101 protein-coding genes and 3 pseudogenes (2 of these 104 running past the window's edge) are annotated in these 113,117 nt (G+C 71.8%); 50 read left to right on the plus strand and 54 right to left on the minus strand.

The window, feature by feature from the left end:
- The 4 genes from FBY22_RS12250 to FBY22_RS12270 form a co-directional block, all read left to right on the plus strand.
- A protein-coding gene (locus tag FBY22_RS12250; RefSeq protein ID WP_142144975.1) for a 1-acyl-sn-glycerol-3-phosphate acyltransferase crosses the window boundary here: on the plus strand, positions 1 to 152 show its 3' end. 655 nt of this gene lie to the left of the window's left edge; 152 of the gene's 807 nt are visible here — the last part of the coding sequence; its start codon lies beyond the left edge, outside the window; it ends in the stop codon at positions 150 to 152.
- A 434-nt stretch (positions 153 to 586) separates the two neighbouring features.
- Positions 587 to 1,783: an alanine--tRNA ligase-related protein gene (locus FBY22_RS12260; RefSeq protein WP_142144979.1), complete on the plus strand. Its 1,197-nt coding sequence runs from the start codon at positions 587 to 589 to the stop codon at positions 1,781 to 1,783.
- A gap of 121 nt (positions 1,784 to 1,904) precedes the next feature.
- On the plus strand, positions 1,905 to 3,077 hold the full coding sequence (locus tag FBY22_RS12265; protein ID WP_142144981.1) for a right-handed parallel beta-helix repeat-containing protein: 1,173 nt from the start codon (positions 1,905 to 1,907) through the stop codon (positions 3,075 to 3,077).
- A 90-nt stretch (positions 3,078 to 3,167) separates the two neighbouring features.
- Positions 3,168 to 3,569 carry a hypothetical protein gene (locus FBY22_RS12270; RefSeq protein ID WP_142144983.1) on the plus strand — a complete coding sequence of 134 codons (402 nt, stop codon included), beginning with the start codon at positions 3,168 to 3,170 and terminating at the stop codon, positions 3,567 to 3,569.
- Here the strand turns inward: FBY22_RS12270 and FBY22_RS12275 are convergent.
- Both FBY22_RS12275 and FBY22_RS12280 read right to left on the minus strand, forming a co-directional pair.
- Complete coding sequence (locus tag FBY22_RS12275) at positions 3,533 to 5,875, minus strand: excinuclease ABC subunit UvrA (protein ID WP_142144985.1); 2,343 nt, start codon at positions 5,873 to 5,875, stop codon at positions 3,533 to 3,535. The two genes, FBY22_RS12270 and FBY22_RS12275, sit on opposite strands and share 37 nt — an antisense overlap.
- Before the next feature lie 47 nt (positions 5,876 to 5,922).
- On the minus strand, positions 5,923 to 6,963 hold the full coding sequence (locus FBY22_RS12280) for an LLM class flavin-dependent oxidoreductase (protein ID WP_142144987.1): 1,041 nt from the start codon (positions 6,961 to 6,963) through the stop codon (positions 5,923 to 5,925).
- A 128-nt stretch (positions 6,964 to 7,091) separates the two neighbouring features.
- Here FBY22_RS12280 and FBY22_RS12285 point away from each other — a divergent pair, with 128 nt between their 5' ends.
- A complete protein-coding gene (locus FBY22_RS12285) occupies positions 7,092 to 7,889 on the plus strand; it encodes an SDR family oxidoreductase (RefSeq protein WP_260844804.1) in 798 nt (265 codons plus the stop codon).
- Between the two features lie 13 nt (positions 7,890 to 7,902).
- Here the strand turns inward: FBY22_RS12285 and FBY22_RS12290 are convergent, their stop codons facing one another.
- A complete protein-coding gene (locus tag FBY22_RS12290; RefSeq protein ID WP_142144989.1) occupies positions 7,903 to 8,325 on the minus strand; it encodes a (2Fe-2S) ferredoxin domain-containing protein in 423 nt (140 codons plus the stop codon).
- Positions 8,326 to 8,377: 52 nt separating this feature from the next.
- Complete coding sequence (locus FBY22_RS44820) at positions 8,378 to 8,713, minus strand: hypothetical protein (RefSeq protein WP_260844806.1); 336 nt, start codon at positions 8,711 to 8,713, stop codon at positions 8,378 to 8,380.
- Between the two features lie 564 nt (positions 8,714 to 9,277).
- Between FBY22_RS44820 and FBY22_RS12300 the strand changes: the two genes are divergently transcribed.
- From FBY22_RS12300 to FBY22_RS12315, 4 genes are all read left to right on the plus strand, one after another.
- Positions 9,278 to 10,225 (plus strand): universal stress protein, encoded by a 948-nt coding sequence (locus FBY22_RS12300; protein WP_142144991.1) that lies wholly within the window; start codon positions 9,278 to 9,280, stop codon positions 10,223 to 10,225.
- Positions 10,226 to 10,279: 54 nt separating this feature from the next.
- On the plus strand, positions 10,280 to 10,981 hold the full coding sequence (locus FBY22_RS12305; RefSeq protein ID WP_142144993.1) for a CBS domain-containing protein: 702 nt from the start codon (positions 10,280 to 10,282) through the stop codon (positions 10,979 to 10,981).
- Positions 10,982 to 11,092: 111 nt separating this feature from the next.
- On the plus strand, positions 11,093 to 11,383 hold the full coding sequence (locus tag FBY22_RS12310; protein ID WP_142144995.1) for a dsRBD fold-containing protein: 291 nt from the start codon (positions 11,093 to 11,095) through the stop codon (positions 11,381 to 11,383).
- 108 nt (positions 11,384 to 11,491) lie between these two features.
- Positions 11,492 to 11,983 (plus strand): hypothetical protein, encoded by a 492-nt coding sequence (locus FBY22_RS12315; RefSeq protein ID WP_142144997.1) that lies wholly within the window; start codon positions 11,492 to 11,494, stop codon positions 11,981 to 11,983.
- A gap of 51 nt (positions 11,984 to 12,034) precedes the next feature.
- On the opposite strand, the gene FBY22_RS12320 is transcribed toward FBY22_RS12315, so the two are convergent.
- On the minus strand, positions 12,035 to 12,253 hold the full coding sequence (locus tag FBY22_RS12320; RefSeq protein WP_142144999.1) for a dodecin: 219 nt from the start codon (positions 12,251 to 12,253) through the stop codon (positions 12,035 to 12,037).
- A 254-nt stretch (positions 12,254 to 12,507) separates the two neighbouring features.
- Here FBY22_RS12320 and FBY22_RS12325 point away from each other — a divergent pair, with 254 nt between their 5' ends.
- Positions 12,508 to 13,734 carry an extracellular solute-binding protein gene (locus FBY22_RS12325; protein ID WP_174267199.1) on the plus strand — a complete coding sequence of 409 codons (1,227 nt, stop codon included), beginning with the start codon at positions 12,508 to 12,510 and terminating at the stop codon, positions 13,732 to 13,734.
- A gap of 46 nt (positions 13,735 to 13,780) precedes the next feature.
- Here the strand turns inward: FBY22_RS12325 and egtD are convergent, their stop codons facing one another.
- From egtD to egtA, 4 genes are read right to left on the minus strand one after another with little or no spacing between them, the layout of a single operon-like run.
- Positions 13,781 to 14,743, minus strand: coding sequence for an L-histidine N(alpha)-methyltransferase (egtD, locus tag FBY22_RS12330; protein WP_142145003.1), 963 nt, complete (start codon positions 14,741 to 14,743; stop codon positions 13,781 to 13,783).
- Positions 14,740 to 15,531, minus strand: a complete 792-nt coding sequence (gene egtC / locus FBY22_RS12335) for an ergothioneine biosynthesis protein EgtC (protein WP_142145005.1) — start codon at positions 15,529 to 15,531, stop codon at positions 14,740 to 14,742. The genes egtD and egtC overlap by 4 nt, the downstream gene beginning before the upstream one ends.
- The gene (gene egtB / locus FBY22_RS12340; protein WP_142145007.1) at positions 15,531 to 16,865 is read right to left on the minus strand and encodes an ergothioneine biosynthesis protein EgtB; all 1,335 of its coding nucleotides are present in this window, start codon (positions 16,863 to 16,865) and stop codon (positions 15,531 to 15,533) included. The genes egtC and egtB overlap by 1 nt, the downstream gene beginning before the upstream one ends.
- A complete protein-coding gene (gene egtA, locus FBY22_RS12345; protein ID WP_142145009.1) occupies positions 16,862 to 18,172 on the minus strand; it encodes an ergothioneine biosynthesis glutamate--cysteine ligase EgtA in 1,311 nt (436 codons plus the stop codon). The genes egtB and egtA overlap by 4 nt, the downstream gene beginning before the upstream one ends.
- A gap of 290 nt (positions 18,173 to 18,462) precedes the next feature.
- Here egtA and FBY22_RS12350 point away from each other — a divergent pair, with 290 nt between their 5' ends.
- Positions 18,463 to 19,290, plus strand: coding sequence for a TIGR02452 family protein (locus FBY22_RS12350; RefSeq protein WP_174267128.1), 828 nt, complete (start codon positions 18,463 to 18,465; stop codon positions 19,288 to 19,290).
- Between the two features lie 133 nt (positions 19,291 to 19,423).
- Here the strand turns inward: FBY22_RS12350 and FBY22_RS12355 are convergent, their stop codons facing one another.
- Positions 19,424 to 19,810 carry a cupin domain-containing protein gene (locus FBY22_RS12355; protein WP_142145011.1) on the minus strand — a complete coding sequence of 129 codons (387 nt, stop codon included), beginning with the start codon at positions 19,808 to 19,810 and terminating at the stop codon, positions 19,424 to 19,426.
- Positions 19,811 to 19,939: 129 nt separating this feature from the next.
- Between FBY22_RS12355 and FBY22_RS12360 the strand changes: the two genes are divergently transcribed.
- Both FBY22_RS12360 and FBY22_RS12365 read left to right on the plus strand, forming a co-directional pair.
- Positions 19,940 to 20,632, plus strand: coding sequence for a metalloregulator ArsR/SmtB family transcription factor (locus FBY22_RS12360; protein ID WP_142145013.1), 693 nt, complete (start codon positions 19,940 to 19,942; stop codon positions 20,630 to 20,632).
- Entirely contained in the window at positions 20,632 to 21,063 is a 432-nt protein-coding gene (locus FBY22_RS12365) for a hypothetical protein (protein ID WP_142145015.1), read from the plus strand. Before FBY22_RS12360 ends, FBY22_RS12365 begins: the two co-directional genes overlap by 1 nt.
- Before the next feature lie 49 nt (positions 21,064 to 21,112).
- Here the strand turns inward: FBY22_RS12365 and FBY22_RS12370 are convergent, their stop codons facing one another.
- The 7 genes and pseudogenes from FBY22_RS12370 to FBY22_RS12395 all read right to left on the minus strand — a co-directional run bounded on the left by FBY22_RS12370 (position 21,113) and on the right by FBY22_RS12395 (position 25,243).
- Entirely contained in the window at positions 21,113 to 21,466 is a 354-nt protein-coding gene (locus FBY22_RS12370) for a carboxymuconolactone decarboxylase (RefSeq protein ID WP_142145017.1), read from the minus strand.
- 22 nt (positions 21,467 to 21,488) lie between these two features.
- Positions 21,489 to 21,842: a helix-turn-helix domain-containing protein gene (locus FBY22_RS12375; RefSeq protein WP_142145019.1), complete on the minus strand. Its 354-nt coding sequence runs from the start codon at positions 21,840 to 21,842 to the stop codon at positions 21,489 to 21,491.
- 192 nt (positions 21,843 to 22,034) lie between these two features.
- Entirely contained in the window at positions 22,035 to 22,481 is a 447-nt protein-coding gene (locus FBY22_RS12380; RefSeq protein ID WP_142145021.1) for a type II toxin-antitoxin system PemK/MazF family toxin, read from the minus strand.
- Positions 22,482 to 22,574: 93 nt separating this feature from the next.
- Positions 22,575 to 22,751, minus strand: coding sequence for a hypothetical protein (locus FBY22_RS43860; protein WP_160159869.1), 177 nt, complete (start codon positions 22,749 to 22,751; stop codon positions 22,575 to 22,577).
- 166 nt (positions 22,752 to 22,917) lie between these two features.
- Positions 22,918 to 23,496, minus strand: a pseudogene (locus FBY22_RS12385) (flotillin domain-containing protein); the annotation flags it as partial.
- A 69-nt stretch (positions 23,497 to 23,565) separates the two neighbouring features.
- Positions 23,566 to 23,793: a hypothetical protein gene (locus FBY22_RS12390; protein ID WP_174267129.1), complete on the minus strand. Its 228-nt coding sequence runs from the start codon at positions 23,791 to 23,793 to the stop codon at positions 23,566 to 23,568.
- A 25-nt stretch (positions 23,794 to 23,818) separates the two neighbouring features.
- Positions 23,819 to 25,243, minus strand: coding sequence for an amidase (locus tag FBY22_RS12395; RefSeq protein WP_142145024.1), 1,425 nt, complete (start codon positions 25,241 to 25,243; stop codon positions 23,819 to 23,821).
- Between the two features lie 245 nt (positions 25,244 to 25,488).
- On the opposite strand from FBY22_RS12395, the gene FBY22_RS12400 reads away from it, so the two are divergent.
- Positions 25,489 to 26,877, plus strand: coding sequence for a glycoside hydrolase family 43 protein (locus FBY22_RS12400; RefSeq protein WP_142145026.1), 1,389 nt, complete (start codon positions 25,489 to 25,491; stop codon positions 26,875 to 26,877).
- Between the two features lie 35 nt (positions 26,878 to 26,912).
- Positions 26,913 to 27,359 (plus strand): HIT family protein, encoded by a 447-nt coding sequence (locus tag FBY22_RS12405; protein ID WP_142145028.1) that lies wholly within the window; start codon positions 26,913 to 26,915, stop codon positions 27,357 to 27,359.
- Between the two features lie 22 nt (positions 27,360 to 27,381).
- On the opposite strand, the gene FBY22_RS12410 is transcribed toward FBY22_RS12405, so the two are convergent.
- Positions 27,382 to 27,804: a hypothetical protein gene (locus FBY22_RS12410; RefSeq protein WP_142145030.1), complete on the minus strand. Its 423-nt coding sequence runs from the start codon at positions 27,802 to 27,804 to the stop codon at positions 27,382 to 27,384.
- Between the two features lie 160 nt (positions 27,805 to 27,964).
- On the opposite strand from FBY22_RS12410, the gene FBY22_RS12415 reads away from it, so the two are divergent.
- Together FBY22_RS12415 and FBY22_RS12420 are read left to right on the plus strand one after the other, a co-directional pair.
- Positions 27,965 to 28,993 carry an alpha/beta fold hydrolase gene (locus tag FBY22_RS12415; protein WP_142145032.1) on the plus strand — a complete coding sequence of 343 codons (1,029 nt, stop codon included), beginning with the start codon at positions 27,965 to 27,967 and terminating at the stop codon, positions 28,991 to 28,993.
- 116 nt (positions 28,994 to 29,109) lie between these two features.
- Positions 29,110 to 31,734 (plus strand): LamG-like jellyroll fold domain-containing protein, encoded by a 2,625-nt coding sequence (locus FBY22_RS12420; protein ID WP_142145034.1) that lies wholly within the window; start codon positions 29,110 to 29,112, stop codon positions 31,732 to 31,734.
- A 12-nt stretch (positions 31,735 to 31,746) separates the two neighbouring features.
- Here the strand turns inward: FBY22_RS12420 and FBY22_RS12425 are convergent, their stop codons facing one another.
- Genes FBY22_RS12425 through FBY22_RS12435 form a run of 3 tightly spaced genes read right to left on the minus strand, consistent with a single transcriptional unit; the run spans position 31,747 to position 35,141 of the window.
- Positions 31,747 to 32,769 carry a TolB-like translocation protein gene (locus FBY22_RS12425; RefSeq protein ID WP_142145037.1) on the minus strand — a complete coding sequence of 341 codons (1,023 nt, stop codon included), beginning with the start codon at positions 32,767 to 32,769 and terminating at the stop codon, positions 31,747 to 31,749.
- A 32-nt stretch (positions 32,770 to 32,801) separates the two neighbouring features.
- The gene (locus FBY22_RS12430) at positions 32,802 to 34,259 is read right to left on the minus strand and encodes an MFS transporter (RefSeq protein ID WP_142145039.1); all 1,458 of its coding nucleotides are present in this window, start codon (positions 34,257 to 34,259) and stop codon (positions 32,802 to 32,804) included.
- 30 nt (positions 34,260 to 34,289) lie between these two features.
- Positions 34,290 to 35,141, minus strand: coding sequence for a glycosyltransferase family 2 protein (locus FBY22_RS12435; RefSeq protein ID WP_142145041.1), 852 nt, complete (start codon positions 35,139 to 35,141; stop codon positions 34,290 to 34,292).
- A gap of 318 nt (positions 35,142 to 35,459) precedes the next feature.
- On the opposite strand from FBY22_RS12435, the gene FBY22_RS12440 reads away from it, so the two are divergent.
- From FBY22_RS12440 to FBY22_RS12475, 8 genes are all read left to right on the plus strand, one after another.
- Positions 35,460 to 36,866 carry a sugar transferase gene (locus tag FBY22_RS12440; protein WP_260844807.1) on the plus strand — a complete coding sequence of 469 codons (1,407 nt, stop codon included), beginning with the start codon at positions 35,460 to 35,462 and terminating at the stop codon, positions 36,864 to 36,866.
- Between the two features lie 38 nt (positions 36,867 to 36,904).
- On the plus strand, positions 36,905 to 37,954 hold the full coding sequence (locus tag FBY22_RS12445) for a Gfo/Idh/MocA family protein (RefSeq protein ID WP_260844808.1): 1,050 nt from the start codon (positions 36,905 to 36,907) through the stop codon (positions 37,952 to 37,954).
- A 31-nt stretch (positions 37,955 to 37,985) separates the two neighbouring features.
- Positions 37,986 to 38,960 carry an NAD-dependent epimerase/dehydratase family protein gene (locus FBY22_RS12450; protein WP_142145047.1) on the plus strand — a complete coding sequence of 325 codons (975 nt, stop codon included), beginning with the start codon at positions 37,986 to 37,988 and terminating at the stop codon, positions 38,958 to 38,960.
- The gene (locus tag FBY22_RS12455; RefSeq protein ID WP_222127753.1) at positions 38,957 to 40,096 is read left to right on the plus strand and encodes a DegT/DnrJ/EryC1/StrS aminotransferase family protein; all 1,140 of its coding nucleotides are present in this window, start codon (positions 38,957 to 38,959) and stop codon (positions 40,094 to 40,096) included. The genes FBY22_RS12450 and FBY22_RS12455 overlap by 4 nt, the downstream gene beginning before the upstream one ends.
- Positions 40,093 to 40,782 carry an acetyltransferase gene (locus tag FBY22_RS12460; protein ID WP_142145049.1) on the plus strand — a complete coding sequence of 230 codons (690 nt, stop codon included), beginning with the start codon at positions 40,093 to 40,095 and terminating at the stop codon, positions 40,780 to 40,782. Before FBY22_RS12455 ends, FBY22_RS12460 begins: the two co-directional genes overlap by 4 nt.
- Complete coding sequence (locus FBY22_RS12465; RefSeq protein WP_142145051.1) at positions 40,779 to 41,897, plus strand: DegT/DnrJ/EryC1/StrS aminotransferase family protein; 1,119 nt, start codon at positions 40,779 to 40,781, stop codon at positions 41,895 to 41,897. Before FBY22_RS12460 ends, FBY22_RS12465 begins: the two co-directional genes overlap by 4 nt.
- A 130-nt stretch (positions 41,898 to 42,027) precedes the next feature.
- Positions 42,028 to 45,561: a DUF4082 domain-containing protein gene (locus FBY22_RS12470; protein ID WP_260844810.1), complete on the plus strand. Its 3,534-nt coding sequence runs from the start codon at positions 42,028 to 42,030 to the stop codon at positions 45,559 to 45,561.
- Between the two features lie 88 nt (positions 45,562 to 45,649).
- Positions 45,650 to 46,696: a glycosyltransferase gene (locus FBY22_RS12475; protein ID WP_142145055.1), complete on the plus strand. Its 1,047-nt coding sequence runs from the start codon at positions 45,650 to 45,652 to the stop codon at positions 46,694 to 46,696.
- 17 nt (positions 46,697 to 46,713) lie between these two features.
- Here the strand turns inward: FBY22_RS12475 and FBY22_RS12480 are convergent, their stop codons facing one another.
- Positions 46,714 to 47,385 carry a hypothetical protein gene (locus tag FBY22_RS12480; RefSeq protein ID WP_142145057.1) on the minus strand — a complete coding sequence of 224 codons (672 nt, stop codon included), beginning with the start codon at positions 47,383 to 47,385 and terminating at the stop codon, positions 46,714 to 46,716.
- Positions 47,386 to 47,453: 68 nt separating this feature from the next.
- Between FBY22_RS12480 and FBY22_RS12485 the strand changes: the two genes are divergently transcribed.
- Together FBY22_RS12485 and FBY22_RS12490 are read left to right on the plus strand one after the other, a co-directional pair.
- Positions 47,454 to 49,478: an O-antigen ligase family protein gene (locus tag FBY22_RS12485; RefSeq protein WP_142145059.1), complete on the plus strand. Its 2,025-nt coding sequence runs from the start codon at positions 47,454 to 47,456 to the stop codon at positions 49,476 to 49,478.
- Positions 49,475 to 50,374, plus strand: a complete 900-nt coding sequence (locus FBY22_RS12490) for a glycosyltransferase family 2 protein (protein WP_142145060.1) — start codon at positions 49,475 to 49,477, stop codon at positions 50,372 to 50,374. The genes FBY22_RS12485 and FBY22_RS12490 overlap by 4 nt, the downstream gene beginning before the upstream one ends.
- A 9-nt stretch (positions 50,375 to 50,383) precedes the next feature.
- Here the strand turns inward: FBY22_RS12490 and FBY22_RS12495 are convergent, their stop codons facing one another.
- The 17 genes from FBY22_RS12495 to FBY22_RS12575 all read right to left on the minus strand — a co-directional run bounded on the left by FBY22_RS12495 (position 50,384) and on the right by FBY22_RS12575 (position 71,681).
- Complete coding sequence (locus tag FBY22_RS12495) at positions 50,384 to 50,737, minus strand: VOC family protein (RefSeq protein WP_142145062.1); 354 nt, start codon at positions 50,735 to 50,737, stop codon at positions 50,384 to 50,386.
- Between the two features lie 12 nt (positions 50,738 to 50,749).
- Entirely contained in the window at positions 50,750 to 51,733 is a 984-nt protein-coding gene (locus FBY22_RS12500) for a class I SAM-dependent methyltransferase (RefSeq protein WP_142145064.1), read from the minus strand.
- The gene (locus FBY22_RS12505; RefSeq protein WP_142145066.1) at positions 51,733 to 52,404 is read right to left on the minus strand and encodes a class I SAM-dependent methyltransferase; all 672 of its coding nucleotides are present in this window, start codon (positions 52,402 to 52,404) and stop codon (positions 51,733 to 51,735) included. Before FBY22_RS12505 ends, FBY22_RS12500 begins: the two co-directional genes overlap by 1 nt.
- Before the next feature lie 65 nt (positions 52,405 to 52,469).
- Complete coding sequence (locus FBY22_RS12510; RefSeq protein WP_260844811.1) at positions 52,470 to 53,258, minus strand: glycosyltransferase family 2 protein; 789 nt, start codon at positions 53,256 to 53,258, stop codon at positions 52,470 to 52,472.
- Entirely contained in the window at positions 53,255 to 54,352 is a 1,098-nt protein-coding gene (locus tag FBY22_RS12515; protein ID WP_260844812.1) for a hypothetical protein, read from the minus strand. Before FBY22_RS12515 ends, FBY22_RS12510 begins: the two co-directional genes overlap by 4 nt.
- A 10-nt stretch (positions 54,353 to 54,362) precedes the next feature.
- A complete protein-coding gene (locus FBY22_RS12520) occupies positions 54,363 to 55,916 on the minus strand; it encodes an oligosaccharide flippase family protein (RefSeq protein ID WP_142145070.1) in 1,554 nt (517 codons plus the stop codon).
- Complete coding sequence (locus FBY22_RS12525) at positions 55,879 to 56,772, minus strand: Wzz/FepE/Etk N-terminal domain-containing protein (protein ID WP_142145072.1); 894 nt, start codon at positions 56,770 to 56,772, stop codon at positions 55,879 to 55,881. The genes FBY22_RS12520 and FBY22_RS12525 overlap by 38 nt, the downstream gene beginning before the upstream one ends.
- A 51-nt stretch (positions 56,773 to 56,823) precedes the next feature.
- On the minus strand, positions 56,824 to 57,981 hold the full coding sequence (gene wecB / locus FBY22_RS12530; protein WP_142145074.1) for a non-hydrolyzing UDP-N-acetylglucosamine 2-epimerase: 1,158 nt from the start codon (positions 57,979 to 57,981) through the stop codon (positions 56,824 to 56,826).
- Between the two features lie 3 nt (positions 57,982 to 57,984).
- On the minus strand, positions 57,985 to 59,244 hold the full coding sequence (locus FBY22_RS12535) for a nucleotide sugar dehydrogenase (RefSeq protein ID WP_142145076.1): 1,260 nt from the start codon (positions 59,242 to 59,244) through the stop codon (positions 57,985 to 57,987).
- Positions 59,244 to 60,014 carry a WecB/TagA/CpsF family glycosyltransferase gene (locus FBY22_RS12540; RefSeq protein ID WP_142145078.1) on the minus strand — a complete coding sequence of 257 codons (771 nt, stop codon included), beginning with the start codon at positions 60,012 to 60,014 and terminating at the stop codon, positions 59,244 to 59,246. Before FBY22_RS12540 ends, FBY22_RS12535 begins: the two co-directional genes overlap by 1 nt.
- Positions 60,011 to 61,180 (minus strand): hypothetical protein, encoded by a 1,170-nt coding sequence (locus tag FBY22_RS12545; protein WP_142145080.1) that lies wholly within the window; start codon positions 61,178 to 61,180, stop codon positions 60,011 to 60,013. Before FBY22_RS12545 ends, FBY22_RS12540 begins: the two co-directional genes overlap by 4 nt.
- Positions 61,181 to 61,432: 252 nt before the next feature.
- Complete coding sequence (locus FBY22_RS12550) at positions 61,433 to 62,032, minus strand: acyltransferase (protein ID WP_142145082.1); 600 nt, start codon at positions 62,030 to 62,032, stop codon at positions 61,433 to 61,435.
- A complete protein-coding gene (rfbB, locus tag FBY22_RS12555; RefSeq protein WP_142145084.1) occupies positions 62,029 to 63,066 on the minus strand; it encodes a dTDP-glucose 4,6-dehydratase in 1,038 nt (345 codons plus the stop codon). The genes FBY22_RS12550 and rfbB overlap by 4 nt, the downstream gene beginning before the upstream one ends.
- Positions 63,063 to 64,130, minus strand: a complete 1,068-nt coding sequence (locus tag FBY22_RS12560) for a glucose-1-phosphate thymidylyltransferase (RefSeq protein ID WP_142145086.1) — start codon at positions 64,128 to 64,130, stop codon at positions 63,063 to 63,065. The genes rfbB and FBY22_RS12560 overlap by 4 nt, the downstream gene beginning before the upstream one ends.
- Positions 64,131 to 64,241: 111 nt before the next feature.
- On the minus strand, positions 64,242 to 66,626 hold the full coding sequence (locus tag FBY22_RS12565) for a SpoIIE family protein phosphatase (RefSeq protein WP_142147572.1): 2,385 nt from the start codon (positions 66,624 to 66,626) through the stop codon (positions 64,242 to 64,244).
- 146 nt (positions 66,627 to 66,772) lie between these two features.
- Positions 66,773 to 71,041: a HAMP domain-containing protein gene (locus tag FBY22_RS12570; RefSeq protein ID WP_142145088.1), complete on the minus strand. Its 4,269-nt coding sequence runs from the start codon at positions 71,039 to 71,041 to the stop codon at positions 66,773 to 66,775.
- A 268-nt stretch (positions 71,042 to 71,309) separates the two neighbouring features.
- The gene (locus FBY22_RS12575) at positions 71,310 to 71,681 is read right to left on the minus strand and encodes an STAS domain-containing protein (protein ID WP_142145090.1); all 372 of its coding nucleotides are present in this window, start codon (positions 71,679 to 71,681) and stop codon (positions 71,310 to 71,312) included.
- A 200-nt stretch (positions 71,682 to 71,881) separates the two neighbouring features.
- On the opposite strand from FBY22_RS12575, the gene FBY22_RS12580 reads away from it, so the two are divergent.
- Entirely contained in the window at positions 71,882 to 72,310 is a 429-nt protein-coding gene (locus FBY22_RS12580) for an ATP-binding protein (RefSeq protein WP_260844814.1), read from the plus strand.
- Between the two features lie 28 nt (positions 72,311 to 72,338).
- On the opposite strand, the gene FBY22_RS12585 is transcribed toward FBY22_RS12580, so the two are convergent.
- A complete protein-coding gene (locus FBY22_RS12585; protein ID WP_142145093.1) occupies positions 72,339 to 72,866 on the minus strand; it encodes a hypothetical protein in 528 nt (175 codons plus the stop codon).
- Positions 72,867 to 73,314: 448 nt separating this feature from the next.
- Here FBY22_RS12585 and FBY22_RS12590 point away from each other — a divergent pair, with 448 nt between their 5' ends.
- From FBY22_RS12590 to FBY22_RS12635, 10 genes are all read left to right on the plus strand, one after another.
- Positions 73,315 to 74,208: an alpha/beta hydrolase gene (locus FBY22_RS12590; RefSeq protein ID WP_142145095.1), complete on the plus strand. Its 894-nt coding sequence runs from the start codon at positions 73,315 to 73,317 to the stop codon at positions 74,206 to 74,208.
- A 172-nt stretch (positions 74,209 to 74,380) separates the two neighbouring features.
- Positions 74,381 to 75,664 carry a hypothetical protein gene (locus tag FBY22_RS12595; RefSeq protein WP_313905377.1) on the plus strand — a complete coding sequence of 428 codons (1,284 nt, stop codon included), beginning with the start codon at positions 74,381 to 74,383 and terminating at the stop codon, positions 75,662 to 75,664.
- Entirely contained in the window at positions 75,652 to 77,679 is a 2,028-nt protein-coding gene (locus FBY22_RS12600; RefSeq protein WP_260844815.1) for an SMI1/KNR4 family protein, read from the plus strand. Before FBY22_RS12595 ends, FBY22_RS12600 begins: the two co-directional genes overlap by 13 nt.
- Positions 77,676 to 78,206, plus strand: a complete 531-nt coding sequence (locus FBY22_RS12605; RefSeq protein ID WP_142145098.1) for a TerD family protein — start codon at positions 77,676 to 77,678, stop codon at positions 78,204 to 78,206. The genes FBY22_RS12600 and FBY22_RS12605 overlap by 4 nt, the downstream gene beginning before the upstream one ends.
- Positions 78,207 to 78,538: 332 nt before the next feature.
- On the plus strand, positions 78,539 to 79,555 hold the full coding sequence (locus FBY22_RS12610) for a LacI family DNA-binding transcriptional regulator (protein WP_142145100.1): 1,017 nt from the start codon (positions 78,539 to 78,541) through the stop codon (positions 79,553 to 79,555).
- Positions 79,556 to 79,690: 135 nt separating this feature from the next.
- Complete coding sequence (locus FBY22_RS12615; protein ID WP_142145102.1) at positions 79,691 to 80,938, plus strand: extracellular solute-binding protein; 1,248 nt, start codon at positions 79,691 to 79,693, stop codon at positions 80,936 to 80,938.
- Between the two features lie 10 nt (positions 80,939 to 80,948).
- A complete protein-coding gene (locus FBY22_RS12620; RefSeq protein ID WP_399210991.1) occupies positions 80,949 to 81,824 on the plus strand; it encodes a carbohydrate ABC transporter permease in 876 nt (291 codons plus the stop codon).
- On the plus strand, positions 81,821 to 82,645 hold the full coding sequence (locus tag FBY22_RS12625; RefSeq protein ID WP_142145104.1) for a carbohydrate ABC transporter permease: 825 nt from the start codon (positions 81,821 to 81,823) through the stop codon (positions 82,643 to 82,645). The genes FBY22_RS12620 and FBY22_RS12625 overlap by 4 nt, the downstream gene beginning before the upstream one ends.
- Before the next feature lie 76 nt (positions 82,646 to 82,721).
- Positions 82,722 to 84,473, plus strand: coding sequence for an amylo-alpha-1,6-glucosidase (locus FBY22_RS12630; RefSeq protein ID WP_142145106.1), 1,752 nt, complete (start codon positions 82,722 to 82,724; stop codon positions 84,471 to 84,473).
- Positions 84,470 to 86,323, plus strand: a complete 1,854-nt coding sequence (locus tag FBY22_RS12635) for an RICIN domain-containing protein (RefSeq protein WP_142145108.1) — start codon at positions 84,470 to 84,472, stop codon at positions 86,321 to 86,323. The genes FBY22_RS12630 and FBY22_RS12635 overlap by 4 nt, the downstream gene beginning before the upstream one ends.
- Before the next feature lie 48 nt (positions 86,324 to 86,371).
- Here the strand turns inward: FBY22_RS12635 and FBY22_RS12640 are convergent, their stop codons facing one another.
- Positions 86,372 to 87,730, minus strand: coding sequence for an RICIN domain-containing protein (locus FBY22_RS12640; protein ID WP_174267130.1), 1,359 nt, complete (start codon positions 87,728 to 87,730; stop codon positions 86,372 to 86,374).
- Positions 87,731 to 87,926: 196 nt separating this feature from the next.
- Here FBY22_RS12640 and htpG point away from each other — a divergent pair, with 196 nt between their 5' ends.
- Entirely contained in the window at positions 87,927 to 89,831 is a 1,905-nt protein-coding gene (htpG, locus tag FBY22_RS12645; protein ID WP_142145110.1) for a molecular chaperone HtpG, read from the plus strand.
- 468 nt (positions 89,832 to 90,299) lie between these two features.
- On the opposite strand, the gene FBY22_RS12650 is transcribed toward htpG, so the two are convergent.
- Together FBY22_RS12650 and FBY22_RS12655 are read right to left on the minus strand one after the other, a co-directional pair.
- Positions 90,300 to 91,322, minus strand: a complete 1,023-nt coding sequence (locus FBY22_RS12650; RefSeq protein WP_142145112.1) for an Acg family FMN-binding oxidoreductase — start codon at positions 91,320 to 91,322, stop codon at positions 90,300 to 90,302.
- 62 nt (positions 91,323 to 91,384) lie between these two features.
- Positions 91,385 to 91,582: a YHS domain-containing protein gene (locus FBY22_RS12655; RefSeq protein WP_142145114.1), complete on the minus strand. Its 198-nt coding sequence runs from the start codon at positions 91,580 to 91,582 to the stop codon at positions 91,385 to 91,387.
- A 210-nt stretch (positions 91,583 to 91,792) separates the two neighbouring features.
- Here FBY22_RS12655 and FBY22_RS12660 point away from each other — a divergent pair, with 210 nt between their 5' ends.
- Positions 91,793 to 92,272, plus strand: coding sequence for a nitroreductase/quinone reductase family protein (locus tag FBY22_RS12660; protein ID WP_142145116.1), 480 nt, complete (start codon positions 91,793 to 91,795; stop codon positions 92,270 to 92,272).
- 61 nt (positions 92,273 to 92,333) lie between these two features.
- Here FBY22_RS12660 and FBY22_RS12665 read toward each other — a convergent pair whose 3' ends face one another.
- Entirely contained in the window at positions 92,334 to 93,329 is a 996-nt protein-coding gene (locus FBY22_RS12665) for a GerMN domain-containing protein (protein ID WP_142145118.1), read from the minus strand.
- 219 nt (positions 93,330 to 93,548) lie between these two features.
- Between FBY22_RS12665 and FBY22_RS12670 the strand changes: the two genes are divergently transcribed.
- Positions 93,549 to 94,400: a transglutaminase domain-containing protein gene (locus FBY22_RS12670; RefSeq protein ID WP_142145120.1), complete on the plus strand. Its 852-nt coding sequence runs from the start codon at positions 93,549 to 93,551 to the stop codon at positions 94,398 to 94,400.
- Between the two features lie 12 nt (positions 94,401 to 94,412).
- Here the strand turns inward: FBY22_RS12670 and FBY22_RS12675 are convergent, their stop codons facing one another.
- On the minus strand, positions 94,413 to 95,288 hold the full coding sequence (locus tag FBY22_RS12675) for an NAD(P)-dependent oxidoreductase (protein ID WP_142145121.1): 876 nt from the start codon (positions 95,286 to 95,288) through the stop codon (positions 94,413 to 94,415).
- A gap of 123 nt (positions 95,289 to 95,411) precedes the next feature.
- Between FBY22_RS12675 and FBY22_RS12680 the strand changes: the two genes are divergently transcribed.
- A complete protein-coding gene (locus tag FBY22_RS12680; protein WP_174267131.1) occupies positions 95,412 to 96,002 on the plus strand; it encodes a TetR/AcrR family transcriptional regulator in 591 nt (196 codons plus the stop codon).
- A gap of 40 nt (positions 96,003 to 96,042) precedes the next feature.
- Here FBY22_RS12680 and FBY22_RS12685 read toward each other — a convergent pair whose 3' ends face one another.
- A complete protein-coding gene (locus FBY22_RS12685; RefSeq protein WP_142145123.1) occupies positions 96,043 to 96,447 on the minus strand; it encodes a VOC family protein in 405 nt (134 codons plus the stop codon).
- A gap of 200 nt (positions 96,448 to 96,647) precedes the next feature.
- Here FBY22_RS12685 and rox point away from each other — a divergent pair, with 200 nt between their 5' ends.
- Together rox and FBY22_RS12695 are read left to right on the plus strand one after the other, a co-directional pair.
- Positions 96,648 to 98,078: a rifampin monooxygenase gene (gene rox / locus FBY22_RS12690; protein ID WP_142145125.1), complete on the plus strand. Its 1,431-nt coding sequence runs from the start codon at positions 96,648 to 96,650 to the stop codon at positions 98,076 to 98,078.
- Between the two features lie 209 nt (positions 98,079 to 98,287).
- Positions 98,288 to 98,728 (plus strand): OsmC family protein, encoded by a 441-nt coding sequence (locus tag FBY22_RS12695; protein WP_142145127.1) that lies wholly within the window; start codon positions 98,288 to 98,290, stop codon positions 98,726 to 98,728.
- Between the two features lie 33 nt (positions 98,729 to 98,761).
- Here the strand turns inward: FBY22_RS12695 and FBY22_RS12700 are convergent, their stop codons facing one another.
- From FBY22_RS12700 to FBY22_RS12725, 6 genes and pseudogenes are all read right to left on the minus strand, one after another.
- Positions 98,762 to 100,000 carry a cation:proton antiporter gene (locus tag FBY22_RS12700; RefSeq protein WP_142145129.1) on the minus strand — a complete coding sequence of 413 codons (1,239 nt, stop codon included), beginning with the start codon at positions 99,998 to 100,000 and terminating at the stop codon, positions 98,762 to 98,764.
- 3 nt (positions 100,001 to 100,003) lie between these two features.
- Positions 100,004 to 100,478, minus strand: a pseudogene (locus tag FBY22_RS12705) (cation:proton antiporter regulatory subunit).
- 170 nt (positions 100,479 to 100,648) lie between these two features.
- Positions 100,649 to 102,526, minus strand: coding sequence for a phospholipase C (locus FBY22_RS12710; RefSeq protein WP_142145131.1), 1,878 nt, complete (start codon positions 102,524 to 102,526; stop codon positions 100,649 to 100,651).
- A gap of 210 nt (positions 102,527 to 102,736) precedes the next feature.
- The gene (gene efeB / locus FBY22_RS12715; RefSeq protein ID WP_142145133.1) at positions 102,737 to 103,957 is read right to left on the minus strand and encodes an iron uptake transporter deferrochelatase/peroxidase subunit; all 1,221 of its coding nucleotides are present in this window, start codon (positions 103,955 to 103,957) and stop codon (positions 102,737 to 102,739) included.
- On the minus strand, positions 103,954 to 105,207 hold the full coding sequence (locus FBY22_RS12720) for an EfeM/EfeO family lipoprotein (protein ID WP_142145135.1): 1,254 nt from the start codon (positions 105,205 to 105,207) through the stop codon (positions 103,954 to 103,956). The genes efeB and FBY22_RS12720 overlap by 4 nt, the downstream gene beginning before the upstream one ends.
- Positions 105,208 to 105,327: 120 nt before the next feature.
- On the minus strand, positions 105,328 to 105,717 hold the full coding sequence (locus tag FBY22_RS12725) for a VOC family protein (RefSeq protein ID WP_142145137.1): 390 nt from the start codon (positions 105,715 to 105,717) through the stop codon (positions 105,328 to 105,330).
- A gap of 111 nt (positions 105,718 to 105,828) precedes the next feature.
- On the opposite strand from FBY22_RS12725, the gene FBY22_RS12730 reads away from it, so the two are divergent.
- The 4 genes and pseudogenes from FBY22_RS12730 (at position 105,829) to FBY22_RS12745 (ending at position 108,452) form a co-directional block, all read left to right on the plus strand.
- A complete protein-coding gene (locus FBY22_RS12730; protein WP_142145139.1) occupies positions 105,829 to 106,539 on the plus strand; it encodes a ThuA domain-containing protein in 711 nt (236 codons plus the stop codon).
- Positions 106,509 to 107,609 (plus strand): Gfo/Idh/MocA family protein, encoded by a 1,101-nt coding sequence (locus FBY22_RS12735; RefSeq protein WP_142145141.1) that lies wholly within the window; start codon positions 106,509 to 106,511, stop codon positions 107,607 to 107,609. Before FBY22_RS12730 ends, FBY22_RS12735 begins: the two co-directional genes overlap by 31 nt.
- A 15-nt stretch (positions 107,610 to 107,624) precedes the next feature.
- Positions 107,625 to 107,840: pseudogene (gene gudD, locus FBY22_RS12740) on the plus strand (glucarate dehydratase); the annotation flags it as partial.
- Between the two features lie 39 nt (positions 107,841 to 107,879).
- On the plus strand, positions 107,880 to 108,452 hold the full coding sequence (locus tag FBY22_RS12745) for a GNAT family N-acetyltransferase (RefSeq protein ID WP_142145143.1): 573 nt from the start codon (positions 107,880 to 107,882) through the stop codon (positions 108,450 to 108,452).
- Positions 108,453 to 108,456: 4 nt separating this feature from the next.
- Here the strand turns inward: FBY22_RS12745 and FBY22_RS12750 are convergent, their stop codons facing one another.
- Complete coding sequence (locus FBY22_RS12750) at positions 108,457 to 108,894, minus strand: VOC family protein (protein ID WP_142145145.1); 438 nt, start codon at positions 108,892 to 108,894, stop codon at positions 108,457 to 108,459.
- Positions 108,895 to 108,960: 66 nt separating this feature from the next.
- Here FBY22_RS12750 and argG point away from each other — a divergent pair, with 66 nt between their 5' ends.
- On the plus strand, positions 108,961 to 110,415 hold the full coding sequence (gene argG / locus FBY22_RS12755) for an argininosuccinate synthase (RefSeq protein WP_142145146.1): 1,455 nt from the start codon (positions 108,961 to 108,963) through the stop codon (positions 110,413 to 110,415).
- A 217-nt stretch (positions 110,416 to 110,632) separates the two neighbouring features.
- Positions 110,633 to 111,733, plus strand: a complete 1,101-nt coding sequence (locus FBY22_RS12760) for an NAD(P)/FAD-dependent oxidoreductase (RefSeq protein WP_142145148.1) — start codon at positions 110,633 to 110,635, stop codon at positions 111,731 to 111,733.
- Positions 111,734 to 111,749: 16 nt separating this feature from the next.
- Here FBY22_RS12760 and FBY22_RS12765 read toward each other — a convergent pair whose 3' ends face one another.
- Positions 111,750 to 113,117: the 3' portion of a Tat pathway signal sequence domain protein gene (locus tag FBY22_RS12765; protein WP_142145150.1), read on the minus strand. Its footprint extends 6 nt past the window's final position; 1,368 of the gene's 1,374 nt are visible here — the last part of the coding sequence; its start codon lies beyond the right edge, outside the window — the gene reads right to left on this strand; its stop codon occupies positions 111,750 to 111,752.

Genomic DNA, 113,117 nt, shown 5'->3' on the forward strand with positions numbered 1-113,117 from the left:
GGGTCGCGATGACCCGGGGCCTGGTGGCCGAGGTCGAGGTACGCGAGGCCATCCCGGCGGACACCCACCCCGACCGCCGCACGCTGGCCCGCGCGGCCCAACCGGCACCCCCGCCCCAACCCGACCGGACCCACACGGCGTTGGTGAGCTGACCCGGGCGGGCGGCCTGCCCCCGGGCAGGACGGCCGGCAAGACCGGCGTGCCCGGCCCGAAGGACAGTCGCCGTGCCCCGAGGACGCGAGGCGCAGGTCCGGGCGGAGGACTCCTCCGGGGACACCACCTCGACCTGGCGACCAGGTGCGCCGCCATCGCCGAGGCGTTCAGGCCGGACCCGGCGCCCCCCCCGGCACCGGGGGCTGAGGAAAATTCGCGGGAGCGTCTGCCCCGGTGCTGTTAGCGTCGGGTCCATGAAGGTCATCAGGCGAACCCGCACCGCAGCCGCGCGAGCGACCAGCTCCCCGGCTGCCGACGCCTGACCTCTCACCTCTCCCCGGCGGCCGGAAACGGACCGCCGGGACTCTCTCATCTCAACGCCCGTCTGCCCCGCGCGGTCCGTTCCGGTCCCCTGACCCGAAGGACCACCGCGATGAACACCGAGCAGACCGTCCGCACCTTCCTGGACTTCTACCGCGAGCGCGGGCACCACCCCGTCACCGGCGGCACACTGCTGCCGCCGCCCTCGGACCCGGTGCTGTTCACCACCTCCGGCATGCATCCGCTCACCCCGTACCTGCTGGGCCGCCCCCACCCCCAGGGGCGGCGCCTGGTCAACGTCCAGCGCTGCCTGCGCACCACCGACCTCGACGAGGTGGGTGACCCGACCCATCTGACGGTCTTCGAGATGCTCGGCTCGTGGTCGCTCGGCGACTACGGCCATCCGCAGAGCCTGCGTTGGGGGTACGAGCTGTTGCGCGACGGCTTCGGCATCCCGCGGGAGCAGCTGCATGTGACGGTCTTCGGCGGCGACGGGCAGGTCGGCCCGGACGTCGAATCTCTGCGTACCTGGGAGGAGTTGGGGCTGCCGGTGGAGTCGACCACCGAGGACAACTGGTGGTCCAACGGTCCGGTCGGCCCGTGCGGCCCCGACTCCGAGATCTTCTTCTGGACCGGCGGCGAGGGCATCCCGCCCCAGGGCACGCCCACCACCGACTCCCGATGGGTGGAGATCTGGAACCACGTTCACATGCGCTACCACCGGCACGAGGACGGCAGCCTCGAGCGCCTTGGCCGGTCCGCTGTCGACACCGGTATGGGTCTGGAGCGGCTCGTGACCGTCCTGCAGGGCCACCGGTCGGTCTACGACACCGACCTGTTCGAGCCGTGGACGTCCACGGTGCCCGGCCTGTGGGACCTGCGCGACGAGCGGTCGACGCGGCTGGTCTGCGACCATCTGCGCTCCGGCGTCGTCGTGCTGGGCGACGGCGTCCGACCGTCCAACACCGGCCGCGGCTACGTCCTGCGCCGGCTGATCCGCCGCCTGCTGACCACCCTGCGGCGCGACGACCCCACCCGCAGCCTGTCCGACCTGCCCTCGCAACCGCTCCTGCACACCCTCGACCACTTCCGCCAGTCCTGCGACGCCGACCGGGTTCGCCGGGAACTCCTGGAGGAGGAGCGGAAGTTCACCAGCCTCCTCGAACGCGGGCGCCGCCTGCTGTCCCGCCCGGAGTTCCGCCGGCCGCTGCGCGAGGAGGACTTCGGCTACCTCCACGACACCCACGGCCTGCCCCGCGACCTCGTCACGGGACTGCTCGAACCCACTCAAGTTCATGTCCGTGAATAAGAATCAAGCACACATCTATTGACGCGTTCACAGCAAGCGCTTACGTTCCCGTCTGGGAACGCGAGAAAGCGCTTTCCCTAGCACGGCACCCCCTGGTCACGGACGAACCGGAGGAACCACCATGCACGTGAGATCCGTCCTCGCGTCGGTCAGCCTGCTGGCCGGCACGCTTGTCGCCCTGTCGGGCACGCCGGCCCAGGCCGCCAGCGCCACGCAGTACGTGTCGCCGAGCGGCACCGACAGCGCGGCCGGCACGCAGTCCGCCCCGACGACGCTCGCCACGGCGATCAGCCGCATCGCCTCTGGCGGCACCATCTACCTGCGCGGCGGGACGTACAACTACTCGTCGACGATCACGATCCCCACGGGCAGCAACGGCACCTCCGGCGCCCGGACCACGCTGACCGCCTACCCGGGCGAGAAGCCGGTACTGGACTTCGCGGCCCAGAGCGAGAGTTCGTCGAACCGGGGCATCCAACTCAACGCGAACTACTGGCGTTTGTACGGCATCACCGTCCAGCACGCCGGGGACAACGGCATCTACGTCGGCGGCAGCAACAACGTCGTCGAGCGGGCGGTGACGGCGTACAACCGCGACACCGGTCTGCAGCTGGGCCGGATCTCCTCCAGTACGCCCAGCAGCCAGTGGCCGTCCAACAACCTGATCGTGAGCTCGGAGTCGCACGACAACGCCGACTCCGACGGCGAGGACGCGGACGGCTTCGCCGCGAAGCTGACCACGGGCACCGGAAACGTGTTCCGTTACGACGTCTCCCACAACAACATCGACGACGGCTGGGACCTGTACACCAAGACCGACACGGGCGCCATCGGGCCGGTGACGATCGAGTACTCCCTGTCCTACACCAACGGCACGCTCAGCAACGGCACCGTGAACTCCAACGGCGACCGCAACGGCTACAAGCTGGGCGGCGACGACATCGCGGTCAACCACGTCGTCCAGCACAGCATCGCCTACCGAAACGGCCACCACGGGTTCACGTACAACAGCAACCCCGGCACGATGACGATCTCGAACAACGCGAGCGTCGACAACGCGCAGCGCAACTTCTCCTTCGACGCGGGCACTTCGGTCTTCCGCAACAACACCTCGTGCCGCTTCGCCGTCAGCGGCTCCAACGACAAGACCGTCGGCAGCGCCGACAGCTCCAACCAGTTCTGGACCGGCTCGAACGGCTCCCGCTGCTCCTCCTACTCGGGCGGTCTGGGCTGGTCCTTCGCGTCGGACGGCAGCCTCGCGGTGACGTTCGGCGGTGTCCGGGTGACGCCGTAGCGGTACTCGCCGGACGGAGCGCACGTACTCGGATGGATCTGAGTACGTGCGCTCTGTGCCCTGCCGGGGGTCCGGCGCAACGCTTGGGCCATGAGCCAAGGACACCTGAACCCCGTGCCCCGACTTCTGCCGGTCCTCGTGCCGGCCGGCGCAGCGCTCGCGCTCTGGGCCGCCTGGCTGGGCTGGGACCAGCACTACGACGTACAGCCGGACGGCACGACGACCGGCCCCTACCAGGCGTGGCAGGTGATCGGGCTGGTGCTGACCCTGCTCGTGCCGCTGTTCTGGGTGGCCTCCCGGAGCCATATCGCGGGAGCCGTCGTCGGCACCACGGCCGGGCTGACGCTCGCCGCCTACCTCGACTGGTCGGACGACTCCAGCGGCCTGTTCATGGTCGGCGTGATCATGGTCCTGGTGGGCAGCCTCGCCGCGACCGCGGTCCTGGCCACCCTGATTCAGCGGGTGTGGGGGCCCAGCGCCCGCGCCAGGTAGGACGCCGTGGCGCTGCCCGCCACCGTCGCCACCTCCGCCGGCCGCCCGGCCGCCACGATCCGTCCGCCCGCGTCCCCGCCGCCCGGCCCCAGGTCGATCACCCAGTCCGCGCCCGCCACGACCGACATGTCGTGCTCGACCACGATCACCGTGTGGCCTGCGTCCACCAGACCGTGCAGTTGCCGCATGAGGACCTCGACGTCGGCGGGGTGGAGGCCGGTGGTCGGTTCGTCGAGGAGGTAGAGGGCGTGGCCGCGGCGGCCGCGCTGCAGCTCGGCCGCGAGCTTGATGCGCTGGGCCTCACCCCCGGACAGCTCCGTCGCGGGCCGGCCGAGGGCGAGGTAGCCGAGGCCGACGTCGAGGAGCGTGCGCAGGCTCCGTGCCACGGCCGGGGTCCCGGCGAAGAACTCCGCGGCCTTCTCCACCGTGAGGTCCAGCACCTGCGCGATGTTCCGTCCCCGGTACGTCACTTCGAGCGTCTCTGGGTTGTAGCGGGCCCCGCCGCAGTCCGGGCACGGCGCGTAGGTGCTCGGCAGGAACAGCAGCTCCACGCTGACGAATCCCTCGCCCTGGCAGGTCTCGCAACGGCCCCCCGCGACGTTGAAGGAGAAGCGCCCGACGCCGTAACCGCGCCGCACGGCCTCCTCGGTGGCCGCGAACTCCTTCCGTACGACGTCGAACAGGCCCGTATAGGTGGCCAGGTTGGAGCGCGGGGTGCGGCCGATGGGCTTCTGGTCGACCGACACCAGCCGCCGCACGCCCGGCAGGTCCTCGGTGATCTCGCCGATCAGCGTGGACTTCCCGGACCCGGAGACGCCGGTGACCGCGGTGAACACCCCGAGCGGGAACTCCGCCGTGACCGCCCGCAGGTTGTGCCGGGTGACCGGGCCCACCTTCAACTGCCCGCGAGCGGGGCGCTCCTGGCGTTCCGGAGCGGGGAGGCGGTGGAAGAGGTGGCGGGCCGTCGCCGACTCCTCCACCCCGGCGAGCTCCGCCACGGGGCCGCTGTGCAGGACCTGCCCGCCGTGCTCCCCGGCGCGCGGACCCACGTCCACCAGCCAGTCGGCGCCGCGTACCACGTCGAGGTGGTGCTCGACCACGAACACCGTGTTCCCGGCCGCCTTGAGCCGCTCCAGCACGGTCAGCAGGGCCTCGGTGTCCGCCGGGTGCAGGCCTGCGGACGGCTCGTCGAGGACGTACACGACACCGAACAGGCCGGAGCGCAACTGCGTTGCCAGGCGCAGGCGTTGGAGTTCGCCCGCGGAGAGGGTCGGGGTGGCCCGGTCCAGGCCGAGGTAGCCGAGGCCGAGTTCGAGGACCGGTGCGATGCGCGAGCGCAGGTCGTCGGTGAGCGCGCGGGCCGGCTCGTCCTCACCGACCAGGAGATTCGCGAGGTCGACCAGGGGCAGGGCCGCCAGTTCCGCGATGGTGCGGCCCGCGAAGGTCACCGCCAGCGCCTCGGGCCGGAGCCTGGCGCCGCCGCAGGCCGGGCAGGGGGCGGCGACCAGGAAGCTCTCCGCCCTGGCGCGCAGCGTGGGGCTCTTGGAGTCGGCGAACGTCTTCATGACGTAGCGGCGGGCGCTCATGTACGTGCCCTGGTACGGGCGTTGGATGCGGTCCGCGTCACGGACCGGGTGCACGGTGACCACCGGCTGCTCGTCCGTGAACAGGATCCACTCGCGCTGCCCTGCGGGCAGTTCACGCCAGGGCCGGTCCACGTCGTACCCGAGCGCGTCGAGGATGTCGCGCAGGTTCTTGCCCTGCCAGGCGCCCGGCCAGGCGGCGATCGCGCCCTCGCGGATCGACAGCGACGGGTCGGGGACCAGCGACTCCTCGCTCGTCCGGTGCACCTGGCCCAGGCCGTGACACTCCGGGCAGGCGCCGGCGGCGGTGTTGGGGGAGAAGGCGTCCGAGTCGAGGCGTTCGGCGCCCGGCGGGTAGGTGCCGGCGCGGGAGAACAGCATGCGCAGGGAGTTGGAGAGGTTGGTGAGAGTGCCGACCGAGGACCGGGACGTCGGCGCGGAGCGGCGCTGCTGGAGCGAGACCGCGGGCGGCAGACCGGTGATCTCGCCGACCTTCGGCGCGCCCACCTGGTGGATCAGACGGCGCGCGTACGGGGCGACGGACTCGAAGTAACGGCGCTGTGCCTCCGCGTAGATCGTGCCGAACGCCAGCGACGACTTCCCGGAACCGGACACGCCGGTGAACACGGTCACCACGTCCCGCGGGATGTCGACGTCCACGCCCTTGAGGTTGTGCTCGCGGGCGCCGCGGACACGGACGTACGGGTCGTGGGGGGTGGGCATGGGGGAAGCTCCGTTACTCCGTCACTCCGGGGACAAACCCCGCGATCCTACGCGGCCGGGCCGGTCGTCGCCGCCCGACGTCCCACTGCCGGTGCGCCGAAGATCCCGGACAGCCTGCGGTACGAGTCCACCAGCGCCGCCCTGTCGTACGTACTGGTGGTGACCAGCACCTCCTGCGCCGCCGTCTCCTTCAGCACCGTCTCCAGCTCGTGCGCGACCTGCTCCTCGGTGCCCGCGACGTGTCCGGCGAGCCCGGCCTCGTAGAAGCCGCGCTCCTTCGCGGTCATCGTCAGGGCCTTCACGCGCTCGGCGGGCGGCAGGGGCGGGAAGGTGCCGTGGGTACGGGAGTACGCCATCGACCAGGCCTCCGGGATCAGCAGGCGGCGGGCCTCCTCGGGCGTGGCGGCCACGGCGATCGTGCCCGAGACGACGACGTACGGCTCCGCCGCCCAGGGGGAGGGGCGGAAGGCCGCGCGGTAGCGGTCGATGCCGCGCAGCATCTTCGCCCGGTTGCGCAGGTCGCCGATCACCATCGGCAGGCCCGCCCGTCCCGCGATGTCGGCGCCCTCGCCCATCGCTAGAACGAACGGCGGCACGGTCAGGCCCTCCGCGGGCCGGGCGTGGACGCCGGTGGGGGACGTGCCGCGGAACCAGCCGAGCAGTTCGTCGAGCTGCCCCGCGAAGTCCTCGGCGGCCTCCTTGTCCCGGCCCAGCGCCCTGCGCACACCGTCGGTGAACCCCACCGACCGTCCCAGCCCCATGTCGACGCGTCCCGGGAAGAGGGACTCCAGCACCCCGAACTGCTCGGCCACGACCAGGGGCCGGTGATTGGGCAGCATCACGCCGCCGGTGCCGACCCGGATCGTGCGCGTCGCGGCCGCGACGGCGGCGGCGAGCACGGTCGGCGCGGACCCCGCGACCCCGGGCACACCGTGGTGCTCCGACACCCACAGCCGCCGGTAGCCGAGCCCTTCCAGCTCCCGCGCCAGCCGCACGGTGTCCCGCAGCGCCTCCGCATGCGTGTGGCCCTCTCGGGTGCGGGAGCGGTCGAGCACGGAGAAACGGGTCTGGGCGATCAGGGAGCTCATACAGGGTTCAACACCGGGCGGCCCCCAGGATTCCTGAGGCCGCCGGCCGGGGGGCCGGTGCCTGCGCCGCGTCGGGGCGCCGGAAAAGCGATTGACGCCCCGACGCCGCCCCGGGACGATCTCCCCCCGTGACGACGCGTACCGATCAGGACCCCACCGTGCCCGGCGGGGCCGCCGTCCGCCCCGTCGCCCTGATCACCGGCGTGGGCCGCACGGCCGGCATCGGCGCGGGGGTCGCCCGTCGCCTGGCCTCCTCGGGCTGGGACATCGGCTTCACCTACTGGACCGCCTACGACGACCGCATGACCTGGGGGAGAGAAGCCGGCGCCACCGCGGCGATCGTCGCGGACCTGAACGGACGCGGCGCGTCCACGGCGGCGATCGAGGCGGACCTCGTCGATCCGCAGACCCCGGCCCGTGTCTTCGAGGAGGCCGAGCGGCGGCTGGGCGGAGTCACCGCGCTGGTGATGTGCCACTGCGAGTCGGTCGACTCCGGACTGCTCGACACGACCGTGGAGAGCTTCGACCGGCACTTCGCCGTCAACGCCCGCGCCACCTGGCTGCTGATCCGCGAGTTCGGGCGTCGCTTCGCCGGAACCGCGGGAGCCGGCCGGATCATCGCCCTCACCAGTGACCACACCGTCGGCAACCTGCCCTACGGGGCGAGCAAGGGAGCCCTCGACCGGATCACCCTCGCTGCCGCCCGCGAGCTCGCCGGCCTCGGCGTGACCGCCAACGTGATCAACCCCGGTCCCGTCGACACCGGTTGGATGACGGAGGAAGTCCGCGAGCACTGCGTACGCGCCACCCCCCTCGGCCGGCTCGGCACACCCCGGGACACCGCGCACCTGGTGGACTTCCTGTGCTCCGCGGAGGGCGGCTGGATCAACGGCCAGCTGCTGATGAGCAACGGCGGCTTCGCCTAGAAGCGGAGCCGCCTCATCGGCGGCTGCGGGTCCGGGCGTCGCGTGGCGGGCGGATGAACTGCAGCTCCAGGGTCACCGGCGGCTCGACGAGGCCCGGTCCGCCCGCCGCCGCCCAGTCGATGACCTCCTGGGTGCAGTCGTCGTCCATCGCGAAGCCGACCCAGGTGGCCCGGCCGCCGGCCCGCCGCCCCGCGGCCGACGGCTGCACGACGATGACGTTGGCCTGGTCGCAGGGGCCCAGGCAGTCGGTCGTACGGACCTGGAAGCCGGACTCGGCCGCCGCGGCGCGCAGCCGCTCCAGTTGCCAGACGTGGTCGCTGTCCGGGTGTTTGCGCGGGTCGCCGCAGCAGCAGCCCCGGCAGACGACGAGCGTGCAGGGGCGCTGCTGGGCCGCGCCGATCAGAGTGGTGCGGGGGGCGGGGAACCGGGATGCCATGGGAGAAGCATGATCCATCCGCCCTGGGCCCCGACTCACCGGGTCGGTCGGGTCAGAACCGCGCCCCGATGTCCGCCCCGTTGCGCGGTACGAGGAAGGACGGCGCCGAGGGCAGCGAACCGTCGGCCGCGCGCGGGCCCGTCAAGGGCGCGGGGTCCGCGCTGAGGACCGAAGAGGCATTCCAAGTGCCGCCCAGATCCCAGGAGTTGCCCTTGGAGACGGTCGACGGGCCCAGCGCGGAGGTGAGGGTGCCGGGCGCGGCGGCGTCGCCGCCGACCGCCACCACCAGGGTCCTCGTCGCCGCCGACGCCTCGCCCGCCGTTCCCAACGCCGCCGTCAGTGCCGCGCTCACGACCGCAGCCGTCCAGATCGCCGTGTTGCCGCGCATGGGGCCTCCCGCCTCCGCGTACTCGCCATGTGGCTGTTCGCACGGCAGTGGCCGCGGGGAGAGGAAAGGTTGCCCCCAGGGCACGACAGAACCTGCGAGGTGGGCTCCCTTCGCCGGTATGGTCCGGATCAGGTGATGGAGGTCGCCGTCCGGTCCTTCGACCTTCCGGCCTCTCAGCCCATCCGTCGTCCCTTCCTTGACAAGGGCTCGTGTCCCTTGTTGAAGGTGGCGTCCCGGATGCGCTCCCTCGCTCGCCCCGCAGGCTGATTCCAGCGTACGGCCGGCCGTACGGCGTGCCAGGGCCGAAGGGGCCCGTCCCGCAGGGCCATTCGGCCCCTTCGTGCGTCCGCCGCCGCGCCCCCGGGCCGACGCCGACCGGGGCCCGTCGGCACGGCGCCCGCCGGTCCGCGGACGGCGTGGGCCGAGTGGCTCGGCTCGTGCCCGTTGGGCCCAAGCACGGTCTGCCGCCTCCTCACAAGGCTGGAGGTGACGAGAGGGACCCACGCGTGGGCAGGTGCGTGCCGGGCGCGCTCGAGGGCCTTCCGGGCCAGGAGAGGAGAGGTCATGACGCATGAGCGCGAAAGCCTCTGGGACTACGGCAGGTACGCGCCCCGTCCCGCCCTGCACGGCCATGTGCTGGCGGGCGTGGACGGGTCCGACGAGGCGTTGCGGGCCCTGGACCAGGCGGTCGCGGAGGCGGTGGCGCGCCGGGCTCCGCTGGAGATCCTGCACGGCTGGCCGTGGGCCAAGCACGGCGCGCACGAGGGACTTCCGGGCGGCCCGGGGCAGGAGAAGTCCTCCCTCCTCGAGCGGGCGCACGCCGTGCTGGAGTCCGCCGTCGCCCGGGTGCGCGAACAGGCTCCGGAACTGGACGTGACGGCCACCCTGACCCCGCATCCGGCGGCGGCGGAACTGATGCGCCGGGGCGAGCACGCCGCGCTGACCGTCATCGGCAGCCGCGGCCCGAGCGAGATCACCGGACTGGTGTCCGGCTCGGTGGGCCGACGGCTCGCCGGCTGCTGCCCGAGCCCGCTGCTGGTGGTCCGGGGTGAGGCCGCGTACGGCGGTCTGGAACACGGCGTCGTGCTGGTCGGCGTGGGCACCGACACCGAGACCGAGGCGGCCCGGTTCGCCTTCGAGGAGGCGCAGCAGCGGGGCGCCCGGGTACGGGTCCTGCACAGCTGTGTCCTGCCGGCGACGTCGGGAGCCGGTCCCGTGGTCTCCGCCGAGCGGCTGCGGGCGGAGCTGGAGACCAAGGCCCGCAAGCAGTCGGCGGTGCCCCGGACGGCCGTGACCGCGCTGCGGGAGAAGTTCCCGGGGGTCGGGGTCGAGACCGACACCGTGTGGGGCGGGGCAGCCGAGTCCCTGGTGGAGGCCACGCGCGCGGCCGACGCCGTCGTGATCACGGCACACCGTCCGCACGGCCGGGGGCCCGCGCCGCGCCTCGGCCCGGTCACCCACGCGCTGCTGCACCGCGCGCACTGCCCGGTCTACCTCGTCCCCGCCGGCTGAGCGAAGACGGCGGACATACCCGACCGAAGTACGGAAGGAGCAGGAGGAAAGACGATGAGACACCGCACGATCGAGGACGTGATGACCCGGGAGGTGGTGCGCACGACCCGCGACACGTCGTTCAAGACGGTGGTCGGGCTGCTGGCGGAGCATCGCATCAGCGGACTGCCCGTGGTGGACGACGGGGAGCGGGTCCTCGGGGTGATCTCCGAGACCGATCTGCTCCAGCGGCAGGCGGCGCAGGACGACGTACGGCGGGGCAGGCGCCCGCGGCTGTTCCGGCTGACCCGCTCCGCGCGGGCGGCAGCGGCCAAGGCGCGGGCCACGACCGCGGAACACCTGATGACCAGGCCCGCCGTCACCGCCGAGCTCGGCGAGTCGGTGACGGAGGCGGCGCGCACGATGCGGCGGCACGCCGTGGAACGGCTGCCCGTGGTGGACCGGCAGGGCCGGCTGGCGGGCATCGTCACCCGCGGCGACCTGCTGCGGGTCTTCCTGCGTCCGGACGAGGACATCCGCCGTGACGTCCGCGACCAGGTGGCCTCGGCGCTCTGCCAGCCGCGCTACCTGGTGGACGTCGGTGTCACCGGCGGCGTCGTGCGGCTGCGCGGGCATGTGGAGCGGCGCAGCGACGCCGGGCTCGCGGTGCTCGTCGCCCGACGTGTCGACGGGGTCGTGGCCGTCACCGAGGCGCTCGGCCACCGCGTGGACGACTCCCGGCCGCTTCCGGCCGGTGTCTCTCCCGGCCACATGTAGGCGGCGGTGCCGCGGCCGTGCCGGGTGACAGGCTCCCGCGGGGGTCCGAGCATGGAGGTGCGGGGCGGGCGGCCCCGCACCGCGCGGAGCCTGCGGTACAAGGAGGACGCCATGGCGCACACCAGCGAGTGGAGGATGCGGCTTCACCTCTTCGAGGAGGAGAGGACGACCAAGGCGCACGTCGTGCTGGAGACCGGTACGACCACGCTCACCGGACACGGGGTCGCGCACCGCAACCCCGCCGACTCGGACGTGCCGGAGATCGGCGACGAACTGGCCGCGGGCCGGGCCCTGAACGACCTGGGCCGGCAGCTGGTGGCCCTCGCCGAGCACGACGTCGAGGGCACGGCCGCCACCGGCGCAGACCGCGAGCACGGGCAGACCCTCGGCTGGGCCATGTAGGCCCGCGAACGCGTGGTGCTGGACGACGCCACGCCGATCGGGCCGCCCGCACCCGCCGCCCGCCGCACCCGCCGCCCGCCGCACGCGCCGTCTGCCTAGGGTGGTGGGGTGACCGACAGCAGCACACGCCCCCTCGCCGTGTTCGACCTGGACAACACCCTCGCCGACACCGCGCACCGTCAGCGGTTCCTCGAGCGCAAGCCGCGCGACTGGGACGGTTTCTTCGCGGCCGCCCCCGACGATCCGCCGATCGCCGAGGGCATCGCGCTGGCGCTGGAGAGCGCGAAGGAGTGCGAGGTCGTCTACCTCACCGGACGCCCCGAGCGCTGCCGGCGCGACACGCTGGACTGGCTCGCCGCCCAGGGGCTGCCCGAGGGGCGGGTCCACATGCGGCGCAACGACGATCGCAGGCCGGCCCGCCGCACCAAGCTGGAGATCCTGCGCCGCCTCGCCCGCACCCGCGAGATCCGCCTGTTCGTCGACGACGACGAGCTGGTGTGCGCAGACGCCGAACAGGCGGGGTTCAGGGTCGTACGGGCGCGGTGGGCGGCCCCGTCGACCGAGCTGAGGGTGGCTCAGGAGCGGGAGGGGCGGACCTGAGCACGGCCCGCCGGGCCGAAGGGGTGACCTTCCGCGTCGCCCGCGAAGCCGTCAGTCCGACTCCTCCTCCAGACGGAAACCCACCTTCAGGCCGACCTGGTAGTGCGCGATCCGGCCTTCCTCGATCTGGCCGCGCACCTGGGTGACCTCGAACCAGTCCAGGTTGCGCAGGGTGTGCGAGGCGCGGTCGATGCCGTTGCGGATGGCCTGGTCGAGACCGTCGGTGGAGGTGCCGACGATCTCCGTGACCCGATAGGTGTGGTTGGACATGCGGGTGCTCCTCTCCGTACGGCCGTGATGACCGCAGTGTCACGTGTGTCACGCGTCACTCCACCGTGCCCCAAGCTGCGACGGAGCGCGAGACGTCTGCTTCGCGGCCCTTGCACCTCTTGACCCCCCGCATTGGTCCATACCAAAATCCGGGCACACCCGTACGAGCCCCGCGCTCGTCCCCCCACGCCGGGCCCCATCCCCTGTCCGCAGACAGAACAGGACCCCTCGTGAGACGTCGCAGCCTGCTCGCCATGGCCCCGCTCGGCCTCGTCGGCGCCTGTGGACTCGTCCCGGGCGACACCGACCGGCGCACAGTCACCGTGTGGCTGATGAAGGACAGCGCCTCCCAGGACTTCCTGCGCCGCTTCACCGAGCGGTTCGAGCGCGAACACTCCGACCTCCGGCTCGACATCCGCGTCCAGCAGTGGACCGGCATCGGTGCGAAGGTGCAGGCCGCCCTCGACGCCGGTTCCGGCCACGGACCCGACGTCATCGAGGTCGGCAACACCCAGGTCCCGCAGTACGTGGAGGGGGACCGGCTGCTCGATCTCACGCTGGAGTCACTGCGCTGGGGCAGGAGGGACTGGCTGCCAGGCCTCGCCGAACCGGGCCAGCAGAGCGCCCACCAGTACGGCATTCCCTGGTATGCGGCCAATCGGGTCGTCATCTACCGCAAGGACCTGTTCGCCAGGGCCGGCGTCACCGCTCCGCCGCGCACCCGCGAGGACTGGCTCACCGCGACGCGCCGGCTCGACTCCGGCGGCGTTCAGGGGATCTACCTCGCCGGACAGGACTGGTACACCCTCGCCGGCTTCATCTGGGACGAGGGCGGCGACCTCGCGAGCGACCGGGACGGCGGCGGCTGGCGCGGCACGCTGGACACCCCGGCGGCCCTGCGCGGCATGGACTTCTACCGGCGCCTTCAGGCGCTCGGCCACGGCCCTGTCGGCTCCGACGAGGAACACCCGCCGCAGGCGGGCGTCTTCGCCGAGGGGAGGGTGGCGCAGATCGTCGCGGTGCCGGGTCAGGCCCGGGCCGTCGTCCGGCAGAACCCCGGCCTGAAGGACAGGATCGGCTTTTTCCCCGTCCCCGGCCGGAGCGCGCACCGCCCCGGCGCCGTCTTCACCGGCGGTTCCGACCTCGTCGTACCGAACAACACGCGCGAGCGGGACGGCGCGGTGGCCGTCGTCGCCGCGCTCACCGGCGCCAGATGGGACACCGACCTGGCCCGGACCATGAACTACGTCCCCAACCGCAAGTCCCTCGCCGACGCCGTCGCCGGCGAGGAGGGCGTCGCGGCCATGGCGGCCGGGGCCGCACAAGGGCGGGCGACACCGGCCACGCCCCAGTGGGGCGCGGTCGAGGCCGACAACCCGATCAAGCCGTACATGACCAAGGTGCTCACCGGAGCCGACCCGGCGACCGAGGCCCGCCGCGCCTCCCGGCGCATCACGGACGTGCTGAACAGCCTGGGCTGAACCGCGGGGCGGGTGACGTCGCCGTCACCCGCCCCTCTGCCGTCGGTCAGCGGGCGATGCTCAACGACAGCGCGAACCGTCCCGCCTCGTCCGTCCACCAACGGGCCAGTTCCAGGCCCACGGCGTCCAGTTCGGCGCGTACGCCGTCCTTGCGGAACTTCGCCGACACCTCGGTGCGCAGCTCCTCGCCCTCGGCGAAGTCCACGGCCAGGTCGAGTGCCGGAATCTTCACCGTCTGTTCCGCGCGCGAGCGCAGCCGCATCTCGATCCACTCGTTCTCCGTGTCCCACAACGCCACGTGGTCGTAGGCCTCGGGGTCGAAGTCGGCGTGCAGCTCGCGGTTGACGACGGTCAGGACGTTCTTGTTGAAGGCGGCCGTCACGCCGGCCGCGTCGTCGTACGCCTCGACGAGCACCTTCTCGTCCTTGACCAGGTCGGTGCCGAGCAGCAGCGCGTCGCCGGGGGAGAGCAGGGAGCGGATCGAGGTCAGGAACACGGCCCGTTCGGCGGGGAGCAGGTTGCCGATCGTGCCGCCCAGGAACGCCACGAGGCGCGGCCCGGGTGTGTCGGGGAGCGCCAGCGACGCCGTGAAGTCGGCGATCAGGGCGTGCACGCTCAGTCCGGGACGCTCCGCCACGAGCGACTGCCCGGCCTGGGTGAGCGCGCTCTCGCTGACGTCCACCGGGACGTACGTGTGCAGGCCGGTCAGCGCGTCGAGGAGGTGCCGCGTCTTGTCCGACGAACCGGAGCCGAGCTCGACCAGGGTGCGGGCCCCCGTCGCCGCCGCGATCTCGCCGGCGCGGGCGATGAGGATCTCGCGCTCGGCGCGCGTCGGGTAGTACTCGGGCAGTTCGGTGATCTGCTCGAACAGCTCGCTGCCGTGGGCGTCGTAGAACCACTTCGGCGGCAGCGTCTTCGGGGTGCCGGTCAGGCCGTGCAGGACGTCGGCACGCAGCGCGGCGTCCGTGGCGTCCTCGGGCAGGGTGCGGGTGAGAAGGAACGGACTCACGTACGGGGCTCCTTCGGCAGTGCGGTGGCCGAGGTGTCGCTCGGCTCCTTGAGCGGGGTGAGCAGCACGTCCGTACGGCTCGCCGCGAGAAGAGTGCGGTCGGGGACCTCTTGCCAGTGCGGGTCGTCGTCGTAGGGCTCGGAGGCCACGACGGTGCTGCGGCCGGGCCGGGACAGGTACCAGAGGGTGTCGCCCCAGGTGGTCGCGGTGATCGTCTCGCCGTTGGTGAGCAGCAGGTTCAGGCGGGAGCCGGGGGCCGCCTCGGCGACCTCCAGCACCGTGTCGGCCAGCGCCTGCGCCTCGTCGTCGCCGTCGCGCAGCCGCGCCAGGACCAGCGCCCAGACGAGCGCCGAGTCGTTGCGGGCCTCCAGGGACAGCACGTCGACGGCCGGCAGCCGCTCCACCAGGGGCGCGAGCGACTGCGGCCAGCCCCTGACGGCACCGTTGTGACTGAACAGCCAGGGCCCGGCGGCGTACGGGGCCGCTGCGGCCTCCGCGTCGGCGCCCGACAGGGTCGCGTCGCGTACGGCGGCCAGCACGGCGCCGCTCCGCACGACCCGGGACAGGTCGGCGAAGGACAGGTCCGCCCAGATCGGCCCGGCACGGCGGTACCGGGCCGGCACCGGGTCGCCCTCGGCGTACCAACCCACCCCGAAACCATCGGCGTTGACGGTCCCGTGGCGCTGGTGCCGCGGCGCCCACGACTGGCGGTACAGGCCGTGCGCGGGCTCCACGAGAAGGGTGCCGAGCGGCTCCGGCGGCCCCAGATAGGCCAGGTGACGGCACATCAGACGTCCCCCGCGGAACGCGCGGTGCGGAACCCGGAGAAGATCTGCCGCCGGATCGGGTAGTCCCAGTTGCGGAACGTCCCCCGGCAGGCGACCTGGTCCACGGCGAACGACCCGCCGCGCAGCACCTTGTACTCCGGCCCGAAGAACACCTCCGAGTACTCCTTGTACGGGAAGGCCTGGAAGCCCGGGTACGGCAGGAAGTCGCTCGCCGTCCACTCCCACACGTCCCCGATCAACTGCCGTACGCCGAGCGGCGACTCACCGGCCGGGTAGCTGCCGGCGGGCGCCGGGCGCAGGTGCCGCTGGCCGAGGTTGGCGTGCTCGGGCGCCGGGTCGGCGTCGCCCCACGGGTAGCGCGTCGAGCGGCCGGTCGCCGGGTCGTGGCGGGCCGCTTTCTCCCACTCGGCCTCGGTGGGCAGCCGTCGGCCGGCCCAGCGGGCGTAGGCGTCGGCCTCGTACCAGCACACGTGCACGACCGGCTCGTCCGGTGGCACGACCTCCGTCACCCCGAAGCGGCGCCGCAGCCACTGCTTGCCGTCACGGCGCCAGAACAGCGGTGCGTACAGGGAGTGTTTGCGCACGTGGGCCCAGCCCTCGGCCGTCCACCAGCGCTCGTTGTCGTAGCCGCCGTCCTCGATGAACGCCTGGTAGGCGCCGTTCGTCACGGGTGTGGTGTCGATGTGGAAGGACGCCACCTCGCGGCGGTGCGCCGGGCGTTCGTTGTCCAGCGCCCACGGCTCGGTGGAGGTGCCCATGGTGAACGGGCCACCGGGGACGAGGACTTCGGCGGGACCGGTGAACAGCGGCACCGGCTCCGGGTCGGGGGCGGTCAGGGCCTGCGGGCCCTTGCGGAGCTGATGGGTGATCAGCATCGTCTCGTCGTGCTGCTGTTCGTGCTGGGCGATCATCCCGAAGGCGAAGCCCGCCTGGGTCAGCCGCGTGCCGTGGAAGTCGGCGCTCTCCAGCAGGTCCATCACCCGCCCGCGCACCTCGGCCGCGTACGCCCGGGCCTCGGCGGGCGGCAGCAGCGGCAATGAGGGGCGTTCGGAGCGGGGGTGCTCGAAGGCGTCGTAGAGGCCGTCGATCTCGGGGCGCATGGCGTCCCGGCCGGCGACGGCCCGCAGCAGCCAGAGCTCCTCCTGGTTGCCGATGTGCGCGAGGTCCCAGACCAGCGGCGACATCAGGGGAGAGTGCTGGGCGGTCAGGTCGGGGTCCTCGACGCAGCTGGTCAGCAGCGTGGTGCGGGTGCGGGCGGTGGTGAGGGTGGTCAGCGCCCGTTCCCGGAGTGCTTCCGCATCGATATGGGGTGCGTCGATGGCGGGGTCGGTCATGTGCTCAGGTCCTTCCCGTGGGCGCGAGGGCTCGTCTCGCGCAGGCGGTCCAGCAGATCGTCGGCAGGGGTGCGGCCCTTGCGGACGTAAGCCTCCAGATACGCGGTCACGGCGTCCGTGACCTGCTCGGTGGCCCCGATCCGGGGCAGCGCCTCCAGCGCGGCGGTGAAGCAGCCGACGGCCGTCTCGTGCAGCTCGGTGTCGGCCAAAGCGTCGCGGGCCGCGTCGGTCCACAGCGGATTGTGCGGCGCCGGACGCCCCACTGAGCGTTCGGCCAGGGGCTTGACCAGCCGGTAGGCGGTCTCGGCGGCCTCCGGGTCCTCGAACAGCGCGGTGGTCACGGCCAGCGGCACGATCCAGCCGTCGTCGCCTGGCTGCGCGTCGATCATGCGCAGCTCCAGGAAACCGCGCGGCCTGACCGGCGGGAACAGCGTCGTGATGTGGTAGTCGAGGTCCTCACGCGTCGGCGCTCTGGGCGCCTTCGAGCGGACCCACTCGCGGAACGTGAGCCCGTCGGGGACGTCCCAGGGGCCGCCCTCGCGTCGTACACACATCACCGGGGCGTCCATGACGTGCCGGGCCCACGCCGCGCGCGGATCGCCGTTCAGCGCGGGTCCGCCGGCCCGGCCCGCGCCGATCTCCATCCACGTCAGCTGCCGCGTGGAGCGCCAGCCCGTGGGCCGTCCGGCGGCCAGCGGGGAGTTGGCGAAGGCGGCCAGGAGCACCGCGCCCAGCTGGTGCGCCAACCACCAGCGCCGCCCGTGGCCGAGCGGTCCGGGCTCCTCGTACCCGGCGTCCAGGCACACCTGGACGGAGGCCGAGGTGCACATCATGCGACGGCCGGCGGGACCGGTGCGGTCCAGGGCGACTTCCATGGCGTCGTAGCGCGGCTGACGCAGGAAGCGGCGGGGCGGGTGCCAGGGGTCGTGGCCGATGCCGACGATGCCGAGGCCGTGCCCGGCGAGCGCCGTACGGACGGCGTCGAGATCGGCGGAGACGGTACCGATGCACTCCATCAGGGAGGTGGCGGGCGGCGAGCTCAGTTCCAGCTGGCCGCCGGGCTCTGTGGTGAGCGCCGACCTCAGGGGCACGGTCCGCAGTGCGGCATAGGCCGCCGCGAGTCGTTCGGGTGTGACGGGTAGCTGCGGCCGGCGCAGCTCGTGGACGAGCCATTCCACTTCGACCCCGATCCCCCGGGGCGGGCCGGTCTTGAAGCAGATGCCCCGGACCAGGGCCTCCACCTCGGCTTCGGACAGGGCGGTGCGTGGCTCCGTACAGTCGCCGCAGTCAGTGGCTGATTCGGACATTCCGGGATCCCTTTCTGAGATTCCACCGTGCCGCCGGCCCGGCCCGTCAGGCGCCCGGACGGCGGCACTCGTCCCACCCAAGACCTTCGTGCCGATTCGCACAAGGGTGCGTACCGGTACGTTCCGGCTCGGTAATCTCCTCCTTCCCCCGGTTTCCCGGGGCTTTCCTGCGCGTTTTCGGACACGAAAACTCTGTTGCACCGTCACTCCAGCATCACCCACGATCGGTGCATGAGCACGACGGGGGAGCGCGCACGGCGCGCGAGCATGGCGTCCACGGGGGTGGCGCCATGAGCGCGCGCCTGCGTGGTCTCGCGCGCGAGACGGAGGAGATCGTCGCGGCGGGCACGTATCGCGCGTCCGACGGGCGCGAGGTGTCCATCGCGCAGTCCGTGGCCGCGGCGCGGTCGGGGACGCGCATGTACGGGCCGGAGCCCGTCTCCGTGCCGCAGACCGTGCCCGCCGAGACATTCTTCGAGGTCACGGGCGAGAGCAGCCTGGAGGCGGCACGCCGTGTGGGCGGCGGCCCGGCCGTGCTGAACTTCGCCTCCGCCCGCAACCCGGGCGGCGGCTTCCTCAACGGCGCCCAGGCCCAGGAGGAGGCGCTGTGCCGCTCCTCCGCGCTGTACCGGTGCCTGCTCGAAGTCCCCGGGTTCTACGACCATCACCGCGCCCACCGCGACCCGTTCTACACGGACCGCGTCATCCACTCACCGGCCGTTCCCGTCTTCCGGGACGACCGGGGCCGCCTGCTGGACGAGCCGTACACGGCGGGCTTTCTCACGGCCGCCGCACCGAACGCCGGCGTCATCCGGCGTACGGCGCCCGAGCGGGCCGCCGAGCTGCCGCGGGCCCTTGCGGTGCGCGCGGAGCGGGTGCTGGAGACGGCCGTCGCCCACGGCTACCGGCGTCTGGTGCTGGGGGCCTGGGGGTGCGGCGTGTTCCAGAACGACCCGGCGCAGGTGGCCGCCGCCTTCCGGGCGCTGCTCGGGCCGGGCGGACGGTTCGCGGCGCACTTCGAGCACGTGGTGTTCGGGGTGCTCGACCGCCGACCGGACAGTGCGGCGCGGGAGGCGTTCGCGCGCGTATTCGCGGCGGGGCGGACGCAGCCGTCGTAGGCGGCGGGACCGGACCTGGAGCTGGCGAGACCCCCGCGGACGGGGGATGCCGCGGGGGTCTCACTCGGAAAGACGGACGAGGGGCGGCGTTCGTTCCCGGTCTGCCGAACAGTTTTGCGCGGCCGCTTCCGCCTCAGCGTGCGCGGCCGATCTGCATGCCGGGCCGGCGGCGGTGGACCGTGAGGTAGGCGAGGCCGTCGTCGCCCGCGGTGATGCTGCGGGTGGAGCCGCGAGGGAGCCAGAACAGGGAGCCCGTGGCGAGGGGCAGCGGTTCGCCCTCGGTGCCGGCGCCGAGCGTGCCTGCACCCGAGACGACGAGCACCAGGACGTCCAGGTCCGGTTCCGCGTGCGGGGCGATGTGCCGGCCGGGGGCCAGCCGGACGAGGTTGGCGTCGAGCTGGCGTCCGCTCTCGGTGAGCTTCCAGAGCACCCCTGTCGCGGACGCGTCGGCCAAGTCGTCGACGTCGCACAGAGGGATCGGCCTCGCCTCTTCCTCATCCGCCTGTGGGACTCGTGCCATCGGTCTCTCCGCTCCCGACCGTCCGGGCCTTCCGGCTCCGGACCCGCCTCACCTGCCTCTTATTATTACAGGTAGTATTTGGAGAAATTAATCGGAGGTACGGCTCACGACGGAAAAGGGGCGAGGAGGATGTCCACCTCACGGACCAGCCCGCGCCGCGGCGAGATCCTCGCCGTGCTGCGGGCGGCCGACGCTCCGCTCGGCGTCACGGAGACGGCCGAGCGCGTCGGCGTCCACCCCAACACCGTGCGGTTCCACCTGGACGCACTGGTCGAGGAGGGAGCCGTCGAGCGACAGACGGGGCAGTCCTCGGGCCGCGGACGCCCGCCCACCGTCTACGCGCCCCGCCCGGGCATGGACCGCGGCGGAAACCGCGGCTACCAACTGCTCGCGCGCATGCTGCTCAGCCGGCTCGCGGCCACCGGATCCGAAGCGCGCTCCGCCGTCATGGAGACGGGCCGCGCCTGGGGCCGCTTCCTCGTCGGGCAGCCGGAGCCGTACCGGCGGCCCACCCCCGAAGACGCGGCCGACCGTCTCGTCCGTCTGCTGGACGAGCTCGGCTTCGCCCCGGACGCCGAGGACGGCAAACCGCCCACCCGGATCCGGCTGCGGCACTGCCCCTTCCTCGAACTCGCCGAAGAGCACGGCCAGTTGGTGTGCCCCCTGCATCTCGCCCTCATGCAGGGCGCCCTGGCCGAGCTGCGCGCCCCGCTGACCGCGACCGGCCTCGAACCCTTCGCAGAACCCGATGCGTGCCTGGCCCACTTGGGGCCCGCACCGCAGCAGCCCGCACCGCTGCAGACAGCAGAAAGGCACCCTTGATGCACCCCACATGGGCCGTGGCGTCGGTCGCGGTCACCTTCCTCTGGCTCGGGATGGTGCTGGCGATCTCCTTTCTGGAAGCGCCGCTGAAGTTCCGCGCCCCGGGCGTGACCATCCCCATCGGCCTGGGGATCGGGCGGCTGGTCTTCCGCGCCCTCAACCTCGTCGAGGCCGTCCTCGCCGTCGCGCTCGCGGTGGCCGTCGCCGTCGGGGACCGGCCCGTCGGGATCGTGGGACCGGTCGTCGCCGTGGTCGTCCTGCTCGCGGCCCAGTTGACCGTGGTGCGGCCGCGGCTCAACCGCAGGTCCGACCGCGTTCTGGCGGGCGAGGACGTGCCCCGGTCCCGCGAGCACCTGTACTACGTCGGCCTGGAGGTGGCCAAGGTCGCCGCACTGGTGGCACTGGGGATCGGGCTGCTCACCCATCCCTAGCAGCCGAAGGCAACCGTCATCCCCGGCAGGGAAAAGCCACCGCCGCCGGTCAGGACTTGCGGCTCTGCGCCTCCGCCTGGGCGATGGCCTCCGCCTCGGTCTCGGCCAGCGCGATCGCGACACCGAAGGCCTGGGCGATGTGACCCGCGGCCGACATGACGCGAGCCGTGCCCACGACGGGAGCGATGGCGACCAGCAGGTCCTGCAACTGCTCCACCGTGAAGTCGGCCTTGATCGCCGGGTCGATGTGCGCCAGGTAGGAGATCGCGGGCGCGTCCATGGCGACGAGTGCCGCGACCCGGGCGAGGATCAGTGAGCGTGGCTCCATGTGGCATCGCTCGACGGAGTCGATGGTCATGGCCGTGATCGTGTCGAGTACGGGAGTGTCGGGTGCGGCGGTCATCGCGCACCCCCTTCCTGTGTCGTCAGGAACGTGCTGGTTCACACTTCGTGGTGGCCGTCGCGGCGTCCTCGAGTTCGGAGTCGGCGAACGAGAGCAGGAGGGTCACGGTGACGTCCGAGGCCTCCGGCGCACCGTGGGCGCACCAGGTCAGCAGACCCGCGTCCGACAGTCGGCGCAGGGCCGTGCTGACATGCGTCGGCTGCACCCCCAGTGCGTGGGCCGCGGGACGGAGCGGGAAGCTGACCGTGTCGGCCTCCCGGACCGGATCCACGTCGGCCACCAGATCCACCAGGAACGCCGCGAGCAGTCCGCCCCCGGGAACGCGCCGGGCCCTCGTCGCCCAGTCGAGTGCCCAGTGCCCGGACACGTGTGCCATGTACATCCGGCCTCCCTCTCCGCCTGACCGAAGCTCATGCGAAGAGCGGGTCGCGAGGGCGATCAGCTGCTGGGCCGAACTTCTGGACAGCAGAATCCCCGGGACGGCGAGCGCCTCAATCACCCGAAGCGGGTGAAAAGTTCCGCGCGGCGTTCGGCCGCCGGTGAGAAGGAGCTGGGGTGGCGGAGTCGTTCAGCTCCAGCCGTAGCGCTCGTGCAGGCGGTGGCGGACCAGGTTGAACCGGCCCCGGTCCAGGGCGCACGCCTCCCGGCGCATCCCGTCCTCGTGCAGCCTCAGCACCCGGTCCACGGAGATCCAGGAGTCGCGGCCCGACCGGTCCCACGGTCCGTTGCCGATCGCCACCCACTCCCGGTCGTCGTCGTGCCGCTTGCTGGACAGCTGGACGGCGAGCAGGGTGCCGGCGGCCTCGCGGGCGACGACCAGGACCGGACGGTCCTTGCCGCGGCCGTCGTTCTCCTCGAACGGCACCCAGGTCCACACGATCTCGCCCGGGTCGGGGTCGCCGTCGTGCGCGGGGGAGTACTCGGTGCGCACCGGACCGACCTGTCGGGGGTCGGCCTCGGTGGTGGCGGTGGGGCCGAAACGGCCCGGGACGTTCTCATCGGTAAACGCGGTCACGCAGGCACCTTAGTGGTCGCTCACACGGGTCGCTCGGGGGGCCGGACCCGGAAGCCGTGACGTTCAAGGCGGCGGCGGGCCCCGTACGATCCGTCAGCCCGCGGAGTCCGCCGCCTGTTCGGCCAGCCGGTCGAGCAGATCCCTGGCCGCACTGTCCGCGCCGGTGCCGTTCTGCCGGTCGTGTCCCTCTTCTGTGGGCTGCGTTCCCTCACCGAGGGGTTCGGCGATGTCCTCCGCCTCGTCCCCGGGGTTCTTCGCCGACTCGGACACGTGGCCTCCTCGGGGTGTGTGCGGTCCGTGCACAGGGGGATGCTTCCGGCTCCCGACCGAGCCCGGCCAGGGGGCGCTTGAAGCACAGGGGAGCACGGCAGAGCCCGGGGGCTCTCGAAACCGGGGCCCCCGGGCGTGCTGTCCGGGCGGTCGCCCGTCCCCGCGCCTACCCCTCCCCGTCCACCGGCACCTTCTGCGACGCCGGCGGCGTGACCCCGTTCAGGGACGCCGAAGTCCCGTTCGGTGTCTGCCCGTTCTGGTTCATCGACGCCAGCAGCTGGCGGGCGAGCCCGAGGCCGGCGCCGCCCATGGTGAGCGCCTTTGTGAACATGTCCGTCATGCCGTCGGCGCCGTTGAGCAGCACCATGTTGTCGACGCTGCCGAAGGCGGACGTGCCGGCCCGCACGATCTCCGGCCAGTTCTCGGCGAGTTGCTGGGCGACGACCGCCTCCTGGTTCTCGGCGAGCGCGGCCGCCCGGGCCTTGATGGCCTCCGCCTCGGCGAGTCCCCTGGCCTTGGTCGCCTCGGCCTCCGCCAGACCCCTCGCCTGCGCGGACGCCGCCTCGGCCTCACCGGTGGCCCGTATCGCGGCAGCCGTGGCGGCACCGCGGGCCTTGGTCGCCTCCGCCTCGGCACCCGCGGCCGTCTTGACCCTGGTCGCCTCGGCCGCCGCCGCGAGCTCCGTCTCCTTGGCCTTGGCCTGCGCCGCCGAGATCCGCGCGTCACGCTCGGCCTCGGCCAGCGTCCCCAATCTTGACGCGCGGCCCGCGAAGCGCCTCTCACCTGCGCGGAAGCAGGCTCACCTGTCGACCCGTCAGACGGCTTGGCCGTCGTAGGCCTCGGTGACGTAGACGGTCCTCGGCGGCAGGTACTCCACCACCGTCACCACCGTGCCCCGCTCGATCCGCGCCGCCCCCGGGGCCGGGTGGGCGAGGAAGTGCTCGGCCCCGCCGCGCACCCGGACGATCACCTCGCCGACGAGCCCGGGCCCGACCGTCCCGGTGACCCGCCCCATGAGCCCGACCATCGACGCATCGTCCATGGTCACAGGGTACGCACCAACCCGCCTACGCCACCGGGGAGTTCGAGGCCAGGCGCTGCGGCGGCCACGCCTCGTGCCAGCGCAGCTCCGCCTCCAACTGCGCGGCCAGCGAGATCAGCAGCGGTTCGCTGCCGGCGGGACCCAGGAGCTGGGCGCCGACGGGCAGCCCGTCGCCGACGAATCCGGCGGGCACATTGACCCCCGGCCAGCCCAGCACGTTCCACGGCCAGGCGTAGGGGCAGGCGGCGATCATCGCCCGGTCGGTGGCGAAACCGCCGAGCGACAGCATCGCCCCGATGCGCGGCGGGGGAGCGGCCGTCGTGGGCGCGAGGACGACGTCGTACGACTGGAAGAATCGGCCGATACGACGGTGCAGCACCGCCTCCGCCCGCCGCGCCGCCCGCAGCGGTGCCCCGCCGAGCAGCCGTCCGAGACGGGCGGCGTCACGCGTGCGCCGGTCCAGGAGGGCGGGGAAGGGGGCCTCGACGACGCGTTCGGCGATACCGGCGGTGGCCCGGGGCACGAAGGTGAGGCCGATCTGGCCGTACGGCGGATCGGCCTCCTCCACGAAGTGCCCCAACCGGCTCATTCTCTCGGCGAGTTCGACGACCTTCGCGCGGACCTCCGGCCGCAGGCGCGCGGGTACCGCGGTGAACGGCGGCTTGAGCGACAGGGCGACGCGCAGCCGGCCGGGGTCGCGGCCGACGGCCTCGGCCGCCCGAATGGCCGGCGGCCGGTGCGGGTCGAGCTGGTGGTTGCCGCTCGCGGCGTCGAGGAGGAGCGCCGCGTCCGCGACCGTGCGCGCGAGCGTGCCGTTGACGGTGATGCCCTGGAAGGACTCGCCGCGCGGCCAGGTGGAGATGCGGCCGCGCTGGGGCTTGATGCCGACCAGGTGGGTCCAGGCGGCGGGGATGCGCACGGAGCCGGCGCCGTCGGAGCCCAGGGCGGCGGGCACCAGTCCGGCGGCGACCGCGGCGGCCGACCCGCCGGAGGAACCGCCCGGGGTGTGCCCGGTGTTCCACGGGTTGCGGGTCGCCCCGAACGCGGGCCCCTCGGTGAACGGCCACTGCCCGAATTCACACGTGTTGGTCTTGCCGACGACGATGGCGCCGGACGCCCGCAACCGCCGTACGGCCTCGCCGTCCCGGGCGACGGGCGGGAACTCCCCGGCGCAGCCGAACGCGGTCGGCAGGCCGGCGACGTCCATGTCGTCCTTGACGGCGACCGGCACGCCGAGCAGCGGCCCCCGCGCCCCGGCCGCCAACTCCTCGTCGGCGGCGTCGGCTTCGGCGAGCGCGGCGTCCGCCCGCACGATCCGGAAGGCGTTGAGCGAGCCCTGGGTGGCCTCGATGCGGGCCAGCGCCCGCTCCACCAGTTCCCGCGAGGTCACTTCCCCCTCGGCCAGCGCTCGGGCGGACTCCGCCAGGCCTGCGGCACGGTCGAGCGTCATACGGGACACCTCCGGAAGCGGGTTGTCTACCGAACGGTAACGTGTGCCGGCCCGCCTCGGTACGGCATGTCGAACATCCCTGACCCGCGCGTCTGCCGAACGGCGGCACATGCGCCGCACAGGTCGCGTGGAGCCCCGCTCAAAGCATTGACGTGCTCACGCCGCACCCTTACCTTCTGACCGACTTGCCGAACCATGTTCGAAATCCCGCATCTCATGGTTCCGGCTCGACCAAGGAGCCGCACGTGACCACACGACCCCCCGCCCCGTCCCGCCGCGCCCTCCTGCGCGCGATGGCCGCCCTGCCCGCCTCGGCGCTCGTCCTGGGCGAACTCCCCGGCCTGCTCGGAACGGCGGCCGCCGCCGTACCCGCGAGCGGCTCGGCCACCCGCTACACCATCGTGCCGTTCCTCAACAGCGACGACGGTACGGTGAACGTCTACCAGTCCGACGACGCGACCGACTTCCGCCTCGTACGGGCCTCCGCCTACACCCCGCCCGCCAACCGCATCCGCGACGCGAGCGTCTTCAAGCACGCCGACGGCTCCTACTACCTGACGTACACCACGCACACCTGGCAGGACGTCAGCACCACCATCGGCTTCGCGCGCAGCTCCGACCGGGTCAACTGGACCTTCCTGTACGACTACACGGTGCCGATCGCCAACCTGTCCCGGGCGTGGGCGCCGGAGTGGTTCGTCGACGGCGACGGCAGCGTGAACGTCATCGTGTCCTGCTCGACGACCGACAACGAGTGGATCTTCACGCCGTACGTGATGAAGGCGACCAACTCCGCGCTGACGTCCTGGAGTTCACCGACCGCGCTGTCGGGCATCGGCGCCAACCACATCGACACGTACATCGTGCGGATCGGCGCGACCTACCACGCGTTCACGAAGAACGAGACGGCCAAGTACATCGAGTACGGCACGGCGTCGAGCCTCATCGGCCCGTACACGATCACGAAGACCGGCGACTGGGCCGGCTGGGGCAGTTACCGCGAGGGCCCGTCGGTCGTCCAGCTCGACAACGGCGCCTGGCGGATCTTCTTCGACGGTTACGGAGACGGCAACTACTACTACAGCGACAGCTACGACACGTTCGCGACCTGGTCCGCCCCCAAGGCGTTGCCGGTCGTCTCGGGAACGGCACGCCACTTCACCGTCATCAAGGAGACCGTGTCGGGCGGAGTGACCCTCCCGACGAACGTCTCCCGCTCGTTCCGGTCCGCCAACTACCCGACCCGGTACTGGCAGGAGCAGTCGTCCCTGCTGAACCTCCCGGTGGTGACCGGTTCCAGTACGACCGCGGAGAAGCAGGCGTCGTCCTTCACGGTCGTCTCCGGCCTGGCGGACTCGGGCGCCTTCTCCTTCCGTGACGCGTCCGGCAACCACCTGCGCCACTACGGCTTCCGGGGCCGCTTCGACGCGAACGACGGCACGTCGACGTTCGCCAGGGACGCGACCTTCGTCGCCAGGACGGGTTCGGCGACCGGCTCGGTCAGATTCGAGTCGTACAACTACCCGGGCCACTACCTGCGGCACTACGACTACCAGCTGCGAGTCGACCCCACCGACGGCACGGACCAGTTCCGGCAGGACAGCTCCTTCACACCGGTCACGGCCTGGGCCTGAGAGCGGGGGGGCGTCCCGGGGCATATCGTCGACCCATGACAGTGGATCACCCCGCGGAGGACTGCGTCTTCTGCGAGATCGCCGCCGGGACCGCCCCCGCACGCGTCGTCGCCGAGACCGCGCAGACCCTGACCTTCCTGCCGGTGCACCCGGCACACGCCGGGCACGTGCTGGTCGTGCCCCGGCGGCATGTCGCGGACATCTGGGAACTCGACGGCCCCACGGCGGCGGCCGTCGGCGCGGAGGTGCTCCGGGCGGCCCACGCCGTGCGGGCCGCGCACCGCCCCGAGGGACTCAACATCATCCAGTCCTCGGGGGAGGTGGCCACACAGTCGGTGCCGCACGTGCACGTGCACGTGGTACCGCGCTACCTGGGCGACCGGATGCCGCGGCTGTGGCCCGAGAAGGGTGAGGAGGACCAGGACCTGCTCGACGACTCGGCGCGACGGCTGCGCGCCGCTTTCGCCACGCGGCAGCCCTGAGGGGGAACGCAAACGATCTCGGTCACAGCACGAAAAGCAGCGCGAACACCTGGGCGAAGGCGAGGCCCCCGTAGAAGAAGGCCAGGGTGGGGGAGACGGCCGCCTTCACGGCTCCCGCCCTCTCCCGGCCGGGGGTCACGTCCAGGGCGAACGGCTCCACCTCGGTCCCAGGACGGCGAACCCGGTCGTACAGCCGTCGGAACAGCCGCTCCTGGTACAGGAAGTAGCCGTCCAGGACCCAGAACGCGATGATCGGGACGAAGCTCACCAGCGCGACGGATTTCCTGCCGTTCCCGGCCGCGTAGGCGAGCAGCGCGCCGGTGACGGTCAGGGCCCAGCCCTTGATCAGGAACGAGTTGTTGCCCATCCGGGCCACGATCACCTGGATCAGCTCCAGGTGCTTGATCCGGCCCTCGCTCAGCTCAGAGTCGTTCCCCGCCGACATCCGCCCCCCTGGCAACTGGTCCTCCGTACAGCTTAGTTGCCCACCCGGCGGCCGGAGCTACTTCCGTGGGTGTACGTGCGCTCACGCCCGTGGGTGGATGATCTCGGCTCCGGGCCGGGCGATCCTGTGAACGGAGAGACCGGGCAGAGGGGATAGTCACATGGATGCCGACCCCGAGGCCGGGCCGACTGAGGCCCCGCGGGCGGATGCCGATGTCGTCCACCGCGCGACCACGCGGCTCGGGCGGTGGGGGCGGCGCGCGGTGCTCGCCCTTTCGGTGCTGCTGTTGGTCGTCACCGCGGCGTCCCTCACCTACAACGCGTTCACCGCGGGACGTGCCGCGCCGCCCGCCGGACTGCGCTACGTCCAGGCGGCCGACATCCGCACCCGCTACCGGGAATGGGGCACGACCGGCTCGCCCGTCGTGCTCGTCCACGGCGCCTTCGAGCAGGCGGACACCTGGTCCCGACTCGCACCCCTGCTCGCCCGCGACCACCGGGTCTACGCGCTCGATCTGACCGGGGACGGCTACAGCAGGCGCCGCGGCCCCTACACCGTCGACCACTTCACCCGGCAGCTCCTGGGCTTCCTGAGCGCCATGCACCTCGGCGGGCCGGGTGAACGTCCCCTGCTGGTGGGGCATTCGAGCGGCGCCGCGGTCGTCACGGAGGCGGCACTGCGGGCCCCGGGGCGGATCGGGAGCGTGATGCTGCTCGACGGGGACGCCCTGGACACCGGCGCCGGACCGCCGCCCGGGCTCGGCTACGTGCTGATCGACCCCTATCGCACCAGCCTGCTGCGTCTCGGCCTGAGCGCCGACCTGATCCGCGCGGTGTACGACGCCCAGTGCGGGCCGGCCTGCCCCCGCCTGGACGCCGCCGGAGTGGACGAGTGGCGCCGGCCGCTGCGGGTGGCGGGTGCCGAGGCGGCTCTGTGGGACATGCTCGGCCAGGGCGTGCCCGGCCTCCCGGCGAGCCGGGTCGCCCGTCTCGCCGACGTCCGCATCCCCAAGTCCGTGGTGTTCGGCGCGCAGGACGACGTGTTCAGCAAGCAGGCCCCGCGGCAGACGGCCCGGCGCATCGGCGCTCCGCCGCCCACCCTCGTCCCCGGCGCCCGCCACCTGACGATGATCTCCAGCCCTCGCCAGGTCGCGGCCGCCGTGGAATCCCTGGCCCACGCAACCCCGTAAAGCATTGCCGTACGAGGGGTGTTGACGGCCCGAGTCGACACCCTAAGATCCCTGCTGCTCGAAGTACCGACCGCTGTACGAAATGTCGAACGGTCTGTCACCAAGGAATGAGCCGCATGCCTTCAGAAGCCGGAGTGCCCCGCAGAACCGTCCTCACCGTCCTGGGGGCCGCGTCCGCCGCATCTCTCGCCGGGACCTTCGCCGCCACCCCCGCCGGAGCCGCCCCACTCACGGGAACGACCGCCGGCGCAGCGCCCGCGGACCTCCCCGCCGCTGCCGCCCACTGGGCGTTCGAAGAGGGTTCCGGCACCTCGGCCGCCGACTCGTCGGGCAACGGCCGCACCGCGACCCTCCGGGGCGCCGCCGGCTGGGACACCGGCAAGGTCGGCGCCCACAGCCTCAGCCTCACCGCGGGCGGCGACGCCACCGCGTCCGGGCCGGCCCTCGACACCTCCAAGGCGTTCTCGGTGGGCGTCTGGGTCAACCTCGCCCAACTCGGCGGCTACCAGACGGCCGTGAGTATCGACGGCAAGGTCGTCAGCTCCTTCTACCTGGGGCTGCGGGACGACACCGGCACCTTCGCCTTCGCCCGGCTCGCCTCGGACGCCACCCAGAACGCCGCCGTCGCGGCCGCCGCCTCGGCACCCACCACCGGCACCTGGACCCACCTGACCGGTGTCAGCGACCCGGCCGCCGGCGTCATCCGCCTCTACGTCAACGGCGTACTGGAGGGCGAGACCGCCTACACCGCGGGCTGGGCCGGCAGCGGCGACACCGCCGTCGGCCGTGCCCTCTACGGCGGCGGCCACGTCGACCAGTGGCACGGCCTGATCGACGACGTGCACATGTTCCCGGCCGCCCTGACCGCCGAGCAGGTCGCCGCGCTGGCCGGAGTGCCGGTGGAGAACACGACCCCGCTGCTCAGCGTCGACGTCGGCAACCCCGCGCACGCCGTGTCCCCGATCCTGCCCGGTTTGATGTTCGAGGACATCAACCACTCCGGCGAGGGCGGCATCTACGCCGAACTGGTGCAGAACCGCTCGATGATGGCCGACGACACCGCGCCGCTGCACTGGTCCGCCGTGGGCGGCACCGCCCTCTCCCTCGACGCCGACACCCCGCTCAACACCGCGCTCGACCGCTCCCTGAAGGTCGTACTGCCGAGCGGTACGGGCGCCGGACACCGCGCCGGTGTCGCCAACGACGGCTTCTGGGGCATACCCGTGCGGCCCCGGACCACCTACACGGCCCGGCTGTTCGCCAAGGCCTCGCGTCGCGTCGGCCCGCTCACCGTGGCCATCGAGTCGGCGGACGGGGCCAAGGTCTACGCCTCCGCCCAAGTGCCGCACATCGGCACCACCTTCCGCGGCCGCCCGTTCGAACTGACCCTGCGCACCGGTCCGGGCGCGCCGGTGACGGGTGACGCGAGGCTGACCGTCACCACGGCCGACCCCGCCGCCGCGGGCGAGACGCTGTGGCTCCAGCACGTGTCCCTCTTCCCGCCGACCCACCGCAACCGGCCCAACGGCCTGCGCATCGACCTGATGGAGAAACTGCTCGCTCTCAAGCCGAAGTTCCTGCGCTTCCCCGGCGGCAACTTCCTCGAGGGCAACACCATCGCCACGCGGTTCGACTGGAAGACCACCATCGGCCCGGTCTGGGAGCGCCCCGGCCACATGGACGACGCCTGGGGCTACTGGTCCACCGACGGCCTCGGACTCCTCGAATACCTGCAGTGGACCGAGGACCTGCGCGCCCAGCCCGTCCTCGCCGTCTTCGCCGGCTACTCGCTCAAGGGCGAACACGTCACCGGCGACGCGCTCCAGCCGTTCATCCAGGACGCGCTCGACGAGATCGAGTACGTCACCGGCCCGGTCACCAGCAAGTGGGGCGCGCGCCGAGCGGCAGACGGCCATCCGGAGCCGTTCCCCCTGGAGTTCGTGGAGATCGGCAACGAGGACTGGTTCGACATCTCGGGCTCGTACGACGAGCGGTTCGCGGCCTTCCACGACGCGATCAAGGCGAAGTACCCGCAGCTGAAACTGATCGCCACGACGACCGTGAAGAGCCGCACGCCGGACTTGATCGACGAGCACTACTACCTCGCGCCGTCCGCGGCGCAGGCCTCCACGCACAAGTACGACAACCGGGACCGAGGTTCGACGAAGGTGTTCGTCGGGGAGTGGGCGGCACAGGAGGGCCGTCCCACACCCGACCTCAACGCGGCGCTCGGCGACGCCGCCTGGCTGGCGGGACTGATCCGCAACTCCGACCAGGTCCTCATGGAGTGCTACGCGCCGCTGTTCTCGCACGTCAAGAACAACGTGTGGGCCACCAACCTGATCGCCTACGACAACGTCGACAGCTATGTGTCGCCCAGTTACTGGGCGCAGCAGATGCTGACGAGCAGGCTCGGGAAGACGGTGCTGCCGGCCACCGCGCGGGCGCTGCCGGGCCTCGCCACGGTCGCCACCCGCTCCGGTGACCGCCTCTACCTCGCGGTCGTCAACTCCGGTACGCAGAAGCTGAATGTGCCGGTCGAGCTGCGGGGACTGGTCAAGGGGGTCAGGAGCCGGGCCACCGCGACGGTCCTGACGGGCGCCTCGCGCACGGCCACCAACACCCTGACCGCCCCCGACACGCTGGTGCCGAGGACGAGCACCGTCGCCGGCGCGGCACCGTCTTTCACGAGTGTCGTACCACCGCTCTCGGTGACCGTGCTGGAACTCCGCCTGACCTGACCGCGCCCACGGCTAGAGCGGCGCCGGGGAGGAGGCCCCCGCGATCAGGAGACGGGGAGAGCCCGTTCCGTTCGCGGGGACGCTCCACAGGTCGCTGGTGCCGACCTTGCCGTCCGTGGGAAGGGCGTAGGCGACGGTGCGGTCGTCGAGCCAGGTGGCCTGGTCGTCGACGCTGTGGCGTTCGGCCAGCGGCGTCTCCTTCAGCGTCCTGAGGTCGAGGACGTACTCGTGCCACAGGTCGGTCCGCGACAGGATCCGCTTCTTGAAGGCGACGCGGGTCCCGTCGGGGGAGAGCGAGGGGCACTCGACGTTCTCGACCAGCGTCGTGACCGTCCGCCGGGAGAGCGAACCCCGCACCAGATATGTCTTGTTGGCGGTGTTGAGAGTGGCGTAGAAGGTGTCGTCGTCGGAGCCGAAGGTGACGCCCCAGAAGTTGATGTCCGAGGCGTGGTAGGGCTTGCCGTCCTTGACGACGGAGAACGTCTCCAGGCTCGGGGTCAGCTTCATGGTGCGGGTGTCCAGGACCGAGGTGCGGGTGGAGAAGAACGCCGAGGAGTAGGACTCGCCGGAGACGAACACGCTCCAGGCGACGAAGCGGCCGCTGGGCGAGACCCGGGCCCGGCTGGGGGTGCCCGCGAGCGCGAAGGTGTGCCGGGTGCGAAGGTTCGCGTCCAGCAGGAGGGCGCGGTTGCTCTGCTTGAGGACGCCGGTGGTGGACTGGAGGCAGACGCCCGTGCCGGCCGCCGCGTAGAAGCGTGCGCACTTCAGGTCCGAGGCGGTGCGCCGGCCCTTGGGGTCGGCGGACGCGACGGAGGCGACGGCCGTGCGGTGCGGGCCGGCGGCTCCGTTGACGAAGACCAGCCGCCTGCTCTGACGGAGCGTCAACTTGCCGTCGGCCACGGTGGGTCCGCCCGCCTGCGGCCGGTTCTGGTGGTCCGCGCGGGCGACGGCGTGCAGGACCACGCCGGTGCCCACGCCCGCGAGGACCAGGACCGCCGCGACGAGTACGAGCAGGCGGCGGCGCGTCGATGTCATGTGGATCCTCGTGGTTCGGTTCGCTGAGGTGGTCATCGGGTCTCGTCGGCGGGTCGCAGCACCACGCCGGCGACGGTGGCGCAGCACAGCAGGCCGACCGCCGAGCCGGCCAGCGCCGGGCCGGGGCCCCACATCGTCCAGGCGGCCCCGAAGGCGAGGGAGCAGCAGAATCTGGCCAGCGCCTGGCTGGTGCCGACGATGGCCAGGCCGCTGGCGCGCAGATGGTCGGGCACGACACCGGCCAGGGCGGCGGGGAGCACCCCGTCGGTTGCCGCGTAGAACATGCCGTGCAGGGCGAGGACCAGGAAGGGCAGGGCCGGCGTGGCCGGCGCCCAGAGCAGCAGGGCGTAGCCGGTGAGCAGGACCGCGTGCCCGGCGAGGAACACGGTACGGCGTCCGATCCGGTCGGCCAGGGTACCGAAGGGCACGGCGAGCAGCAGGAAGACGGCGGCGGTCCCGAGCGGCAGCAGCGGGAACCACCCCTCCGCGATACCCGTGCGCCGTTGCAGCAGCAGGTAGACGAACGCGTCGCTGACGGTGGTCAGGCCGAGCAGGGCCGCGCACCCGGCGAGCGCCCGCAGTCGGGGCAGGCGCAGCAGCGCCAACGCCTCGTGGACGCGGACGGGTTGCCTGCCGCCGGCCGCGGACCCCTCGGCCGCCACCACTCCGCTCGTGCCCAGGTCCTGGGGCCCTGCCTGTTGCGGCGAGCCCGGGGCCTGGGGCAAACGCTGAGTTCCCGGGTCCCGCGGCACGCCCGGCGTCTGCCGCAAGGGCTGGGTTCCCGGGTCCGGCCCTGCCTCCGGCGTCCGTCGCTGGTCCTGGGGTTCCGTGTCCCGTGGCGCGCGAGGTGCCCGTCCTCTGCCCGGCACGAACAGCACCAGTACCAGCACGCCGAGCACGGCGACGCACGCGCTCACGCCGAACACGGCGTCGTAACCGTCGGCCGCCGCGCGCAGGATGAGGAAGGCCGTGAGCGGGCCGAGCAGCGCGCCGGTGGTGTCCATCGCCCGGTGCACACCGAAGGCCCGGCCCTGTCTCTCGGTGGGCGTGGACAGGGAGATCATCGCGTCGCGCGGGGCGGTGCGCAGGCCCTTGCCGGTCCGGTCCAGGGCGAGGACCGTGCCGAGCGCGCCGACACTGCTCGCGAGCAGCAGCAGCGGCTTGCACAGCGCGGACAGTCCGTAGCCGAGCCCCGCCATCAGCTTGTGGTTGCGCACCCGGTCGGCGAGGTGCCCGCCGGTCAGCTGGACCAGCGCGCTGACGCCGTTGTAGACGCCGTCGAGGGTGCCGAAACCGAGCGGGCTGAAGCCGAGCGTGGTGACGAGGTACAGCGGCAGGACGGCGGTGACCATCTCCGATGAGATGTCGGTGATCAGGCTGACCGTGCCCAGGACGAGGACGATCGGGGCGACTCCGGTCACCGGTCCGCGTCTTCGGCCCTGGTCGGCGGCGCCCGCCTTCGGGGGCGCGGAGCGATCCGTGAGGTACAAGTGGTGGCTCCCGGTACGACGGTCGTGCGATCAGTTCTGCCGGCTGCTCTCGTCCCGCAGCCAGGTGCCGAAGTCCTGTGCGCGGATGGCCTTTCGGGACGCCCGCCGGGCGGCGAGCGCCGCCGCGACGAAGACCACGACGCTCGGGAGAAGCTCCGGTTTCCCGCGGACGATGGCTTTCAGGTCCGCCTTGCTCGTGCGCGCCGAGGCCTCTCGCGGTGCCTGATGCTGTTCGACCTGTGCGGTGGAGACCGCCGCCCGGATGCGCCGTCTGATCAGATCCGGCCATGTGCGGGGCGGTCGGATCACGACGCCGGCCGCCTCGACCACGCGCCGCTCGCGCGCGGTGAACGCCAGGGAGGCGGCCAGGTCGTCCGCCATCAGCGGCGGCAGCGCGGAGATCCGCGCGTGCCCGGCCTTGGAGACGGCGATGACACCCCGGCCGAACAGCCCCTCGCGTACGGCGGGCAGCCGCTGCCACACCCGGTAGTAGGCGCGCACCCGCCAGGCACAGCCGGCGAGCGGAATGCGCCGCTCCGGGGCGGTGGCCAGGATGCCCGAGGCCTCGTCCTCCAGGGGCCCGGTCAGCTCTCGCACGTCGGCGCCGCTGATCACGACGTCGGCGTCCACGTAGACGCGCGGGAAGCCGCGCGCGCGGTCGTCACCCGCGCGCAGGGCGGCGTGCTTGGACGGCACGGGGATCTCCACCACCCGCACGCGCGGGCCCCGGGCGGCCGCGACGCTCGCGGTGTCGTCCGTGCAGCCGTTGCACACGACCACGATGTCGGGGTCGTCGTCGGAGAGGGAATCGGTCAACAGCGCGTCGAGGAGTCTTCCGAGGACAGGCGCCTCATTGTGGGCCGGGATCACGATGCTCGTCACGCGGGCAGTATGCCGCCGGTGTCACTATTGCGACATGTGTTTCGTCCAACTGTTCCCGACACTGCGCCGCGTGGTCTAGATTGATGGCGGCCGGACCGGTTTGGGTGGGGAACTTGTTCTTGACTGCATGTCACGGTACGGCTGAGTGACACGTTTTGATCAATCAGTAGCCAGCATGCTGGGTGCATGAGGCGGTTGGGGAACCGCCGAAGCTCCCATCGCTTTCCAGCGCCCTCTCTTCGAGGGCGCTTCGGTCAGGGGTACCGCGCATGTGGTGGGGGGCGCATGACCATTGAGGTCACGCATGAGCAAGTTGGTGTGGATCACAGACGTCCACCAGCTCGCCGAAGACGTTGGGAACAGAAGTACCGGATTCTTCTCCTGGCCGCGGACGGCTTCGCAGCCGCAGCCGCGGCCTTCCTGGTCCACGCGGTCTACGACCGGTGGGCGGTCGCCCTGGTGCTGCCGCCGACCTGGATCGTGGCCATGCTCGCCCACCGGTCCTACGACCGCGGTGTGCTCGGCCTGGGTGTCGAGGAGTACCGACGGGTGCTCCGCGGGGCCGTCGCGCTGCCGGCGCTGGCCGCCCTCGCGTACGGGCTGTTCAGGCACGATGCGGGGCTCCTCCATGACATGATCATGGCGGTTGTGCCGGCTGCGGTGATCGCCCTCGCGGTCCGGTACTGGCTGCGCCGCCGACTGCACCGGCGATGGGCGCGCAGCCCCGACGGAACTGCGACGCTCCTGGTCGGACCGGCCCACGGGGTCGCCGAACTCATCGCCGTACTGCGGCGCGGCGGCACTCCGCGGCTCCAGGCCGCCGGAGTCTGCCTGACCGACCCGGAGAACGCCTCGCAGATCCGCAGGCTGGGGGTCCCCGCGCTCGGCGGTGTCGGTGACATGAACGACGTCGTGCGCGCCCTGGGCATCACCACCGTGGTGGTGCTGCCCGCCCCCGAACTCGACGCCTCCCTCCTGCGCCGGATCTCCTGGACCGCGGCCGTGCAGGGCGTCGACTTCCTGCTCGCCCCCGTGCTGACCGACGTGTCCGCGGCCCGCCTGGCCGTACGGCCCACCAACGGCGTGCCGCTGGTGCGGATCAGGCCCCCGAACCTCTCCCGGGTCTCCCGGCTGCCCAAGGAGCTGCTGGATCGTTCCCTCGCGGCCGCGCTGCTGCTGTTCCTCGCTCTGCCGATGCTGGTGATCGCCCTGGTCGTCCGGCTCGACAGCCCCGGCCCCGCGCTCTTCCGGCAGCAGCGAGTCGGCAGGTACGGCGACCAGTTCACCATGTTCAAGTTCCGCACGATGCGCTCCGACTCCGAGGCGCTGCGCGCGGAGCTGGAGCACCTCAACCAGAACAGCGACGGCCTGCTGTTCAAGGTGAAGAAGGACCCCCGGATCACCCGGGTCGGCTCCTTCCTGCGACACAGCTCGATTGACGAACTCCCGCAGCTCATCAACGTCGTGCGGGGCCAGATGTCGCTCGTCGGCCCGCGTCCGCCGCTGCCCGAGGAGGTCGAGGAGTACACCTCGGACATCAAACGCCGCCTGCTGGTCAAGCCCGGCCTCACCGGCCTGTGGCAGGTCAGCGGCCGCTCCGACCTCCCCTGGGACGAGGCCGTCCGGCTCGATCTCGGATACGTGGACAACTGGTCGATGGGCCTGGACCTGTCGATCCTGGCGCGCACCGGGTCCGCGGTGGTGCGGGGAACGGGGGCCTACTGATGGACCGCCCACTGAAGGACCACAGGAAGAGGAAGACAGTGACGCAGGAGCCGTTGGGGGTCGCCGTCGTCGGTGCCGGCTACTGGGGCCCCAACCTCGTACGCAACTTCCAGGCCAGCGAGCGGTTCCGGCTGCGCTGGCTGTGCGACCTCGACGTGGACCGGGCCCGGCGGGTCCTCGGGGGCTACTCCACGGTCGAGGCCACCGCCGACTACGCGGCCGTCCTCGCCGACCCCGACGTGGCCGCCGTCGCCGTCGCGACGCCCGCGGGCACCCACCTCGACATCGCCCTGGCCGCCCTGCGCGCCGGAAAGCACGTCCTGGTGGAGAAGCCGCTCGCGGCGACCTACGCCGACGGGGTGCGCCTGGTCACCGAGGCCGAGGAACGCGGCCTGACCCTGATGTGCGACCACACCTACTGCTACACGCCCGCGGTGGGCCGTATCCGCGAAATGGTCCGGGCCGGCGACCTCGGCGAGATCCACTTCGTCGACTCCGTCCGCATCAACCTCGGGCTGGTGCAGAAGGACATCGACGTCCTGTGGGACCTGGCCCCGCACGACCTGTCCATCCTGGACTTCATCCTGCCCGCGGGCGTCGAACCCGTCGCCGTCGCCGCCCACGGAGCCGACCCGATCGGCGCCGGACAGGCCTGCGTCGCCTATCTGACGCTCACGCTCAGCACCGGGGCCATCGCCCACGTCCACGTCAACTGGCTCTCCCCGACCAAGGTGCGCACCACCATGGTCGGCGGCTCCAAGCGCACCCTGCTCTGGGACGACCTCAACCCCCTGCAGCGGGTGGCCGTCTACGACCGCGGCGTGGAGATGGCCGCACCGCAGGAGATCGGCGCGGACGAGCGCAGGGAGATGCTCGTCTCGTACCGCTCCGGCGACATGGTCGCGCCCGCGATCGGTGAGAAGGAAGCGCTGCGCAGCATGGTCGACGAGTTCGGTGACGCCATCAGGGCGGGCCGGGCGCCGCTCACCGACGGCCGGGCGGGCCTGAGGGTGCTGGACATTCTCGAGGCGGCGTCCCGGAGCCTCGAATTCAAGGGCGCGGTCGTCGGCCTGCGCGCCGGGCGTTGACAGATCCGAAATCCCTGAGAGGTAACAGCACTTGAGCAGCGTACGAGGCAAGAAGATCCTGGTCACCGGGGGAGCGGGCACCATCGGCTCCAACCTGGTCGACCTCCTGGCCGAGGGCGGCGCCCGCGAGATCGTCGTGCTCGACAACTTCGTGCGCGGACGGCGGGCCAACCTTGCCAAGGCCCTGCCCAGCGGGGTCGTGGAGGTCGTCGAGGGCGATGTCCGGGACGTCGAGACCGTACGGAAGGTCACCGAGGGCGCCGACCTGGTGTTCCACCTGGCCGCGATCCGCATCACCCAGTGCGCGGAGGAGCCCCGGCTCGCCAACGAGGTCCTGGTCGACGGCACCTTCAACGTCCTGGAGGCGGCGGCCGAGGCCGGCGTCGGCAAGGTCATCGCCTCCTCCTCGGCGTCCGTCTACGGCATGGCCGAACAGTTCCCGACGACCGAGCGCCACCACCCGTACAACAACGACACCTTCTACGGCGCCGCCAAGGCCTTCAACGAGGGCATGCTGCGCAGCTTCCACGCCATGTACGGCCTGGACTACGTGGCCCTGCGCTACTTCAACGTCTACGGCCCCCGCATGGACATCCACGGCCTCTACACCGAGGTCCTCATCCGCTGGATGGAGCGCATCGAGGCGGGCGAGCCGCCGCTGATCCTGGGCGACGGCACGCAGACCATGGACTTCGTCGACGTGCGCGACATCGCCAGGGCCAATGTCCTCGCGGCAGAGTCGGACCTCACCGACGAGGTCTTCAACATCGCCAGCGGTACGGAGACCTCGCTGAAGGAACTCGCCGAAGGCCTGCTGGAGGCCATGGGCGCCGAGGGTCTGCAGCCCGAACACGGGCCCGCCCGCGCGGTCAACGGCGTGGTCCGGCGCCTCGCGGACACCTCGCACGCCGCCGAACGCCTCGGGTTCACCGCGCAGATCGACCTGCGCACGGGCCTCAGGGATCTGGTCGAGTGGTGGCGCGCGGAGCGGGAGGCCGCCAAGTGAGCACCGACCGCATCCCGGTGATGATCCCCTGGCTCGGCGAGGAGGAGGCGAGGGCCGCCTCCGACGCCGTGCTGTCCGGGTGGGTCGCCCAGGGCCCGAGGGTCGCCGAGTTCGAGCGGACCTTCGCCGAACGGGTGGGGGCCGAGCACGGCATCGCCGTCAGCTCCTGCACGACCGCCCTGCACCTCTGCCTCGTCGCGCTCGGCCTCGGCCCCGGCGACGAGGTCGTGGTGCCGTCGCTGTCGTTCATCGCCACCGCCAACGCCGTACGGTACGTCGGCGCCGAACCGGTGTTCGCCGACGTCGACCTCGCCACCGGCAACCTGACCCCGGCCACCGTGGACGCGGTACGCACCGCCCGCACCAGGGCCGTCCTCGCCGTTCACCAGGGCGGCGTACCGGCCGACGTGCACGCCCTGCGCGCCGCCTGCGCCGAGTGGGATCTGCCCCTGGTCGAGGACGCGGCCTGCGCCATCGGCTCCACGGTCGGCGGCAAGCCCGTCGGGCACGGCGCGCTGCTCGCCGCCTGGTCCTTCCACCCCCGCAAGGTGGTCACCACCGGCGAGGGCGGCATGATCACCACCGACGACGCCCAGTGGGCGGCCCGGCTGCGCCGGCTGCGCGAGCACGGCATGAACGCCTCGGCGGCCGACCGGCACGCGAGCGACAAGCCGGTCCTGGAGAGCTACCTGGAAGTCGGCTTCAACTACCGGATGACCGATATCCAGGCCGCCGTCGGCCTGGTCCAGCTCGGCAAGCTCGAGGCGATGATCGCCCGCCGCCGCGAACTGGCCGCCCGCTACGACGCGTTGCTGCACGACGTCCCGGGCCTGACGCCCGTGCGCGACCCCGAACACGGTCAGAGCAACTTCCAGTCCTACTGGGTGCTGCTGGAAGAGGACTTCCCCGTCGGCCGGGACGACCTGCTCGCCGCGCTCGCCGCGGCCGGTGTCTCCGCGCGGCGCGGAATCATGGCCGCGCACCTCGAACCCGCCTACGCGGACCACCCGAGGGCCCCGCTGCCGGTCACCGAGCGCCTCACCCGAGACTCGCTGATCCTGCCCCTGTTCCACACCATGACCGAGGCCCAGCAGGACCGCGTCGTGGCCGTACTGCATGAACAGGCCGGCGGATGACGGAACTTGTCATCATCGGCGCGGGCGGCTTCGCCCGGGAGACCGCACAGGCCGTACGGGACGCGGGCGGCTTCGAGCTGCTCGGCCACTTGGACGACAACGCGGCCCTGCACGGCACCGCGGTGGACGGCGTGCCCGTCCTCGGCGGCTGTGACCTGGTCCACCGGCTGCCCGCCGCCCGGGCGGTGGTCTGCGTCGGCAACCCGCGGGACTACGCGGCCCGCGCCCGCCTGGTCCGCCGGCTCGCCCTGCCCGAGGACCGCTACGCCACCGTGATCCACCCGACGGCGTCGGTGTCGCGGTCCTCCCGGGTCGGCCCCGGTTCGGTGCTGCTCGCGCACTGCGCGCTGACCGCCGCCGTCCGGGTGGGCGCGCACGTCGCCGTGATGCCGCAGGTCGTCCTCACCCACGACGACGTGGTCGAGGACTTCGCGACGCTCGCCTCCGGAGTACGCCTGGGCGGCGGAGCGCGGCTGGAACGGGGGGCCTATGTGGGCTCCGGCGCGCTCGTCAGGGAGGGGACGACGGTCGGCGCCTGGTCGCTGATCGGGATGGGCAGTGCCGTGCTCGGCGACGTTCCGCCGGGCGAGGTCTGGGTGGGGAGCCCGGCCCGGCGGCTGCGCGCGGCGGACGCGCCCGCGCTCGACGAACTCGCAGTACCGACAGTGGGGGGACCGCTGACATGAACCAGATTCCGCTTGTCGACCTCAAGGCGGCTCATGAGGAGGTCGCCGGCGAGGTACGGGCCGGATTCGAACGGGTCCTGGCGAACACCGCGTTCGTCGGCGGCGAGGAGGTCCGCCGATTCGAGCGCGAGTACGCCGAGTTCGGCGGAGTCGCGCACTGCGTCGGCGTCGCCAACGGCACCGACGCCGTCGAACTCGCCCTGCGCGCGAGCGGAGTGGGCCCGGGCGACGAGGTCGTGGTGCCCGCCAACACCTTCATCGCCACCGCCGGCGCGGTGGCCCGGATCGGGGCGCGCCCGGTCCTGGCGGACTGCCTGCCCGACAGCCATCTCCTCGACCCACAGGCCGCGTTGGACGCGATCGGCCACGCCACCCGCGCGGTCGTCCCCGTGCACCTGTACGGCCAGATGGCCGACGTGACGGCACTGACCGCCCAACTCCCTGAAGGGGTGGCGGTGGTGGAGGACGCCGCCCAGTGCCAGGGCGCCACCCGCGACGGCCGTGCGCCGGGCAGCGGCGGCATCGCGGCCACCAGCTTCTACCCGGGCAAGAACCTCGGGGCCTACGGCGACGCGGGCGCGGTGCTCACCGACGACGAGGAACGCGCCGGCCTGGTGCGGGCGATCGCCAACCACGGCGGAGTCGCCAAGTACCGCCACGACGTCCCCGGGTTCAACAGCCGCCTGGACGGGCTGCAGGCCGTCGTCCTGCGGGCCAAGCTGGCGCGGCTGGCCGACGGCAACGCGGCCCGCCGGGCGGCCGCCGCCCGCTACGACGCGCTGCTCGCCGACCTGGCCGACGCCGGCCGGGTCGTCCTCCCCGTGACCGTGCCGGGCAACCTCCATGTCTGGCACCTGTACGTCGTCCAGGTCGTCGGCGCCGACCGGGACGACGTCGTCGGCAAGCTCAACGCGGAGGGCATCGGCGCGGGCGTGCACTACCCCGCCCCGGTCCACCTCACGCCGGCGTACCGCCATCTCGGCCACCGCCGGGGCGACTTCCCGAACGCGGAGCAGGCAGCGGACCGCATCCTCTCGCTGCCGCTCTACCCGCAGATCACGCCCGAGCAGCAGCAGCGGGTCGTCGACACGCTCGCCGACGCGCTGGGCATCTGACCGCCCCCCACGCCTTACCGCCGGCCCGAGGGTCGGTCCTGCACAGCACCGCTGAGAGGTACGCATGAAAAGATGGAGCAGACGGATCAGAGGCGGTCGCCTCGCCGTCGTAGCGGCATTGATATTGGCGGTGCTCCCGCTGGCCGGGTCCGCCCAGGCGGCATCCGATCCATGCGGGTCGGGCTCCAACGCCATCGTCTGTGAGAACTCCAAGGCGGGCAGCCCGAAGACCGACTGGTTCTCGCCCAACGCCTACGGCGACATCAAGGGCTTCACGACCAAGGAGAGCGTCCAGGCGGGCGACACCGTCCAGTTCAAGGTCCAGTCGCCGGTCTCGTACAACATCCAGATCTACCGGCTGGGCTGGTACGGCGGCGACGGCGCCCGCCAGATGTCCACCGCGGCCCAGGCCGCCCAGACGTACCCGGCGAACTACACCTCCAAGGCCGCCAGTTGCACCACCAAGAGCAGCACCGGCCTGGTCGACTGCGGCAACTGGCCGGTGACCGCGACCTGGAACGTGCCCAGCGACGCCGTGTCCGGCCTGTACATCGCCAACATCACGCAGACCGACGGCGACGGCCTGATGCCGTACCCGTTCGTGGTACGCAACGACGCCAGCACCTCCGATGTCGTCGTACAGACCAGTGACCAGACCTGGCAGGCGTACAACGACTACGGCGGCCAGGACCTGTACGGCGGCACCGGGCCCGCGCCCGACGGCCGCGCCTACGAGGTCAGTTACAACCGGCCGCTGGACATCGGCGGCGACAACGGCATCTACGGCTCCGAGTACATGATGCTGTCCTGGCTGGAGCGCAACGGCTACGACGTCAGCTACACCTCCGGGGTGCAGGTGTCGTCCGCGGGCGGCGCCACCCTGCTGAAGAAGCACAAGGTGTACCTGTCGTCCGGCCACGACGAGTACTGGACGCAGAGCCAGTACTCCAACGTCCTGGCGGCCCGGAAGGCCGGTGTGCGGGAGGCCTTCTTCAGCGGCAACGAGGTGTTCTGGAAGACGCGGCTCGCGCCGAGCATCGACGGCACCAGCACGGCCGACCGCACCCTGGTCTGCTACAAGATGACCAAGATGGCGCAGAACAACGGGATCGCCGATCCCAGCGGCGTGTGGACCGGCACCTGGATGGACCCGGCGAGCACCGACTACGGGCAGACGTACCAGCCGCCTAACATCCTCACCGGCTCCATGTTCACCGTGAACGGCTACCGGGCCGACGCCATCACCGTCCCCGGCTCCTACGGCAAGAACCGCATCTGGCGCAACACCTCCGTCGCGAACCTCACCGCCGGCCAGACCGCCACCTTCCCGACGGGCACCCTCGGCTACGAGTGGGACAGCGATCTCGACAACAGCACCCGGCCCGCCGGCGCGATCGACGTGTCGTCCACGACCGTCGACATCAACGACGGCAAGCTCCGCCAGGACTGTGGCAACCTCTACGGCAACGGCACCGCCACGCACAACCTCGTCGAGTTCCGCGACCAGGACTCCGGGGCGCTGGTGTTCGGCGCGGGAACCGTGCAGTGGTCGTGGGGCCTGACCAACGTGCCCACCTACGACCCCGCCGACACGGTGGTCACCGAGGACTCCCGGATGCAGCAGGCGACGGTCAACGTCCTCGCCGACATGGGAGTCCAGCCGCTGACCCGGCAGAGCAACCTCGTCGCCGCCACGGCCTCCACCGACACCACCGGCCCGTCCGTCACCGTGACGAGCCCGTCCTCCGGCGTGACCGTGCCCGCGCTGAAGCCGGTCACCATCAAGGGCACCGCCAGTGACTCCGGCGGCGTCGTGGCCCGCGTGGAGGTGTCCACGGACGGCGGTACGACCTGGAAGGCCGCCACCGGCCTGACGTCCTGGACCTTCAGCTGGACCCCGACCACCCCGGGCTCGGCCTCCGTCAAGGTCCGCGCGGTCGACGACAGCGTCAACATCGGCGCCGTCACCACCATCCCGCTGACCGTCGGCCCCCAGGCCTGCCCCTGCACCGTCTGGCCGGCCTCCGCCGTGCCCGGCACCGTCAACGGCGGCGACGGCGGCTCGGTCGAGCTCGGCGTCAAGTTCCGTACCACGGTGGCCGGTTCCATCACCGGGGTCCGCTTCTACAAGTCGCCGGTGAACACGGGCACCCACATCGGCAACCTGTGGACGGCCTCCGGCACCCGCCTGGCCACCGGCACGTTCACGGGCGAGACGGCCTCCGGCTGGCAGCAGCTGAACTTCTCCGCCCCGGTCACCGTCAAGGCCAACACCACGTACGTCGCCTCGTACTTCGCCCCCAACGGCGGATACTCCTACGACACCACCTTCGCCGGCAGCGACGCCGGACTGGCCCCGCTGACGGCCCTGAAGTCCGGCACCGACGGGGGCAACGGCGTCTACCACTACGGCTCCACCAGCGCCTTCCCGTCCTCGCAGACCTCCGGCAGCAACTACTGGGTCGACGTCGTCCTGGACACCTCGACGGCCAGCACCACCCCGCCGACCGTCACCTCGACCTCACCGACCTCCGGGGCGACCGGCGCCTCGATCACGGCACCGGTGTCGGCCACCTTCAGCTCGGCAGTCGACACCGACAGCGTGACTTTCACCCTGAAGGACCCGGACGGCAACACCGTGCCGGGCGCCGTCACCTTCCCCGCCTCCAACAAGGCGACCTACACGCCGTCGACGGAACTGGAACTGCACACCACGTACACCGCGTCCGTCCAGGCCTCCGACGTGTGGGGCAACGCCATGACGGACCCGGTGACCTGGTCGTTCACCACCAGCTCCACACCGCCAGCGGTCACCTGCCCCTGCACGCTGTGGAGTTCCTCCGCGGTCCCGGCCACCCCGGACATGACCGCCGACCCCAACTCCGTCGAGCTGGGCACCCGCTTCACGTCCTCCGCGGCCGGCTGGGTCACCGGTGTCACCTTCTACAAAGGCACCGGCAACACGGGCACCCACACCGGCAGCCTGTGGACCGACGACGGCACCCTGCTCGCCAGCGGCACCTTCACCAACGAGACCGCCTCCGGCTGGCAGACGCTGACCTTCGCCACCCCGGTGGCCATCACCGCGGACACCGGGTACGTCGTCTCCTACCACGCGCCGAACGGCAACTACGCGGTGGACGGCGGCTACTTCGCGGCGGCCCACAAGTCCTATCCGCTCACGGCCACGGCCGACACCACCACCCACCACAACGGGCTCTACAGGTACGGCAGCGGTTCGGCCTTCCCCAACGGTTCCTACGGATCGTCGAACTACTGGGTGGGACCCGTCTTCACCGCCGACAACCCGACCACGTCCCTGGCGTCGGAGACGGCCGCCTCGGAGGTGACCGCGTCCACGGTGGAACACACCGCCGACGCGGCGAACGCCCTCGTCATGGCCGTGCAGAAGAAGGCCCCGGTGGCGTCCGTGAAGGCGACCGTGACCGTGCTGAGCGGCTCCAAGGCCGCCGGCAAGCTCCACGTCACGGCCGTCGTCTCCTACAACCGGGCGACGCACAAGGTGTCCGTGCACCTGTCCTCGCCGCTGCCGGACGGCACCCGGTTCAAGGTCACCGTCACGGCCAGGGACAAGCACCACCACACGGTGAAGTCCCACGGCTGGACCCTGACCGGCAAGACCACTTTCAAGAAGAAGAACTGACGGACCCGGCACCGACCCGTCCCCACACACCGTCGGTGGTCCGCGCCAGCACGGCGCGGACCACCGGCGGGGATTGGCTTCCCCACCGATGAGCAGCGTCAGTGTTGTGATCCCCTGCCACAAGTACGGGCACTTCCTCGCCGACTGCGTGAGCAGCGTCCTGGACGAGCAGGACGGCGTTGACGTCCGCGTACTCATCATCGACGACGCCTCGCCCGACGACTCGGCGGAGGTGGCGCAGAAACTCGCCGCCGCCGACCCGCGGATCGAGGTCCACGTCCACGAGACCAACAAGGGCCACATCGCCACCTACAACGAAGGCCTCCTGGAGTGGGCCGACGGCGACTACGTGGCCCTGCTGTCCGCCGACGACCGGCTCGTCCCGGGCGCCCTCGTCCGGGCCGCCCGGCTCCTGGACGCCCACCCCGAGGCCGGCTTCGCCTACGGCCGGCCCCTGCGCTTCCAGCACGGCGGACCGCTGCCCAAGGCCCGCACGCGCGCCACCGGTTCGGTCGTCTACCCCGGCCAGTGGTGGCTGGAGCGCCGCTTCCGCGAGGGCACCGGCTGCATCACCTCACCCGAGGTCGTCGTCCGCACCGGCCTGCAGCGCAAGGTCGGCGGCTACGACCCCGCCCTGCCGCACGCCGGTGACATCGAGATGTGGATGCGGCTCGCCGCCCACGCCGACGTCGGCTACGTCCGCGGCGCCGACCAGGCCTTCTACCGCGTCCACGGCAACAACATGTCCACCGTCGACTTCGGCGGCCAACTCGACGACCTGCGCCAGCGCCTGGTGGCCTTCGACTCGGTGCTCACCAAGTGCGCCGACCGGCTGCCGCACGCCGACCGCCTCGCCGACCAGGTCCACACCCGCCTCGCCCGCTACGCCCTGCGCCGCGCCTACCGCGCCTACGACCGGGGGCGCACCGCCGTCGTACCGGTCGACGAGTGCGTCGCGTTCGCCGAACAGTGCCTGCCCGGCTACCGGGAGCTGCCCGAGTACCGCGCCCTGCGGCTGCGCCGGCGCATCGGGCCCAAGGCCATGCCGTACCTCCAGCCGCTGGTGTGGTCGGCCGTGGCCGAGCGCGGGCGGGAGTGGCTGTGGTGGGAGTCCTGGAAGCGCCGCGGTATCTGATGCGCGATCAGTTCGGCTCAGCCCGCCACCACGACCCCGTCGGCGCGGCGGACCGCGCCCGGCGCTTCCTCCTCGCGCCGCCCGCGACGCAGCGCCAACCGGTCGAGCCACAGCGCGCCCAGCAGCCCGCCGGTCGCGCCCAGCAGCGCCGTGCCCGCCAGGGCGCGGGTCCTGTTGCCCTGCACCGGGGCGGCACTCGGGGCGACCAGCACGGACGCCGTGATCCGCGAGCCCGGCGCGACGCCCTCCGTCTCCTGCACGGCCGCCACATGCCGGGAGTACACCTCGATGACCCGCTGGACCGCCGTGTCGGCCTCGACGGGGTCACCGCGCCGTGCCTGCACCTGCACCGAGGGGATCAGATAGCGCGGCGTCGCGCTGGTGCCGCTGTTGCGGGGGATCAGCTGGTACGTCCCGTGCACACCGGTGGCCGCCAGCTCCCGGCGCCCGGCGGGCGACCCGAGCTGCTGGATGACGCCGTACGACAAAGTGGCGAGCGGCGGCTGGAGGTTGGTCAGCTGGTTCGGCTGGGACCCGGTCACGGGCGGTTTGAGCACGACCACCGCCGAACTCAGGTAGCGCGGCGCCGGGTGCAGCACCTTGTAGGCTCCGGCGGCCGTCAGCAGGAGCGCCAGCAGCAGCACGTACCAGCGGCGGAGCAGCGCTTCGGCGACGTCACGAGGCGACACGGGGATTCCTTCCGTCGGCACCGATCCTCGCAGGCGCACGGGCGGTTCGCCACCAAAAGGGAGATCTCATGAGCCTTGCCGACCTTTTGGCGATCATGCGCAGGCGCTGGTACTTCATGGTGCCCCTCACCCTGCTCAGCGTGCTCGCCGGCGGGTACCTGTACCGGACCATCCCGGTCTCCTACGAGTCGCAGAGTTCCGTCACGCTCCTCGACTCCACCGCCATCGCCGACCTCGCACCGACCTTCGGCAACCCCCTGTCGAACGCGGGCGGTTCGCTGGTCGTCACCGCCGACGTGCTCATCAGGACCCTCCAGTCGAGCGACTCGGCCAAGGAACTGCACTCCCGCGGCGTCACCGACCAGTACACGGTCGGTTTCGCGCCGCAGGCCGACAGCCCGCTGCTCACCCTGAGCGTCACCGGCACCGACCGGGCGAAGGTGCTGCGGGAGACCACCACGCTGACGAAGTTCACCGGGGAGCAGCTCAAGGCACTGCAGACCGCCTCCAAGGTGCCGGCCGTGTACGCGGTGCAGACCGCGCCGGTCGTCCTGCCGCAGACCCCCGTCTCGCAGTCCAAGGGCCGCTACCAGGGCATCGCGGCGGTCGTCATCGTCGGCATGGTCGCGGCGTTCCTGCTGTCCATCCTGGCCGAGGGCGTCGCGGTGGTCCGCCGCCGGGGCCGCGCCCTGGCCGGATACGTGCCCCGGCGCCACCGCGCCCGCCCGCCCGAGCGGCCCAAGGGCCTGCTGGTGCGCAGACTGGACGCCACGACGGTCCTCAGCGGCTATCTGGTGCTGGCCTTCTTCGTGCCGTCGAACCTCACCCTGCCCGCGCTGGGCGGGGTCGGCACCCCCGCCAACGTCTTCGCGCTGCTGGGACTCCTCTGGTACCTCGCGACCTGGCTGGGCGGCCGCATCCTCCCGGCCAAGGGCACCCGGCTGCCGCGCGTGGTGATGTGCCTGCTGGCCGCCGCCGTACTGCTGTCCTACCTCGCCAACGCCACCCGGGACAGCTCGCACGAGGAGGTCCTCGGCGCCGACCGCGGGCTCATCGGGCTCGGCGTGTGGGTGGCGCTGGTGGTGCTCTCCTCCGCCGGCATCCAGGAGCGCAGCCGGCTGGAGACCCTGATGCGCCGGCTCGTCGTCCTGGGCACCGTGGTCGCCCTGATCGGCTACTACGACTTCTTCGCCGCGACGAACATCGCCGACTCCATCCACATCCCCGGCCTGCACTCCAGCACCGCCGGGATCAGCGCCATGGACCGCGGCTCGTTCACCCGGCCGCGCTCCACCACCGCCCATCCGCTGGAGTTCGGCGGGATGCTGGCCATCCTGCTTCCCTTCGCCGTCCACCAGGCCTTCGACCCGGTGCGCCGGCACGCGGGCGCGATGCGCCGCTGGGCCCCCGTGGCGATCATGGCGGGCGCCCTTCCGCTCACGGTGTCCCGGACCTCCATCATCGGCGCCTTCATCGTGATCCTGGTGATGGTGCCCCGCTGGAGGCCGCAGCGCCGCTGGGCCGCGATCACACTGATCCTGGGTTCCGTGGCCGGCTTCAAGGTGATCATCCCGGGCCTGATCGGAACCATCACCAACCTGTTCGCCAGCTTCCTGTCCAACTCCGACAGCAGCACCCAGGCACGCACCGTGAAGTACAGCGCGATCGTGCCCTACCTGGAGGAACACCCCTGGTTCGGAAGGGGGTTCGGGACCTTCACCCCGGACCTGTACTTCTTCACCGACAACCAGTACATGCTGACCCTGGCCGAGACGGGCGCCCTGGGGATGGTCACGCTGCTCGCCCTGTTCGTCCTCGGCATCCACCAGGGCGGTGCCGTACGGCGCCTCGCCCGCACCGAGTCCGACCGGGAACTCGGACAGGCCTTCCTCGCCTCCGCCCTGGTCGCCCTGGTCATCAGCGCCACCTTCGACGCGCTCAGCTTCCCGATGTACGCGGGGATGTTCTTCCTGACCCTGGGCGCCGGCGGCAGCTACCTGGGCTTCATCCGCCGCGAGGCCGCCGCCGCGGCCGTACCCGCCCCTCGTACGACGTCCGAAGCCAAGCTCCCCCAACTCGCGGAGTCCCGATGAGCACCGTCGCCGTCATCGTCGTCACCTGGAACAGCGCCGAGGTGCTGCCCGGGTTCCTCGCCGCGCTGCCCGACGGCATGGCCGGCCTCGACCACCGGCTGGTCGTCGCCGACAACGACTCCGCCGACGACACCGTGGAGGTGCTGAGCACCCTGGCGCCGGAGGCCACGGTCGTCGAGACCGGCCGCAACGCCGGGTACGCGGCCGGCATCAACGCGGCGCTGGCCGCGGCGGGGAGGTTCGACGCCGTCCTGATCTGCAACCCCGACATCCGCATGCGGCAGGGCTGCGCCAAACGCCTCCTCGACAGCCTCGGCCCCGGCGTCGGCATCGCCGTACCCCTGCTCTACGAAGAAGGCCACGACACCCCGCACCGGTCACTGCGCCGGGAGTCGAGCGTGCTGCGGGCACTGGGCGAGGCCGTCATCGGCAACACCCGGGCCGGACGCTTCCCGGCCCTGAGCGAGCTGGTCACCGACCCCGCCGCCTACCGGCGGCCCACGCGCGCGGACTGGGCGACCGGCGCGCTGATGGCGATCTCGGGGGACTGTCTGGCCGCGTGCGGCCCGTGGGACGAGTCCTTCTTCCTCTACTCGGAGGAGACGGAGTTCTGTCTGCGGGCCCGGGACCTGGGGTACGCCACCCAGCTGGAGCCCACGGCCGAGGCCGTCCACCTGGGCGGCGACTCCCAGGTGTCACCCCGCCTGTGGACCCTTCTCACCCTCAACCGCGTCCGCCTCTACCGGCGTCGGCACGGCCCGCTCGCTACGGCGGCCTTCCGCGCGGCCGTCCTGCTCCGGGAGACCTCACGCGCCGCGCTCGGCCGCCCCGCCAGCCGCGCGGCCGCGGCCGCACTCGCCCGGCCGGGGTCGCTGAGCGTCCCGCCGGGCCCGTGACGGGCCCGATCAGACGGGCTGCCACAGCTCGATCCGGTTGCCCTCCGGATCGGTGACCCAGCCGAACCGGCCGACGTCCGGCAGGTCCTGTGTCTCGTCGTCCACGTCCGCTCCCTTGGCGCGCAGTTGGGCGAGCATCGCTTCCAGGTCGCGGACGCGGAAGTCGAGCATGGTCTGCTGAGTGGGGGAGCCGAAGTAGTCGGTGTCGGACTCGAACGCCGCGAACACCGTCGGCCCCGCCTCCTGCCGCCACAGGCCGATCTCGTCGGCGTCCAGGCCCAGGCAGTCGCGATACCAGGCGGTCAGGGCCGCCGGATCGGCGGCCCGCAGGAAGTAACCGCCGATTCCCAGCACTCGTTCCATGCCGCCATCCTGTCAGCCGGCGGTCCGCTGCCGGCACACCATGGCGATGAAGTCGTGTCCCACTTCCGGCAGCGCGGCGTCCTCGGCGGCGAAGCACCGCTCCAGCAGCTCCAGCGTCTCCGGCCGCCCGTCGCGGAAGTTGTGCGCGATGCCGGAGAACGCGATGTGCAGCACGGTGCCGCCGTAGGGGCGTTCCTCGACGACCTCGAAATGCCGTCGCAGACCCGGCAGCAGCGCCGCCGCGTCGACGGCCTCCGAGGGGTCGTCCAGCACCATCGACAGCCTGCTGGGCCGTACGACACGGTGCTTGATCCGGCCGTCGGCAAGGCGTCGGCGCTCCTCGGGCAGCCCGGCCAGCAGGGCGTTCGCCGCGTCGAGCTGGGCGTCGGTCCACTGGAAGCGGGTGGGGCCGACGAACTCGTCGACCACGAACGTGCCGTCCGGCTCGATCAGTTCGGCCAGGCGCGGCAGGGTCTCGTCGAGGTGGTCGAAGTGGTGCAGCGACTGCAGGCCCAGCAGGACGTCGAAGCGTTCCCCGTCGGCGGTCATCTGATTGACGTCGGTGACCCGGAAGCGCAGCACGTCGCCGAGCCCTTCCTCGGCGGCCGTCCGGGTGGCGAAGTCGATGCGCTCCGCGGCCACGTCCACGCCCTCCAGCAAGGAGAACGCGCCGGTCTTCGCCCACAGCAGCTCGTTGCCGCCGGTGCCGCAGCCCAGCGACAGGCCGCGCAGGTCGGTGCGCGGCGCGAAGTGCTTGGCGGCGACGTACTGGGGGAAGGGCGTCTCCGCGTCTCCCGTCATCAGCAGGTTCCACCGCTTGATGACCGCCGGTATCGCCCACCACTCGGTGAGCGAGGGGTCCACCTGGGACCAGTGCTGGACTACCCGCGCGCCGCCGCGCACCCGCAGCTTGGCCAGCACCGGGTCCAGGTCCAGTTTGCGCACCTTGCGCAGCAGCCGGTCCGCGTCATGTCTGTTGACCAGGTTGTTCAGCATCAGCGCTCCGTCCGTAGGGCGATGAGCGACTTCGGCGCGCCGAGCACGCGTTCGCTGAGCAGCTCCGACCGGGGGAAGAGGTAGCGCATCTCGGTGCGGGTCAGCAGCTCGATGTTGATCACGGCGTTCATCGCCGACTCCGGGCTGTCGGGGCGGCTGTGCACCAGCGGCCAGTGCCGCACCAGCCGGGCGCGGGCGGCCAGGGGCAGGAACTGGAAGCCGGGCGCGACGAAGTGCGGCTCGACGGGGAAGTAGCGGTACGGCGTCTGGATCCAGTGCAGCGGCGCCAGTCGCTCGACGGCCGCGACGAACCTCTGGCGCTGGCTGTGGCCGCCCACGTGCTCGATGGTGGAGTTGGAGAACACCATGTCGTAGCCGCCGGCGTCGCTCAGTTGCGCGGCCACGGCCGGGTCGGTGACGTCGGCGTTCTCCGCGGTGATCCAGTCGGGCAGCTCGGCCGGATGGGCCTCCAGGTTGATCAGGTGGACGTGTTTGGCGCGCACCGGCGCGCGCAGCCACATCTCGGCCGTTCCGCCCAGGTCGACGACGCTCATGTTCTCGATGCCGGGGAAGCAGCGCCCGAAGCGTTCCCAGCGGGCGATGCGCAGGCGTTCGCCCAGGGAGCCCGGTGCGTCGACGAACTTGTTTCTCAGTGCGCGGGATCGGGGCATCGGATCAACCACCTGACGTCGGAGCGGAAGAGGAGCGCGGAAGAGGAGCGCAGGGGCACGGGCCGTCACCAGTCCGTGTAGAAGCTGGCCGGGTTCACCAGGTACCGGACGGTGGGGTGCGGCACGTGCCGCACCCGGTGCCCGCGGCCGTACCGGCGGATCAGCTCCCAGTCCTCCCGGGGCAGCACCTCCGGTGTGCGGCGCAGCCGGCTGAAGCGCAGGGAGCGGTCGCGGCGGGCGACGAAGGCGTTGGTGTCCAGGAAGGCCTCGCGGGCCGCCCGGCGCCGGTCGAAGGGCACCGACAGGACGTCCTTCTCGCTGCCGTCGGGCAGGACGCGGCGCAGCGCCGTGTAGACGCCGTCGGGGCCGCCGGGAGCCTCCAGGGCCGCCAACGCCCGTTCCAGGTGGTCGGGTTCCCACAGGTTGTCGTCGTCGAGGAACGCCACGTAGCGCGAGCGGGTGAGGCGGATGCCGACGTTGCGCACGACGCCCGCGACGCCGGTGTTGTGCGTCAGCGAGACGGCGAACAGCCGGGGGTCGGCGGGGAGTTCGGGCAGCCCCGCGCCGTCGTCGACCACGATGACGACCTGGTCGCGCACCGTCTGGTCCAGGGCCGAGCGCACCGCGGCGCGCAACGCCTCCGGGCGCCGGTGGGTGGCGATCACGGTGGCGACGAGCGCCGAGGGCGGCGTCGGCAGTTCGGCGGACAGCCGCCGCGTCTCGGTGTCCTCGACGCGGCGCAGCCGCAGCGCGGAGGGCGCGAGCAGGACCTTGTTGCGGGCCTCGAAGAGCACCAGCCAGCCGAACAGCGCCTTGAGTACGGTCCAGGGTGCTCGTGCGACGCGCCGCATCATGAGGCGGGCTCGGGGGCGATCGGGCGGCCGTCGGACATGCGGTTGCCGCGCCAGACGTTTCCGGCGCCGTCGTGGTTCCAGTGGGCGACCACGCCGTAGCCGCCGGCGGCGGGGTGGTACTGCGTCGAGAACACGTTGTTCGTGACCCTGATCCCGGTGGCGCCCGTGTCCCCGCCGTACAGGGCGTAGGCCCCGCCGGCGATCCAGTTGTGGTCGACGGTGACGTTGCGGACCACGCCGGTGTCGGCGAACAGGCCGATGCTGCCCGATGCCCCCTGTTTCAGACTGGTCGGGTTCAGCAGGGTGTTGTGGCGGATGACCAGGTGCCCGGTGTTGCCGCCGCCGCTGATGATCGCGTTCGTGTGCTGCCACTCGCCGCCCTGGTTGACGAACGGCTCGATGTCGTGGACGTAGTTGTCGTGGATGTTTCCCTGACCCATCGACAGGGCGTCACCGAACACCGAGACGTCGCACCAGCCCACCTCGATGGAGCTGCCGCCCATGTTCGACACCGCGTAGTCCACCCCGCCGTTGTCCGGCCCCTTGCCGGGCACCGCCGTGATCGTGGAGTGCAGCACGCGCAGACCGCGGTAGCCCGGACGCAGGTTGACGCCCCACCAGCTGTCCGAGGTGATCTTCGTGTCGATGATCGTGACGTCGTTGGCGTAGATGTCGAGCGAGCCGGTGATGTCCCAGCCCCGGATGGTGAGCCCGTTGGTACGGATGGCCTTGTAGCCGGTCTTGTGGGGGGTGAGGGCGATACGGGGGCCGGTGGTGCGGGCGCCGGGGAAGCCGCAGGCGCCGGGCGAGGAGCACGCCGCCTTCGCCGCGGGGGAGCCGGACGTGCCGCTCGCCGAGGGCGTGCCCGACGGGGACGGTGAGGCGGCGGTGCTCGTCGGCGTCGCGGCGGGGGCCGGGCTCGTCGGACTGCCACTCGGCGCCGCCGAGGACCCGCTCGCCGGGCAGGTCAGCGCGTCGTCCGGGCAGTCCGGCAGCGCGGAGTCGTGCGATCCCGAGCAGGCGGCGCCCACGACCGCCAGCAGGGACGCCAGCAGCAGCCAGACGAGCGAACTCCGGCGGATGCGCGGTGACATGCGGTTCACCTCATGTCCTGTCGGGGAGGGCGGACGGTGCCGTCGACCGGTGCCGTCCGCGGTGGGGCCGGTCCACGCCGCGCAGGAAGTCGCGGCTGGGCAGGACGCACAGCGTGTAGCCGGCCAGGGCGATGGTGCCGATGGCGAGGAGCGCGAGCCGTCCGTCGCCCAGCATGCGCTCCAGACCGAGGATGATCAAAGCCATCACGGCCCCGCCGAGGAAGGGCCAGGCGCACGCCCGGGCGATGCGTCCGAGGCCGATGCCGCCCCGGCGCAGAGCGATCAGGAAGACGGGCACCACCAGGCCGCCGGCCACCAGGACATGGCCCTGGGAGACGCCGACGATGCCGTTGAGGTGGGCGGCGGCGAGGAGCACCGGGACGAGGGAGACCAGCCACAGACCCTGCACCAGGAAGAGCGAGCGGCGCTGTCCGACCGCCACCAGGCAGTCGTAGGCGAGTTCGCCGCCGATGCGGATCAGGCCGAGGACCATCAGCCAGGGCAGGGCCGCGGCGGCGGGGGCCCACCGGTCGCCGTAGATTGTCCGGATGAGCGGCTCCGCGAGTCCCGCCAGCAGGACGCACAGCGGGACCGTGCCGGTGATCAGCACGCCCAGGGCGCGGCTGAATCCCTGGGCGAGTGCCTGCGGCGAGTCGGCCAGCCGGGAGAACCCGGCGAAGGACACCCGGCGGGCGGCCTCGGAGATGATCCGTACGGGCCAGCCGGAGATGTTGAAGGCGAGGACGTAGAAGCCGAGGGAGACGCTGCCCAGCGTCGCGCCCACCACCATGGTGTCGACGTTGACCACCGCGAGGGCCAGCATGCTCGCCCCGGCCAGCGGAAGCCCGAACCGCAGCAGCGCCCGGGCCTGTTCGCCGTTCCAGCCGAATTTCAGGGTGCCCGGCGCCGCCAGCGCGCAGCCGATCAGCGTCACGACGTTCCCCACGACGGCCCCCACGGCGAAGCTCATCGCGCCCCAGCCCTCGAAGGCCAGCAGCAGGGTCACCGCCGTGCCGAGCACGAAGTTGAGCCCGTCGATGATCATTCGCCTGCCCTGGGCGAACTCGCGGGTCAGGAAGCCGCCGGGGACCTGCGCCACCCCGTCGATCAGCACGCACAGGCACATCACCCGCAGCACGCCCGCGGCGTGCGGCGAGCCGAGCAGTCCGGCCACCGTCGGGGCCGCCGCGAACAGTGCCACGTACAGCAGGCCGCTGGAGAGGGTGCTGAGGGTCAGCACGGTCGGCGCGAACCGCCGCGCGTCGCCCTCCCAGCGCACGATGGCCAGGCCCACGCCCAGTTCGTTCGCGGACAGCAGGACCAGCAGCACCGTCTGGGCGATGCCGTACACGCCCCATTCCGCGGGGCCGAGGGCGAAGCGCGCCAGGACGATGCCGGTGGCGAAGTTGCCCAGGCGCAGGACGACGGTGTTGATCAGGCTCCAGCGGGCCGCGGAGCGGACCTTGCGGCCGAGGGAGGCGGTGGCGGGAGGTGCGGGAGCGGGAGCAGCGGGTACGTCGCCCGTCTCACCGGTCGCGCTGTCCGGTGCGCGGGCGATGTCCATGGGTCGACTCCTCGTCGAGCGGCTCGGCGGCGGACGCCACGGCCATGGCGGGCCGGGGCGCGTCGGTCTCGGCGGAGGCCCGGCCGTCCCCGGCGGACCGTGACCAGCTCGGCGGGCGCCGGATGGCGAGCGTCTCCTCCACGGCCCCCTCCCGCACGAACGGCTCCTCCGCGACCGGTTCCTCGGCGGCGGGAGAGGCGGCGGCGGTCGCCCCCGGCTGCCGCGGCCCCTCGGGCGGGGCCTGCGGCTCGGGCGCGCGCGGCCTCTTGCGGGCCTCCATGTAGAAGGCGGCGACCAGGGTGACCACCAGGCCCACGGCACCCGCCATGATCAGGTACTCCAGCCGGGTCTTGGTCTGGGCCACCGGGTTCTGCGGGGAGACGATGGTCGTCATGCGGATCATGGCCTTCGGCGCGACCGACTGCTGCTTCTGGAACTGGTCCAGCCGTTCCTCGGCGTAAGCGGTCAGGATCTTGTCCGAGGACAGGACGGCCGCCTTGTCGGTGCCGGTGACGGTGAGCCACAGCAGCGGCCCCTGCGCGTTGTCGGCGAGCTTCGCCTCGAACGTGCCCGTGGCGCCACGGGCCTTGAGGTCCCGCAGCGAGTCGTCGGAGTTGAGGTTGCGGGCCAGGCTGTCGGCCATGCCGGTGAGCGAGGTCTGCGTGCTGAGGAAGGGGTTGCCGTCGTAGGCGACGGTGGCCTTCTGGGAGTTGAGCAGGACCACCGTGCTCTGCGACTGGTAGCTGACCGGCACCAGCACGACGACACCGACGATCAGGGCGGCGGTCAGCAGCAGTCCGGGCAGCAGGACGTACCAGCGCCTGCGCAGCACCCGGAAGATCTCAGCGAGATCCATGACGGTCCCCCCTAGCGGCCAAACGTTCGACGAGCATAAGTTGCAAGCGGATCATATGGGGAGCGTTCGATCCTCGGGTCTGGGCCGGTCGGCGGATTTCGGCCGGGGGAGGTCGGTGGGCCGCGGCCGGGTGCTCGCGGTGCCTCCGTCCAGCAGTACGTCGGCGATGCGGTCGCTGGCGCGGCCGTCCCACAACTCGGGCCGGCGGGGGGCGGGCGGATCGTCCAGCACCCGGTTGACCGTGGCCACGATCCGCGCCGGATCCCGGCCGGCCAGCACATTGGTGCCCTGCTCCACGGTGATGGGGCGCTCGGTGTTGTCCCGCAGCGTCACGCACGGCACGCCCAGTGCGGTGGTCTCCTCCTGCACACCGCCGGAGTCGGTGAGCACGACCCGGGCGGCGTCCTGCAGCGCGATGAAGTCCAGGTAGCCGGCGGGCGGTACGAGCCGGATGCCGCCGGGGACACCGATCTCGGCGAGCCGCCCGGCCGCGCGCGGATGCACGGGCAGCAGCAGCGGGCAGCGCCCGGCGATCTCGCCGAGTGCCTTCAACAGTCCGGTGAGTACGGCGGGATCGTCCACGTTGGCCGGTCGGTGCAGCGTGACGAGCCCGAACTCGCCCCGGGTAAGCCCGTGTCGGGCGAGCACGCCGGAGGCGCGTGCCCGCTCCAGGTTGGCCAGCAGCGTGTCGATCATGACGTTGCCGACCAGATGGATCTGGTCCTCCCGGTACCCCTCCGCGCGCAGGTTCTCCACGGCGTCGGGGGAGGGGGCCAGCAGGTGGTCCGCGACGCGGTCGGTGGCGACCCGGTTGACCTCCTCGGGCATGCTCCAGTCCCGGCTGCGCAGACCGGCTTCGACGTGGGCCAGCAGCGGGCCGGCCTTGGCGGTGACCAGCGCGCAGGCCAGCGTGGAGTTGATGTCGCCGACCACGACCACGATGTCCGGGCACACCTCCTCCAGCAGCGGCTCGAACGCCGTCATCACCCGGCCGGTCTGCTCGGCGTGGGTGCCGGAGCCGACCCCCAGGAAGCGGTCGGGCGGGCGGATGCCGAGGTCGGCGAAGAACACGTCGTTCATGGCCGGGTCGTAGTGCTGGCCGGTGTGGACGAGGAGGACCTCGGCGCCCCGGCGTTCCAGGGCGTCCATCACCGGTTTGATCTTCATGTAGTTGGGGCGCGCTCCGGCGACGCACACGATGCGCGGCATGGTTCAGAGCACCTCGATCGTGGGTCCGGAGGGCAGCCGCCGACGGCAGTCGAGGACGAACTGGGCGTGCTCGGCGACGAGTTCGTAGTCGAAGCCGTCGTGGTCGGTGAGCAGCACCACCACGTCGGCCTCCGCCAGTTCCTCGCGGGTCGGCTCGACCCGCACCAGCCGGGTGTCGGCCGGCAGGCCCTCGACGACGTGCGGGTCCGCCGCCCTGACCTGGGCCCCCATGTCGAGCAGCAGTTGGGAGATGCGCAGGGCGGGCGACTCGCGGGCGTCGCCGGTGTTCTTCTTGTACGCGAGGCCCAGCAGCAGGATGCGCGAGCCGTTCACCGAACGCCGTCGGGCGTTGAAGTGGTCGGTGATCCGCCGGGTCACGTACTCGGGCATGTGGTTGTTGATGTCGTTGGCGAGCTCCACGAACCGGAAGCTCTGGCCGAGTTCGCGCTGCACCCGCCAGGACAGGTAGGAGGGGTCGATGGGCAGGCAGTGGCCGCCCACCCCCGGTCCGGGCGTGAACTTCATGAACCCGAAGGGCTTGGTGGAGGCAGCGTCGATGGACTGCCAGACGTCGATGTCCAGGTGGTGGGCGAACATCGCGATCTCGTTGACCAGTGCGATGTTCACGTGCCGGAAGGTGTTCTCCAGCAGCTTGGCGAGTTCGGCCTCCTTGGGCGAGCGCACCGGCACGGTGGTGTCGACGAGTTGGCCGTAGAAGTCCCGAACCGCCTTCAGGGAGGCCTCGTTGACCCCGGAGACGACCTTCGGTGTCTCCTTGAACCCCCACACGGCGTTGCCCGGGTCGATCCGCTCCGGGCTGTAGCCGAGGTGGAAGTCGCTGCCCGCGGCCAGCCCCGAGCCCTCCTCCAGGATCGGGGCGAACAGCTCCTGGGTGGTGCCGGGGTAGGTCGTCGACTCCAGGACGACCGTCGCCCCGGGGCGCAGATAGCGGGCGAGGGTGATCGCCGACTCCCTGATGTAGCGCAGGTCGGGGGTGCCCTCGTGCAGCGGTGTCGGCACGGTCACCACGGCGACGTCGAAGCCGCCGCAGTCGCGGGCCGACTCGCTCGGTCTGTAGCTGCCGTCGTCCAGTGCCGCGCGGATTCTCTCCGAGGAGACGTCCTCGACGAAGGACTCGCCCGCGGCGAGGCTCTTGATCCGGCGGGCGTCGACGTCGTAGCCGATCACCTCGTGTCCGACCTCGGCGGCCCGGATGGCCAGTGGCAGGCCGACGTATCCCTGTCCAACCACGACGACGCGCATCAGTGACTCCTGTTCGCGGGAGCGGTCGACGGGGTGAGCCGGATCAGCTCGCGTGCCGTCATGAGGAGGAAGGAGACATTGGTGGTGAGGTAGCGCCGGCCCAGGCGGCGCGGTTCCTGCAGCACGCGGTAGAGCCATTCCAGCCCCCACCGCTGCCAGGTCGCGGGGGCCCGCTTGGTGACCCCGGCGAGGATGTCGAAGGAGCCGCCGACGCCGTGCACCACGCGGGCGCCGGTGCGGGCGCCGTGGGCGGCGGTGAAGATCTCCTTCTTGGGGGAGGTCATGCCGAGGAAGAGCATCTGGGCGCCACTGCGGGCGATGCCGTCGGCGATCGTCTCCTGCTCGGAGTCGTCGAAGTAGCCGTTGCGGCTGCCGGCCACCTTCAGGCCGGGGAAGCGGTCGGCCACCCGCAGCAGCATCCGGTCCAGCACGTCCTGCCGTGCGCCCAGGAAGTACACGGAGATGCCCGCGGCCTCCGCCTCGCCCAGCAGCCGCAGGAACAGGTCGATCCCGGCGACCCGTTCGGGCAGCGGGGCGCGCAGCACCCGTCCGGCCCACACGACGGCCTGCCCGTCGGCGAGGACCAGGTCGCAGCCGGACACGGCCTCCGCGAGCTGCGGGTCGCGGCGCATGTTCACCAGCTTCGCGGCGTTGACCACGCCGATCTCCAGCTGTCTGCCGTCGCGTACCGCCTCCAGGCAGTGCGCCACGGTCTCGTCCATGGTCAGCGGGTCCAGCTCGACCCCGAACAGCGTGCGGCGCCCGGTCATATCCGGCCCGCCTGCCAGGCGTGGAGCATCCAGCCGAACTCGTAGGGCCGGCACTCGCGGTCCACGGCCAGGGGACGGTAGACCCGGTCCAGTGACGTCAGCCGCAGAGCCGGAACGAGCCGGGTGGACAGGCCTCGGGCGGCCCGCACGGCCTTCTTCGGATCGCCTCGGTACACCTTGCGCCAGGTGGCCCCGAGGTCGTCCAGGATCATCGGCTCCCGGTGCTGGGAGCCGGTCAGTTCGGGTACGTCCGTCATCCAGCGCAGGCCCTTGCGGATCGCCGCGCCGAAGTCGGTGCCGCCGGCGTCGGCCAGGTCGAACAGGGCGGTCGGCGCCATCGCGTGCTGGTGGACGCTGTAGACGGGGTAGCCCTCGATCACCGCGCCGGTGCGGGCGTCGTAGTGCCACCACCACTGCCCGCCGTCGCCCTGCAGTTCGCAGATGCGCGCCGCGCACGCCTCCGCGGCGGCCAGTGCCTCGGGATCGCCGTCCCCGTCACCGCTGGCGTGCGCGCGGGCCAGGGCCTGCAGCGGGTACGTCTGGTCGGCGAAGCAGGCGACGTGCGCCCGGTACCAGGGCACCAGGCCGGGCGCGGTGGCGTGCGGGAACAGCGGGCCGGCACCGATCCGGGAGCGGAGCAGACGGTCCCGAGCTGCGGTGAAACGTCTCTCCACATCGACCGTGTCGCGGGCCGCCGCGAGCGCGGACAGTACCCAGGCCGCCTCCACGGTGTACTGCGGGCGCCCCTCCACATCCAGCTCCTCGACGCGCGCGAGGGCGTCGGAGAGTTTGGGGTGCCCGGTCTCGGCGGCGGCCCAGGCGATGAGCGCCGCGTCACCGAGGTTGGTCACCGCGGGCAGCGACTCGATGAGCAGACCCGCGAACTCCTCGGCGGTGCGTCCGCCGAGCACCGCGCGCTGGCGGTCCTCCGGCAGGAACCGGGCCCCGAGCACGGTGATGGCCGCGTAGCGGGTGCTGGTACCGCGCCGCTCCAGGGTCCAGGAGCCGTCGGGGGCCTTGAGCCCGGCCATGGTGAAGACGAAGGCCTCCCCGCCGGGAAGCAGCATCGAGGGAAGCCCCGACTCGGCCACGGCGAGCAGGCGTTGGGCGAGCGCGAGCAGCGGCGGGTCCTCGTCACCGAGTGCCGCGAGACGTGAACTGGTCATCGGTTGGACACACCAACCCCCCTGTTTTGGCGCAGACTTGAGAGCGTCGCGGCGCGCACGGCCGGACGGTGCGAGACAAGACGGACGTCAGGCGACGGAGCGGATTCCGCTCCTCGCTTCAGACACAGGTGTCCTCACCCGGTAACCCCCCCTGGGCACTGGTTCGTGTGCTCATTGTGCTGTGTCTGCACAGTTCGCACACATGTTATGCCGGTGAATGTTCGAAGATTTGCGATTTGGCGGAAAGACGCGTCATGCGCGCTCGACGAGTCCGCCGTCCTTCTCGTCGTGCAACGCGCCCGTCTCCGGGCACTCCCACACGCCCGGCTCGCCCTCCCGCTCGACCAGACGTACACCGGCCCGCCCCACCCAGCCGATGCGGCGCGCCGGAACACCGGCCACCAGCGCGAAGTCCGGCACGTCCCGGGTCACCACCGCGCCCGCCGCGACCAGCGCCCACCGCCCCACGCGCACCGGCGCCACGCACACCGAACGCGCGCCCAGCGACGCCCCCTCGTCCACCGTCACGGCCACGGCCTCCCAGTCGTCCCCGCGCTTGAGCTTCCCGCCCGGGTCCACCGACCGGGGGAAGTAGTCATTGGTGAGGACGGCGGCGGGGCCCACGAAGACCCCGTCGGCGAGCACCGCGGGTTCGTAGACCAGCGCGTAGTTCTGGAGTTTGACGTTGTCACCGATGCGCACGCCGGGACCGACGTAGGCCCCCCGGCCCACGATGCACCCGCTGCCCAGCCGGGCGTCCTCCCGGATCTGGGCCAGGTCCCAGACCGTCGTGCCGTCACCGATCGTGGCCTTCTCGTCGACCTGGGCGGTCGGCTGCTTCCTGAAGCTCACCGGGCTGGACCTCTCTCGTCGTCGAACACGGCCGCGGACGCCGGCTCCGGTGCCGCACGGTTCTTCAGCGGCTCCCACCAGGCACGGTTGTCGCGGTACCAGGTGACCGTCTCCGCCAGTCCGGCGGCGAAGTCCTTACGGGGCTCGTAGCCCAGCTCGGTACGGATCTTGCGGCAGTCCACCGAGTAGCGGCGGTCGTGGCCCCTGCGGTCGGCGACGTACTCGACGCTGTCGTCCCAGCCCGCCCCGCAGGCCTCCAGCAGGAGTGCGGTCAGCTCCCTGTTGGACAACTCCGTGCCCCCGCCGATGTTGTAGACCTCCCCGGGACGTCCGCCGGTGCGCACCAGCTCGATGCCCTGGACGTGGTCGTCGATGTGCAGCCAGTCCCGGACGTTGCCGCCGTCACCGTAGAGCGGGACCCTGCGGCCGTCCAGCAGGTTGGTGACGAACAGCGGGACGATCTTCTCGGGGTACTGGTGGTGACCGTAGTTGTTGGAGCAGCGGGTCACCCGTACGTCGAGGCCGTGGGTGCGGTGGTGGGCGAGGGCGATCAGGTCGGAGGAGGCCTTGGACGCGGCATAGGGGGAGTTGGGGCGCAGCGGGTCCGTCTCCGGCCAGGAGCCGACGTCGATGGAGCCGTACACCTCGTCGGTGGAGACGTGCACGAAGGCGGGGGGCCTGCGCTGTCGCAGGGCCGCGTCCAGCAGGGTCTGGGTGCCCAGCACGTTGGTCCGGACGAACTCGCCGGCGCCCAGGATGGAGCGGTCGACGTGCGACTCGGCGGCGAAGTGGACGACCTCGTCGTGTTCGGCGAGGAGTTCGCACACGAGTCCGGCGTCGCAGACGTCGCCCTTGACGAAGGCGAACCGCGGGTCGTCGCGCACCTCGTCGAGGTTGGCCGGGTTGCCCGCGTAGGTGAGCGCGTCCAGCACCGTGACCGCCACGTCGCCCGGTCCGGTGGGGCCGAGCAGCGTGCGGACGTAGTGCGAGCCGATGAAACCGGCGCCGCCGGTCACCAGGATCCTGGTCGTCATGAGGAGATCTGCACCTTGCTGTGGTCGCCGAGGACGAGACGGTGGGCGGCGGGCTTGCGGGGCGCGGGAGTGACCTCGACGTCACGGCCGATGAGGGAGGCCTCCACCCTTCGGACGCCGCGCATCGAGGAGCCGCGCAGCACGATCGAGTACTCGATCTCGCTGTCCTCGATCCGGCAGTCGTCGGCGATCGATGTGAAGGGGCCCACGTAGGAGTCGGCGATCACGGTGTTCGCGCCGATGACCACCGGGCCCACGATCCGGCTGCCGGTCACCTGCGCCCCGGCCTCGATGCGCACCCGGCCGATGAGTTCGCTGCCGTCGTCGGCCGTGCCGTCGATCCGGCGCTCCAGGGTCTCCAGCACCGAGCGGTTGACCTCCAGCATGTCGGTGACGTTCCCGGTGTCCTTCCAGTACCCGGAGATCGTCGTGGAGCGCACGTCGCGCCCGGCGTCGATCATCCACTGGAGGGCGTCGGTGATCTCCAACTCGCCACGCCCGGAGGGCTTGATCGCCCGCACGGCCTCGTGGACGGCCGGGGTGAACAGGTAGACGCCCACCAGCGCCAGGTCGCTCTTCGGCTGCCGTGGCTTCTCCTCCAGGCCCACCACCCGTCCGGAGGCGTCGAGTTGGGCCACCCCGAACGCGGTCGGGTTCGCCACCCGAGTCAACAGGATCCGCGCGTCCGGCCGTTCGGCGCGGAAGGCGTCCACCAGGGCCGTGATGCCGCCGACGACGAAGTTGTCGCCGAGGTACATCACGAAGTCGTCCTCGCCCAGGAACTCCCGGGCGATCAGCACCGCGTGGGCCAGCCCCAGCGGCGCGGACTGCGCGATGTAGGTGACGTCGAGGCCGAACGCGCTCCCGTCGCCGACCGCCTCCCGGATCTCCTCGGCCGTCTCCCCGACGACGATCCCGACCTCGGTGATGCCTGCCTGTGCGATCGCCTCCAGTCCGTAGAACAGCACCGGCTTGTTCGCGACCGGTACGAGCTGTTTCGCCGACGTGTGGGTGATGGGGCGCAAGCGGGTGCCCGAGCCACCTGACAGCAGGAGTGCCTTCACGAGATCACCATACTTACGCCACACTTGTAGAGGAAAGGATTCCGCACAGGTGTGGCGGGTGCCGGCGGTCCGGCTCGCGCGCCGGTCCGGTCGGTGACGGCCGTTCGCGGGTCAGGCCACGCGGACGCCGATGATGCAGGTGTCGTCGTCCGTGTCGGACCTGCTGTGGGTGAGCAGCCGGTCCAGCTGCTGGTCCAGCGAGGGCGGAACCGCGCGCGCCGCCGTCAGCAACTGCGCGAGGGACTCCTCCACGGACCGGTCACGCCGCTCGATCAGTCCGTCGGTGTACATCAACAGCGTGTCGTCGACGGCGAGTTGTACCTCGTGCTCCTCGTAACCGGCCTCCGGTACGGCGCCCAGCAGCAGCCCCTTGACCAGCGGCAGTGCCGTCGCCTCCGTGCCGCGCACCAGAACCGGCGGCAGATGGCCGGCGCGGGCCCAGCGCAGGGTGCGCTGCTTGGGGTCGTACAGGGCGCAGACGGCGGTGGCCGTGACGGCGCCGGTCAGATGGTGGGCCACCATGTTCAGCCAGGCCAGTACCTGGCCCGGCCCGGCGCCGGTGACGGCGAGCCCGCGCATCGCGTTGCGCAGCACGACCATGCTGGTGGCCGCCTCTATGCCGTGCCCCGCGACGTCGCCCACGCACAGCAGCACCAGCCCGGACGGCAGCACGACCGCGTCGTACCAGTCGCCGCCGACCAGGTGCTGGGTCTCCGCGGGCCGGTAGCGCACCGCCACCCGCAGCCCCGGCGCCTCCAGTGGAGCCTGCGCCGGCGGCATGATGGCGTGCTGCAGCTGCAGTGCGAGCCGGTTGCGCTCGCTGGCCTGCTGCTCGGTGTGCGCGAGCTGGTCCCGGGTGGCGGCCAGTGCGACCTCGGTCCAGTGGTGCGCGGAGATGTCCTGGTACGCGCCGCGCACGACGTACAACTGGCCGTCGGAGTCGAGGACCGGCTCCGCGACCACCCGGATGTGGCGGGTGACCCCGTCGGGGCGCTGCAGCCGGAAGGCGGCGGACGCGGGCCTGCGGTGGTGCAGCAGGGCCCGCAGGAACCGGCCGATGGCCACGGCGTCGTCGGGGTGCGCGTGCGCGGGCAGCTCCTCCAGCGGCACCGGAGAGCTGGAGGCCGACCTGCCATAGAGGTGGTACAGCTGGCCGTTCCAGGTGATCTCGCCAGTGAGCAGGTTCTCCTCGAAACCACCGATGCGGCCCAGGCGTTGGGCGTGCTGGAGCAGGTTGGCCAGCCTGGCCGTCTCGTCCTCGATGCGCCAGATCAGCAGGACGCTGCCGCCGTGCCGGCTGATGTTGATGTCGGCGACCGCCGTCAGGTGCACGTCGTCCACCAGCGCGGTCAGCCGCATGCGGTGGGCGCGGTAGGGCTCACCGGTGGCGTAGACCCGCTCGATCCGCTCGAACAGTTCGCTCTGCCCCGCGGCCAGGGGATAGGTCTCCAGCAGCAGTGCGCCGTTGATGACGCCGCGCGGCCGGCCGGCGGGGTCCAGGAAGCGGCCGTTGACGTGCTGGATGAGGAAGTCGACCAGCCGTCCCTCGGCGTTCAGGTGCGGCGTCAGCACCAGCGCCGGGTCGTGCAGTCCGTCGGCGAGGTCCATCAGTTCGGCGACGTCCGGCAGGACGCGCGGGCCTGTGCCCTCCGCCGGGTCCTGTGGCGCCGAGGTCTCCAGCGTGTGCGCGCACAGCTCCGCGAGTGCCTCGATCTGCCGGACGATCGGCGGCGACAGCGGGTCCAGCGGTGCCGGCCAGGCGATCTCCAGCACCCCGTGGATCCGCCCGCCGGTCCCGGCCGGTACGGCCACCCGGCCGCCCTCGGGGCGGTGGTGCTGGCCGATGGAGGGCAGCCCGGTCTCGGCCAGGCTGTGGATCCACTGGCCCCCGTCCTCGGTGAGCCCCCGGCGCGCCACCGTCGTCACGCCCGGCGGCACGTGCCGCCACCGCCCGGCCTCGGCGGTGGAGAACCCGGCACTGCCCGCGAGGCTCAGCGAGCCGTCGGCCCCCAGCCCCCAGATGGCCACCGCCTCCGCGCCGAGCGGGGTCAGGGCGTGCTCCAGCAGGGAGTCGGCGACGGCCTGGGTGTCGTCCGCGGCCAGCGCCCCGCTCTCCGCGGTCCGCAGCCGTACGGCGGAGGAGGTGCCGTCGGGCGCCGCGGCCGCGTCGGACCGGGCCGCGGTGGCGGCGAGGAAGGCGCTGGTGACCTCCGAGACCCGGTCGCGCGAGGCCTGGTTGATGACCTCGACGGCGAACTCCAGCGGGGTCACGCCCGCCTGCGCGGTCAGTTCGGCGAGCTGCCGCGCCGCCTGCGCCGGACCACAGCCCAGCCGCTCGACCAGGATGCCCTTGGCCAGTTCGATCAGGGCGCGCCCGTCCGCCTCGGCCTGCGCCGCCCGCACCTCGCGGCGCAGCCGGTCCACGGTCGCCGCGAGCCGCCCCACGGGGGACGTCTGCTCGGGACCGTCGGTGCCGGCGCTCTCCGCCACGGACATGCCGAGGTCGTCGGGCGACTCGGCGCGCTCGGCGGCGGGTGATTCGTGCGGCTGACGGAGATCACTCACGGTGGGCCTGTTCTGCGGCGGGGACGCCGGGGGACGTCACGCGGTCGGCTGGGGGACTCGGCGGTGGCGACACCCGGTCACGAGGGCAGCCAGTGCCGGACGCGGGCGATCAGGTCGCCGGTGTCGACCGGCTTGGTGATGTAGTCGTTCGCGCCCGAAGCGAGACTCTTCTCCTGGTCGCCCGGCATCGCCTTCGCGGTGACGGCGATGATCGGCAGCTCCGCGTACTGCGGCATCGAGCGGATCTCCGCGGTCGCGGCGTAGCCGTCCATCTCCGGCATCATCACGTCCATCAGCACCAGCGAGATGTCCGGGTGCGCGAGCAGCATCTCGATGCCCTTGCGGCCGTTGTCCGCGTGCAGGACCTCGAAGCCGTGCAGCTCCAGCACCCCGCTGAGGGCGAACAGGTTGCGCGCGTCGTCGTCGACGACCAGGACCGTCCGGCCGCTGAACGAGTCGTCCACCACCTGCGCCGGGGCGTGCTGCGACTCCTCGGCGCGCACCAGCGACAGCACGTCGCCCGGCTGCTCGGCGGACAGGTGCAGGGTGATGCGTTCGCGCAGCTCGTCCAGGCTGGAGAGGAAGTCCAGCGGCCGGTCGCCCGCCAGTGCCCGCAGGGCATGCTCCTGGGCGAGGTCCACCCGGTGACCGGTGTGCACCAGCACGGGCACACTGGCCAGCGCGGAGTCGCCGCGCATGGCCTCCAGGAAGTCCGCGCCCTCGGCGTGCGGCATGCCGAGTTCGAGGACCACGCAGTGGCAGGGCTCGGCCGCCAGCGTGCTCGCGGCCTCCTCCGCTCCGACGGCGGTGATGATGTCGATCTCGCCGTGCGGGTCGGCCGGGTCGCGCGCGATGTCCGCGACGGCGCGCTCGGCGACGAGCGAGAGCAGACCGCGCTGGCGCTCCTCGACGACCAGCAGCCGGCGCCTGCGGTGCCCGGGCGGCGGCGTGGGACCGGACAGTGCCCGGGGCGCCGCCGCGTCCAGGACGGTGTCGTCCCGGTGCGGCTCCGCCTGCCGGCCGCCGTTCGCCAGCTCCTCGAAGTCGGCACGGGCGACGGGCAGATAGAGCGTGAAGATGCTCCCCTGGCCGGGAGTGCTGTCGACGGTGACGGCACCGCCGAGCAGATGGGCGATCTCCCGGGTGATGGACAGGCCCAGGCCGGTACCGCCGTACTTGCGGCTGGTCGTTCCGTCGGCCTGCTGGAACGCCCCGAAGATCGTCTCCAGTTGCTGCTGGGGGATGCCGATGCCGGTGTCCTTCACCCGGAACGCCACCACGGGGCCGCCCCGGTGCACACCGCGCGGCACCTCCCGGTCGGCCGCCGGTTCGATGCTCAGCTCCACGCCGCCCTGCTCGGTGAACTTCACCGCGTTCGACAGCAGGTTGCGCAGGATCTGGCGCAGCCGGGAGTCGTCGGTGAGCAGGTCCGCGGGCGTTCCGGGCGCGGTGGCGACGGTGAAGTCCAGGCTCTTCTGCGTGGTCATCGGGCGGAACGTCGCCTCGACGTACTCCAGCAGCTGGCGCAGCGGGACCCGCTCGGGGGAGACGTCCATCTTGCCGGCCTCGACCTTGGACAGATCGAGGATGTCGTTGATCAGCTGCAGCAGGTCCGAGCCGGCCGAGTGGATGATCCCCGCGTACTCGACCTGCTTCGGGGTGAGGTTGCGCGAGGGGTTCTGGGCCAGCAACTGGGCCAGGATGAGCAGGCTGTTGAGCGGGGTGCGCAGTTCGTGGCTCATGTTGGCCAGGAACTCCGACTTGTACTTGGAGGCCAGCGCCAGCTGCTGCGCCCGGGTCTCCAGTTCCTGCCGGGCCTGCTCGATCTGCAGGTTCTTGGCCTCGATGTCGCGGTTCTGCGAGGCCAGCAGGGAGGCCTTCTCCTCCAGTTCGGCGTTGGAGCGCTGCAGTTCGACCTGCTGGACCTGCAACTCCCCGGACCTCGCCTGCAGTTCCACGGTCAGCCGCTGGGACTCCTCCAGCAGCTCGTCGGTACGGACGTTGGCGACGATGGTGTTGAGGTTGACGCCGATGGTCGGCATCAGCTGCGTCAGGAAGTCCTGGTGGATCTGCCGGAAGTGGCTGAGCGAGGCCAGTTCGATGACGCCGAGCACCTGCTCCTCGACCACGATGGGCAGCACCACCAGGGCGCGGGGGAGCGCGTGGCCGAGGCCGGAGGAGATGCTGACGTAGCCCTCGGGCAGGTCCTCCACGGTGATGGTCCGGCGGTTGCGCGCCGCCTGGCCGACCAGGGAGCGGCCGATGGGGATACGGGTGGGCCGGTCGGCGTCGTCCGGGAAGCCGTAGGAGCCCACCAGGCGCAGGTCGTGCCCGGCGTCGGTGTCCTCGGCGAGGTAGAAGGCGCCGTACTGGGCGGAGACCAGCGGCGTCAGCTCGTCCATGATCAGCTCGGCGACGACCGGCAGGTCACGGTGGCCCTGCATCAGGCTGGAGATGCGGGCCAGGTTGGTCTTGAGCCAGTCCTGCTCCTGGTTGGCCCGCGTGGTCTCGCGCAGGGACTCCACCATGGAGTTGATGTTGTCCTTGAGGTCGGCGACCTCGCCGGAGGCCTCCACGGTGATCGAGCGGGTCAGGTCGCCCTCGGCGACGGCACTGGTGACCTCGGCGATCGCGCGGACCTGCCGGGTCAGGTTCCCGGCGAGCTCGTTGACGTTCTCCGTCAGCCGCTTCCAGGTGCCCTCGACGCCCTCCACCTCGGCCTGTCCGCCCAGCCGGCCCTCGCTGCCGACCTCGCGGGCGACGCGGGTGACCTCCGCGGCGAACGACGACAGCTGGTCGACCATCGTGTTGATGGTCGTCTTCAGCTCCAGGATCTCGCCGCGCGCGTCGACGTCGATCTTCTTCGACAGGTCGCCGTTGGCCACCGCGGTCGTCACCAGGGCGATGTTGCGCACTTGCCCGGTGAGGTTGTTGGCCATGGAGTTGACGTTGTCCGTCAGGTCCTTCCAGGTGCCGGCCACGTTCGGCACGTGCGCCTGACCGCCGAGGCGTCCCTCGGTGCCGACCTCGCGGGCGACGCGGGTGACCTCGTCGGCGAACGCGGACAGCGTGTCGACCATGGTGTTGATCACATCGGCGAGGGCGGCGACCTCGCCCTTGGCCTCGACGGTGATCTTCTGCGACAGGTCGCCGCGGGCGACGGCGGTGGCGACCTGGGCGATGGAGCGGACCTGCCCGGTCAGGTTGGACGCCATCACGTTGACGTTGTCGGTGAGGTCCTTCCAGGTGCCCGAGGAGCCCCGGACGATGGCCTGACCGCCGAGGTTGCCCTCGGTGCCGACCTCGCGGGCGACGCGGGTGACCTCGTCGGCGAACGCGGAGAGCTGGTCGACCATGGTGTTGATGGTGTTCTTGAGTTCCAGGATCTCGCCGCGGGCGTCCACGGTGATCTTCTGGGAGAGGTCGCCCTGGGCCACCGCGGTGGCCACCTGGGCGACGTTGCGGACCTGCGCGGTGAGGTTGCCCGCCATGAAGTTCACGGAGTCCGTGAGGTCGCGCCAGGTGCCCTTCACGCCCTTGACGTCGGCCTGCCCGCCGAGGCGCCCCTCGGTGCCGACCTCGCGGGCGACGCGGGTGACCTCGTCACCGAAGGCGGAGAGCTGGTCGACCATGGTGTTGATGGTGTTCTTCAGTTCCAGGATCTCGCCGCGGGCGTCCACGGTGATCTTCTGGGACAGGTCGCCCTGCGCCACCGCGGTCGTCACCTGGGCGATGTTGCGGACCTGGGAGGTCAGGTTTCCGGCCATGAAGTTGACCGAATCGGTCAGGTCGCGCCAGACACCGCCGACGCCGGGGACCTGCGCCTGGCCGCCGAGACGTCCCTCGCTGCCGACCTCGCGGGCGACGCGGGTGACCTCGTCGGCGAACGCGGACAGCTGGTCGACCATCGTGTTGACGGTCTCCTTCAGCTGGAGGATCTCGCCGCGGGCGGGCACGTCGATCTTCTGTGACAGATCTCCCTTGGCGACCGCGGTGGCCACCTGGGCGATGTCACGGACCTGTGTGGTCAGGTTGCCCGCCATGGCGTTGACCGAGTCGGTCAGGTCGGCCCAGGTGCCGGAGACCCCCGGTACCTCCGCCTGTCCGCCCAGCGTGCCCTCGGTACCCACCTCGCGGGCCACCCGCGTCACTTCCGAGGTGAACACGGAGAGCTGGTCGACCATGCCGTTGAAAACGGTGGCGATGTCGCCGAGCAGGCCCTCCCCGTCCGACGGCAGACGGGTGCCGAAGTCGCCGTCGCGTACGGCGGTCAGCCCGGCCAGCAGCTGCCGCAGCTCCTGCTCGCCCGGCCCCTGCTGCTCGGCCTCGACCGACTTGGTGGTCATGCGCACCCTCGTTCCGCTCCCCAAGAGCCCTCACCCCGAGGACTCGGAACCGCGCCGGGGCCCGGAAGGCCCCGCTATGAGCGGCAATTCCGCAGTTCACGGATATGCCTGATGAGAAATCGGTCGAAGATTAACGCAGTTCCCGGGCGGCGGCCAAAGCATCGGGAGGGCCTTTGAGCAGGCCGAAAAAAGGCATGCGGAAACCGGCATGGCCTGGGTGATGCCGGGTACTCGGACTGATTCTCAGGCGGTGTTCACCGTCCGCCCGTCACGGTCGAAGGGCGTCCTCGACGCTCGGGAAACAGGCGATCACCGTGTCGAGGCCCACCAGCTGCAGGGTGCGCAGCACCGCTCCGTGGACCCCGGCCAGCCGCAGCCACCCCTGTACGGGCTGCCTGGCCTGGTGGGCGGCGATCAGGGCGTTGACACCGCTGGAGTCCATGAACGTGACCTGGCTCAGGTCGAGCACGAGCCGACGGCCCGGGTCTTCGTCGGCCAGAGGCATCACCCGGGTCAGGGCCGACGAGCTCTGATAGTCCACTTCTCCGTCGAGGCCGAGAACGGCGATGCCGTCGACGTCGGCACGGACCACGGACAGCCCGCCGTGGCCCACTGCTTCCCGGTTGTCTGCCACTCGCATCCTTCCGCGGTCGATCGCGCACCCCGTCACGTCCCTGTTGCCATCGCTGCCCCGTATTCCGGGCTCGATGCACGCACGAGCCGCATTCATGTGTGCGCGGCGCAGGAGTAGGACGAGACCTACGGGGTAGTCGCGCGCTCATGAACGGGGTATTGCACATCGGCGGCAGGCAGTCTGTTCCGCCCGAGGGGTGGTTTCGGATGCCGGAAGCCGCACCTGCCGAGGTAACGGTGGCCCTTGACGGAGCGCCGGGCTGCATCGCCGACGCCAGGGACCAGGTGTCCACCTTCCTGGCGCGCGCCCAGTCCGAGTACGGGCTGCCGGTCTCGGCCCGGACGCTGGACCTGTCGCAGCTGGTCGTCAGCGAGCTGGTCACCAACGCGCTCAAGTACGCGCCGGGGCCGGCCCTGCTGCAACTGCGCATCCCGGACGGCAGCATGGTGGAGATCGAGGTGTGGGACACCGATCCCACGCTTCCGTGGGCCCAGGCCGCCGACGCCGGCCGGGTGGGGCAGCACGGCCTGGAGATAGTGATGGCGGTGGTGCAGGGCTTCGAGGCTCGCCGGGAGCCCGTCGGCAAGCGCGTCACCGCCAGGCTCTCGCTCTTCGACGACCCGCTGCTGGGCTGAGCGGGCGACGTCGGCGGTACCACGGGCGTCAGCCGGACCGGGCCGCCGACGATCCCGACGACTGCGACTCCGGGGCGGACAGCAGGCCGGTGGCGGCCCGCGTGTGCAGGGAGTCCAGCGTCTGCATCTGCCGGTCCGCCCGCTGCCGCAACTCCTCCAGCCGGTCGTGGTCGAAGCGCGGATCGTCCGCCGCCACGGTGAGCAGGGCGCGCCAGAGCAGCGCCTTGCCGGCCACGCCGGACCGCAGCGCCTCCAGCTCGACCAGCAGCGTGAGGCCGGATCGGCGCAGCAGACGGCCGTTGGGCTTGGCCCGGCCCAGCTTCTCGCCCAGCCATGCCCCGTAGACCTTGTACCGGCGCGCGGGAACGTCCAGTTCGGCCATGATCCGCTGCAGGGCCCGCCGGTCCTGCGCGATCTCGGTCGCCAGGTGCCGCAGCTCGTCGCCGTACGGTGTGTCACCGTGCTCCTGGACCATGCGGTGCCCCAGCTCGGCACCGACGGTCGCGCCGGCCAGGTGATCGTTGAGATAGACGCTGAGCAGTCGTGGGGCAGGCATGGCACTCCTTGGGGTCGCTGAAACCGCCGTCGGTGGGTCGGTGGAAAACCGCCGTCGGCCGGCGAGTGCCCCGTCCGGGCCGGTCCACCGCCCGGACGACCGCCTTTCGGAGGTGACGACCGCGCTCGCCCGGCGGCGTCACGACCGGCGTGGTCTTGAACAGCCTGCCGCACCGGCAGGCGGGCACGGCCGGCAGTGCGCTGCGCCGGATCGACGGTGCACTCGACCCCGCCACCTTCGGGATGGTCCTTACCCACCACACCCTGGCCGGGTCCGGTCTGGCCACTCCCGCGCCCCACGGCGCCATCGAGCCGGCCGACGCCCACACCCACCCCGCCGGTGCGACCACACGGTCCTCGGCCGTCCGGTCCTCCCCATTGCGCTGTGCGAGGCGATCATCCATTATCAGGAATCCTGTTGGTTTAATGTTGCAGCAAGGGGTACGGTCATGCCGTTCGGCTCCAGATTCCAGGCCAGGGGCATGCAGTTGCTCCTCGGCCGCGTGATGGCTCGGGTGCATGAGGACCTGCGCTTCACGGACATACCGAAGCGCACCGAAGTCCTCCGCGTGGAGACCGGCGCCGGACCGGTGACCTGCACGGTCTACCGCCCGCAGGCCACCGCCGAGGCTCCCGCCCCCGTCTACGTCAACTTCCACGGCGGCGGATTCGTCATCGCCCGCCCCGAACAGGACGACCACATCTGCCGCTACCTGGCCGCCGAGGCCGGCTGCGTCGTCGTCAACGTCGACTACGCCGTCGCCCCGCAGCGGCCCTTCCCCGTCCCCGTCACGCAGGCGTACGACGTCACCGCATGGGTCGCCCAGAACGGCGCCGCGAACGGCTGGGACGGTTCGCGGCTCGCCGTGGGCGGGCACAGTGCCGGCGGCAACCTCACCGCCGCGGTCTGCCGAACGGCCCGGGACCGCGACACCTTCACGCCCCGGCTCCAGATCCTGGACTCCGCCCCGCTCGACCAGCTCGCCGACCCCGCCACCAAGCAGTCGCCCATCGCCAGGCCGCTGCTCGGCCCCCGGCTGATGCGGATCTTCACCGACGTCTACGTCCCGGACCCGGCCGACCGCGCGGACCCCCTCGTCTCGCCCGCACTGGCCGACGACCTCGCCGGACTGCCTCCCGCCCTGGTCATCACCGCCGAGAACGACCGCCTGCGCGACGAAGGGGACGCCTACGCGAAGGCATTGGAGGCCGCCGGTGTCCCGGTCAGCCACCGGGTCTTCACGGGCGTCGACCACTACTTCACCCACACCGGTCCGGTCGCGTCGGCGAAGGAGGCCATGGAGCTGATGGCCGCCACGCTGCGCGGCGCGCTCCACGCGTGAGGCCGACGGCTCCACCGAACTCCACGCAGGTGTCCGGCCCGCCCCGGCCGTCGAGGAGTGCCGCTTGACGAGGAACCCGCGTCGCGCGCAGTCCCTCTACTGAGGTGAGCCGGGCGGGGCCGTGTCCTCGGCCGCCCCGGTGCCGACTGTGCGTGGAGCGGAAGGACGGGGTGTGCCGAACCGGCGAACGGCGACTCGCGCGCCCGGGGGCGGGGAGCGGTTCGGCTGGGCGAAGCGGCTGCCGGTCCGCCGGCACACGGTGCTGCTGGCCGTGTGGACGGCCGGCTGGTTCATCGTGGCCGAACGTCACGAGGCCGTTTCCTGGCACTACTTGAGGACCGGACAGCAGCTGCTGTTCAACCAGATCCCCGGAGGCGGCCTCGCCCTCTACGCCAACCACCCCGAGCTGCAGATCGGACCCGTCAGCTTCCTCGTCGCCGGGCTGTTCGCGCCGTTCCCGCCCGAGACGGGGGAGAAGCTCGCGGACCTGTTCATGTCCGGCCTGGGGCTGTACATGCTCGTATTGGTCGGCCGGGCGGCCGCGGACCACTATCGGGGCACCGGGGTCAACCACCGGCGCCTGCAGCAGCGGGTCCTGATCGCCGGTGCGGCCTTCATCCCCATGTGGGTGGAGGTGGCCGTGCGGTTCGCGCATCTCGACGACGTGCTTGCCCTCTTCTTCACCACGCTGGCGGTGCGCGCCCTGGTCCGCGGCCGGGCGACCGCCGTCGGCGTCTGCCTCGCCCTGGCCGTCGGCTGCAAACCCTGGGCGGTCGGCTTCACCCCCCTCTTCCTGGCACTGCCCCGCGGTGGCCGGGCGCGCGCCGCGGCCTGGCTGTTCGCCCTGGTGGCCGCCGCCTGGCTGCCGTTCTACCTCACCCACACGGACACGTTCGCCGCCGCCCGCTTCACCATTCCCAACCAACCGGCCTCGTCGCTGCGCTGGTTCGGCGTGCACGATCCCGTCACCCCTTGGTGGGACCGGCCCGCCCAGATGAGCCTCGGCGTCGCCCTGGGCGTCCTCGCGGTCCGTCGGCAGCGCTGGCCGGCCGTCGTCCTGCTCGCCGCCGACGCCCGCATCGCCCTGGACCCCGGCGTGTACACGTACTACAACGCCTCCGTCCTCCTCGGCACCCTGATCTGGGACTCGATCGGCCAGCGGCGTCTGGTTCCCTGGGTGAGCTGGATCGCGCTGCTGTCCCTCTACGGCAGTGCCCTGCTGATTCCGTCCGACGGTGCCCGCGGCCTCATCCGCCTCGCCTTCGCGTTCGGTTCGGCCGCCTACGTCCTGTGGTGGCCCCAGCGCATGCCGCGCGGCAGACGCGACACCCGTCGGCCACCGCACCCCGATCCGCTCCCGGAGCACCGGCACTTGGCCCGTTCGCCGGGCCAACCGCCCGGCGCACCAAGGGCGTTGTCAGTGGCACCTGTCAGGCTTCGGGCATGGCGGACATGAGCGACGACTGGCGGTCCTTCCTACGGCGGTGGAGCGAGGAGTGGGCGGACGCGCAGGACCCGGAGACACCGGAAGGCATTCACGCGCCCGACGAGGAACCCCGCCGCACACGGTGGCTGGGCTTCCCACCCGCGTCCGAGGAGCGCATCAAGGCGCTGGAGGAGCGGCTCGGACTCCGGCTGCCGCCCTCGTACCGGACATTTCTCGCGGTGAGCGACGGCTGGCGGCACGCGGGTGACTTCGTCCGGCTGCTGGCGGGCTCGGACCGCATCCGCCCGCACGAGGACGCGGCAGGTCTGTCCGCGTACTTCCCTGGCGAACTCGACGACGACCCCACCAGGGAGGAGACACTCCTTGCAGGGATGTGGCAGCGGGCGCTGCAACTCGACGTGGAGTCGGACGCCGTGTACGTCCTGCTCGACCCCGGAGACGTCGACGACACCGGCGAGTGGGCCGTCTACACCTGGGCGTCCTGGCGTGCGAGCCCGCCCGAACGGTTCCCGTCGTTCCGCGCCTTCATGGAGGCGATGCACAGGGAGTTCCACCAGATGCGGACGGACCGATCGGCGCGCGAGGGGCGGGAGTTCGTCAACGCGACCACACGGTCCCTGGACGCCTCCGTCGAGGCCGCCCGGCTCGACGCCCTCGCCGGAAGATACGAGCAGGCCTCGGCGGCCCTGGCGGAGGCGATCGCGTACGGCAGGCCCCGGGCGACGGGACTGCGGGACCAGATCCGCCGCCTGCTCGGCGAGCCCTGCGCGGTGTCCTTCCACGGCCTCTCGGACGACCCGAGGTACGCGCCGGAGGTGCTGCCGGTGCTGGCCACCGAGCACATACGGAACCACTGGGACGACAGCACGTTCCTCCCGTCGGCTCCCGAGACCGTGCGCCCGACGGCGGAGGAGTCCCTGCGCCGGCTGCGGGACGGCACGTTCCGCTACACGCCCGCCGGCCCCTTCGCGGCCGCCGTGGAGGAGGCCCGGGAACAGGCCCGTTGGGGCGACACGGACGCTGCCTGGCATACGCTGCGCACCTCGCTGCCCGAGTGGCGGCCGCTCGGCCCGGACCACATCGCGCCCGTCGGCCTGTGCGCCGACCCGGTCCTGGGACCCCTCCTCACCCCGGAGCGGGGCCGGGAGCTGCTGGCCACACCGAGGGCCGGGCAGCAGGGCAGCGCCCCCGCTCCGGCGGCCGACCAGGATCCCCCGGGTCTGGCCTGGCTGGCGGACACCGATCGGGGCAGCATCCTGACGTCGTACCGCTTCCTGCTGGTGGAGGGCGTGGAACCGGCCCAACTGCCCGCCCGTATCGGCGCGGACGGGATCCCCGGCCTGCGGGAACCGATGACGTTGTGGGACGCGCGCAACGACCATGGCCTTTCGACGTCCGGGGACGAGGCGGTGGCCGTCGTCGGCCGGGCGGGGCCCGGCTGGAGCTTCACCCTGGAGCCCGGGCCGGGCGGCTTCGACGAGAAGCGGTTCGTCTCCCCGGCCGTCGCCGCCTCCCGGGGCGCTCGCGCGGTCACGGTGTGGAGCGAGCCCTTCGAGGGAGACCGCTTTGGACACTTCCTGCTGTCCGTCACGCAGAACGGCGAGGAGACCTACGGATTCACCGTGCGGTCGGGCACGATCGGCAGACGAGGGCCGATCCCGGCCGCCCTCGATCCCGGCCGTCTCTTCCTCCCGGCGAACCCCTCGCCGAGCGGCTGGGCGAGCGGCGCGCCCTGGAGGCCCTCGCCTTCGAGTTCGGTGTCCGTCTGCCGAGGCTTGCCCTCACCCGGGGTCGCCTGCACAGCTTCCGCACCCTGCCGTGGAACCGTCCCCCGGCGCCGGGCGAGCGTACCGCGACCCTGCGCTTCGTGCGGTATCGGCCCTGAACCCCGCCCTCGCTGGAATTCGCCGTCGCCCGGTGACCTGTCCGGCTTCGCCGAGAAGGCATCAAAGGGCTGGTCACGGCTCATACTTGAGGATGCGGGGCGAGCCCGCGCCGGGCTGACGGGGGAGTGGCGGAAATGAGCGGTGTCGGCGAGGGGCTGGGCAAGGTCGAGGTCAGACTCAAGTGGGACCCGAGTCCCTTCGGCGAGCCGGTCCGCCACCTCGACATCATCGGGGCGACCTACTCGGCGGACGATCCCCATGGACGGCCCGCCTACGTCGTGCACTACGAGAGCCGCTCACCCGACGGCACCATCAACATGCCCCGGCACAGCGAGACCGGCATGGGCTTCGGGTACGTGGAGGTCATGGTGCTGGAGTTCGACCGGCTCTCGCCCGTCTACGGGCGGGTCGTGGTGGGCGTGGCCATCCACCAGGACGGCGGCCCCCGTACCTTCGGCGACCTCACGAACGCCGGGGTGCTCGTCGTCGAGGGGTACCGGCACCTGCTCGTGGACGACTTCGCGCAGGTCGCCGATGCCACCGCCGCGACGATCGCGGAGTTCACCCGCGACGCCTCCGGCCGGTGGGAGATGCACGAGATGGTCAGAGGCTTCGACAGCGACCCCGTGCTGTTCACCGCGGAGATGGGCGGCGTCCGGCACTGACGCCGACGCGCCGACGCCCCCGGCTCGGCAGCCGGTCGTTCCTGACAGCTGGGCTGGCCTCCTCTCTGCCCGATCACATCATCGAACCGGTTCGAGAAGCTAGCACCGGGCGCCTCGACCGGCAATCCCTCTCGCGCGGGCTCCGCCTCGCTCTTCCCCAGGGAAAAGACATGCAGAGGGTGTTGACAGCCGTGCGGGCAGTTCCTACCTTCGCTTCACGCGAACCGGTTCGACAAATGATCGGCTCGCGGACCTTCTCCCTCTCACACCCTCGCAACCGGCGGGCGTACCCTCCTGTGAGGTGCCGAACCGGTTCGAGCAAGGAGCCCCTCGTGAACATCGGTGAGATCGCCCGGCGGGCCGGTGTCTCGCGGAGCACCGTGTCCTACGCGCTGAGCGGCAAGCGCCCGGTCTCGGGCGACACCCGCCGGAAGATCCAGCAGGTCATCGACGAACTGGGCTACCGCCCGAACGCCAGCGCCCGCGCCCTGGCCAATGGCCGCACCAGCACGATCGGCCTGGTCTTCCCGCCGGCCGGCAACCACTACACCGGCATGCAGCTGGACTTCATCGGCAGCGTGGTCGAGGCCGCCGCGGCCCACGACTACGACGTCCTGCTGTCCCCGAGCGGCGTCGACAGCGACCGCTCCTTCCAGCGGTTGCTGGGAGAGCGGCGCGTCGACGGCGCGATCCTGATGGAGATCAGGCTCCAGGACGACCGGGTCGATCACCTGGCCGCCCTGGACTTCCCCTTCGTCGCCATCGGCCGCACCGCCCGCCCCGAGGGCAGCTGGTGGGTGGGCCTGGACCACACCGCCCTGGCGGCTGCGTGCGTCCACCACCTGGCGGACCTCGGCCACCGCAGGGTCGCCTTCGTCAACCGGCCCGAGCAGCTGCTGCGGTGCGGATACGAGTCCGCCCAGCGCGGCCTCGACGGCTTCACCAAGGCCGCCGCCGAGCGCGGGCTGACGGTACGGACGTACTGCTGCGGCGACGACGCCGCCTCCGGCCAGGCCTGCGTGGAACAGATCCTGCACGACGACCCGGCCACCACGGCCCTGGTCACCCTGAACGAGGCCGCCCTCGGCGGCCTGTACCGGGGGCTCGCCGAGGCCGGCCGCCATGTGCCGCGCGACTTCTCCGTCACCGGGGTCGTCGCCGGCCGCTGGGCGGAGACGGTGACCCCGCGGCTCACCGCGGCCGACGTACCGGCGGAGGAGATGGGCCGACGCGCCGTCGACCTGCTGGTGGAACGGCTCGACCACCCCGACGCGCCGCCCCGCCACCACCTGCTGACCCCGCCGATCTCCCTGCGGGCCAGCACCGGCCCCGGTACACCGACGACCTGACCCCGCCCCGCGGGCAACCCCCGCGTGACGCCCCTTCCTTCACCCGCCGACCGCTCCCCGGTGCCTTCGGCGTGCCCTGTCACCCTCATCACCCCGTGCCTCGGCACCCGCATGCCAAGAACAGAGGAACCCGCGATGAACAGCTCCGCAAGACAGCGCCGGCTGACCGCCGCCGCCCTGACCGCCCTGGCCGTGACCGTCACCGCGAGCGCCTGCTCCTCCGGCTCCGGCAGCACCGGCGCCGAGGGCGCCGGCAGCGGCACCTACACCGTCTGGGACCCCTACCCCCAGTTCGACAAGACCTCCGCCTGGGCGAAGCTGCTGGACCGGTGCGGCACCAAGGCGGGCGTGACGATCAAGCGGACCGCCTTCGACACCAGCGACCTGGGTAACAAGACGCTGCTCGCGGCCCAGCAGGGCAACTCGCCCGACCTCCTCGTCGTCGACAACCCGGTGGTCTCCACCCTCGCCGAGGCGGGCGTCCTCACCACCACCGACGACAACAAGCTGGACACCTCCAAGGTCGACCCCAACCTCCTCGCGGCCGGACAGTCCGGCGGCAAGACCTACGGCACGCCCATCGGCGCCAATACCCTCGCCCTCTACTACAACAAGAAGGTGCTGAAGCAGGCCGGCGTCGACATCGCCACCGTCAAGGACTGGAAGTCGCTCACGGCAGCCCTGCGGAAGGTGAAGAAGGCCGGCAAGAAGGGCATCACGTTCTCCGCGATCGGCACCGAGGAGGGCAGCTTCCAGTTCCTGCCCTGGTTCTGGGGCGCGGGCGCCGAGCTCACCGCACTCGACTCCGCCCAGGCCGTGTCCGCCCTCTCCCTATGGAAGGACTGGCTGAAGAACGGCTACGCCCCGGACTCGGTGCTCAACAACACCCAGACCACCAGTTGGCAGGAGTTCGCCAGCGGCGACTACGCCTTCGCCGAGAACGGCACCTGGCAGCTCGCCAACGCCGAGAAGGCCGGCTTCGACTACGGCGTCCTGCCCGTACCCGGCACCGGCGGCGGCAGCGCGGCGGCCCCGACCGGCGGCGAGTTCGTCACCGTCCCGGTCCAGAGGGACACCGGCCGCTACACCACCTCACAGAAGCTGACGACCTGCCTGACCAGCACCGCCAACCTGTACGACACCGACACCACCCTGTCCTACGTGGCCCCCACCGGCGAGGTCCAGGACAAGCAGGTGGCCGCGAAACCCGAGCTGAAGCCATGGGTGGAGGCGGTCAAGGCGGCCAGGGGACGCACCAGCGACGACCTCGGCACCAAGTACCCCAAGATCTCCGAGCAGTTGTGGAAGGCCGTCCAGTCCGCCCTCAGCGGCGCCAAGTCCCCCAAGGAAGCGCTGACTTCGGCCCAGGCCGCGGCCGAGTGACATGACTGCGATGAAACAGCGGACCGCCTGGGGGTTCCTGGCCCCGGTGACCGTCTACCTCGCCCTCTTCTACGCCTATCCGCTCTACCGGAACCTCGACCTGAGCCTGCGCGACTACACCGTCCGTTCCTTCGTCCAGGGCGACGCACCCTTCACCGGCCTGGCGAACTACCGCAAGGTCCTCGCCGACCCCACCTTCGCCCCGGCCCTGCTCCACACCGCCGTCTTCACCGCCGTGTGCCTGGTCTTCCAGTACGCCATCGGGCTCGCCCTCGCGGTCTTCTTCGACCAGAACTTCCGGCTCTCCGCGACCCTGCGCGCCCTCTTCCTCGTACCGTGGCTGCTCCCGCTGATCGTGTCCGCCTCCACCTGGTCGTGGATGCTCAACACCGAGTCGGGCATCGTCAACGCCGGCCTGCACGCCGTCGGCGTCGGGCAGGTCAACTGGCTGACCTCGCCGTCCTGGTCGCTGACCTCGGTGATCATCGCGAACATCTGGATCGGTGTCCCCTTCAACCTGGTCGTGCTCCACAGCGGCCTGCAGTCCATCCCTCCGAGCCTGTACGAGGCCGCCGCCATCGACGGCGCCAACGCCTGGCAGCGCTTCTGGCGCGTCACCTTCCCGCTGCTGCGCCCGGTGTCGGCGATCACCCTGCTGCTGGGGCTGATCTACACCCTCAAGGTCTTCGACATCATCTGGATCATGACCAAGGGCGGTCCGGCGGACTCGTCCACCACCTTCGCCACCTGGTCCTACCAACTGGGCTTCGGCAACCTCCTGCCGGCCTTCGGCCCCGGCGCGGCCGTCGGCAACCTGCTCGTGATCGCCGCGCTGGTCTTCGGCCTGGTCTACGTCCGGGCGCAGCGGAAGCAGGCCCTGTCATGAACCGGAACCGCAGGCGTACGCGGCTGAAGACCGCCATCGGTGTCCTGCTCACCGCGATCATGCTCTTCCCGGTCTACTGGATGCTCAACGTCTCCCTCACCCGGGACCAGGACATGCGCAAGTCCCCGCCGGACCTGCTGCCACTGCACGGAACCCTCAGCGGCTACCGTGCCGTCCTCGACGAGCAACTGCCCTACCTCGGCACCAGCTTCGTCATCGGCCTGGGCACCGTCGTGCTGACGGTTGTCCTGTCCGCACCGGCCGGCTACGCCCTGGCGAAACTGCGGCCACGCGGCGGCGGCATCCTCGGCTTCGTCCTGCTGGCGGCCCAGATGATCCCCGGCATCATCATGGCGATGGGCTTCTACGCCATCTACCTCCAGCTCGGCCTGCTGCAGTCCGTCCCCGGCCTGATCGTCGCCGACTCCACCCTCTCCGTCCCCTTCGGCGTCCTCATCTTCACCGCGTTCATGTCCGGCATCCCCGGCGAGCTGCTCCAGGCCGCGAGGACCGACGGGGCCGGACCAATGCGCACCTTCTGGTCCATCGTCCTGCCGATCAGCCGCAACGCCGTCGTCACCGTGTCCCTGTTCGCGTTCCTGTGGTCCTGGTCCGACTTCGTGTTCGCGAGCACCCTGGTCAACGGCGGCGGTCACGAGCCCATCACTCTCGGCATCTACCACTACATCGGCAACAACAACCAGCAGTGGAACGCCATCATGGCCACCGCCGTCGTCGCCTCCCTGCCGGCCGCGGCCATCCTCGTCCTCGCGCAGCGCTACGTCGCCGCCGGCGTGACCGCCGGTGCCGTCAAGGACTGACCCTCCCAACCCGCCCGGCCCGCTACTCAGTTGCCGGCCGACTGCTGCCCCCTGCTCCAGAAACGAGTCACGTCACATGACCGCCGCCCCGCCCGGCCCGGCCTTCTCCGTCCACGACATCCCGTTTTCCACCCACGGCTCCTGGTTCGACATCTCGCCCGTCGTCGCGGAGAAGACGTACGCCGACGACCTCCACCTCGTCTCGCACCAGAACGGCATGCACGCCGTACTGCGCCTGGTCCCCCTGGACCCCGGCACGGGCGACCGCGTCGAGACCCGCGTCGAGGCCACACCGGCCCTGCTCCGCTGGAACGGCCCGGGCGGGCGCATCGACCTCACCTACCAGTCGCCGGACACCGTACGTCTGCGCGGCAGCGGACTCGGCGTCGGCGTCCTCGCCGCCGCGCCCGCCCTCACCCCGTTCAGCGGCAGCTACTTCTTCCACGACCCCGTGGCCGACGCGCACGTGTTCACGTCGTACGAGACGGGACGCCGCTACCGCGTCACCGTGCTGCGGGGCACCACCGCCCGGACGGCCGGAAGCCAGGCCCTGGGCGGCGCCGAGCGCGGTCTCGCCGTGACCGGGGAAGCGGACGGTACGTGGGAGATCGCGATCGAGGAGTTCGAGACCGCGCGCCCCCCGTACCCGCCCACGGCGGCCTTCGACGACGTCAGGGACTCCACGCTGAGGGCGTTCACCGGCTTCGTCGACGCGGTGGCCCCCTGGCGCTCCTCGGCCACCCCGGCCGCCGAACTCGCCGCCTACGTCCTGTGGTCGGCGACGGTACGGCCCACCGGCCTGGTCACCCGGCCCGCAGTACTGATGTCGAAGCACTGGATGGACAAGGTCTGGAGCTGGGACCACTGCTTCAACGCCCTCGCGCTGGCCCGTGGTTGCCCCGAACTGGCGCTGGACCAGTACCACCTGCCCTTCGACCACCAGGACGCCGGCGGCGCCCTGCCCGACTCCGTCACCCACTCCGAGGTGCTGTACAACTTCGTCAAGCCCCCCATCCACGGCTGGGCCCACGGCCGTCTGCGCCGCCGTCTGCCGACCCAGCCCGTCCGGGCCGAACTGGCCAATACTTACGAGCGGTTGGAGCGCTGGACCGGCTTCTGGCTCACCGCACGCCGGGCCCCCGGGTCCCGACTTGCCCACTACGAGCACGGCAACGACAGCGGCTGGGACAACGCCACCACCTTCGACCCCGAACGAGTGGTGGTCACCGCCGACCTGGCCGCCTTCCTGGTCCTGCAGATGCGCGAACTCGCCGCTCTGGCAGACGAGTTGGAACGGCCTGAGCAAGCGGCCCGGTGGACCGGCGCCGCCGCGGAGATGCAGAAGGAGCTCCTCGACCAGCTCTGGACCGGCGACAGGTTCCTCGCCCGCGGCGCCGCCACCGGCACCACCTGGAGCAGCGCCGGTCTCCTCGACCTCATGCCCGTCGTACTCGGCGAACACCTGCCCGCCGAGGTCGCCGGCGTCCTGGCCGACCGCATCGAGGCGCACCTCACGCCGTACGGCCTGGCCACCGAACTGCCCACGTCACCGCACTACCGCGCCGACGGCTACTGGCGCGGCCCCATCTGGGCGCCCGCCACCGTCCTCGTCGAGGACGGCCTGCGCCGCGCCGGCCACCACCGGCTGGCAGACGACATCAGCGCCCGCTTCCGCGCCCTGTGCGAGACCCACGGATTCGCCGAGAACTTCGACGCCCTCACCGGAACGGGCCTGCGCGACCGCGCCTACACCTGGACCGCCGGCAGCTACCTCCTGCTGGCCGAAGCACACGCACACACCGTCACTGACCCAGGAGCCGCCCCATGAACTCACCCGCCCTACCCACCCCGTCCACGCCCCGCGTCCGAGGCCGGGCAGCCGCCTCCGTCGCCGTCCTCCTGGCCGCCCTCGCCTCCACCCTGGTGCCCGCGGCCCCGTCCCACGCCGCCGACACCGGTGTCACCGTCGACTTCACCACCGCCGGCGGCGCACCCGCCTACCACGGCTCCGGAATGATCTACGGGATGACGCCGAACGGCTCGCTCCCGCAGGACCACTTCTTCAAGGACATCAAGTGGCACTTCATGCGGGCCGGCGGCGCACAGCTCAACAGCGGCGGCTACGCGACCAGCCTCGCCGACTACCGGACCCGCTGGAACTCCACGCTCGCGCAGTACAAGCGCACCGTCGCCCTCGGCGGGACCTTCGTCCTGCTGCCGCACGACCTGTGGGGCGCGGACGGCACCACCAGCCAGGCCTTCCCCGGCGACAACGGCGACTGGACGCAGTTCGACGCCTTCCTCGACCAACTCATCGGTGACGTCAGGGCCAACAACATGACGGTCCAGTGGGACCTGTGGAACGAACCCGACGGCAGCGGTTTCTGGAAGCCCTCACAGGCGCAGTACCTGCAGATGTGGTCCCGCTTCCACGCCCGGGTCCGGGCGGCCTTCCCGGGCCAGTTGATCGTCGGCCCCAGCATCGCCGGGCAGCCCACGTCGTCCAACACCTGGTGGACCACCTACCTGAACTACGTCAAGGCCAACAACGTCGCCCCGGACATCTACAGCTGGCACGACGAGCCCGGCGACCCCGTCAGCGGCGTCGGCAACGCCAACTCCACGCTGTCAGCCGCCGGACTGACCAACACCCGCCCGTACCAGATCAACGAGTACGCCACCCTGTCCATGCAGTCCCCGGGCGGCGGCGCCTGGTTCCTCGGCCGTCTGGAGCGCGCCGGCGCCGACGGGCTGCGCGGCAACTGGGCCTCCGGCACCGGCCTGCACGACAACGAGGCCAACCTGCTCACCAAGAACGGCGCCGGCCAGTACCTGCCGCTGGGCGAGTGGTTCATGTACCGCTACTACGGCTCCCAGAGCGGCAACATCGTCAAACTCACCCCCGGCTCCGGCATCGACGGACTGGCCACCAAGGACAACACGGCCAAGAACACCAAGCTCCTGCTCGGCAGCAACGGCAACACGGGCAACGTCACCGTCAACCTCACCGGCCTCAACGCCACTTCGGTGGTGGAGGGCGGCAAGGTCCGAGCGGTCGTCCAACGGGTCCCGTACAACGGCGGCGCGGCGGTGGCCGGACCGGAGACCGTCGCCGACAGCACGCTGAGCGTCGGCAACAACGCGGCCTCGGTGACCATCCCCTGGAGCAACGCCAAGGACGGCTACACCGTCACCCTGCTCCCGCCGTCCGACCCGACCGTCTCCACCGTCGCGGTCAGCGAGAACAGCGGCCAGTGCCTGGACGACACCGGCCTCAGTACCGCCAACGGCACCCAGTACCAGCAGTGGTACTGCGAAGGCGGCTACCAGCAGATGCTCGACCTGAAGCCGGTCGCCGGCCGGGCCGACACCTACACGGTGGTCGACGAGCTCAGCGGCAAGTGCCTGGACGTGTCGCAGGCCTCCACCGCCGACGGCGCGGCTGTCATCCAGTACACCTGCAACGGAGGCACCAACCAGCAGTTCACCCTCGACCCCGTCACAGCGCTCGGCAACGGCAAGGACTACCAGCTGGTCGCCGTGCACAGCGGCAAGTGCGTCGACGTCAGCAACGTCTCCACCACGGCCGGCGCGCAGATCCACCAGTGGACCTGCGACCCGGCGAGCGCCCTGAGCACCAAGAAGAACCAGATCTGGCGGCTCACGGGCAAGAACTGAGCGCGGGGCGGGCCCCGGCCGGAAGGCGGGGGCCCGCAGCGGCCAGGTTCACTGTCCCGGCGCGAGGATGTAGGTGTTGAGGGTCTCCACGGTGGACAGCGGGCCGGGGGAGCCGAGGTCGTAGCGGTCCACGGCGACGTAGTTGGGCTTCTTGCGGGCGGCCGGTGTGCAGAAGTTCTGCGCCCGGTTGAGGATCTTGCCGTTGTCGGTCGAGGCGGTCCCGGCGATGGTGTAGTCACGGAAGTGGTTCATCACGAACAGCGGGTGGAACGCGGACGAGTCCGTGGTCAGCGGCCTGGTGTCCCAGCGGCTGTAGCAGGACCAGTCGGAGCTGCCGAGGCCGCCGCCCATGGACCAGTAGTTCTCCACGGTCCACTCGCGCTGGTACATCACCCCGAAGGTGTCCCGGGTGCTCCAGCCGTTGGCGGTGTCACTCGCCCGGGTGCGGTCGCTGAAGATCAGCAGCTGCTTTCCGCGCGCGGCGAGGTCGGCCATCGTCGGCCAGCCCTTGGTGGCCGCGCCTTCCTGGTCGGGCCGGTAGAGGACGTCGTAGAGGCCGTTGACGGACGCGAGGGACGATTTCAGCACGTCGGAGGAGGCGTAGTCCTCCAGGAACACGGTGGCGAACTGGCCGGGGTGCGCCTTGAGGAAGTCGACGATGCGCTGCAGGTCGGTGGCGAGCGGGACGGGGCTACTGACGCCGTCGCAACTGTTGTGGCACAGCACCGCCCGCCCGGAGACGGTGTAGTCGTCGAGCATGAACCCCCGTACGCCGTCGGCGAGTTGGCGGCTGATGCCGTAGTTCTGGTTGGGGAACCAGCTGACCGGCCAGGAGGCGAAGTCGCCGTCGGCACCGTTGGCGAAGGCGTTGTGCGCGGTCAGGAAGGTGACCTGGTCCAGGGTGCGGGTGTCGGCGGAGGGCATCGCCGTGGTGGCGTAGGCGACGGGGGTCAGATACCAGCGGGCCAGGTCGCCCGCGGAGCCGAGCTGTACGGCGCCGGCGTCGGAGGAGGAGCCGGTGAGGTACAGCGAGGTACCGGGCGCGGAGACGGTGTAGGTGCCGTCGGCGTCGGCGGTGAGCGTCCAGGTCGTGCCGTCCGCGCCGCAGGCCGCGGTGACGGCGGTGGTGCCGTTGCGGCCGAGGCAGGTGCCGGACTCGTCGGTGTTGCGCAGCTGGTGGCCGCCGTCGACCGCGAGCGGGGTCCACTGCTGGTGGTCCTCGTTGCCCTTGGGGTTGTGCGCGGCGACGGTGCCGCCGCTGTCTGCCGCGTTGCGGCCGGTGACGTAGTTCTGCAGATAGACCGAGGAGGCCGGGACCGCCGCCGAGGCCGCCCCCGGAAGCAGGGCGGGCAGGGACAGGGCGAGGGCGGTGGAGCAGCACAGGAGGCGCAAGGGGCGCAGGCGCACGGGGTCTTCCCTTCACTGCGGCACGACAATGCCGATGTTGACAGAGGCATGACATACCGGAGGGGAGGCCGGACACGCCAGGTGTCGTGGGTGAATTCCCGCCCCGCACCGGTATTCGTCGGCGGCCTGGGCCCGGTGTCCTACAGTGGCTCTCACCTGACCTGGCAACTTCGGGACCTGCGAGGACATGCGAACCATGCCGACCGAAACGTTTGAGTTCCAAGTGGAGGCCCGTCAGCTGCTCCAGCTGATGATCCACTCCGTCTACTCGAACAAGGACGTCTTCCTGCGGGAGCTCGTCTCCAACGCCTCCGACGCGCTGGACAAGCTGCGGCTGGCCGCGCTGCGGCACGACGGCCTCGACGCAGACACCTCCGACCTGCACATCGAGATCGAGGCCGACCCGGACGCCCGTACGCTCACCGTGCGGGACAACGGCATCGGAATGTCGTACGACGAGGTCGGAAAGCTCATTGGGACCATCGCCAACTCCGGCACCGCCGAATTCCTCAAGGAGCTCAAGGAGGCCCAGGACGCGGCGGGCGCCGAGGGGCTCATCGGCCAGTTCGGCGTCGGCTTCTACTCCGGCTTCATGGTGGCCGACGAGATGACCCTGGTGACCCGGCGCGCCGGTGAGAGCAGCGGCACCCGCTGGTCGTCGCGCGGAGAGGGCACGTACACCCTGGAAACCGTCGACGACGCGCCGCAGGGCACCGCCGTCACGCTCCACCTCAAGCCGGCCGACCCCGAGAACCAGCTGCACGACTACACGTCGACGTGGACGATCAAGGAGATCGTCAAGCGGTACTCCGACTTCATCACCTGGCCGATCCGGCTCGTGCCCGGCGCGAAGGGCGAGGGCGAGGACACGCCCGAGCCCGAGACGCTCAACTCCATGAAGGCGCTGTGGGCGCGCTCGCGCGACGAGGTCTCCGACGACGAGTACCACGAGCTGTACAAGCACGTCAGCCACGACTGGCGCGACCCCCTGGACACGATCCGGCTCCAGGCCGAGGGCACCTTCGAGTACCAGGCCCTGCTGTTCCTCCCCGAACACGCGCCGCACGACCTGTTCACCCGCGACTTCCGGCGCGGCCTCCAGCTGTACGTCAAGCGCGTCCTGATCATGGACGACTGCGAGGCGCTGCTGCCGCCGTACCTCCGCTTCGTCAAGGGCGTCGTCGACGCACAGGACCTCTCGCTCAACGTCTCCCGCGAGATCCTCCAGCAGGACCGGCACATTCGGATGATCCAGCGCCGGCTGACCAAGAAGGTGCTGGCGGCGGTCAAGGAGATGAAGGCGGCCGACTCCGCCAAGTACGCCACGTTCTGGCGGGAGTTCGGGGCCGTCGTGAAGGAGGGCCTGCTCGGCGACCCCGACAACCGCGACGCCATCCTCGCCGTCGCGACCTTCGCCAGTACACACTCCGAGGACGAGCCGGCCACGCTCCAGCAGTACGTGGAGCGGATGAAGGACGGCCAGGACGACATCTACTACATGACCGGCGAGTCCCGGCAGGCCATCGAGAACTCCCCGCACATGGAGGCCTTCCGCGCCCGGGGCGTCGAGGTCCTGCTGCTCACCGACCCCGTCGACGAGGTGTGGGTCGACGCGGTCGGCGAGTTCGACGGCAAGCGGCTGCGCTCCGTCGCCAAGGGCGAGATCACTCTGGACGTCCAGGGCGACGAACAGGCCGACGGCGAGCGGGAGAAGCAGGTCGAGGAGTACGCCGGGCTGCTCGGCTGGATGAAGGAGCAGCTCGGCGAGGACGTGAAGGACGTCCGCCTGTCGACCCGGCTCACCGTCTCCCCGGCCTGCGTCGTCTCCGACGCCCACGACCTGACGCCGGCGCTGGAGAACATGTACCGCGCCATGGGCCAGGAGGTCCCGCCCACCAAGCGGATCCTCGAACTCAACCCCTCACACGCGCTCGTGCGGGGCCTGAACCAGGCCTACCAGGAGCGCGAGGACCGCACCGAACTCGTCGAGACGGCCGAGCTGTTGCACGGCCTGGCCGTCCTCGCGGAAGGCGGCCAGCCGAAGGAACCCGCACGCTTCGTGAAGCTCGTCGCGGAACGCCTGGAGCGCGGCCTGCACTGAGCGACGGTGGGCGCCCCCGCCCGGGCTCGGTGGGGGCGCCCACGGCGGGGTGCAAGGTGCCGCCCTCACCGGGCTCGGCGGCGGGCCCTCGCGGGGCCCTCGCGGGGCCCTCGCGGGGCCCTTCGGCGGTGCCCTCCAAGACTCGTTGACGGCGCCCTCGTGCGCCTCGATGGCGGTGCCCTCGCGAGGGATCGAACGCGGTGCCCTCATGGGATCGAAGGCGGTGGCCTCGCCGGCATCGAGGCCGGCATCCTCGCTGGAAACGGAGGGCGCTGCCTCGCCGGAGTCGGAGGCGGCCGCCCCGCTGTCCGCGTCGCCCCGTCGGTCGGGCGATCCGGCGTGGGGCCCGCGTTTCTCGGTTCTCGTCTCTTGTCCGTGGCGCAGCGGGCGCCCTGGCTGCTGACCCGGCAGCCCAGCCAGGCATCGGCCAGGGGGGCGGGAGCGCGCGGCACCGGAGGACGGAAGCCGTCAGGCCGTGGCGTCATCCGTACTGGTTGGCGTCGTGGGGCCGGTGGTTCGCTGTCCGGGTGCCCGGGGGGTGCGGACGCCGTCCGGGCCGTAGCCGAGGCGCAGCAGCAGGTGCGGGTGGCAGCGCTTGTGGCCGGGGACGGCCATGGCCGCCCGCAGGTCCGGCCATTCCATGGCCTGGTGGAGCAGGGAGGTGCGCAGGCCGCGGGCGGTCGCCGTGAGCAGGACGTACTGCAGGGCCTGACCCGCGCGCAGCCAGTCGTCACGCCGGTCGTTGCCCGTCCACAACAGCGCCAGCTGCACATGCCGTTCGAACCACAGGGCCGGCAGCCGCAGGCCCGGCAGGTCGCCGGTGAAGTCCCGCATCGGCATCCGCCCGGCCGCGTCCGGCGGGCCGAGGGCGGTGACCGGGATGCCGTAAGGGGTCCTCGCCTCCGGTGCGTTGAGCCAGGCGCGGGTCTCCGCGGCGCACTCCGGCCGGGCCTGGTTGCGGGCCTCGGCCATGGCGGTCAGGCGCAGCAGACGGCGGGTGCCGGCGATGTCCGGCACGTGCAGCCGCGCGCCCGCGGCCTGCGCCGCCGTCACCATCTCCGCCAGGACGGGATCGGGCACCGGCCGCCCGGTGAACGGCAGCCGGCTGGTGTGCCGGTGCGCGATGGCGTCGTACAGGCCCGGGTCGGAGTGCCGCTCGCCTGCGGTGAGGGAGTCGGTCAGCCGTACCGTGGCCAGCAGCCCCGGCCGGCCCCGCTCCGGCAGCAGCCGCACCTCCGGCCGCCACCCCGAACGGACTGCCGCGAGACGGAGGTTGAACAGCGCGGCACCCACCGACAGGTACTGGGCGCGGTGCACCGGATCGGCCAGCGGGAGGGAGCGGCCGGGTGCCGCGTGCACCTCCACCAGCCTGCCGTCGGGGTCCACGCGGAAGCGCCACGGCTGGGTGTTGTGGATCGAGGGGGCCGCCACGGCGGCGGCCAGCAGCGATTCCACGGTGGCGGTGTCGAGCGCGGCTCGTACGGCCTGCATGAGATGCCTCCCCTTGTCTTCGTGACGGTGGTCGGATGGGCGGGCCCGGCCGCCGGGGGCCGCTACTCGCGGGCGCGGAGGTAGCGGGCCGGATCACCGTCGAATGCGGACGCGCACTCGGCGGAGCAGAAGTGGACGAGGGTGCTCGCTGTCTCTCTGCGCGGGGTGACGCCGTACTTGCTGATCCGTGTGCCGCACACCGGGTCCATTACCGTCTCCGCGGGCTGGTGCCGATGGTGGTTGTGACGCCGGATGCTCATGTCGCCTCCTCGCTCTCGGAGCACCGCCGGATCACCGATCGGCGGTCGCTCCTCCACGGTCGCGGTGCCGGCCCCCGCCCGGGAGGGGACCACCGTCCCGGAACCCGGACCGAAGGACCCCTGCGACCGGCGCCGGGGTGGCGGGACCCTGGCACGACCGAGGGACCCGGGACGCCGGGAGCCCGCCCGTGAACGCAGGGAGGTGGCGTGATGGCCGCGGTGGGAGGACTGCACCGACTGGACCGGTGGCTGTACCGGGGCGGCCGCCCCCACCGTACGGCCCGGGTGCTCAACCGCGTCGGGGCCGCCCAGTACGCGGCCGGTCTCGGCCCCCGCAACTGGGTGGCGCTGGAGGTCCGCGGACGGCGCACCGGACGGCTGATCAGGTTCCCGGTCGTCGTCGCCGAGCACGAGGGCGAGCGCTATCTGGTGTCGATGCTCGGCGAGCGCGCGAACTGGGTGCGCAACGTCCGCGCCGCCGGCGGGCGGGTGGCGCTGCGGCACGGGCATCGTGAGGAGGTCCGTCTGGAGGAGGTGGACGTGGGCGACCGGGCGCCCGTCCTGCGGGCGTACCTGCGGCTGGCGCCGGGCGCCAGGGCCCACGTCCCGGTCGACCGGCACGCTCCGCTGCGGGAGTTCGCGCGGATCGCGGACCGGTTCCCGGTCTTCCGAGTCACCCCCCTCGTGTGAGCGTTCTCCGAGCCCGGACGGGATACCGGCCGCCGGGCTCGGAGCTGTACGCGGGTCCTCCTCAGCGGTTGACGGTCAGCGGAACGGTGTCGACGGTGACGGGCCTGCCGTCCTTGGCGGACAGGTAGTAGGCGGTGAGCAGCCCCGGGCCGGACCGGGCTGCCTTGTAGGGGAAGGTGACGTCGAAGGTGCCCCGGGTGCCGGTGCCGGAAGTCGCCTGGACGCGTACGTCGGCGCACGTGCGCCCGGTGACGTCGGTGACCTTCAGGCGGAAGACGGCCTCGAAGGTGTTGGCGCTGCCCCAGACCCGCAGGGGCGTGTGCACGCTGTTGCCGATCACCGGGGACTCCATCAGGACGGCCGGCGTGACGTCCTCGAAGTCGGCCCGTCCGACGGGCCCGTTGAGGACGATGCCCTCGCCGCCGAAGTACTTCACCGGTTTGCCGTCGAGCTCGAAGCGAACGGAGTGGATGGACGAGAAGCGGGTCGCGGTGAACACGACCTGGGCGAGACGGGCCCGCATGGACAGGCTGCCGCCGCCGTCGTCGTACCGTCCGGAGAGGTCCACGGTCGCCACATGGTCGCGGACCACGACCGAGTGCAGCGTGGTGCCGGACGGGATGGCCGTCGTACGGCCCTTGGACCTCTCGTAGCCGCTGGGCCCGGCCAGCAGCGCGCGGACGGCGCCGGTGGCGGTGGCCGGGGCGGTGACGGTGCGCGGGGCGGGCGAGACGTGCTCGCCGTGCAGGAAGTAGACCGCCGTACGGATCTGCTTCACGGCGGCGCCGGTCCCGGTGCCCGTGCCGCCGCTCGTCGAGGGTGCCCGGGTCGTCGTGCCCGGGGTGGTCGACGGCGCGGAGGGCGCGGGCGCGCCGGAGGTGCCGCCCGAACCGGCCGTGCCGGTCGAGGGGCTCGTGGTCCGGTCGGCCGCGGCCGGTACACCCGAGCCGTTGGTCGTACCGCACGCGGTGACAGTGAGCAGAGGGAGCGTCAACACCGCGGTGACCGCTACGCGGTGGCGTCGGAAGGTGCGGGCGCTCGGGGCCTGAGTGTTCATGGCAGCCTCCTGAGACACTTCCATCCAACGCGTCGGCGGATCGGCCGACCAGGGCTGACCGGCTCTGTCACGAGGCCCAATGGGGTGCAACCGCGTGCCGACAGACCTTTCGGCGGCGGCTTGGTTCCCTCGCGCCGTCCCAGATTGTTGAACATGTTCAATTCTTCCGTCATGATGCCGTCGGCGGCCCCGCGAGTGCCGCATCGAGAGGACGGCGCCATGACGAGTTCACTTCTCACGCCACGAAGGCGCGCCCGGCTCCGCGCGAGCGGCGCGGGAGCGGCGGCGACGGGGACGAGGGCGGCGATGGGGAGTACGGCCCCGACGCGGATCCTCGACCGGCGGCATCCCCGCGTCGTCGCCCTGCTCCGGCGGATCGAGGCGGAGGCCGGTTCGGCTCGGCTCGTGGGAGCTGAGGACCGGTCGGCGTTCCTGCGCGTGGCCCACCGCCACATCGCCGAGGCCGTGCGGCCCGTGTACTCGGTGCGGGAGGACCCGCCCGTGTCCGAGGTGCTGCGCCGCGGCCGCGGCTCGTGCAGCCAGCGGCTGGCCGTGCTGGAGGCCGTGGCGCGGGCGTCCGGGGTGCCCACGCGGGTGCGCGGCCTGCTGGTGGACGGCAGGTTCTGGTATCCGCGCTTTCCGCGGCTGCGCCGATTCGTCCCGGACCAGGTCGTGCTCGCCTGGCCGGAGTTCCGGGTCGCGGTCCCGGCGCCGGTCGGCGGACCCGCCGGGCCCTGGCTGTCGACGTCCGAACTCTTCGGTAGCCTGGACGAGTTGAGCGGTAGGCGTGCCGACGGCTTCAGCAACGCCGGCGCGGAGACGCTCTTCGACGCGCTGTCCAGGACGGCGATCGACTGGGACGGCACGACGCTCTGCCCGGCCTCGGGCGCCGGCTGCGACCTCTCCGGCCATGTCCTGGCCGACCTCGGCCACTTCGACTCGCGCGACGAGCTGTTCGCCCGGCACGGACAGACCCTCTGCGCGACGGCGAGACTGCTGGCCGAGCCCGTCCTGGGGCGCCGCGGCGCCGGAGCCGACCGAGCCGGCCTCGCGGCTCTCGCCGAGACGTGAGCCGCCGGGGACTCACCGTGTCCCGCTCCGCGCCTCGATCGCGCGCAGTACGGCCACCATGTCCTGCCCGCCGTGGCCCTGTTCGACCGTCTCGCCGAACAGGGCGTGGCAGACGTCGAGGAGCGGGGAGGCCAGACCGGCCTTGCGCGCGGCCTCCGCGATCAACCGGTTGTTCTTGAGCACGTCCGCGGCGCCCGCCTGGACGGTGAAGTCACGGTCCAGCAGCTTGGCCCCCTTCACCCGGGAGACCGCGCTGGCCATGGGGCCCGCGTCCAGGACGTCCCGGAGCAGCCGCCGGTCGAGGCCGTGCCGGTCGGCGAAGTGGAACGCCTCGGTCAGCCCGGTGACCATGGTGATCAGGAACAGGTTGACCGAGAACTTCATGAGCAGGGCGCCGGGAACGCCCCCGCAGTCGAACATCTCGCGGCACACCGGGGCGAGCAGCGGTCTCACGTCGTCCACCGCGTCCGCGTCGCCCGCCAGCATCCCCACCAGCTCGCCCCGTTCCGCCGGCACGCGCGACCCGGAAACCGGCGCCTCGACGTAGCGGCCGCCCGCCTGGCGGATGTCCTCGCGCAGGCCGCCGGAGTACTCGGCCGAGGTCGTGCCCATGTGGACGACCGTGCGCCCGGCGACGCGCGTGGCGAAGTCCGGGCCGCCACGGTCCAGGACGGTGTCCACGGCCCTGTCGTCGGCCAGCATGAGGATCACCGTCCCGGCCCGCTCGAAGACCTCGGCGGGACCGGCCGCCACCTCGGCCCCGGCCGCCCGCAGGGGCTCGCACCTGGTCAGGGTGCGGTTCCAGACGACGAGAGGTGTCCCGGCGCGGGCGAGGTTGAGGGCCATCGGCTGCCCCATCACCCCGAGGCCGACGAAACCGACGTACACGACGCACCACCACCCGACGGTCCATGACAGCGGTCATAGCTCTATGACCGCTGTCATAGTAGCGGAGCCGTATGACGGCGGTCATAGGATGGGTGGCGAGACGCATACGCGAGGAGGCCGGAGATGTCCGAACGGGGGCCGCGGGAGCGGATGGTCTTCAGCGCGGCGCAGCTCATCCGGCGCGACGGGGTCGCCGCCACCGGCATGCGGGAGGTCGCCGCCCACGCCGAGGCGCCGCGTGGGTCGCTGCAGCACTACTTCCCGGGCGGCAAGGAGCAGTTGGTCAACGAGGCGGTGGGCTGGGCCGGCCGCTACGCGGGCAGGCGCGTGGCCCGTTTCCTCGCCGCCCTGGACGAGCCGACGCCCAGCGGGCTGTTCGCCGAGATGGTGCGGCAGTGGACCGACGAGTACGAGTGCTCCGGGTTCGCGGCGGGCTGCCCGGTCGCGGCGGCCACGGTGGACTGGGCGGAGTCGGTGCCCTCCACCCGGGAGGCCGTGGCCGCCGCGTTCGCCACCTGGACCGCGCCCGTGGCGCGGGCCCTCACCGACATGGGCGTCCCCGCGGAACGCGGCGGCGCGCTCGCCACCCTCATGATCAGCGCCCTGGAGGGGGCCATCCTCATCGCCCGCGCCGAACGGGACGTCCGGGCCCTGACGACCGTCACCCGCGAACTCGGCCCGCTCCTCGACGCGGCGGTGCGCAAGGACGACTGAGCAGCGATTGCGCGGTGGACGACGACTGCCGCACGGCCGCTCAGGCGTCGCCGCTCCGGCGCACGCGCCGGCGGAGCGAGATCCGGTTGCCGTCCGGGTCCACCGCCTCGATCCGGATGCCGAACGGATAGTCCACGGGCTCGGGTTGGTCGAAGGTCACCCCTCGCTCGCGGAACAGCTCGAAGTCCTTGCGCAGATCGTCCGACTCGAGGAAGACCGGGCCCGGCGCGATGCCCGCCCCCTCCCTCACGGGCTGCCCGGAGGACGCCGCGTGCGGCCACAGGACGATCTCGACAGCGCTCCCCGGGGTGCCCACGGTGAGGAAGCGTCCCTCGGGAGCGCGGTGGTCGACGCGCTTCTGCAGACCCAGGCCTTCCGTGTAGAACGCCAGCGCGCGGTCCTGGTCGGTGACGTAGATCGTGACGTACATGATGTCGGTCAGCACGGTGTCGGCCTTTCCTCGATCGGTAGGGACACCTGGCTGACGAGCACCGCCGGGAGATTGTGACGAGCGCGCGGACGGAAGGTCGTCGTCGGCTCCTCGCCACTTTCAACCTATAGCGCACAGGGGGGCTTGCGGCAAGGTCCCCGTGCTGGCGCACAATCGTCGGCCGAGGCCAGGACCTGCGGAAACGGGGGATCGTGATGATCGACGCGGTCATTGCCGGCGGCGGACCGACGGGGCTGATGCTCGCCGCCGAACTGCGGTTGCACGGTGTGCGCGTGGTGGTGCTGGAGAAGGAACGGGAGCCGACCGAGGTCGTCCGGGCGCTCGGCCTGCACGCGCGCAGCATCGAGGTGCTGGACCAGCGCGGGCTGGCGGACCGCTTCCTCGCGCTCGGCCGGCGGCACCCGCTCGGCGGCTTCTTCGCCGGCATCGCCAAGCCGTCGCCGCAGCGGCTGGACACCACCCACCCGTACGTCCTCGGCATTCCGCAGACCGTCACCGAGCGGCTGCTGGCCGAGCACGCCGTCGAGGCCGGCGCCGACATCCGCCGCGGCAGGGAACTGGTCGGGCTGAGCCAGGACGGCGACGGGGTGACCGCCGAACTGGCCGACGGCACGCGGCTGCGCTCGCGCTACCTGGTGGGCTGCGACGGCGGCCGCAGCGCGGTTCGCAAACTGCTGGGCGTCGGCTTCCCCGGCGAACCCAGCAGGGTGGACACGCTGCTGGGCGAGGTCGAGCTGACCACCCCTGCGGAGGAACTGGCCGTCGTGGTCGCGCGGGTACGCCGGACCCAGCTGAGGTTCGGCGCCATGCCGCTCGGCGAGGGGGTGTACCGGGTCGTCGTGCCCGCGGAGAAGGTCGCCGAGGACCGCTCGGTTCCGCCGACCCTGGACGAGGTCAGGCGGCAGCTGAAGGCGACCGCCGGAACCGACTTCGGTGCGCACTCGCCGCGCCGGCTCTCCCGTTTCGGCGACGGCACGCGCCTGGCCGACCGGTACCGCGTGGGCCGGGTGCTGCTCGCCGGCGACGCGGCGCACGTCCACCCGCCGATGGGCGGCCAGGGGCTCAACGCCGGTCTCCAGGACGCCTTCAACCTCGGCTGGAAGCTGGCCGCGGAGGTGGCGGGGCGGGCACAGGAGGGACTGCTGGACAGCTATCAGACCGAGCGGCGCCCGGTGGCCGCCGCCGTACTGGACAACGCACGCGCGCAGATGGAGCTGATGTCCCTCGATCCTGGGCCGCAGGCGGTGCGACGGCTGCTGGCGGAACTGATGGACTTCGAGGAGGTCAACCGGTACCTGATCGAGAAGATCATCGCGACCGGCATCCGCTACGACTTCGGTGAGGGGCACGAACTGCTCGGCAGGCGGCTGCGGGACGTGCGGCTGGAGCGGGGGCGCCTGTATGAACTGATGCACACCGGCCGCGGGCTGCTGCTCGACCGGATGGGAACGCTTTGCGTGGCGGGCTGGGCGGACCGGGTCGACCACGTCGTCGATGCCGCCCCGGAACTGGACGACGTCCCCGCCGTGCTGCTGCGTCCCGACGGGCACGTGGCGTGGGTGGGTGAGGACCAGAAGGGCCTGCCGGCCGCCCTGGAGAGGTGGTTCGGGGCGGCCACCGCCTGAGCGCATAAGCGCATGTCGGATTTCCCTCGGATCTCTGGCCGGCCCCCTGGGCGAGACGGTCTGCGTCTGCGGCCTGGGAGGGCCGAACCGCCGTGCTGGACGCCCTGCCGGCCGCCGGGACGCCCTGTCGAGCGGCGGCAACCGCCCGACTCCCGCCGCCCCGGTACCGGTAGCAGGCCCCCCGCCGTGGGCCGCATTACTGTCGTGGCATGACAGACGACACCCTGCGCTCGGTCACCGTCCGGCGCACCGCCACCGGCCACTTCACCGCCGTCAACGCCCGCGGCGGCACGATCGACTTCGGTACCGGCGGTGAGCCGGGCGGCACCGAGTTCACCCCGGTCGAGTTGTTGCTCGCCGCGATCGGCGGGTGCACGGCGGCCGACGTGGACGTGGCCACCACCCGGCACGCCGAGCCCACCGGATTCACCGTCACCGTGACCGGCCACAAGATCAGCGACGAGTCCGGCAACCGGATGACCGACCTCTCGGTCTCCTTCGCCGTCACCTTCCCCGAAGGGGCCTCCGCGGACCGGGCCCGGACGATCCTGCCCCGGGCGGTCAAGACCTCCCACGACCGGCTCTGTACGGTCAGCCGCACCGTAGAGCTCGGCACACCGGTCAGCGTGACCGTCGCGGACACCTCCTGAACATCCCTTCCCAGGGACGGCGGCGCGGGGCGGTCACGGGCGGGCGACGGTGTCCTGATCGGCCGTCCTCTCCCGCTCGGCGGTCCCGGCCGCCGGCGACGCGGCGGGGGTGCGGAGCCGGGCGGCCAGCCGGGTGGCGACGGGCTCCGTGAAGCGGGCGGTCAGCGGGCCGACGACGACCAGGAGCAGGACGTAGGCCGTGGCCAGAGGGCCGAGTGAGGGCTCGATGCCCGCGGTGACGGCGAGTCCGGCGATGACGATGGAGAACTCGCCCCGGGCCACGAGCGTGCCGCCGGCCCGCCAGCGGCCCCTGACCGACACACGGGCGCGGTGGGCTGCCCAGTAGCCGGTGCCGATCTTGGTCAGGGTGGTGACGACCGCGAGGGCGAGGGCGGGCAGCAGGGCCGGCGGGATGCTCGCCGGGTCGGTGTGCAGGCCGAAGAAGACGAAGAAGACGGCGGCGAACAGGTCCCGCAGCGGGGCCAGCAGCCCGTGCGCGCCCTCGGCGACCTCGCCGGACAGGGCGATGCCCACCAGGAACGCGCCGACGGCGGCCGACACCTGCAACTGCTGGGCCAGCCCGGCCACCACCAGCGTCAGCACGAGGACGACCAGCAGCAGCTTCTCGGGGTCGTCGCTGGAGACGAAACGGGAGACGTGGCGGCCGTAGCGCACCGCGAGCACCAGTACGAGGGCGGCCACACCGAGCGCGACGGCCAGCGTGAGGCTGCCCGCGGCCAGACCCGCCCCCGCCAGCAGGGCCGTGACGATCGGCAGGTAGACGGTCATGGAGAGGTCCTCCAGGGCCAGGATGCTCAGGATCACCGGGGTCTCCCGGTTGCCGAGCCGGCCCAGGTCGCCGAGGACCTTCGCGATCACGCCGGACGAGGAGATCCAGGTGACCCCGGCGAGGACGACGGCGGCGACCGGCCCCCAGCCCAGCAGCAGGGCCGCCGCGGCACCCGGCAGGGCGTTGAGCGCGGCGTCCATCAGACCGGCCGGGTAGTGGGTCTTGAGGTTGGAGACCAGGTCGCTGGCGGTGTACTCCAGGCCGAGCATGAGCAGCAGCAGGATCACGCCGATCTCCGCGCCGATGGCGACGAAGTCCTCACTGGCGCCCAGCGGAAGCAGCCCGCCCTCGCCGAAGGCGAGCCCGGCCAGCAGGTAGAGCGGTATCGGGGAGAACCGCAGCCGCCCGGCCAGGCGCCCGAGCAGGCCCAGGGCGAGGATGATGGAACTGAACTCGGTCAGGAACGTGGCGGAGGAGTGCACGCCTCACTCCCGTCCGAGTATCGTCGCCGCCGCGTCCACGCCCTCGCGTGTGCCGATCACGATCAGCGTGTCACCGCCCGCCAGCCGGAAGTCCGGCGTGGGGGAGGGGATCGCCTCCGCCCTGCGCAGTACGGCCACCACCGAGACGCCGGTTTCGGTGCGCATCCGGGTCTCGCCGAGGACCCGCCCGTTCCAGTACGAGGTGGCCGACAGCTCGATCCGCTCCGCCACCAGGCCCAGGTCCGTGGTCGACAGCAGGTTCGGCGTGTGGTGGTCGGGCAGCAGCGCGCCGACGAGGGCGGCCGCCTCGCCGGCGGTGAGCCTTACGGACAGGGCGCAGGCGTCGGGGTCGTCCCTGCGGTAGACGCTGAACGTCCGGTCGCCGTCGCGATGCGCCACCACCGACAGGGGCTGCCGGCATGTCGTAGCGGACGCCGATCCCCGGGAGAGGCGTGCTGCTCAGGCGTGGTGCGCCCATGTCTGGTTCCCTTCGGCGGTGAAGCGCGGTGATCGTTCGGCCCACCTACCCCAACCTGCCGCCTTTACCCTCCCATTACTGAACGTTCGCGTCACGTCGGCTCCGTGCGGCGCGGAGGGCCCCGGCCTTCGCCCGGCCGGGGCCCTCAGGTGTTCGTCAGTGCCGAGGAGTTACCCGGCGGCGGAGGCGTTGCTCCTACGGCGGCGCAGCGCGAAGCCCGTCGCGATCGTGCCGGCGGTGACGACGCCGGCGGTCAGGGCGATCGGCAGGGCCGGCGAGGTGGAGCTCGCTTCGGCCAGGTTCTGGGCCTTGAGGTCCTGCACGTACGCCGGGTAGGGCGCGTGCGTGGACGCGGACGAGGCCGTGCGGGCGTAGTGGTGCGGGATCGGCTTCACGGACTTCACCGAGCCGTCCGCGTTCAGCAGCACCTGCTTGCCGTTGGGGTGCCGGAAGTCGAACATGCCGCTCAGGCTGCCCGCGCGCCGGTCGAAGGAGGCGTCACCGATGCGGCCGGTGCGCCAGTTGTTCTCGATGAACTTGGTGATCGACGTCTGCTCGGTGGCCGTGTGGTCGACCGAGTTGACCTTGCTGTAGGGGGAGATGACCAGCAGCGGCTGCCGGGTGCCCGGCCCGCAGCGGTCCGCGTAGCCGCCCGCGGCGGCAGGCCCCGACTGGCACATCGGGCTGTCCAGCGCCTTGCCGTTGGAGCCGGTCGTGGAGTCCTTGGAGCCGTTGAGGACCTTGGAGGTGACGTGGTCGTACCAGCCGTCGGAGTCGTCGTAGGCGACCACGACCGCGGTCGACCTCCACTGCGGCGACTTCTGCAGCGCGTTGATCTCGTCGATCAGGAAGTGCTGCTCGTCGGTCGGGTCGGAGTAACCGGCGTGCCCGTCCTGGTACTCGGCGGCCTTCAGGAAGCTGACGGCGGGCAGGTTGCCGGCCTTGAGGGCGGCGTCGAAGTCGGCCAGGTCGTAGTTGTGGTTCGCGCGGCCGTCGTGCCCGATCTCGGCGACGTTCTTCGGCGCGAGGTGGTGTGGGTTGGACGTCGACCTGTAGTACTCGAACGGCGAGTGGTGGGGGCTGTAGTCGACGACCGAGGCGCCGCCGACGTTGGTGTGCGTGGTGTCGCACTTCGCGTAGTCGCCGCTCTTGCCGTTCCACGCGGTGCTCGGCCGGAAACCGCCCTGGAACCAACCCCAGCTGACGTGCTTGGCGTTGAGCAGGTCACCGATGTTCCGGCCCTGCATCACGGCGAGCGCGTTGGTGCTGGTGTGGTTCTTGCCCGAGCAGTCGTCGAAGGCCGGGTCGGGGTCGTTGATCAGCGTGCCGACGCCCTTGGCGTCCGGGGAGACCACCGTGTACGGGTCCGGGATCGCCGTCTGCTTCGGGTTCTCCGTGCCGGAGGCCGGGTCGACGGAGATCACGCCGTGCGTCTGGCCGGAGACCAGGTTGAGCGCGCCGGGTGTGGAGGGGCCGTAGACCGAGCTGAACGAGCGGTCGTTGAGGGCGTAGTGCTGGGCGTAGTTCCACAGACCTGTGACGGTGTTGCCGTCGTAGTAGTCCATCACCAGGCCGGGCTCGCCGAACAGGCCGCCGCTGCACTTGCTGACCTCGGTGTTCTCGACGTACTTGTCGGCCTTGCCGTCGTCGGCCGCGTACTGCTCGGGGCCGTAGGAATGGTTCTGGTCGCAGGTCATGGCCTGCGAACTGGCCAGCCGCTTGGGTGCGTAGAGGTTCGGGTTGTTCTTCAGCAGCCCGGCGTTGAGCAGGTTGTCGACCTTCGGCGTGTGCGCGGCGGCCCTGAACGTGGTGCCGTCGGTGTTGGCCGCCTTCGGGTAGGTGGCGAAGTAGTGGTCGAACGAGATGTTCTCGTCGTAGATCACCACCAGGTGCTTGATCGGTGTCGCGGTGTGGGTGCCGTGGCCGCCCGCCGAGGCCGCCGCGGCCGGGACGGTGCCGCCCGCCGCCGCCAGTGCCGCCGCGCCCAGCAGAGCTCCCGCACGGCTCAGGCCGCGCCGCGCGCCTGTCGTTCTTCCTGTACCGATCATGCTGTCTCGCCTTCCGATGACACTGCTTCAGAGGACATGCTTCCGAGAGCACTGCGTTGCCCCGCCAGGACATCGATGGTCGTGGCAACCACGGTCGGATCCTTGGCAATCGTTGCGGCGGGTCGGGTGAGCGGCAATGTCATGAGCGCGAATGTTCGGTCAGGAAATCCTCATGGTCTCTTGAGGTTCCTTTGACCTGGGGCGGTGCGATCAGGCCAGCAGGGAGCGCCCGTACCAGTCGGAGCCGTCCCGGACGCCGGGCAGGGCGAAGAAGTAGCCGCCGCCGAACGGGGAGACGTAGTCGACGAGCGGTTCACCGGCCAGCCGCCTCTGCACGGTCTCGAACTGCCGGACCAGATCCTGCTGGTAGCAGCAGAACAGCAGGCCCATGTCGAGGTTGCCGTTGACGTCCACGCCCCGGTCGTAGTTGTAACCGCGGCGCAGGACGCGCTGCTCGGCACTGCCCGCGGTACGGGGGTTGGCCAGGCGGATGTGGCTGTCCAGCGGGATGACGTCGCCCTTGGGGTCCTGCGCGTACTGCGGGATGTCCTTCTCGTGCCGCCCGTCCAGCGGGGCGCCGCTGTCGCGGGCCCGCCCGAACATCCGCTCCTGCTCGGCGAGCGAGACCCGGTCCCAGAACTCCACCAGCATCCGGATCAGCCGTACGACCTGGTAGCTGCCGCCCGTCGCCCAGTCCGGCTCGCCGGAGCCGGCGCCCACCCACACCAGCCGGTCCGTCTCCCGCGCGTCGGTGACGTCCGGGTTGGCGATGCCGTCCTTGAAACCGAAGTGGTTGCGCGGGGTCCCGGAGGGGCGCGGCGGGCTGACGAAACCGTCCATGCGCCAACGCACCTGCAGAGCGCCCCTGGTGTGCCGGGCGACATCGCGCAGCGCGTGCAGGACGGTGTCGGCGCCGTCCGCGCAGAACTGCACGCTGAGGTCGCCGTGGCACCAGTCGGCGTCGAGGTCGTCGTCGGGGAACGACGGCATGGCCGTCAGCCGCCGCGGCCTGCGGGCCGTCAGCCCGTAGCGGTCGTCGAAGAGGGAGGCGCCGACGCCGACGGTGACGGTCAGCCGGTCCGCGGGCACGTCCGGGCCGAGGGTGCCGGAGTCGGCGGGCGGGCCGGTGATGCCGGGCTCGTCCGGGCTGCCGCCGGCCGTCAGGAAGCGGACCCGCTCGGTGAGCGTGCGCAGCGCGTCGCGCAGTTCGGCGCGGTCTCGCGCCGTCGCGTCGAAGGAGACGAACGCCGTGGCGCGCTGTGCCGGTGTGAGGATGCCGGCCTGATGGCGGCCGTGGAAGGGGATCCGCCCGCTCTCCTGGGCCGGCGTGGCCGAGGCGGCGCCGTGGTCGGCGGCCACGAGTCCGGCGCCGGCCACCGCCGCCGCGCCCGTCAGGAAACCCCGGCGGCCGACCTTGCTGACGGGCTTCACGCGGTCCTCCGTACGTCGGTCAGGGCGGCCACGTCGGCGAGCCGCTCCACCAGCTCGCCCAGATCGGCGTCGACCGTCTCCCGCCGGGCGCGGGTCAGCCGGGCCAGAGGCGTCCAACTCCCGCCGTGCCGGAGGGAGTCCAGCAGCCGCTGGGTACGGTCCAGCCAGGAGTCGAGGCCGGGCAGGCCGGTGTCGCGGGTCCTGAGCAGGGGGCGCAGGCAGCCGAGGAGCACCCGGGTGCCGTCCAGGTTGGCGCGGGCCGTTGCCAGGTTGGTGCCGCTGCCGTAGTCGGTGCGGCCGGTCAGTTCGAACTGCACGGTGTTCTCCAGGATCTCGTGCGCGCGCAGCCCGACGTCCGCCGGGTCCATCCGCTGGTCCGGCCAGCCGGCGCGCAGCGCGTGGACGTCCTTGGCGAGACGGTCGGCGGGGCCGCGCAGAGCGCGCGCCGACTCCCCGTGCCACAGGCCGTACTCGACCCGGTGGAAGCCGGTGAAGTCCTTGTCGTGGACGCCCCCGGACAGCCCGGCGGTGGTGCCGTTGATCTGTCCGTCGGCGTCACCGAAGGTGCCGTAGGCGGCGCCCATCCGCTCGTACACCAGGTGCGCGGGCAGCCAAGCCGCGCGCGCCGCCGCGAGGTCGCCGCGGTCGACGGCGTCGCGCAGCGCGGCGGTCTTCCGCTCCAGTTCGACAGTGCGGGCCTGGATCCACTTCTGGTAGGCGAGGGTCGGCGGAATGAGGTCCTGCTGGGTGACCGGCACCGCGGCCGGGCCGCTCTTCACCGTCGCCCCGGTGACGCGGACGGTGGGGCCGGTGACGGCGTCCGCGTCGTCGGGCAGGCACTTGAAGGCGTACGTGCCGTTGCCGAGCGTCACCCGCAACGGGCGAACAGTGCCCGGGGCCAGCCCCTCCACCTCGCCGTAGACCGCGCCCGTCCTCGGGTCGGTCAGATCGACCTCGGCCGCCGTGCTGGAGGTGTTGCGCAGGTCGAAGACCTGACGTCCGCCCACCGGGTGGCTCCAGCCGCGCCCGCAGCCGGCCGGCGTGACCTCCACCGCGGTGTGCCGCAGCCCGTCGCCCGTCGCCGCCTCGGGTCGGCCGCCGGAGCCGCGGGCCACCAGCACACCGGCGACCGTGGCCGCCGCGATCGCCAGCACGCCGCCGGTGAGCAGCGCGGTGCGCCGCCGCGCGGGCGGGACAGGGGCGGGCACGTCACCGGTTCCGGTTCCGGCGCCGACCGCGGCTTCGGGCACGCGGGGCCTCCTGGGGGTCGTACGAGCAGGGCGACCGGTTGATCCTAAGCAGGCCCCGGAACGGCGGTCTCCCCCCTGACCGGGTCCTGACCGGGGCAAGGGCGAGAATTCGGCCACTGTTCACCGCAGGTAGTCCGTCCGCCCCTCGTCGTCGAGTTCGAAGGGACCCTCGGGGATGACGCAGAACTCGTTGCCCTCGGGGTCCGCCATCACCAGGAACCCGCCCTCGGCGTACTGCTCCAGCCGGCGCCCGCCGAGCCGCTCGACCCGCTGCTGCTCCGCCGCCGGATCGGGCGAGGTCACGTCGAAGTGCATCCGGTTCTTGCCCGCCTTGGCCGCGGTCGTGCGCTGGAAGCCCAGCCCCAGGCCTTTGTCCCGCCGCAGCCAGACGTACGGGCCGGTGCGGCCCACGACGGGGCGGCCGAGCAGCTCCGACCAGAACGCGGCGAGCCGCTCGGGGTCCACGGCGTCGACGATGAGGGCATTGATCTGCAGAGGTGAGTCGGCCATGCCCCAATCCTCTCAAGCGGGGCGCCCGGTGCGCCGGATACCGGAGTCGCCCATGTGTACGAGCCCACAAGGGCCGGGAAGATGACAGGAGTTGCCGTACGAGGGAGTGTCATGGCGCAGAAGAGGACCCTGGTGGTCCGCGGCGGGTGGGAGGGACACCGGCCGGTCGAGGCCACCGAGCTGTTCATCCCCTTCCTGCGGGACAACGGCTACGAGGTGAGGGTCGAGGAGTCGACCGCGGTCTACGGCGACGCCGCCGAGATGGAGCGGACCGACCTCGTCGTGCAGTGCGTCACCATGTCGGAGATCACCGCCGGGCAATTGGCCGGTCTCGGCGCGGCGGTCGCCGCCGGCACCGGTTTCACCGGCTGGCACGGCGGCATCGCCGACTCCTTCCGTGCCTCCTCCGACTATCTGCACCTGGTCGGCGGCCAGTTCGCCACCCATCCCGGCAAGGAGCCCTGTCTGCGGCGAGGAGCGGCGGAGGACAACTTCCTGCCCCACACCGTGCACGTCACCGAACTCGGCCGCACCCATCCGATCACCGCCGGACTGGCGGACTTCGAGCTGGAGACCGAGCAGTACTGGGTGCTGCACGACGACCTGATCGACGTCCTGGCCACCACCACCCATCCGGTACGGCCGTACGAGCCCTGGCACCGGCCGGTGATTTCGCCGGCGATCTGGACCCGCCGCTGGGGCGCCGGACGCGTCGTCGTCACGACGCCGGGGCACAGCCTGGACGTACTGCAACACCCCAGTGTCCGCACCGTCGTCGAGAGGGGAATGCTGTGGGCGACGCGCACCGCATCGGCATCGTAGGACTCGGCTTCATATCCCGCGCCTATCTCGACACCCTGGCTCCCCACCCCGACGTCGAGATCGTCGCGGTCGCCGACCTCGACAGCTCCCGCGCGCAGGAGACCGCCCAACGGCTCCCCGGCGCACGGCAGTCGAGCGTCGAGGAACTGCTCGAAGCCCCCGACATCCGGACGGTGCTCAACCTCACCACCCCCGCCGCCCACGCCGACATCGCCCTCGGGGCCATCGCGCACGGCAAGCACGTGTACACCGAGAAGCCGCTGGCCGACACCTTCGCCGGCGGACAGGCCGTCGTCGACGCCGCCACGAAGGCGGGCACCCTGGTCGGCTGTGCTCCTGACACGGTCCTGGGCACCGGCACCCAGACGGCCCGCGCCGCCCTCGACAAGGGCCTCGTCGGCCGCCCGCTCGCCGCCCAGGCCGTCATGGTCACACCGGGCCACGAACGCTGGCATCCCCACCCCGACTTCTACTACGCCCAGGGCGGCGGCCCGCTGCTGGACATGGGGCCCTACTACATCTCCGCCCTCGTCCAACTCCTCGGCCCGGTCCGGGCGGTGACCGGGGCGGCCGCCCGGCTGCGCGGAGCGCGGGTCATCGGCTCCGGGCCGCGCCAGGGGGAGCGGATCGCGGTCGAGGTGGACACCCATGTCTCCGGCGTCCTCGAACACGACAACGGCGCCCTGTCCACCCTCACCACGAGCTTCGACGGCGTCGCGACCACGGCAGCCCCCATCGAGGTCCACGGCGAGACGGGCACGCTCGCGGTCCCCGACCCCAACCACTTCGACGGCCGGGTGCGCCACTTCCCGCTGGGCGGGACCGACTGGCACGAGCTCGAACCGTCGGCGGGATACGCCGGCGGCAGTCGCGGCATCGGCCTGCTCGACTTCCTCCACGGCGGCCGACCCCGCGCCGGCGGCGAACTCGCCCTGCACGTCCTGGAGACGATGACCGCCCTGCTGCGCTCGGCGACCGAGGGCCGCCGCGTGACACTCCGGACGACGGCGACGCGTCCGGCGCCCGTCCCGTTGACCCCGGCCGAGGCATGGCAGGCGCCCTGGCTCTGACGGCCCGCCCGGCGAGAGCGGCTCACCGTCGAACCGCCGTGCATCGTCGGCGGCGAGGTCGCCGTGTCCGACGCCCCAGGTCTGGGTATCCGCCTCGACCCCGACCGGCTCATGGCGGCCCACGAGCTCTACCGCGCCGAGGCGCTGTCGGGCCGTGACGCCGCGATCGGCATGCGCTACGTGGTCGAGGACCGGGAGTTCGACCCCGAACGCCCCTGCCTGGTGCGCTGAAGCAGAGCGCGGACCGGCGGCCCGTGGCACCGTGGTGGCATGACCATCGAGGTGCGCCCGGCTTCGGCCTTCGCGGACGTCCGTTCGGTGCTGGGCCCCAAGTCCCCCGGCGCCACCGTCTGTTGGTGCCTCAGTCACCGCATCCCGTCGAAGCTCGACCGCACGCTTCGGGGGCCGGCCCGCGGGGAGTACGTCGCCGAGCTGTGCCGTAACTCCCCGCCGCCCGGTGTGCTCGCCTACGACGGTGACGAACCGGTCGGCTGGGCGGCCGTCGCCCCGCGCGCGGCCACCTCCTACGCGCGCAGCCGGACGATCCCGCACGTCGACGACCTGCCGGTCTGGTCGCTGTGGTGCATCCGGGTCCGCCCGGGCCACCGCGGACAGGGCGTCTCGCACGCCCTCATCGCCGGCGCGGTCGACTTCGCCCGCGCCCAGGGCGCCCCGGCGATCGAGGCCTACCCGCTCGACAGCGGCGGCGGCCGGGTGGACACCACCATGGCCTACGCCGGAATCCGGGCGAACTTCGAGCGCGCCGGGTTCGTCCACGCCGCCGACACCACCTCGGTGCTGGCCGGCCGTCCCCGGGTGCTGATGCGGCTCGACCTGCGGTGAGGGATCAGCCCGGGGACGCGGCGGCGACGCAGAACTCGTTGCCCTCCGGGTCGGCCATCACGATGTGATGCCCGTCGAACTCGTGAAGGACGCGCCCGCCGGCCGCCACCAGCCGCCCGGCCTCCGCCCTGATCCGCGCCCACCGCTCCTCGGGGCCGCCGTGCCCCGGTACCCGGATGTCGATGTGGAGCCGGTTCTTCGCCGTCTTGGGTTCGGGCACCCTCAGGATGGACAGGCGGGGGCCGGTGCCGTCGGGGGCGCAGAGCCACGCGGCGTCGTCCGCCGACTCGTCCTCCGGGAGGTCGAACTGGGCGAGCCACTCCTCGCGGGTGGCGAAGGGAGCGGGCGGCGGCTCGTCGACGTAGCCCAGCGCCGTCTTCCAGAAGCGGGCCAGGAGCCGGGCGTCCGCGCAGTCGAGGGTCAGATCGATTCTGGCTGCCATGACCGGACCGTATCGGTTCCACAACCCGGCTTTGCATGACCATGCGCCATCATGCATACTCTTCCTATGTCCAAGGTCCTCACCTCCCTGCCCGCCGGCGAGCGCGTCGGTATCGCCTTCTCCGGCGGCCTCGACACCTCCGTCGCGGTCGCCTGGATGCGCGACAAGGGCGCCGTCCCGTGCACCTACACCGCCGACATCGGCCAGTACGACGAGCCCGACATCGCCTCGGTGCCCGGTCGCGCGAAGAACTACGGTGCCGAGATCGCGCGCCTGGTCGACTGCCGTGCCGCGCTGGTCGAGGAGGGCCTGGCCGCACTCACCTGCGGCGCGTTCCACATCCGCTCCGGCGGACGCGCCTATTTCAACACCACCCCGCTCGGCCGTGCCGTCACCGGCACGCTCCTGGTGCGGGCGATGCTCGAGGACGACGTCCAGATCTGGGGCGACGGCTCGACCTTCAAGGGCAACGACATCGAGCGGTTCTACCGCTACGGCCTGCTCGCCAACCCCAATCTGCGGATCTACAAGCCGTGGCTCGACGCGGACTTCGTGACCGAGCTCGGCGGCCGCAAGGAGATGTCCGAGTGGCTGGTCGCGCACCAGCTCCCCTACCGCGACAGCACGGAGAAGGCGTACTCCACCGACGCCAACATCTGGGGCGCCACCCACGAGGCCAAGACCCTGGAGCACCTGGACACCGGCATCGAGACCGTGGAGCCCATCATGGGCGTCCGGTTCTGGGACCCCACCGTCGAGATCGCACCAGAGGACGTGACGATCGGCTTCGACCAGGGGCGCCCGGTTACGGTCAACGGCAAGGAGTTCGCCTCCGCCGTCGACCTGGTGATGGAGGCCAACGCCATCGGCGGCCGGCACGGACTGGGCATGTCCGACCAGATCGAGAACCGCATCATCGAGGCCAAGAGCCGCGGCATCTACGAGGCCCCCGGCATGGCCCTGCTGCACGCGGCCTACGAGCGCCTGGTCAACGCCATCCACAACGAGGACACCCTCGCCCAGTACCACAACGAGGGCCGCCGCCTCGGCCGGCTGATGTACGAGGGCCGCTGGCTGGACCCGCAGGCGCTGATGATCCGCGAGTCGCTGCAGCGCTGGGTCGGCTCGGCGATCACCGGCGAGGTCACCCTGCGGCTGCGGCGCGGCGAGGACTACTCGATCCTCGACACCACGGGCCCGGCGTTCAGCTACCACCCCGACAAGCTGTCGATGGAGCGCACCGAGGACTCCGCGTTCGGCCCGGTCGACCGCATCGGCCAGCTGACCATGCGCAACCTCGACATCGCCGACTCCCGCGCCAAGCTGGAGCAGTACGTCGGTCTCGGTCTGATCGGCACCGGCAGCCCCACCATCGGCGCCTCCCAGGCCGCCGCGACCGGGCTCATCGGCACCATGCCGGAGCTGCCCGAGGGCGGCGCCGAGGCCATCGCCTCCCGGGGTGAGGTCTCCGCGGACGAGGCGCTGCTGGACCGCGCCGCCATGGAGTCCGGCACGGACTGACGCAGAGCGCGCAGGAGGGCCGGTCCGCGCCGCAGGGCGCCGGGCCGGCCCTCCGCCGTAGGGGGCGCGAACGCCCCGCCACGCTTCACACAATGCGCACACGCCTCCATGGAAGCTTTAGAGTTCAAGCGCTACGCTCGTCGCCAGTCCGAGTGGCCGAGGAAGCCCCACGCGTCCGGCTGCTCGCTTCCCCACGAGCAGGCACAGGAGAGTCGTTGTGCACGACAGCGACATAGTGGTGATCGGCGGCGGCTACGCGGGCGTCCGCGTGGCCAGACGACTGGACGCGACCGCGCGGGTCACGCTGGTGGACCGCAAGGACGTCTTCTTCCACCGCATCGCCTCGCTGCGGGCCGGTGTCCGCCCCGAGTGGTCGGTGACCCCCTTCATCCCCTACGACCGGCTGCTGGCCAACGGCCGGGTGGTGGTGGGCAAGGCCCTGCGGATCGACACCGCCGAGCGTCAGGTCGTACTGGCGACGGGGGAGCGGCTGCCGTACGACGTGGTCGTGATCGCCACCGGCGCCGACTACCCCGAACCGGCCCGCTTCACCGGAACCACCACGGAGGAGACCCTCAAGACGTTCGCGGGGCACCAGCAGAAGATCGCCGGCGCCGAACACGTCCTGGTCGTCGGCGGCGGCCCCTCCGGGGTCGAACTCAGTGCCGAGATACGCCTGGCCCGGCCGGACGTCCGGATCACCCTCGCCCACTCGGGCACCGAGCTCCTGCACAACACCGGCGTCGAGCGCGCCGGACGCCGGGCGCGGGCCTGGCTGGAGGCCCACGACGTGGAGGTACGGCTCGACTCCTTCATGTCGCCCGGCAACGACTTCGGCACCTACCGCGACGCACGCGGCAACATCATCGCCGCCGACCTGTCCTTCTGGGCCACCGGCACCACGCCCAACACCCTCTGGCTGCGGCTCGGCGGCCACGGCGACTGGCTCAACGCGGCCGGGCACGTCAAGGTCGACCGCACCCTGCGGGTCGACGGGCGGCGGGACGTGTTTGCGGTCGGTGATGTCAACGACGCCACCGAACTCAAGATCACCCCGGCCGCGCTCGCCCAGGCCGACCTCGCCGCCTGGAACATCCGCACCTACCTCAACAGCGCGGGCAGACACCGCAGGGAACCCCGCCTCTACCGGCCCGTCCACCGCATCCCGGTCATCGTGCCCTTCGGCGCGGGCGACGGGCTGACCATCCTGCCGGTGCCGGGCGCGAGCGCGGTCCTCGGCGCCCGGACCTCCGTACTGGCCAAGGCGAAGACCCTCATGACGCCGTACATGAGGCGCCAGCTCGGCTACACCGCCTGACGCCCGACACCGTCGCTCAGGCCGCCAGCGGGTTCGCGCGGGCCGCCGCCAGCAGGTACCAGGCGGTGGCGCCCGTGTGCCGGTAGGGGTAGTAGCCGAACCCGAAACCGGTGTCGAGCGGGCTGCTCGCCGAGACGACGCCCGAGCCCTGGGCCACCGCCGTACCCCCGTGGGTCTGGCCGCCGCCGAGCAGATCCTGCGCGCGCTCGATCGAGGCGAGCAGCCGGCGGGCCCGCGCCCCGTCACCGGGGGCCCGGCGGCAGCGCAGGGCCAGCGCCAGGTGGGCGGTCCCCTCGAACCAGACGCCGTTGCGGTCGGGCTTGGGCTGCCCCGACGCGATCGGGGCGTCCTCGTTCGCCGCCGGACTGGCCGAGCTGAACGTGACGCCCTCGTACGACTGCCCCTGCGGCACCGTGCTGTTGGGGCGGTCGGCGCTGTCCCGGACGGCGAGTTCGGCCGCGGCCCAGTCCAGCGAAGGGGAGTGGGCGGGGGAGGAGAGGGCGAGGTGGGTCCAGGTCTGGGTGTCCTCCGGGATCGGCGACCGGTTGATCGTCACACCGTCGTTCGTGCCGGTGTAGAAGAACCCGCCGGACGGCTCCCACATCCGGCGCACGAAGGCCGCGGCCCGCGAGCGCCGTTCGAGCCACACCCTGTCCCCGGTCAGCCGGGCGAGCCGGCCGAACAGGCCGACCAGGTCGGTGTTGTGCTCGGTGGAGGTGAAGGGCAGCTTCTCGTCGGCGCCGTTCACGCCGAACTTGTAGCCGCCGAGCGGCTCGTCGGTGCGGCCGACGCGCTCGATCCACTCGCCGATCCGCACGGCGCCGGTGCGGAAACGCCGCTGGCCGGTCCGTCCGGCGAGGGTGCTCAGCGCGATGCCGGCCCACGCCATGTCGCCCACGGCGGTGCCGGTGAAGCCGAACTGGGTGCCCACGTTGGCCGTTCCGTCCGCCCGCACGAAACCGTCAGGCTGCGCCGAACCGTCGTAGAAGGTGTACGGCCCGACGTTGTAGGCCTGCCGCAGCCTGCCGTCGTCGTGGGCGGGATCGTGTGCCTGGGCGTAGAGCAGCGCGTCGCCCAGCGCCACCGCCCGGGAGCGGCCGTCGGCCGTGCCGGTGGCGAGGTTCGCGAGGATCACGAGCGCGTTGTCGTAGGTGAACGCGGTGCTGAACAGGCCTGCCTGGTCGGTGTAGCTCTGGGCCAGCCGGACCGTGCCGTGCTCCGGGTAGGCGTCCATGGCGGCGGCGAGGAAGGCGGAGGCCCGGTGCGCGGCGGAGGCCGTGCGGTCCGCCGCCGTCGCCGTCCCGCCCGTGGTGAGGACCGCGGCGCCGACGCCGAGTCCGGTGCCGATGAGCGCGCGCCGGCTCAGTCCAGGGCCTTGGCTGCC

Origin of the sequence: Streptomyces sp. SLBN-31 (assembly GCF_006715395.1) — a bacterium.
Classification (GTDB): Bacteria; Actinomycetota; Actinomycetes; order Streptomycetales; family Streptomycetaceae; genus Streptomyces.

What these genes read in the sequence shown, in the direction of transcription:
- FBY22_RS12260 (WP_142144979.1), top strand. Translation starts at nt 587, where the DNA reads ATGAACACCGAGCAGACCGTCCGCACCTTCCTGGACTTCTACCGCGAG.
- FBY22_RS12265 (WP_142144981.1), top strand. Translation starts at nt 1,905, where the DNA reads ATGCACGTGAGATCCGTCCTCGCGTCGGTCAGCCTGCTGGCCGGCACG.
- FBY22_RS12270 (WP_142144983.1), top strand. Translation starts at nt 3,168, where the DNA reads ATGAGCCAAGGACACCTGAACCCCGTGCCCCGACTTCTGCCGGTCCTC.
- FBY22_RS12275 (WP_142144985.1), bottom strand. Translation starts at nt 5,875, where the DNA reads ATGCCCACCCCCCACGACCCGTACGTCCGTGTCCGCGGCGCCCGCGAG.
- FBY22_RS12280 (WP_142144987.1), bottom strand. Translation starts at nt 6,963, where the DNA reads ATGAGCTCCCTGATCGCCCAGACCCGTTTCTCCGTGCTCGACCGCTCC.
- FBY22_RS12290 (WP_142144989.1), bottom strand. Translation starts at nt 8,325, where the DNA reads ATGGCATCCCGGTTCCCCGCCCCCCGCACCACTCTGATCGGCGCGGCC.
- FBY22_RS44820 (WP_260844806.1), bottom strand. Translation starts at nt 8,713, where the DNA reads ATGCGCGGCAACACGGCGATCTGGACGGCTGCGGTCGTGAGCGCGGCA.
- FBY22_RS12300 (WP_142144991.1), top strand. Translation starts at nt 9,278, where the DNA reads ATGACGCATGAGCGCGAAAGCCTCTGGGACTACGGCAGGTACGCGCCC.
- FBY22_RS12305 (WP_142144993.1), top strand. Translation starts at nt 10,280, where the DNA reads ATGAGACACCGCACGATCGAGGACGTGATGACCCGGGAGGTGGTGCGC.
- FBY22_RS12310 (WP_142144995.1), top strand. Translation starts at nt 11,093, where the DNA reads ATGGCGCACACCAGCGAGTGGAGGATGCGGCTTCACCTCTTCGAGGAG.
- FBY22_RS12320 (WP_142144999.1), bottom strand. Translation starts at nt 12,253, where the DNA reads ATGTCCAACCACACCTATCGGGTCACGGAGATCGTCGGCACCTCCACC.
- FBY22_RS12325 (WP_174267199.1), top strand. Translation starts at nt 12,508, where the DNA reads ATGGCCCCGCTCGGCCTCGTCGGCGCCTGTGGACTCGTCCCGGGCGAC.
- egtC (WP_142145005.1), bottom strand. Translation starts at nt 15,531, where the DNA reads ATGTGCCGTCACCTGGCCTATCTGGGGCCGCCGGAGCCGCTCGGCACC.
- egtB (WP_142145007.1), bottom strand. Translation starts at nt 16,865, where the DNA reads ATGACCGACCCCGCCATCGACGCACCCCATATCGATGCGGAAGCACTC.
- egtA (WP_142145009.1), bottom strand. Translation starts at nt 18,172, where the DNA reads ATGTCCGAATCAGCCACTGACTGCGGCGACTGTACGGAGCCACGCACC.
- FBY22_RS12350 (WP_174267128.1), top strand. Translation starts at nt 18,463, where the DNA reads ATGAGCGCGCGCCTGCGTGGTCTCGCGCGCGAGACGGAGGAGATCGTC.
- FBY22_RS12355 (WP_142145011.1), bottom strand. Translation starts at nt 19,810, where the DNA reads ATGGCACGAGTCCCACAGGCGGATGAGGAAGAGGCGAGGCCGATCCCT.
- FBY22_RS12360 (WP_142145013.1), top strand. Translation starts at nt 19,940, where the DNA reads ATGTCCACCTCACGGACCAGCCCGCGCCGCGGCGAGATCCTCGCCGTG.
- FBY22_RS12365 (WP_142145015.1), top strand. Translation starts at nt 20,632, where the DNA reads ATGCACCCCACATGGGCCGTGGCGTCGGTCGCGGTCACCTTCCTCTGG.
- FBY22_RS12370 (WP_142145017.1), bottom strand. Translation starts at nt 21,466, where the DNA reads ATGACCGCCGCACCCGACACTCCCGTACTCGACACGATCACGGCCATG.
- FBY22_RS12375 (WP_142145019.1), bottom strand. Translation starts at nt 21,842, where the DNA reads ATGGCACACGTGTCCGGGCACTGGGCACTCGACTGGGCGACGAGGGCC.
- FBY22_RS12390 (WP_174267129.1), bottom strand. Translation starts at nt 23,793, where the DNA reads ATGGACGATGCGTCGATGGTCGGGCTCATGGGGCGGGTCACCGGGACG.
- FBY22_RS12395 (WP_142145024.1), bottom strand. Translation starts at nt 25,243, where the DNA reads ATGACGCTCGACCGTGCCGCAGGCCTGGCGGAGTCCGCCCGAGCGCTG.
- FBY22_RS12405 (WP_142145028.1), top strand. Translation starts at nt 26,913, where the DNA reads ATGACAGTGGATCACCCCGCGGAGGACTGCGTCTTCTGCGAGATCGCC.
- FBY22_RS12410 (WP_142145030.1), bottom strand. Translation starts at nt 27,804, where the DNA reads ATGTCGGCGGGGAACGACTCTGAGCTGAGCGAGGGCCGGATCAAGCAC.
- FBY22_RS12415 (WP_142145032.1), top strand. Translation starts at nt 27,965, where the DNA reads ATGGATGCCGACCCCGAGGCCGGGCCGACTGAGGCCCCGCGGGCGGAT.
- FBY22_RS12420 (WP_142145034.1), top strand. Translation starts at nt 29,110, where the DNA reads ATGCCTTCAGAAGCCGGAGTGCCCCGCAGAACCGTCCTCACCGTCCTG.
- FBY22_RS12425 (WP_142145037.1), bottom strand. Translation starts at nt 32,769, where the DNA reads ATGACATCGACGCGCCGCCGCCTGCTCGTACTCGTCGCGGCGGTCCTG.
- FBY22_RS12460 (WP_142145049.1), top strand. Translation starts at nt 40,093, where the DNA reads ATGACGGAACTTGTCATCATCGGCGCGGGCGGCTTCGCCCGGGAGACC.
- FBY22_RS12465 (WP_142145051.1), top strand. Translation starts at nt 40,779, where the DNA reads ATGAACCAGATTCCGCTTGTCGACCTCAAGGCGGCTCATGAGGAGGTC.
- FBY22_RS12475 (WP_142145055.1), top strand. Translation starts at nt 45,650, where the DNA reads ATGAGCAGCGTCAGTGTTGTGATCCCCTGCCACAAGTACGGGCACTTC.
- FBY22_RS12485 (WP_142145059.1), top strand. Translation starts at nt 47,454, where the DNA reads ATGAGCCTTGCCGACCTTTTGGCGATCATGCGCAGGCGCTGGTACTTC.
- FBY22_RS12490 (WP_142145060.1), top strand. Translation starts at nt 49,475, where the DNA reads ATGAGCACCGTCGCCGTCATCGTCGTCACCTGGAACAGCGCCGAGGTG.
- FBY22_RS12495 (WP_142145062.1), bottom strand. Translation starts at nt 50,737, where the DNA reads ATGGAACGAGTGCTGGGAATCGGCGGTTACTTCCTGCGGGCCGCCGAT.
- FBY22_RS12500 (WP_142145064.1), bottom strand. Translation starts at nt 51,733, where the DNA reads ATGCTGAACAACCTGGTCAACAGACATGACGCGGACCGGCTGCTGCGC.
- FBY22_RS12505 (WP_142145066.1), bottom strand. Translation starts at nt 52,404, where the DNA reads ATGCCCCGATCCCGCGCACTGAGAAACAAGTTCGTCGACGCACCGGGC.
- FBY22_RS12510 (WP_260844811.1), bottom strand. Translation starts at nt 53,258, where the DNA reads ATGATGCGGCGCGTCGCACGAGCACCCTGGACCGTACTCAAGGCGCTG.
- FBY22_RS12515 (WP_260844812.1), bottom strand. Translation starts at nt 54,352, where the DNA reads ATGTCACCGCGCATCCGCCGGAGTTCGCTCGTCTGGCTGCTGCTGGCG.
- FBY22_RS12520 (WP_142145070.1), bottom strand. Translation starts at nt 55,916, where the DNA reads ATGGACATCGCCCGCGCACCGGACAGCGCGACCGGTGAGACGGGCGAC.
- FBY22_RS12525 (WP_142145072.1), bottom strand. Translation starts at nt 56,772, where the DNA reads ATGGATCTCGCTGAGATCTTCCGGGTGCTGCGCAGGCGCTGGTACGTC.
- wecB (WP_142145074.1), bottom strand. Translation starts at nt 57,981, where the DNA reads ATGCCGCGCATCGTGTGCGTCGCCGGAGCGCGCCCCAACTACATGAAG.
- FBY22_RS12535 (WP_142145076.1), bottom strand. Translation starts at nt 59,244, where the DNA reads ATGCGCGTCGTCGTGGTTGGACAGGGATACGTCGGCCTGCCACTGGCC.
- FBY22_RS12540 (WP_142145078.1), bottom strand. Translation starts at nt 60,014, where the DNA reads ATGACCGGGCGCCGCACGCTGTTCGGGGTCGAGCTGGACCCGCTGACC.
- FBY22_RS12545 (WP_142145080.1), bottom strand. Translation starts at nt 61,180, where the DNA reads ATGACCAGTTCACGTCTCGCGGCACTCGGTGACGAGGACCCGCCGCTG.
- rfbB (WP_142145084.1), bottom strand. Translation starts at nt 63,066, where the DNA reads ATGACGACCAGGATCCTGGTGACCGGCGGCGCCGGTTTCATCGGCTCG.
- FBY22_RS12565 (WP_142147572.1), bottom strand. Translation starts at nt 66,626, where the DNA reads ATGTCCGTGGCGGAGAGCGCCGGCACCGACGGTCCCGAGCAGACGTCC.
- FBY22_RS12570 (WP_142145088.1), bottom strand. Translation starts at nt 71,041, where the DNA reads ATGACCACCAAGTCGGTCGAGGCCGAGCAGCAGGGGCCGGGCGAGCAG.
- FBY22_RS12575 (WP_142145090.1), bottom strand. Translation starts at nt 71,681, where the DNA reads ATGCGAGTGGCAGACAACCGGGAAGCAGTGGGCCACGGCGGGCTGTCC.
- FBY22_RS12580 (WP_260844814.1), top strand. Translation starts at nt 71,882, where the DNA reads ATGCCGGAAGCCGCACCTGCCGAGGTAACGGTGGCCCTTGACGGAGCG.
- FBY22_RS12585 (WP_142145093.1), bottom strand. Translation starts at nt 72,866, where the DNA reads ATGCCTGCCCCACGACTGCTCAGCGTCTATCTCAACGATCACCTGGCC.
- FBY22_RS12590 (WP_142145095.1), top strand. Translation starts at nt 73,315, where the DNA reads ATGCCGTTCGGCTCCAGATTCCAGGCCAGGGGCATGCAGTTGCTCCTC.
- FBY22_RS12600 (WP_260844815.1), top strand. Translation starts at nt 75,652, where the DNA reads ATGGCGGACATGAGCGACGACTGGCGGTCCTTCCTACGGCGGTGGAGC.
- FBY22_RS12605 (WP_142145098.1), top strand. Translation starts at nt 77,676, where the DNA reads ATGAGCGGTGTCGGCGAGGGGCTGGGCAAGGTCGAGGTCAGACTCAAG.
- FBY22_RS12615 (WP_142145102.1), top strand. Translation starts at nt 79,691, where the DNA reads ATGAACAGCTCCGCAAGACAGCGCCGGCTGACCGCCGCCGCCCTGACC.
- FBY22_RS12620 (WP_399210991.1), top strand. Translation starts at nt 80,949, where the DNA reads ATGAAACAGCGGACCGCCTGGGGGTTCCTGGCCCCGGTGACCGTCTAC.
- FBY22_RS12625 (WP_142145104.1), top strand. Translation starts at nt 81,821, where the DNA reads ATGAACCGGAACCGCAGGCGTACGCGGCTGAAGACCGCCATCGGTGTC.
- FBY22_RS12630 (WP_142145106.1), top strand. Translation starts at nt 82,722, where the DNA reads ATGACCGCCGCCCCGCCCGGCCCGGCCTTCTCCGTCCACGACATCCCG.
- FBY22_RS12635 (WP_142145108.1), top strand. Translation starts at nt 84,470, where the DNA reads ATGAACTCACCCGCCCTACCCACCCCGTCCACGCCCCGCGTCCGAGGC.
- htpG (WP_142145110.1), top strand. Translation starts at nt 87,927, where the DNA reads ATGCCGACCGAAACGTTTGAGTTCCAAGTGGAGGCCCGTCAGCTGCTC.
- FBY22_RS12650 (WP_142145112.1), bottom strand. Translation starts at nt 91,322, where the DNA reads ATGCAGGCCGTACGAGCCGCGCTCGACACCGCCACCGTGGAATCGCTG.
- FBY22_RS12655 (WP_142145114.1), bottom strand. Translation starts at nt 91,582, where the DNA reads ATGAGCATCCGGCGTCACAACCACCATCGGCACCAGCCCGCGGAGACG.
- FBY22_RS12660 (WP_142145116.1), top strand. Translation starts at nt 91,793, where the DNA reads ATGGCCGCGGTGGGAGGACTGCACCGACTGGACCGGTGGCTGTACCGG.
- FBY22_RS12665 (WP_142145118.1), bottom strand. Translation starts at nt 93,329, where the DNA reads ATGAACACTCAGGCCCCGAGCGCCCGCACCTTCCGACGCCACCGCGTA.
- FBY22_RS12670 (WP_142145120.1), top strand. Translation starts at nt 93,549, where the DNA reads ATGACGAGTTCACTTCTCACGCCACGAAGGCGCGCCCGGCTCCGCGCG.
- FBY22_RS12680 (WP_174267131.1), top strand. Translation starts at nt 95,412, where the DNA reads ATGTCCGAACGGGGGCCGCGGGAGCGGATGGTCTTCAGCGCGGCGCAG.
- rox (WP_142145125.1), top strand. Translation starts at nt 96,648, where the DNA reads ATGATCGACGCGGTCATTGCCGGCGGCGGACCGACGGGGCTGATGCTC.
- FBY22_RS12695 (WP_142145127.1), top strand. Translation starts at nt 98,288, where the DNA reads ATGACAGACGACACCCTGCGCTCGGTCACCGTCCGGCGCACCGCCACC.
- FBY22_RS12710 (WP_142145131.1), bottom strand. Translation starts at nt 102,526, where the DNA reads ATGATCGGTACAGGAAGAACGACAGGCGCGCGGCGCGGCCTGAGCCGT.
- FBY22_RS12725 (WP_142145137.1), bottom strand. Translation starts at nt 105,717, where the DNA reads ATGGCCGACTCACCTCTGCAGATCAATGCCCTCATCGTCGACGCCGTG.
- FBY22_RS12730 (WP_142145139.1), top strand. Translation starts at nt 105,829, where the DNA reads ATGGCGCAGAAGAGGACCCTGGTGGTCCGCGGCGGGTGGGAGGGACAC.
- FBY22_RS12745 (WP_142145143.1), top strand. Translation starts at nt 107,880, where the DNA reads ATGACCATCGAGGTGCGCCCGGCTTCGGCCTTCGCGGACGTCCGTTCG.
- FBY22_RS12750 (WP_142145145.1), bottom strand. Translation starts at nt 108,894, where the DNA reads ATGGCAGCCAGAATCGATCTGACCCTCGACTGCGCGGACGCCCGGCTC.
- argG (WP_142145146.1), top strand. Translation starts at nt 108,961, where the DNA reads ATGTCCAAGGTCCTCACCTCCCTGCCCGCCGGCGAGCGCGTCGGTATC.